Origin of the sequence: Pseudomonas sp. MPB26, from assembly GCF_046605355.1 — a bacterium.
GTDB classification, from domain to species: Bacteria; Pseudomonadota; Gammaproteobacteria; order Pseudomonadales; family Pseudomonadaceae; genus Aquipseudomonas; species Aquipseudomonas cedrina.
Genome location: NZ_CP176793.1, coordinates 3,243,149 through 3,354,249, shown reverse-complemented (window position 1 = coordinate 3,354,249; position 111,101 = coordinate 3,243,149). Strand labels below are relative to the sequence as shown.

General features: G+C 60.3%; 115 protein-coding genes and 1 tRNA gene (2 of these 116 running past the window's edge). 55 read left to right on the top strand and 61 right to left on the bottom strand.

The genetic code is table 11. The features are described 5' to 3' along the window. The 3 genes in view from ACLH0H_RS15490 to ACLH0H_RS15480 are tightly spaced (at most 60 nt apart) and all read left to right on the top strand, a layout consistent with a single transcriptional unit that may run on beyond the window. Positions 1–189 carry the final stretch of a LysR family transcriptional regulator gene (locus ACLH0H_RS15490; protein WP_411378674.1) on the top strand. 666 nt of this gene lie to the left of the window's left edge, so only the last 189 of its 855 coding nucleotides appear in the window; the start codon falls outside the window, past its left edge; it ends in the stop codon at positions 187–189. A 60-nt stretch (positions 190–249) separates the two neighbouring features. Then, positions 250–750, top strand: a complete 501-nt coding sequence (locus ACLH0H_RS15485) for a GNAT family N-acetyltransferase (protein WP_411378673.1) — start codon at positions 250–252, stop codon at positions 748–750. A 58-nt stretch (positions 751–808) separates the two neighbouring features. Next, positions 809–1,063: a helix-turn-helix transcriptional regulator gene (locus tag ACLH0H_RS15480; protein ID WP_076949672.1), complete on the top strand. Its 255-nt coding sequence runs from the start codon at positions 809–811 to the stop codon at positions 1,061–1,063. A 57-nt stretch (positions 1,064–1,120) separates the two neighbouring features. Here ACLH0H_RS15480 and ACLH0H_RS15475 read toward each other — a convergent pair whose 3' ends face one another. Continuing rightward, complete coding sequence (locus ACLH0H_RS15475) at positions 1,121–1,603, bottom strand: GyrI-like domain-containing protein (RefSeq protein ID WP_411378672.1); 483 nt, start codon at positions 1,601–1,603, stop codon at positions 1,121–1,123. Positions 1,604–1,798: 195 nt separating this feature from the next. Here ACLH0H_RS15475 and alaC point away from each other — a divergent pair, with 195 nt between their 5' ends. Continuing rightward, complete coding sequence (alaC, locus tag ACLH0H_RS15470) at positions 1,799–3,010, top strand: alanine transaminase (protein WP_411378671.1); 1,212 nt, start codon at positions 1,799–1,801, stop codon at positions 3,008–3,010. Positions 3,011–3,162: 152 nt separating this feature from the next. Here alaC and ACLH0H_RS15465 read toward each other — a convergent pair whose 3' ends face one another. Together ACLH0H_RS15465 and ACLH0H_RS15460 are read right to left on the bottom strand one after the other, a co-directional pair. Continuing rightward, on the bottom strand, positions 3,163–4,515 hold the full coding sequence (locus ACLH0H_RS15465; RefSeq protein WP_076949675.1) for a GntP family permease: 1,353 nt from the start codon (positions 4,513–4,515) through the stop codon (positions 3,163–3,165). Between the two features lie 82 nt (positions 4,516–4,597). Continuing rightward, on the bottom strand, positions 4,598–5,131 hold the full coding sequence (locus ACLH0H_RS15460; RefSeq protein ID WP_411378670.1) for a gluconokinase: 534 nt from the start codon (positions 5,129–5,131) through the stop codon (positions 4,598–4,600). Positions 5,132–5,343: 212 nt separating this feature from the next. Here ACLH0H_RS15460 and ACLH0H_RS15455 point away from each other — a divergent pair, with 212 nt between their 5' ends. The 6 genes from ACLH0H_RS15455 (at position 5,344) to ACLH0H_RS15430 (ending at position 10,598) form a co-directional block, all read left to right on the top strand. Continuing rightward, positions 5,344–6,375, top strand: a complete 1,032-nt coding sequence (locus tag ACLH0H_RS15455; RefSeq protein ID WP_411382419.1) for a LacI family DNA-binding transcriptional regulator — start codon at positions 5,344–5,346, stop codon at positions 6,373–6,375. Positions 6,376–6,759: 384 nt separating this feature from the next. Further along, positions 6,760–6,990, top strand: a complete 231-nt coding sequence (locus ACLH0H_RS15450) for a DUF6124 family protein (protein ID WP_411378669.1) — start codon at positions 6,760–6,762, stop codon at positions 6,988–6,990. Positions 6,991–7,164: 174 nt separating this feature from the next. After that, a complete protein-coding gene (locus ACLH0H_RS15445; RefSeq protein WP_411378668.1) occupies positions 7,165–7,797 on the top strand; it encodes a glutathione S-transferase family protein in 633 nt (210 codons plus the stop codon). 185 nt (positions 7,798–7,982) lie between these two features. Continuing rightward, positions 7,983–9,398, top strand: a complete 1,416-nt coding sequence (locus ACLH0H_RS15440) for an MFS transporter (protein ID WP_411378667.1) — start codon at positions 7,983–7,985, stop codon at positions 9,396–9,398. A 142-nt stretch (positions 9,399–9,540) separates the two neighbouring features. Further along, positions 9,541–9,963 (top strand): hypothetical protein, encoded by a 423-nt coding sequence (locus ACLH0H_RS15435; protein WP_411378666.1) that lies wholly within the window; start codon positions 9,541–9,543, stop codon positions 9,961–9,963. A gap of 143 nt (positions 9,964–10,106) precedes the next feature. Beyond that, the gene (locus ACLH0H_RS15430) at positions 10,107–10,598 is read left to right on the top strand and encodes a hypothetical protein (protein ID WP_411378665.1); all 492 of its coding nucleotides are present in this window, start codon (positions 10,107–10,109) and stop codon (positions 10,596–10,598) included. A 211-nt stretch (positions 10,599–10,809) separates the two neighbouring features. On the opposite strand, the gene ACLH0H_RS15425 is transcribed toward ACLH0H_RS15430, so the two are convergent. Next, a complete protein-coding gene (locus ACLH0H_RS15425; RefSeq protein WP_411382492.1) occupies positions 10,810–11,031 on the bottom strand; it encodes a hypothetical protein in 222 nt (73 codons plus the stop codon). Here ACLH0H_RS15425 and ACLH0H_RS15420 point away from each other — a divergent pair. Continuing rightward, positions 11,030–11,443, top strand: coding sequence for a GNAT family N-acetyltransferase (locus tag ACLH0H_RS15420; RefSeq protein WP_411378664.1), 414 nt, complete (start codon positions 11,030–11,032; stop codon positions 11,441–11,443). The genes ACLH0H_RS15425 and ACLH0H_RS15420 overlap by 2 nt on opposite strands. 62 nt (positions 11,444–11,505) lie before the next feature. Here the strand turns inward: ACLH0H_RS15420 and def are convergent, their stop codons facing one another. From def to ACLH0H_RS15405, 3 genes are all read right to left on the bottom strand, one after another. Next, a complete protein-coding gene (gene def, locus ACLH0H_RS15415) occupies positions 11,506–12,045 on the bottom strand; it encodes a peptide deformylase (protein ID WP_411378663.1) in 540 nt (179 codons plus the stop codon). Then, entirely contained in the window at positions 12,042–12,998 is a 957-nt protein-coding gene (locus ACLH0H_RS15410; protein WP_411378662.1) for a YihY/virulence factor BrkB family protein, read from the bottom strand. The genes def and ACLH0H_RS15410 overlap by 4 nt, the downstream gene beginning before the upstream one ends. A 176-nt stretch (positions 12,999–13,174) precedes the next feature. Further along, entirely contained in the window at positions 13,175–13,360 is a 186-nt protein-coding gene (locus ACLH0H_RS15405) for a CsbD family protein (RefSeq protein ID WP_043051227.1), read from the bottom strand. 201 nt (positions 13,361–13,561) lie between these two features. Between ACLH0H_RS15405 and ACLH0H_RS15400 the strand changes: the two genes are divergently transcribed. Then, complete coding sequence (locus tag ACLH0H_RS15400; protein WP_411378661.1) at positions 13,562–13,939, top strand: hypothetical protein; 378 nt, start codon at positions 13,562–13,564, stop codon at positions 13,937–13,939. Positions 13,940–14,114: 175 nt separating this feature from the next. Here ACLH0H_RS15400 and fadD1 read toward each other — a convergent pair whose 3' ends face one another. Next, positions 14,115–15,806, bottom strand: coding sequence for a long-chain-fatty-acid--CoA ligase FadD1 (gene fadD1 / locus ACLH0H_RS15395; RefSeq protein WP_411378660.1), 1,692 nt, complete (start codon positions 15,804–15,806; stop codon positions 14,115–14,117). A gap of 338 nt (positions 15,807–16,144) precedes the next feature. Beyond that, complete coding sequence (fadD2, locus tag ACLH0H_RS15390) at positions 16,145–17,833, bottom strand: long-chain-fatty-acid--CoA ligase FadD2 (RefSeq protein WP_411378659.1); 1,689 nt, start codon at positions 17,831–17,833, stop codon at positions 16,145–16,147. A 221-nt stretch (positions 17,834–18,054) separates the two neighbouring features. On the opposite strand from fadD2, the gene ACLH0H_RS15385 reads away from it, so the two are divergent. Together ACLH0H_RS15385 and ACLH0H_RS15380 are read left to right on the top strand one after the other, a co-directional pair. Next, complete coding sequence (locus ACLH0H_RS15385) at positions 18,055–18,999, top strand: lysophospholipase (RefSeq protein ID WP_411378658.1); 945 nt, start codon at positions 18,055–18,057, stop codon at positions 18,997–18,999. A 56-nt stretch (positions 19,000–19,055) separates the two neighbouring features. Next, positions 19,056–19,526, top strand: a complete 471-nt coding sequence (locus ACLH0H_RS15380) for a MaoC family dehydratase (RefSeq protein ID WP_169376300.1) — start codon at positions 19,056–19,058, stop codon at positions 19,524–19,526. Positions 19,527–19,665: 139 nt separating this feature from the next. Here ACLH0H_RS15380 and ACLH0H_RS15375 read toward each other — a convergent pair whose 3' ends face one another. Further along, positions 19,666–20,133, bottom strand: a complete 468-nt coding sequence (locus tag ACLH0H_RS15375) for a ferritin-like domain-containing protein (protein WP_034139096.1) — start codon at positions 20,131–20,133, stop codon at positions 19,666–19,668. A 204-nt stretch (positions 20,134–20,337) separates the two neighbouring features. Between ACLH0H_RS15375 and ACLH0H_RS15370 the strand changes: the two genes are divergently transcribed. Together ACLH0H_RS15370 and ACLH0H_RS15365 are read left to right on the top strand one after the other, a co-directional pair. Then, positions 20,338–20,574 carry a DUF3820 family protein gene (locus ACLH0H_RS15370; RefSeq protein WP_017735664.1) on the top strand — a complete coding sequence of 79 codons (237 nt, stop codon included), beginning with the start codon at positions 20,338–20,340 and terminating at the stop codon, positions 20,572–20,574. An 11-nt stretch (positions 20,575–20,585) separates the two neighbouring features. Next, a complete protein-coding gene (locus ACLH0H_RS15365; RefSeq protein ID WP_411378657.1) occupies positions 20,586–21,761 on the top strand; it encodes an aminotransferase class V-fold PLP-dependent enzyme in 1,176 nt (391 codons plus the stop codon). A gap of 206 nt (positions 21,762–21,967) precedes the next feature. Here ACLH0H_RS15365 and ACLH0H_RS15360 read toward each other — a convergent pair whose 3' ends face one another. The 3 genes from ACLH0H_RS15360 to zwf are packed head-to-tail and all read right to left on the bottom strand — an operon-like array spanning position 21,968 to position 24,817. Continuing rightward, positions 21,968–22,633 carry a bifunctional 4-hydroxy-2-oxoglutarate aldolase/2-dehydro-3-deoxy-phosphogluconate aldolase gene (locus ACLH0H_RS15360; protein ID WP_065949399.1) on the bottom strand — a complete coding sequence of 222 codons (666 nt, stop codon included), beginning with the start codon at positions 22,631–22,633 and terminating at the stop codon, positions 21,968–21,970. A 17-nt stretch (positions 22,634–22,650) separates the two neighbouring features. Continuing rightward, positions 22,651–23,364, bottom strand: a complete 714-nt coding sequence (pgl, locus tag ACLH0H_RS15355) for a 6-phosphogluconolactonase (protein WP_411378656.1) — start codon at positions 23,362–23,364, stop codon at positions 22,651–22,653. Beyond that, positions 23,351–24,817 (bottom strand): glucose-6-phosphate dehydrogenase, encoded by a 1,467-nt coding sequence (gene zwf, locus ACLH0H_RS15350; RefSeq protein ID WP_411378655.1) that lies wholly within the window; start codon positions 24,815–24,817, stop codon positions 23,351–23,353. The genes pgl and zwf overlap by 14 nt, the downstream gene beginning before the upstream one ends. Before the next feature lie 219 nt (positions 24,818–25,036). Between zwf and ACLH0H_RS15345 the strand changes: the two genes are divergently transcribed. Then, positions 25,037–25,897 (top strand): MurR/RpiR family transcriptional regulator, encoded by an 861-nt coding sequence (locus ACLH0H_RS15345; protein ID WP_170039859.1) that lies wholly within the window; start codon positions 25,037–25,039, stop codon positions 25,895–25,897. A 181-nt stretch (positions 25,898–26,078) separates the two neighbouring features. On the opposite strand, the gene ACLH0H_RS15340 is transcribed toward ACLH0H_RS15345, so the two are convergent. The 10 genes from ACLH0H_RS15340 to ACLH0H_RS15295 all read right to left on the bottom strand — a co-directional run bounded on the left by ACLH0H_RS15340 (position 26,079) and on the right by ACLH0H_RS15295 (position 37,462). After that, positions 26,079–26,924, bottom strand: a complete 846-nt coding sequence (locus ACLH0H_RS15340; protein WP_411378654.1) for a D-hexose-6-phosphate mutarotase — start codon at positions 26,922–26,924, stop codon at positions 26,079–26,081. Positions 26,925–27,151: 227 nt separating this feature from the next. Continuing rightward, positions 27,152–28,498 (bottom strand): carbohydrate porin, encoded by a 1,347-nt coding sequence (locus ACLH0H_RS15335; protein ID WP_411378653.1) that lies wholly within the window; start codon positions 28,496–28,498, stop codon positions 27,152–27,154. A gap of 86 nt (positions 28,499–28,584) precedes the next feature. Continuing rightward, entirely contained in the window at positions 28,585–29,745 is a 1,161-nt protein-coding gene (locus ACLH0H_RS15330; RefSeq protein WP_411378652.1) for an ABC transporter ATP-binding protein, read from the bottom strand. A 2-nt stretch (positions 29,746–29,747) separates the two neighbouring features. Beyond that, positions 29,748–30,593: a carbohydrate ABC transporter permease gene (locus ACLH0H_RS15325; RefSeq protein ID WP_411378651.1), complete on the bottom strand. Its 846-nt coding sequence runs from the start codon at positions 30,591–30,593 to the stop codon at positions 29,748–29,750. Beyond that, positions 30,586–31,494 carry a carbohydrate ABC transporter permease gene (locus ACLH0H_RS15320; protein WP_076949697.1) on the bottom strand — a complete coding sequence of 303 codons (909 nt, stop codon included), beginning with the start codon at positions 31,492–31,494 and terminating at the stop codon, positions 30,586–30,588. The genes ACLH0H_RS15325 and ACLH0H_RS15320 overlap by 8 nt, the downstream gene beginning before the upstream one ends. A 157-nt stretch (positions 31,495–31,651) precedes the next feature. After that, positions 31,652–32,938, bottom strand: coding sequence for an ABC transporter substrate-binding protein (locus ACLH0H_RS15315; RefSeq protein WP_411378650.1), 1,287 nt, complete (start codon positions 32,936–32,938; stop codon positions 31,652–31,654). Positions 32,939–33,042: 104 nt separating this feature from the next. Beyond that, positions 33,043–34,302 carry an AGE family epimerase/isomerase gene (locus tag ACLH0H_RS15310; protein WP_411378649.1) on the bottom strand — a complete coding sequence of 420 codons (1,260 nt, stop codon included), beginning with the start codon at positions 34,300–34,302 and terminating at the stop codon, positions 33,043–33,045. A gap of 255 nt (positions 34,303–34,557) precedes the next feature. Further along, positions 34,558–35,403 (bottom strand): ATPase, encoded by an 846-nt coding sequence (locus ACLH0H_RS15305; RefSeq protein WP_411378648.1) that lies wholly within the window; start codon positions 35,401–35,403, stop codon positions 34,558–34,560. Positions 35,404–35,517: 114 nt separating this feature from the next. Next, positions 35,518–36,516 (bottom strand): NAD-dependent epimerase/dehydratase family protein, encoded by a 999-nt coding sequence (locus ACLH0H_RS15300; RefSeq protein ID WP_411378647.1) that lies wholly within the window; start codon positions 36,514–36,516, stop codon positions 35,518–35,520. A gap of 52 nt (positions 36,517–36,568) precedes the next feature. Beyond that, positions 36,569–37,462 (bottom strand): LysR family transcriptional regulator ArgP, encoded by an 894-nt coding sequence (locus tag ACLH0H_RS15295; protein WP_411378646.1) that lies wholly within the window; start codon positions 37,460–37,462, stop codon positions 36,569–36,571. Positions 37,463–37,553: 91 nt separating this feature from the next. Here ACLH0H_RS15295 and ACLH0H_RS15290 point away from each other — a divergent pair, with 91 nt between their 5' ends. The 6 genes from ACLH0H_RS15290 to ACLH0H_RS15265 all read left to right on the top strand — a co-directional run bounded on the left by ACLH0H_RS15290 (position 37,554) and on the right by ACLH0H_RS15265 (position 44,766). Then, positions 37,554–38,153, top strand: a complete 600-nt coding sequence (locus ACLH0H_RS15290) for a LysE/ArgO family amino acid transporter (RefSeq protein WP_307389777.1) — start codon at positions 37,554–37,556, stop codon at positions 38,151–38,153. A 178-nt stretch (positions 38,154–38,331) separates the two neighbouring features. Next, a complete protein-coding gene (locus tag ACLH0H_RS15285) occupies positions 38,332–38,928 on the top strand; it encodes a superoxide dismutase (protein ID WP_003212997.1) in 597 nt (198 codons plus the stop codon). A 147-nt stretch (positions 38,929–39,075) separates the two neighbouring features. After that, complete coding sequence (locus tag ACLH0H_RS15280; RefSeq protein ID WP_411378645.1) at positions 39,076–39,336, top strand: hypothetical protein; 261 nt, start codon at positions 39,076–39,078, stop codon at positions 39,334–39,336. A gap of 207 nt (positions 39,337–39,543) precedes the next feature. Further along, entirely contained in the window at positions 39,544–41,595 is a 2,052-nt protein-coding gene (locus ACLH0H_RS15275) for a putative bifunctional diguanylate cyclase/phosphodiesterase (protein ID WP_411378644.1), read from the top strand. Between the two features lie 127 nt (positions 41,596–41,722). Then, positions 41,723–43,066, top strand: a complete 1,344-nt coding sequence (locus tag ACLH0H_RS15270; protein ID WP_411378643.1) for an imelysin family protein — start codon at positions 41,723–41,725, stop codon at positions 43,064–43,066. A gap of 245 nt (positions 43,067–43,311) precedes the next feature. After that, the gene (locus ACLH0H_RS15265; protein WP_076949706.1) at positions 43,312–44,766 is read left to right on the top strand and encodes a TrkH family potassium uptake protein; all 1,455 of its coding nucleotides are present in this window, start codon (positions 43,312–43,314) and stop codon (positions 44,764–44,766) included. Here ACLH0H_RS15265 and ACLH0H_RS15260 read toward each other — a convergent pair. Continuing rightward, positions 44,723–45,781, bottom strand: a complete 1,059-nt coding sequence (locus ACLH0H_RS15260; RefSeq protein ID WP_411378642.1) for an AraC family transcriptional regulator — start codon at positions 45,779–45,781, stop codon at positions 44,723–44,725. The genes ACLH0H_RS15265 and ACLH0H_RS15260 overlap by 44 nt on opposite strands. A gap of 161 nt (positions 45,782–45,942) precedes the next feature. On the opposite strand from ACLH0H_RS15260, the gene ACLH0H_RS15255 reads away from it, so the two are divergent. The 3 genes from ACLH0H_RS15255 to ACLH0H_RS15245 all read left to right on the top strand — a co-directional run bounded on the left by ACLH0H_RS15255 (position 45,943) and on the right by ACLH0H_RS15245 (position 48,036). Beyond that, positions 45,943–46,254 (top strand): Mpo1-like protein, encoded by a 312-nt coding sequence (locus tag ACLH0H_RS15255; protein WP_411378641.1) that lies wholly within the window; start codon positions 45,943–45,945, stop codon positions 46,252–46,254. Between the two features lie 318 nt (positions 46,255–46,572). Next, a complete protein-coding gene (locus tag ACLH0H_RS15250; protein ID WP_411378640.1) occupies positions 46,573–46,743 on the top strand; it encodes a hypothetical protein in 171 nt (56 codons plus the stop codon). Positions 46,744–46,839: 96 nt separating this feature from the next. Further along, complete coding sequence (locus ACLH0H_RS15245) at positions 46,840–48,036, top strand: MFS transporter (RefSeq protein WP_411378639.1); 1,197 nt, start codon at positions 46,840–46,842, stop codon at positions 48,034–48,036. Here the strand turns inward: ACLH0H_RS15245 and arfB are convergent. The 3 genes from arfB to ACLH0H_RS15230 form a co-directional block, all read right to left on the bottom strand. Next, positions 48,033–48,446 carry an alternative ribosome rescue aminoacyl-tRNA hydrolase ArfB gene (gene arfB, locus ACLH0H_RS15240; RefSeq protein ID WP_016975416.1) on the bottom strand — a complete coding sequence of 138 codons (414 nt, stop codon included), beginning with the start codon at positions 48,444–48,446 and terminating at the stop codon, positions 48,033–48,035. The two genes, ACLH0H_RS15245 and arfB, sit on opposite strands and share 4 nt — an antisense overlap. A 12-nt stretch (positions 48,447–48,458) precedes the next feature. Next, on the bottom strand, positions 48,459–49,142 hold the full coding sequence (locus tag ACLH0H_RS15235) for a pentapeptide repeat-containing protein (RefSeq protein WP_186690654.1): 684 nt from the start codon (positions 49,140–49,142) through the stop codon (positions 48,459–48,461). A 98-nt stretch (positions 49,143–49,240) separates the two neighbouring features. Beyond that, entirely contained in the window at positions 49,241–50,662 is a 1,422-nt protein-coding gene (locus ACLH0H_RS15230; RefSeq protein WP_411378638.1) for an amino acid permease, read from the bottom strand. A 639-nt stretch (positions 50,663–51,301) separates the two neighbouring features. On the opposite strand from ACLH0H_RS15230, the gene ACLH0H_RS15225 reads away from it, so the two are divergent. Both ACLH0H_RS15225 and ACLH0H_RS15220 read left to right on the top strand, forming a co-directional pair. Beyond that, the gene (locus ACLH0H_RS15225; RefSeq protein WP_003175756.1) at positions 51,302–51,439 is read left to right on the top strand and encodes a hypothetical protein; all 138 of its coding nucleotides are present in this window, start codon (positions 51,302–51,304) and stop codon (positions 51,437–51,439) included. A 73-nt stretch (positions 51,440–51,512) separates the two neighbouring features. Then, entirely contained in the window at positions 51,513–52,472 is a 960-nt protein-coding gene (locus ACLH0H_RS15220; protein ID WP_411378637.1) for a leucyl aminopeptidase, read from the top strand. A gap of 121 nt (positions 52,473–52,593) precedes the next feature. On the opposite strand, the gene rluB is transcribed toward ACLH0H_RS15220, so the two are convergent. The 6 genes from rluB to ACLH0H_RS15190 all read right to left on the bottom strand — a co-directional run bounded on the left by rluB (position 52,594) and on the right by ACLH0H_RS15190 (position 57,522). Continuing rightward, positions 52,594–53,805: a 23S rRNA pseudouridine(2605) synthase RluB gene (gene rluB, locus ACLH0H_RS15215; protein WP_411378636.1), complete on the bottom strand. Its 1,212-nt coding sequence runs from the start codon at positions 53,803–53,805 to the stop codon at positions 52,594–52,596. A 144-nt stretch (positions 53,806–53,949) separates the two neighbouring features. Then, positions 53,950–54,141, bottom strand: a complete 192-nt coding sequence (locus ACLH0H_RS15210) for a DUF1289 domain-containing protein (protein ID WP_186690648.1) — start codon at positions 54,139–54,141, stop codon at positions 53,950–53,952. A gap of 131 nt (positions 54,142–54,272) precedes the next feature. Beyond that, positions 54,273–55,184: an SMC-Scp complex subunit ScpB gene (gene scpB / locus ACLH0H_RS15205; RefSeq protein WP_411378635.1), complete on the bottom strand. Its 912-nt coding sequence runs from the start codon at positions 55,182–55,184 to the stop codon at positions 54,273–54,275. Positions 55,185–55,196: 12 nt separating this feature from the next. Beyond that, complete coding sequence (locus tag ACLH0H_RS15200; RefSeq protein ID WP_178115112.1) at positions 55,197–55,895, bottom strand: segregation and condensation protein A; 699 nt, start codon at positions 55,893–55,895, stop codon at positions 55,197–55,199. Between the two features lie 120 nt (positions 55,896–56,015). Continuing rightward, positions 56,016–56,645: an L-threonylcarbamoyladenylate synthase gene (locus tag ACLH0H_RS15195; RefSeq protein ID WP_090220074.1), complete on the bottom strand. Its 630-nt coding sequence runs from the start codon at positions 56,643–56,645 to the stop codon at positions 56,016–56,018. 13 nt (positions 56,646–56,658) lie between these two features. Continuing rightward, the gene (locus tag ACLH0H_RS15190; protein WP_411378634.1) at positions 56,659–57,522 is read right to left on the bottom strand and encodes a PHP domain-containing protein; all 864 of its coding nucleotides are present in this window, start codon (positions 57,520–57,522) and stop codon (positions 56,659–56,661) included. Positions 57,523–57,609: 87 nt separating this feature from the next. Between ACLH0H_RS15190 and ACLH0H_RS15185 the strand changes: the two genes are divergently transcribed. The 7 genes from ACLH0H_RS15185 to ACLH0H_RS15155 all read left to right on the top strand — a co-directional run bounded on the left by ACLH0H_RS15185 (position 57,610) and on the right by ACLH0H_RS15155 (position 63,085). Next, complete coding sequence (locus ACLH0H_RS15185) at positions 57,610–58,206, top strand: septation protein A (protein WP_076949719.1); 597 nt, start codon at positions 57,610–57,612, stop codon at positions 58,204–58,206. Position 58,207: 1 nt separating this feature from the next. Next, positions 58,208–58,507, top strand: a complete 300-nt coding sequence (locus ACLH0H_RS15180; protein ID WP_186690642.1) for a YciI family protein — start codon at positions 58,208–58,210, stop codon at positions 58,505–58,507. Positions 58,508–58,613: 106 nt separating this feature from the next. Further along, positions 58,614–59,021, top strand: a complete 408-nt coding sequence (locus tag ACLH0H_RS15175; RefSeq protein ID WP_076949721.1) for a translation initiation factor 2 — start codon at positions 58,614–58,616, stop codon at positions 59,019–59,021. Between the two features lie 7 nt (positions 59,022–59,028). Next, a complete protein-coding gene (locus tag ACLH0H_RS15170) occupies positions 59,029–59,706 on the top strand; it encodes a response regulator transcription factor (RefSeq protein WP_411378633.1) in 678 nt (225 codons plus the stop codon). 112 nt (positions 59,707–59,818) lie between these two features. Continuing rightward, on the top strand, positions 59,819–60,283 hold the full coding sequence (locus ACLH0H_RS15165) for an LTXXQ domain protein (protein WP_076949723.1): 465 nt from the start codon (positions 59,819–59,821) through the stop codon (positions 60,281–60,283). Positions 60,284–60,351: 68 nt separating this feature from the next. Then, positions 60,352–61,695, top strand: coding sequence for a sensor histidine kinase (locus ACLH0H_RS15160; protein ID WP_411378632.1), 1,344 nt, complete (start codon positions 60,352–60,354; stop codon positions 61,693–61,695). Positions 61,696–61,735: 40 nt separating this feature from the next. Further along, positions 61,736–63,085, top strand: a complete 1,350-nt coding sequence (locus ACLH0H_RS15155) for a CoA transferase (RefSeq protein ID WP_411378631.1) — start codon at positions 61,736–61,738, stop codon at positions 63,083–63,085. A 226-nt stretch (positions 63,086–63,311) separates the two neighbouring features. Here the strand turns inward: ACLH0H_RS15155 and arcD (ACLH0H_RS15150) are convergent, their stop codons facing one another. Beyond that, positions 63,312–64,739, bottom strand: coding sequence for an arginine-ornithine antiporter (arcD, locus tag ACLH0H_RS15150; protein ID WP_411378630.1), 1,428 nt, complete (start codon positions 64,737–64,739; stop codon positions 63,312–63,314). A gap of 448 nt (positions 64,740–65,187) precedes the next feature. Between arcD (ACLH0H_RS15150) and arcD (ACLH0H_RS15145) the strand changes: the two genes are divergently transcribed. The 12 genes from arcD (ACLH0H_RS15145) (at position 65,188) to ACLH0H_RS15090 (ending at position 79,648) form a co-directional block, all read left to right on the top strand. Then, on the top strand, positions 65,188–66,615 hold the full coding sequence (arcD, locus tag ACLH0H_RS15145; RefSeq protein ID WP_411378629.1) for an arginine-ornithine antiporter: 1,428 nt from the start codon (positions 65,188–65,190) through the stop codon (positions 66,613–66,615). A gap of 20 nt (positions 66,616–66,635) precedes the next feature. Then, on the top strand, positions 66,636–67,892 hold the full coding sequence (arcA, locus tag ACLH0H_RS15140) for an arginine deiminase (protein ID WP_411378628.1): 1,257 nt from the start codon (positions 66,636–66,638) through the stop codon (positions 67,890–67,892). Positions 67,893–67,904: 12 nt separating this feature from the next. Then, positions 67,905–68,915 (top strand): ornithine carbamoyltransferase, encoded by a 1,011-nt coding sequence (locus tag ACLH0H_RS15135; RefSeq protein WP_411378627.1) that lies wholly within the window; start codon positions 67,905–67,907, stop codon positions 68,913–68,915. 186 nt (positions 68,916–69,101) lie between these two features. Continuing rightward, positions 69,102–70,031, top strand: a complete 930-nt coding sequence (arcC, locus tag ACLH0H_RS15130; RefSeq protein ID WP_411378626.1) for a carbamate kinase — start codon at positions 69,102–69,104, stop codon at positions 70,029–70,031. 17 nt (positions 70,032–70,048) lie between these two features. Further along, positions 70,049–70,411 (top strand): DUF5064 family protein, encoded by a 363-nt coding sequence (locus tag ACLH0H_RS15125; RefSeq protein WP_057723823.1) that lies wholly within the window; start codon positions 70,049–70,051, stop codon positions 70,409–70,411. Between the two features lie 199 nt (positions 70,412–70,610). Beyond that, a complete protein-coding gene (locus tag ACLH0H_RS15120; protein ID WP_411378625.1) occupies positions 70,611–72,119 on the top strand; it encodes a sigma-54-dependent transcriptional regulator in 1,509 nt (502 codons plus the stop codon). 407 nt (positions 72,120–72,526) lie between these two features. Beyond that, positions 72,527–72,910 (top strand): glycine cleavage system protein GcvH, encoded by a 384-nt coding sequence (gene gcvH, locus ACLH0H_RS15115; RefSeq protein ID WP_124371683.1) that lies wholly within the window; start codon positions 72,527–72,529, stop codon positions 72,908–72,910. 10 nt (positions 72,911–72,920) lie between these two features. Beyond that, positions 72,921–75,758 carry an aminomethyl-transferring glycine dehydrogenase gene (gcvP, locus tag ACLH0H_RS15110; RefSeq protein ID WP_411378624.1) on the top strand — a complete coding sequence of 946 codons (2,838 nt, stop codon included), beginning with the start codon at positions 72,921–72,923 and terminating at the stop codon, positions 75,756–75,758. Positions 75,759–75,919: 161 nt separating this feature from the next. Next, a complete protein-coding gene (locus ACLH0H_RS15105) occupies positions 75,920–77,296 on the top strand; it encodes an L-serine ammonia-lyase (RefSeq protein WP_411378623.1) in 1,377 nt (458 codons plus the stop codon). Positions 77,297–77,335: 39 nt separating this feature from the next. Next, complete coding sequence (gene gcvT / locus ACLH0H_RS15100) at positions 77,336–78,460, top strand: glycine cleavage system aminomethyltransferase GcvT (RefSeq protein ID WP_411378622.1); 1,125 nt, start codon at positions 77,336–77,338, stop codon at positions 78,458–78,460. Between the two features lie 393 nt (positions 78,461–78,853). Next, a complete protein-coding gene (locus tag ACLH0H_RS15095; protein WP_003365337.1) occupies positions 78,854–79,066 on the top strand; it encodes a cold-shock protein in 213 nt (70 codons plus the stop codon). Positions 79,067–79,159: 93 nt separating this feature from the next. Continuing rightward, on the top strand, positions 79,160–79,648 hold the full coding sequence (locus tag ACLH0H_RS15090) for an RDD family protein (protein ID WP_411378621.1): 489 nt from the start codon (positions 79,160–79,162) through the stop codon (positions 79,646–79,648). A gap of 136 nt (positions 79,649–79,784) precedes the next feature. Here ACLH0H_RS15090 and nadA read toward each other — a convergent pair whose 3' ends face one another. Beyond that, positions 79,785–80,843, bottom strand: coding sequence for a quinolinate synthase NadA (gene nadA / locus ACLH0H_RS15085; protein WP_076949738.1), 1,059 nt, complete (start codon positions 80,841–80,843; stop codon positions 79,785–79,787). Positions 80,844–81,150: 307 nt separating this feature from the next. Between nadA and ACLH0H_RS15080 the strand changes: the two genes are divergently transcribed. Together ACLH0H_RS15080 and ACLH0H_RS15075 are read left to right on the top strand one after the other, a co-directional pair. After that, positions 81,151–81,555, top strand: a complete 405-nt coding sequence (locus ACLH0H_RS15080) for an antitoxin Xre-like helix-turn-helix domain-containing protein (protein ID WP_411378620.1) — start codon at positions 81,151–81,153, stop codon at positions 81,553–81,555. Then, positions 81,549–82,241, top strand: a complete 693-nt coding sequence (locus ACLH0H_RS15075) for an RES family NAD+ phosphorylase (RefSeq protein ID WP_411378619.1) — start codon at positions 81,549–81,551, stop codon at positions 82,239–82,241. The genes ACLH0H_RS15080 and ACLH0H_RS15075 overlap by 7 nt, the downstream gene beginning before the upstream one ends. A gap of 119 nt (positions 82,242–82,360) precedes the next feature. On the opposite strand, the gene ACLH0H_RS15070 is transcribed toward ACLH0H_RS15075, so the two are convergent. From ACLH0H_RS15070 to ACLH0H_RS14985, 18 genes are all read right to left on the bottom strand, one after another. Beyond that, a tRNA-Lys gene (locus tag ACLH0H_RS15070) sits at positions 82,361–82,436 on the bottom strand. 63 nt (positions 82,437–82,499) lie between these two features. After that, positions 82,500–83,174 (bottom strand): 7-cyano-7-deazaguanine synthase QueC, encoded by a 675-nt coding sequence (gene queC / locus ACLH0H_RS15065; RefSeq protein ID WP_411382418.1) that lies wholly within the window; start codon positions 83,172–83,174, stop codon positions 82,500–82,502. 16 nt (positions 83,175–83,190) lie between these two features. Then, the gene (queE, locus tag ACLH0H_RS15060; RefSeq protein ID WP_065873595.1) at positions 83,191–83,838 is read right to left on the bottom strand and encodes a 7-carboxy-7-deazaguanine synthase QueE; all 648 of its coding nucleotides are present in this window, start codon (positions 83,836–83,838) and stop codon (positions 83,191–83,193) included. Positions 83,839–84,002: 164 nt separating this feature from the next. Continuing rightward, positions 84,003–84,836, bottom strand: coding sequence for a tol-pal system protein YbgF (gene ybgF, locus ACLH0H_RS15055; RefSeq protein ID WP_076949742.1), 834 nt, complete (start codon positions 84,834–84,836; stop codon positions 84,003–84,005). A gap of 6 nt (positions 84,837–84,842) precedes the next feature. Beyond that, positions 84,843–85,343 carry a peptidoglycan-associated lipoprotein Pal gene (gene pal, locus ACLH0H_RS15050; RefSeq protein ID WP_003209827.1) on the bottom strand — a complete coding sequence of 167 codons (501 nt, stop codon included), beginning with the start codon at positions 85,341–85,343 and terminating at the stop codon, positions 84,843–84,845. Between the two features lie 55 nt (positions 85,344–85,398). Next, positions 85,399–86,679 (bottom strand): Tol-Pal system beta propeller repeat protein TolB, encoded by a 1,281-nt coding sequence (gene tolB / locus ACLH0H_RS15045; RefSeq protein WP_178115237.1) that lies wholly within the window; start codon positions 86,677–86,679, stop codon positions 85,399–85,401. Positions 86,680–86,696: 17 nt separating this feature from the next. Continuing rightward, positions 86,697–87,770: a cell envelope integrity protein TolA gene (gene tolA / locus ACLH0H_RS15040; protein WP_169377929.1), complete on the bottom strand. Its 1,074-nt coding sequence runs from the start codon at positions 87,768–87,770 to the stop codon at positions 86,697–86,699. Beyond that, positions 87,770–88,222: a protein TolR gene (gene tolR / locus ACLH0H_RS15035; protein ID WP_411382417.1), complete on the bottom strand. Its 453-nt coding sequence runs from the start codon at positions 88,220–88,222 to the stop codon at positions 87,770–87,772. The genes tolA and tolR overlap by 1 nt, the downstream gene beginning before the upstream one ends. Positions 88,223–88,245: 23 nt before the next feature. After that, positions 88,246–88,941: a protein TolQ gene (gene tolQ, locus ACLH0H_RS15030; RefSeq protein WP_076949746.1), complete on the bottom strand. Its 696-nt coding sequence runs from the start codon at positions 88,939–88,941 to the stop codon at positions 88,246–88,248. Between the two features lies 1 nt (position 88,942). Then, complete coding sequence (gene ybgC, locus ACLH0H_RS15025; protein WP_025854760.1) at positions 88,943–89,398, bottom strand: tol-pal system-associated acyl-CoA thioesterase; 456 nt, start codon at positions 89,396–89,398, stop codon at positions 88,943–88,945. A gap of 139 nt (positions 89,399–89,537) precedes the next feature. Continuing rightward, positions 89,538–90,596, bottom strand: a complete 1,059-nt coding sequence (ruvB, locus tag ACLH0H_RS15020) for a Holliday junction branch migration DNA helicase RuvB (protein ID WP_015885611.1) — start codon at positions 90,594–90,596, stop codon at positions 89,538–89,540. Next, positions 90,597–91,208: a Holliday junction branch migration protein RuvA gene (ruvA, locus tag ACLH0H_RS15015; protein ID WP_003175802.1), complete on the bottom strand. Its 612-nt coding sequence runs from the start codon at positions 91,206–91,208 to the stop codon at positions 90,597–90,599. Between the two features lie 67 nt (positions 91,209–91,275). Beyond that, complete coding sequence (ruvC, locus tag ACLH0H_RS15010) at positions 91,276–91,800, bottom strand: crossover junction endodeoxyribonuclease RuvC (protein WP_076949748.1); 525 nt, start codon at positions 91,798–91,800, stop codon at positions 91,276–91,278. A 141-nt stretch (positions 91,801–91,941) separates the two neighbouring features. Beyond that, positions 91,942–92,688 (bottom strand): YebC/PmpR family DNA-binding transcriptional regulator, encoded by a 747-nt coding sequence (locus ACLH0H_RS15005; protein WP_169377931.1) that lies wholly within the window; start codon positions 92,686–92,688, stop codon positions 91,942–91,944. Between the two features lie 134 nt (positions 92,689–92,822). After that, a complete protein-coding gene (gene aspS / locus ACLH0H_RS15000; RefSeq protein WP_076949750.1) occupies positions 92,823–94,598 on the bottom strand; it encodes an aspartate--tRNA ligase in 1,776 nt (591 codons plus the stop codon). A gap of 108 nt (positions 94,599–94,706) precedes the next feature. Next, complete coding sequence (locus ACLH0H_RS14995) at positions 94,707–94,928, bottom strand: FmdB family zinc ribbon protein (RefSeq protein WP_016975453.1); 222 nt, start codon at positions 94,926–94,928, stop codon at positions 94,707–94,709. 165 nt (positions 94,929–95,093) lie between these two features. Continuing rightward, on the bottom strand, positions 95,094–95,438 hold the full coding sequence (locus tag ACLH0H_RS14990; protein WP_411378618.1) for a ribbon-helix-helix domain-containing protein: 345 nt from the start codon (positions 95,436–95,438) through the stop codon (positions 95,094–95,096). A 180-nt stretch (positions 95,439–95,618) separates the two neighbouring features. Beyond that, positions 95,619–96,092, bottom strand: a complete 474-nt coding sequence (locus ACLH0H_RS14985) for a Dps family protein (protein WP_411378617.1) — start codon at positions 96,090–96,092, stop codon at positions 95,619–95,621. 393 nt (positions 96,093–96,485) lie between these two features. On the opposite strand from ACLH0H_RS14985, the gene ACLH0H_RS14980 reads away from it, so the two are divergent. Continuing rightward, positions 96,486–97,088 (top strand): cold shock domain-containing protein membrane protein, encoded by a 603-nt coding sequence (locus ACLH0H_RS14980; protein WP_411378616.1) that lies wholly within the window; start codon positions 96,486–96,488, stop codon positions 97,086–97,088. 76 nt (positions 97,089–97,164) lie between these two features. On the opposite strand, the gene ACLH0H_RS14975 is transcribed toward ACLH0H_RS14980, so the two are convergent. The 3 genes from ACLH0H_RS14975 to ACLH0H_RS14965 form a co-directional block, all read right to left on the bottom strand. Then, positions 97,165–97,371 (bottom strand): SlyX family protein, encoded by a 207-nt coding sequence (locus tag ACLH0H_RS14975; RefSeq protein ID WP_076949754.1) that lies wholly within the window; start codon positions 97,369–97,371, stop codon positions 97,165–97,167. Between the two features lie 3 nt (positions 97,372–97,374). After that, on the bottom strand, positions 97,375–97,800 hold the full coding sequence (locus tag ACLH0H_RS14970) for an HIT domain-containing protein (protein ID WP_411378615.1): 426 nt from the start codon (positions 97,798–97,800) through the stop codon (positions 97,375–97,377). Positions 97,801–98,239: 439 nt separating this feature from the next. Next, positions 98,240–98,656 carry a hypothetical protein gene (locus tag ACLH0H_RS14965; protein WP_411378614.1) on the bottom strand — a complete coding sequence of 139 codons (417 nt, stop codon included), beginning with the start codon at positions 98,654–98,656 and terminating at the stop codon, positions 98,240–98,242. Positions 98,657–98,670: 14 nt separating this feature from the next. Here ACLH0H_RS14965 and ACLH0H_RS14960 point away from each other — a divergent pair, with 14 nt between their 5' ends. Then, on the top strand, positions 98,671–99,954 hold the full coding sequence (locus ACLH0H_RS14960; RefSeq protein WP_411378613.1) for an OprD family porin: 1,284 nt from the start codon (positions 98,671–98,673) through the stop codon (positions 99,952–99,954). A 140-nt stretch (positions 99,955–100,094) separates the two neighbouring features. Here the strand turns inward: ACLH0H_RS14960 and ACLH0H_RS14955 are convergent, their stop codons facing one another. Both ACLH0H_RS14955 and ACLH0H_RS14950 read right to left on the bottom strand, forming a co-directional pair. Then, positions 100,095–100,937, bottom strand: coding sequence for a mechanosensitive ion channel family protein (locus tag ACLH0H_RS14955; RefSeq protein ID WP_186690564.1), 843 nt, complete (start codon positions 100,935–100,937; stop codon positions 100,095–100,097). A 135-nt stretch (positions 100,938–101,072) separates the two neighbouring features. After that, positions 101,073–101,558: a YajQ family cyclic di-GMP-binding protein gene (locus ACLH0H_RS14950; RefSeq protein WP_076949757.1), complete on the bottom strand. Its 486-nt coding sequence runs from the start codon at positions 101,556–101,558 to the stop codon at positions 101,073–101,075. A gap of 123 nt (positions 101,559–101,681) precedes the next feature. Here ACLH0H_RS14950 and ACLH0H_RS14945 point away from each other — a divergent pair, with 123 nt between their 5' ends. Genes ACLH0H_RS14945 through ACLH0H_RS14935 form a run of 3 tightly spaced genes read left to right on the top strand, consistent with a single transcriptional unit; the run spans position 101,682 to position 105,262 of the window. Further along, positions 101,682–102,599 carry a putative 2-dehydropantoate 2-reductase gene (locus tag ACLH0H_RS14945; RefSeq protein ID WP_411378612.1) on the top strand — a complete coding sequence of 306 codons (918 nt, stop codon included), beginning with the start codon at positions 101,682–101,684 and terminating at the stop codon, positions 102,597–102,599. Between the two features lie 45 nt (positions 102,600–102,644). Further along, positions 102,645–104,681, top strand: a complete 2,037-nt coding sequence (locus ACLH0H_RS14940; protein WP_411378611.1) for an ATP-binding protein — start codon at positions 102,645–102,647, stop codon at positions 104,679–104,681. A gap of 2 nt (positions 104,682–104,683) precedes the next feature. Continuing rightward, positions 104,684–105,262, top strand: a complete 579-nt coding sequence (locus ACLH0H_RS14935; RefSeq protein WP_411378610.1) for a cob(I)yrinic acid a,c-diamide adenosyltransferase — start codon at positions 104,684–104,686, stop codon at positions 105,260–105,262. A 323-nt stretch (positions 105,263–105,585) separates the two neighbouring features. On the opposite strand, the gene ACLH0H_RS14930 is transcribed toward ACLH0H_RS14935, so the two are convergent. From ACLH0H_RS14930 to secA, 3 genes are all read right to left on the bottom strand, one after another. Then, positions 105,586–106,530 carry a Nudix family hydrolase gene (locus tag ACLH0H_RS14930; protein ID WP_411378609.1) on the bottom strand — a complete coding sequence of 315 codons (945 nt, stop codon included), beginning with the start codon at positions 106,528–106,530 and terminating at the stop codon, positions 105,586–105,588. Between the two features lie 20 nt (positions 106,531–106,550). Further along, positions 106,551–107,768, bottom strand: a complete 1,218-nt coding sequence (argJ, locus tag ACLH0H_RS14925; protein ID WP_307389632.1) for a bifunctional glutamate N-acetyltransferase/amino-acid acetyltransferase ArgJ — start codon at positions 107,766–107,768, stop codon at positions 106,551–106,553. Positions 107,769–107,890: 122 nt separating this feature from the next. Beyond that, the gene (gene secA, locus ACLH0H_RS14920) at positions 107,891–110,626 is read right to left on the bottom strand and encodes a preprotein translocase subunit SecA (RefSeq protein ID WP_411378608.1); all 2,736 of its coding nucleotides are present in this window, start codon (positions 110,624–110,626) and stop codon (positions 107,891–107,893) included. A 305-nt stretch (positions 110,627–110,931) separates the two neighbouring features. Between secA and ACLH0H_RS14915 the strand changes: the two genes are divergently transcribed. Further along, on the top strand, positions 110,932–111,101 hold the 5' portion of the coding sequence (locus ACLH0H_RS14915; protein WP_411378607.1) for a DUF721 domain-containing protein. It continues 286 nt past the right edge of the window; 170 of the gene's 456 nt are visible here — the first part of the coding sequence; its start codon is at positions 110,932–110,934; its stop codon lies beyond the right edge, outside the window.

Here is a 111,101-nt window from a genome sequence, read left to right as displayed (position 1 = left end):
GAGATGGCGCAATTGGGCTTCGGTTGGGCGCCGATCCCGCGCTGGCTGGTCGAACGGTTTGGCGGCGACCGCCTGGTGGAACTCAAGGCCCGCGGCTGGCCACGTGCGGTGGCGGTGGATGCGTTGTGGTCACGCCAGCATCCACCCGGGCCGGCGGGGAGTTGGTTGTTAAACGCGATGCTGGAGTGAGCGTCTTCGACAAACCCGTTAGAATCCAAGCCTCTTTGTAGGATTTCGGATACGCCCCCGATGGAAACCCGCCTCGTTCCTTATGAGACGCTGAGCCTCGTACAGAAACAGCAACTCGACACTCTGCAGGTACATCCCGAGCAATTGCCGTACTCCGGTGATATCTACTGCGCGCTGAACAGCCTGCTGGTCAATCCCAATCCCGCCGCTATCAAGGGTTTTGCCTTGCTCGCCGACGACCTGCCGGTGGCCTTCCTGCTGCTCAAACGCCCGCCATGCCTGCCCCATTGGGCGGACGAGCACAGCGCCACCTTGCACGCGTTGCAGGTGGATCGACATCAGCAAGGTCGCGGCTTTGGCAAGGCCTGCCTACAGGCGTTGCCCACGGCGGCATTGCAAGCGTGGCCGCAGATCAAGGCGCTGGAATTGTCGGTGGATGCGGACAATTTGGCGGCGATGGGCTTGTATCTGCGGGCTGGATGGGTGGATAGCGGCGAGGCTTACAGGGGACGGATTGGGTATGAGCGCAGGCTAAGGTGGACATTTACCAGTGAGGCTTGACGCCCACCCAATGTAACGTAAACATAACCTCTCAAAGACAATGTAATGGTTATGTGACATGGACGCTTCGCTCATCATGCTGAGACTCGCAAAGCAGATTCGGGGAAAGCGTCTCCGCCAAGGCTATAAACAATCAGATCTGGCCAAACTGGCGGGCGTTACGCGTCAGAAAATTATCGAGATTGAGCAAGGCAGTATGTCCGTTTCGATGGGCGCCTACGCTCGGGTAATGGCTGCTTTGAACTGTGAAATGGAACTGGTAGCAGCGCGCCTCCCCGTGCTTGAGGAACTCGAAGACATTTTCAAGGATTAAGCGCTGTTTGCGGAACCGGCGCGTCGCTTGGTGCTCGCCGGTTCCTGCAGCACTGAGTCAGCCCCTTTCGCCCACCGGCACCCAGATCTCCACCGTCCCCGTGCCCTTGCGCCCATCGAAATCCGCGCTGTAGCGCTCGAAATCCGCGCCCATCACCTTGTAGCCCGAATGCGGCAACCACTCGAACATGATGCGTTCGTATGTCTGCGCAAGTTGCTGCACCGGCCCGTAATGTGGGAACACGGCGTAGTTGAGCGGCGGAATTTCGATAGACTCGAAATTGCTTGGCACGTCGCCCCTGGTGGGTACTTCTACCCCGGCGATGTAGTCGAATTCGCCCTGCCTGGGGTTATGGCAAACGCCATACGTCACACCGCCAACGCGCTTCTTGATGTCCTTGATGCACGTGTCGAACAACTCCCACAGTTTAGGGATATCGCCCACGGTAGCCTTTGAATAACGCCCCTGTACGCCGGCGATCACCATGGCCTTGCCGGCTTCCATGCGTGGCTCCAGCGGTTGTTTTGTCTGCTGATCCATACGAACAGTCTCCTTCTTATGAGGGCACAAACCCGCATCGAGTATAGGGGCATATCCGCGCTGCACTCCATGCAGAAAATTTTCCTACGCATCTGGACAACTGGCCATCATCGACCGTATTGTCTGCCCCGCAGGCCACCGCAGTGGCCAACGTCGCTCGGACGGTTCCGGGCGCTTACGTACTTCGAGGCAACAATGGCCGAACAAGGTTCGCCGCGCCGCTTTGCGCGCATCGATCGACTCCCCCCTTACGTATTCAATATCACTGCCGAGCTGAAGATGGCTGCGCGTCGGCGCGGCGAAGACATCATCGACTTGAGCATGGGTAACCCCGACGGCGCCACGCCGCCGCATATTGTCGAAAAACTCGTGCAAGTCGCCCAGCGTGAGGACACCCACGGCTATTCCACCTCCAAAGGCATTCCGCGTTTGCGCCGGGCGATTTCGCGCTGGTACAAAGACCGCTACGAAGTGGAGATCGACCCGGAAACCGAGGCCATCGTGACCATCGGTTCCAAGGAAGGCCTGGCGCACTTGATGCTGGCCACCCTGGATCAGGGCGACACGGTGCTGGTGCCCAACCCGAGCTATCCGATTCATATCTACGGTGCAGTGATTGCCGGCGCCCAGGTGCGTTCGGTGCCGCTGGTGCCGGGTGTGGATTTCTTCGCTGAACTGGAACGCGCGATTCGCGGCTCGATCCCCAAGCCGAAGATGATGATCCTCGGTTTCCCGTCCAACCCCACTGCGCAGTGCGTGGAGCTGGATTTCTTCGAACGCGTGATCGCGCTGGCCAAGCAATACGATGTGCTGGTGATCCACGACCTGGCCTACGCCGACATCGTGTACGACGGCTGGAAAGCGCCATCCATCATGCAAGTGCCGGGCGCCAAGGACATCGCGGTGGAGTTTTTCACCCTGTCCAAGAGCTACAACATGGCCGGCTGGCGCATCGGCTTCATGGTGGGCAACCCGGAACTGGTCAACGCCCTGGCGCGGATCAAGAGTTACCACGACTACGGCACCTTCACCCCGTTGCAGGTGGCGGCGATTGCGGCGCTCGAAGGCGATCAGCAGTGTGTGAAAGACATCGCCGAGCAATACCGCCAGCGCCGCAATGTGCTGGTCAAGGGCCTGCATGAGCTGGGCTGGATGGTCGAAAATCCGAAGGCGTCGATGTACGTGTGGGCCAAGATCCCCGAGCAGTACGCCGCGATGGGCTCGCTGGAATTTGCCAAGAAGCTGCTGCTGGAAGCCAAGGTGTGCGTGTCGCCGGGGATCGGCTTTGGGGAGTATGGCGATGATCATGTACGCTTTGCGCTGATAGAGAACCAGGATCGGATTCGCCAGGCGGTGCGCGGGATTCGCGGGATGTTCAGGGTGGATGGGTTGGTCACCAAAGCCTGACCTGATCCACCTGCAGAAACCCAATCAATGTGGGAGCTGGCTTGCCTGCGATGCAGACACCTCGGTATGTCAATTAGACCGAGGTGATGCTATCGCAGGCAAGCCAGCTCCCACATTTTGATTGGGTTCCCAGATCGGGTTTGCGGTGTGGGTTAAACCACCAGCGACAACAGCATGATGAAGATCAACGCCACGATCGACAAAATCGTCTCCATCGCCGTCCACGTCTTGAAAGTCTCGGCTACGGTCATGTTGAAGTACTGCTTCACCAGCCAGAACCCTGCATCGTTGACGTGGGACAAAATCAACGAACCCGCCCCCGTCGCCAGCACCAGCAGTTCACGGTTGACCCCCGGAATCATCCCCACCACCGGCACCACAATGCCAGCGCCCGTAATGGTCGCCACGGTGGCTGAACCGGTGGCTACGCGAATCACCGCCGCCACCAGCCACGCCAGCAAAATCGGATTGATCTGCGCGTTCACCGCCATGTGGCCGATCACGTCGCCCACGCCGCTGGTCACCAGCATCTGCTTGAAACCGCCGCCGGCACCGATGATCAGGATGATCGCCGCGGTCGGCGCCAGGCTGGCGTCGAGCAGCTTGAGGATCTGTTTGGAGTGGATACCCTGGCGGTGGCCGAAGGTGTACAGCGACAGCAGCAAGGCCAGCAGCAAGGCGCTGATCGGGTGACCGATCATGTCCATCCAGTTGCGCACCACGTGGCCTTCGGCAAAGGCGATGTCGGCGAAGGTCTTGAGCAACATCAGGAACACCGGCAGCAGCACGGTGACCAGGGTGATGCCGAAGCTTGGCAGCGACTTGTTATCGGTCTCGCGGGCCAGTTGGTCGACCAGTTCCTGGGACGGGTTGCCCGGGATGTACTTGGCAATGAAGGTGCCGAAGATCGGACCGGCGATAATGGCGGTCGGCAGGGCGACGATCAGGCCGTACAGGATGGTCTTGCCGATGTCCGCGCCAAACACGCCGATGGCCAGCAGCGGGCCCGGGTGCGGTGGCACCAGGCCGTGCACCGCCGAGAGGCCGGCCAGCAACGGGATACCGATCTTGATCAGCGACACGCCGGTGCGGCGCGCGACGATGAATACCAGCGGGATCAGCAGCACAAAGCCGATTTCGAAGAACAGGGGGATACCCACCAGGAAGGCGGCGAACATCATCGCCCACTGGACTTTCTCCTTGCCGAAAGCGCGGATCAGCGTTTGCGCGATCTGATCGGCGCCGCCGGATTCGGCCATCATCTTGCCGAGCATGGTACCCAGCGCGAGGATGATGCCGACAAAGCCGAGCACCCCGCCGAAGCCGTCCTGGAACGCCTTGATGATTTTTTCCACGGGCATGCCCGAGGTCAGGCCGAGGAAGCCGGCCGCGATGATCAATGCAATAAACGGGTGCACCTTGAACTTGGTGATCAGAACGATCAGCCCAATGATAGTGACCACTGCATCGAGCAGTAGATAGGACTCGTGGGACATGCCAAACATGGGGGTCTCTCCTGTTTGTTGTTGTTATTAAAGCGGGTGTTGAATTTCCTGCCGGGGACAGCGCTATCTTTCCGGCAAAAAATTATCGGGTTGGTTCAAAACCGTGCTGCAGCCACCAGGCGTTGGTCTGCTCGGCCAGTTCCTCAACGCTGTCTTCGCTGGCGTTGAGCGCCAGGGTCAGCGGTTCGCCCTTGGGCGATTCCAGGGTGGCGAATTGGCTGTCGATCAGGCTGGCCGGCATGAAATGACCGGGGCGATGGGACACGCGGTCGGCGGCGACTTCACGGGTCAGCTCCAGGAAGACAAAGCCCAGGCCCGGTGCGGCTTCGCGCAGGTGGTCGCGGTATTTCTTTTTAAGGGATGAACAGGTCAGCACGGGGTGCTCGCCCGCCTTGAGCGAACGGCGCAGTTCATCGCAGAGGATGTCGAGCCAGCCCGCGCGGTCGTCGTCGTTGAGGGGGTGGCCGGCGCTCATCTTTTCAATGTTCGCGGCAGGGTGAAAGCTGTCGCCTTCGATGGCGGTGGCGCCGTTCAGACGGCACAGGGCCTTGCTGACGCTGGTTTTGCCACAGCCGGCAACACCCATGATGACCAGGGCAGTAACAGGTTGACTCATAAACACCTCAGGACGCAGATAGCGCTACCTTTGCACAGTGTAAGGCTAGTGCAAAAACAGGCTTTTCCCGCGCCGTCTTGTCTTTTTTTATGGAGTGACGCGTGCATCCGCTCCAATCATTTGAACGGGATCAGGCAACCCGACGTTCAAGCATTTGCAGCCGTTTGGAGACAGCGCTACCTTAGTGCCTCGATTTTTGTTTGGCAAGCCGCCTGATGACCTCCAAGAACGATAAAAATACTCGCACTACCGGTCGCCCCACCCTCAATGAAGTCGCACGCCTGGCCGGCGTCAGCCCCATCACCGCCTCCCGCGCCTTGCGCGGCATCAGCACCGTGGCCACCGAGCTTGTGGAAAAAGTGCAGCTCGCCGCCGCCGAACTCAACTACGTGGTCAACCCCGCCGCCCGCGCGCTGGCCTCCGCCCAGAGCCATTCGGTGGTGGTACTGGTGCCGTCGTTGTCCAACCTGCTGTTTATCGAAACCCTCGAAGCCATTCACCAAGTACTGCGGCCCAAGGGCTTTGAAGTGCTGATCGGCAACTTTCACTATTCGCGCGATGAAGAAGAGAACCTGCTGCGCAATTACATGGCCTACCAGCCACGCGGGTTGCTGCTGACCGGGTTTGATCGCACCGAAAGCGCCCGACGGATGGTCGAGGCGAGCAATGTGCCGTGCGTCTACATGATGGACCTGGACCCCAATGCCGGCGTGAACTGCGTGGGCTTTTCGCAGTTGGCGGCGGGTGAGACGGCGGCGGCGCATCTGTTGTCCCGTGGGCGCAGGCGCCTGGCGTATATCGGCGCACAACTGGACCAGCGCACCTTGTTGCGTGGGGAAGGTTTCCGCCGAGCATTGCAACAGGCGGGCATGTACGACCCGGCGCTGGAGTTGCTCACGCCGCGCCCGTCTTCCGTGGGCCTGGGGGGCGAATTGTTTCTGCAATTGCTGGCGGCGCATCCGGACGTGGATGCGATTTTCTTCGGCAACGATGACTTGGCCCAGGGCGCGTTGCTCGAAGCCCTGCGCCATGGCATCAAAGTGCCGGAGCGGGTGGCGGTGCTGGGCTTCAATGACTTGCCGGCGTCGTCGTTCATGGTGCCGCGCCTGAGCAGCATCAGCACGCCGCGCGAAGCGATTGGCCGGCGTGCGGCGGAGCATCTACTGACGATGATGGCGGGTAACAAGATCGCCAAGCCGGTGGTGGATATGGGGTTCGAGTTGCAGGTGCGGGAGAGCACCTGACCGTCAAGCGGAACACAATCGCAGGCAAGCCAGCTCCCACAGGTTTACCGTGCCAGCTCGACATGTAGGACGCGCTGTAGGACGCGGCTGACATTGCAGCAAGCGCCTTGCCCGGTTACCTACGCTTACGTCAGAATCCGCCGGCTTGTGCGCCTGGGGGTGGGTCTCTAAGGTTGGCCGGTCGCTGAATTTCTCGGTGATCGGGTTTAGTAGCCCGGCTTCCCACACAAGATGCATGAGCCTGTCGATGCTTGATGGTGGCTGTGCGCAGGGCGCCTTCGGGTGCGCCGGGTTTGTGTGGGATACCGGTCTACTAACCTGCGTACAGCTGCCACCCCTCGTTTAGTAGCGATGAGGTATCAGCCCAAATCAGGTACTTCAACAATGCAAAGCATCCCCACGCATACCCTCTTCACTGTCATCCCCGGCTCCTCTATCGAAACCCTGCTGATCAACAGCTACGAAACCGTCTGCTCCGTCAGTACCTTGTTGCTCGACCTGTCCGAAGACCTCACCGGACAACAACGCGATGTTGCCCTGGCTATTCATCAGCTAAGCGAGCTGAGTGTATTGCTGGTAGGCAAAGCGATGGACCAGCACACCCCACGTTGCTAAAGCCGAGCACGGTCAGTGTGGGAGCTGGCTTGCCTGCGATGGCAGTGGGACAGACAATGATGTGTTGCCTGATACACCGCTATCGCAGGCAAGCCAGCTCCCACATTCTACTCTGCTCGCTTAACCACCACGGTGCCTGCTAGATTGGCTGCTCTCAAATGCCAGGAAAGCACCATGGGACACTCACTGAAAATCTTGGGCCGCGCCTCTTCCATCAATGTGCGCAAAGTCCTCTGGACCTGCCAGGAACTGGGCATCGACTATGTGCGCGAAGACTGGGGCATCGGCTTCAAGCCCACCCAGTCGGCCGAATTCCTCGCGCTGAACCCCAATGCCCAGGTGCCGGTGCTGATCGACGACCACGGCGTGCTCTGGGAATCCAACACCATCTGCCGCTACCTCGTTGGCCTCTATCAACGCCACGACTTGCTGCCCGTCGAGCCGGCGCCACGCGCGCAGGTCGAGCAATGGATGGACTGGCAAGCCACCGAACTCAATCGCGCCTGGGGCGATGCCTTCCCGGCTCTGGTGCGCAACAACCCGGACGGCCTGGACGCAGCGCAAATAGCCGCTGCGGTGCAAGTCTGGAATGACAAAATGGGCATTTTGGAACAGCAGCTTGCACGCACAGGCGCCTATGTGGCCGGCGATGAATTCACCCTCGCCGACATCCTGGTCGGCCTCTCGGTGCACCGCTGGCAGGTGACCCCCATGCAGCGCCCGCCCTACCCGGCCGTTGCGGCGTATTACCAGCGCTTGAGCCAGCACAAAGGCTTCGAGGCCTTCGCGCTAGACGGGCATAACTGACAACAAGGGAAGGTTACGCGGTGGACCGGCAAATCACGCCATTAACCACTGCGCCATAAAACGTTGAAATAAAACGCCTTTGCGCAATAAATCGGTGAATAGGCAGCCAGACACACTCGATTTCACAAGCATCGATTTCCGTTAGCCCGCTAAGATTCCAGGCAACTGCCCCTGGAATCGCCCCTATGTCCACGATTACCCACGCTGCCACGGACGGGATCGACCCGATCCGTGCCGCCCATATCAGCGCACGCATCGACCGCCTGCCTGCCGTCGCCACCGTCTGGCGCTTGGTCGCATTGCTGTCGATCGGTGGTTTTTTCGAGCTGTATGACCTGTTTCAGACCGCCTACATCAGCCCCGGCCTGATCAGCGACGGCATCTTCCACACCGGCAGCCAAGGTGTGTTTGGCTTCTCCGACCAGGCCGCATTCGCCTCCGCGACGTTCCTGGGCCTGTTCCTCGGTGCCAGCCTGCTCAGCCCCATCGCCGACCGCTTCGGGCGCCGGGCGATATTCACCTTCGCGCTGGTCTGGTACACCGTCGCCACGGTGCTGATGGGTATCCAGACGTCCGCCCTGGGCATCATCTGCATGCGCTTTCTGGTGGGCATCGGGCTAGGCATCGAACTGGTCACCATCGACGCCTACCTCTCGGAACTGGTGCCCAAGCGCATGCGCAGTTCGGCGTTTGCCTTTGCGTTTTTTATCCAGTTCCTGTCGGTGCCGACGGTGGCGCTGATGTCGTGGTGGCTGGTGCCGCAGGCGCCGTTCGGGGTCTCCGGCTGGCGTTGGGTGGTGCTAAGCAGTGCGGTGTTTGCGCTGTTTATCTGGCAACTGCGCAAGCGCTTGCCGGAATCACCACGCTGGCTCGCGCAGAAGGGCCGCTTTGACGAGGCCGGCGCGATCATGGACAGCCTGGAGACGCGCTGCCTCAAGGACCACGGCAAGCCCCTGGATGAACCGGAACCCGAAGCCATCAGCGTGCAGGGCAGCGGCCGTTTCGCCGATATCTGGCAACCGCCCTACCGCCGCCGCGCGTTGATGCTGATCGTGTTCCATGTGTTCCAGGCCATCGGTTTCTTCGGCTTCGGCAACTGGCTGCCGGCTCTCCTGTCGGGCCAGGGGGTCAGCGTGACCCACAGCTTGCTCTACGCCTTCATCATCACCCTGGCCTACCCGCTGGGGCCGCTGCTGTTTGTGAAAATGGCCAATCGCTTTGAAAACAAATGGCAGATCGTCGGCTCGGCCTTGGGCGCGGTGATCTTCGGCAGCCTGTTCGCTCTTCAAACAACGGCGGTGGGCCTGGTGTTTTGCGGGGTGATGATCACCTTCTGCAACGCCTGGCTGAGTTTCAGTTATCACTCGCACCAAAGTGAACTGTTCCCCACCAATATCCGCGCGCGGGCGGTAGGCTTCTGCTATTCATTCAGCCGCTTGTCCACAGTGTTCAGCAGCCTGTTGATCGGTTTTATCCTCGAACACCTGGGCACGCCGGGCGTGTTGGCGTTCATTGCCAGCAGTATGTTGATCGTGATGATCACCATCAGCTGGTTCGGCCCGCGCACGCGCAACCTGGCGCTGGAAAATATCGCCCAATGATTACGTCATCAGTAATCTGACCGCCCGTCACTTCCCTGAAATTACTGTCATCTCTGACAGTAGACCTCGCCTCCTACCGACGTTGTACTGTTAACAGGCGAATCCATAGGGAAACGCCGTTATTGAACGCGAGGAGCATGACATGGCGCAGAACAATGATGAAAAGGCCTCGGAGGGCTGGTTTAAATCCACAGGCTTCGAGGGAGATGTAGATACCACGGCCGTTGTTTATCGCCAATCACCCACGGGCTCGAGAGGCATCACTATTTATGGAATACAGCCTACTGCGAATGGCAATTCAATAGGAGTTGAAATCAATTTTCCCAACGACGCGCCGCTGGGACCGATCCTCGTGCCACAACCCTTTCCCGGCGATGTAATCGTGGCCTATTTTCGTCAAGCAAGCAGTGGTCAGCGAACATCCTATCGCGCTAAAAATGGCGTACTGGAGTTACTCGCCTTTGATGCACAAAGGGGCTTCGTATCGGGTAAATTTAACGTATTGGCCGACGTTGATGGCACTGGGCGTTCGTTCGAGGGGTCATTTGATATCCATTCCGTATGAGCAGGGCACCGGCGGCAACAGTTGGCCTCACAGGACCACTGATTGCCGCTTTAATCTTGAAGCGTCCCGTAAACACAAGGGTTCGCCATCGGCACGCTATTTGCTCCACCTGTGGCACCGAACATTTCCCCAGGTGACCGATCATGCTGGTTAACAACAACACCCAAGCCATGTCGACCGTGCAACAGATCAAGCGGCCCGACATGGACCCCGCCAACGCCGCCGCCAGCGCGCTGTACAGCGGTGCGCTGCAAGCGGCCCAGCAAAGCACCATCGTGCCGGCTGCGCAGAAGGATCTGGACAAGGCCACCGACCGCATCGACGAAGCCTTCGCCAAGACTCGCGTGCAGTTGCAGTCGAGCACTGCGGATGTGCCGGCGACCAATGCCGCGTCTTCGGCGCGCACTGAGTTCACCGACTACATGAGCAAATCCCCGGGCGAACGCATTCGTGAGCAGTTGCTCAAGGAACAGGGGCTGACCGAGGCGGATGTGCAGAACATGTCCCAGGAAAAGCAGGACGCGATTTCCAAACAGGTGGCCGAGCGGTTGAAGCAGCAGCAAGAGCAGCAGGTCGCCGCGAAAACCGTAGACCCGCAGGCGCAGGCGGTGAAAGAAACCTTGGCCGCGATCTAAGGCTCAGCGCTGATCAAATGTCCAAACTTGGTTTTTGTGGGAGCTGGCTTGCCTGCGATGACATCACCTCGGTACAACCGAAATACCGAGGCGTCTGCATCGCAGGCAAGCCAGCTCCCACATTGACTGGGTTACCAGATTGGCTGCAACTGCGAGGCCACTGGTCCCGTCAGCATCGTTATAAAACGCTGAAGGGGAACGGACAGGGGACTCAATGCCCGAACAGGCCTGTCTCGGATTTCTTGGTTTTTTTGTCGGCGCGTTTTTCATCGGCGGTCTTTGCCGGTTTTTTCTTCGCGGCTTTCTTTGAATCCATACCTTTGGCCATGATGCGTACTCCACTAACGGGGATGAAGCACTGGGTATAACACCTATTGCCCGGCGCAAGGCGCTTATAATCTGCCTCCCTTGATAACGCCTGCCTGAACGCCATGCCTGAATTGAACCTCGAACCGCTCGCAGAGCCCCTGTGGCCGCTGCTGAACAAGTTTTACCGCAGCCACAATTCGTCGATGAAGGCGCTCAAGGGCGGGCGTTTGTGGGTGGCGCGGGCGGATGGGATTGTGGCGGGGTTGTGCCTGACGCCGGTGGTGGGTGGGCAGTGGTTAACCGGAGTGTTTGTTGACCCTGCCTTCCGCGGCCAGGGGTTGGCGTCGCGGTTGATTGGCGAGGCGGTGGCCGATGTTGACGGCACCGTTTGGCTGCTGTGCCACCCTGACCTGGAAGGGTTGTACCGGCGCATGGGGTTCTCCCAGGACACAGTGTTGCCGCAGGCCCTCGGCGAGCGGCTGGTGCGTTACAGGCGCAATAAGCCGATGATTGCGATGGGTTTGGCAGCCGGTTGAACACTGAACCTAATGTGGGAGCGGGCTTACTCCCACATGTTTGATCTCGGCATGACTCAAGGTTATTCGTCTGCTGCGGGATCCAGCTCCGGAAACATCACCTCGATAAACCCGAATTTGCTGAAATCGGTTATCCGCGACGGGTACAGCCGGCCGATCAAGTGATCGCACTCATGCTGCACCACCCGCGCATGGAAGCCGTCGGCGAAACGCACGATAGGTTCACCCTTCGGATCGAAGCCTTCATAACGGATCTGCTGGTAACGGTCCACGGCGCCACGCAGGCCGGGCACGGACAGGCAACCTTCGTAACCCTCTTCCAGCACCGGGCTCAGTGGCGTGATCAGCGGGTTGATCAGAATGGTCTGCGGCACCGGCGGCGCATCGGGGTAGCGTTCGCTGGCCTCGAAACCGAAGATCACCAATTGCAGGTCAACACCGATCTGCGGCGCGGCCAGGCCAACGCCGCCCACGTGCTCCATGGTCTGGAACATGTCATCGATCAATTGCCACAGCTCGGGGCTGTCGAACATTTCGGGCGGAACCGGTGGCGCGATACGCAGCAGGCGTTCATCGCCCATTTTCAGGATTTCACGAATCATCGGTCAGGCTCGGAGGGGTTGGTCTTCAGGGAATGGTCTCGGGCCAGGCCGGAGACATGCTGCTTTTCTATGGGTTCGGGGTCATCGATGTGCTTGTCACCTGCGTCTTTGCCTTCGGCCGACATATGTTCGATCACGGCATTCATTTCCGCGCCCAGCAACAGCACGGCGGCAGAAATATAGAAGTACAGGAGCAGCACAATGATTGCGCCGATACTGCCATACATGGCGTTGTAGTCGGCAAAGGTTTTGACGTAGTAGCCAAAACCCAGGGACGCGACGATCCAGACCACCACCGCCAGCACCGAGCCAGGGGTGATAAAGCGAAACTCCTGCTCGACGTCGGGCATTACGTAATACATGAGGGCCACCGCGAACATCAACAGGATGACGATCAACGGCCAGCGCACGATGGTCCACACGGTGACCATGAATTCCTGCATGCCGATCTGCGCGGCGATCCACTCCATCACCTGCGGGCCAAGCACCATCAGCGCAGCAGCGGCCAGCAACATACCGGCAATGCCGACGGTGTAGAAAATCGACAGCGGGAAACGCTTCCAGATCGGCCGACCTTCGACCACATCGTAAGCGGCATTCATCGCGCTCATCATCAGGCGCACACCGGCCGACGCCGTCCATAACGCAATTACGATACCCACCGACAGCAGCCCACCCTTGGACTGCTGCAACTGGTCAATCACCGGGTTGACCTGCTCCAGGGCCTGGGGCGGCAACACCAGTTCAGACTGCAGCCGCAACCACGAGAAGAAGTCCGGCAAATGCAGGAAACCGATCAGGGCAATCAGGAACAACAAAAAGGGAAACAGCGAGAACAGCATCTGGTAGGCCAGCGCCGAGGCATAGGTGGGCATTTCGTCATCGACGAATTCCTTGACGGTGCGCACCAGCACCTTGTGCAGCTTGAGACCAGCGAGTACGGGGAAAATCATAGCGTCTCCTTTCGCCGCAAAGGTTGAGTTGGGGCGACTCAGGGGCCGTTTTCTACATCAAAGTAGCCCATTTGGCGACTTTGAAACAATTGCGAAAGTTTAGTTGCACAAACGGATATAAAAACGGCCATCCGTGGATGGCCGTCGGGCTGCTGGGGTGAGCCAGCCGAAGCGCCTTATTCGGTCGCTTTCTTGACTGCATCCTTGGTCTTGCCAACGGCTTGCTGCGCTTCGCCTTTCTTTTCCTGGACCACGCCTTCAGCACGCAGTTTGTCGTTATCCGTGGCTTTGCCGACACCTTGCTTGACGTTACCGACGGCTTCGTTAGCCATGCCTTTTACCTTATCGGAAGTGCTGCCCATGGTATTACTCCTGATAACAATCAAATGGTTTTGGTCACTACGTAGCGGTTGACCTGAAGCGAAGCGCCAGAGTTTCAATTATTTTCAAGGCGCGCATTTCATCGTCAGTGGCAGTTTGGGCTTTATGTTTTGCGGCCAACCCACGAGAATGCCCGGCACATTCAGGCTATAACGCTGAATAACAGATCCCGTAGGAAGGTTATGAAACTCAATAAAGCACAGGCCATCGCCCGCAGAAACACCGAACTGGGCGGTGCCGTACTCGGCGTCAACAACTGCCACTTCACCGATCTGGACCCCAAACGCAACATCTGGTGGTTCGATCTGCCGCTGGGCCGTATCGCCGTGGGCCAGTTCGAATGGATCCATCTGTTGATGCACAACGCCGAGACCGACCAACTGCTGCACCTTAAGGTGCCGACGGCGTTCCTGCGTGAGAACCTCGAAGGGCTGGTGGTGCGCAATGCGGGCAAGCGCAAGCCCGAGATCACCTTGGAGCTGAGCGCGGACAAGGACTCGTTCCTCAAGGATGTGCGCCCGGCCGGGGCCGGCATCAGCTTCGCGCAGTTCTCCCAGTAACCACTCGGTGAAAATGTGGGAGCTGGCTTGCCTGCGATGGCAGTCTTCCAGTCAATATATCGAGTGACTGATACACCGCCATCGCAGGCAAGCCAGCTCCCACAGTGGATTGCATTTCAAACCAAGCGAGTTGGCAGGCATTAAAAAACCCCGCATTTGCGGGGTTTTTTATGGATCACTTTTTAAGACCAAGCTTCTTCAGCTCTTCATCGCGCAACTCACGCCGCAAGATCTTGCCCACGTTCGTGGTCGGCAATGCATCACGGAACTCCACCGCCTTGGGCACCTTGTAGGCCGTGACGTTGGCACGCATATGCTCCATCACCTGCTCCTTCGTGAGGGTAGCGCCCGGCTTGACCACGATGAACAACTTGATGTGTTCGCCGGACTTCTCATCCGGCACGCCGATGGCGGCGCACTGCAGCACGCCCGGCAGGCTTGCCAGCACGTCTTCCAGTTCGTTGGGGTAAACGTTGAAGCCCGAGACCAGGATCATGTCTTTCTTGCGGTCGACGATGCGCATGTAGCCATCGGGCTGGATGATCGCGATGTCGCCGGTCTTCAGCCAGCCTTCGCTGTCGAGCATCTCGTCGGTGGCGTCCTGGCGCTGCCAGTAGCCCTTCATCACCTGCGGGCCCTTCACGCACAGCTCGCCGGTTTCGCCCAGCGCGAGTTCGGTGCCGTCGTCGGCGATGACTTTGCACACGGTGGACGGTACCGGAATGCCGATGGTGCCGAGCTGGATGTGCTGGATCGGGTTCACTGTGGCTACCGGGCTGGTTTCGGTCATGCCGTAGCCTTCGCAGATACCGCAACCGGTCACGGCCTTCCAGCGCTCGGCCGCCGCCAGTTGCAGGGCCATGCCGCCCGACAGCGTGACTTTGAGCGCGGAGAAGTCCAGTTTGCGGAACGCCTCGTTATTGCACAACGCCACGAACAGGGTGTTCAAGCCGACAAAGCCGCTGAACTTCCACTTCGACAGTTCCTTGACCATCGCCGGCAAGTCGCGCGGGTTGCTGATCAGGATGTTGTGGTTGCCGATCAACATCATCGCCATACAGTGAAAGGTGAACGCATAGATGTGGTACAGCGGCAGCGGCGTGATGAGGATCTCGCACCCTTCATTGAGGTTAGAGCCCATCAGCGCCTTGCATTGCAGCATGTTGGCGACCAGGTTGCGGTGGGTGAGCATCGCGCCCTTGGCCACGCCGGTAGTGCCGCCGGTGTATTGCAACACCGCCACATCGCTGCTGGCCGGGCTGACCTCGTTGACCGCCTGGCCATGGCCCTTGGCAAGTACATCGTTGAACTTGATCGCCTTGGGCAAGTGGTACGCCGGGACCATTTTCTTCACGTACTTGATGACGCTGTTGATCAGCAGGCGCTTGAGCGGCGGCAACAGGTCGGCGACTTCGGTGACGATCACATGCTTGACGGCGGTCTTGGGCACGACCTTTTCCGCCAGGTGCGCCATGTTGGCCAGGCACACCAGGGCCTTGGCGCCGGAATCGTTGAACTGGTGTTCCATTTCCCGCGCGGTGTACAGCGGGTTGGTATTGACCACAATGAGGCCGGCACGGATGGCACCGAACACGGCGACCGGGTACTGCAGGACGTTGGGCAGTTGCACGGCGATGCGATCGCCGGGCTGCAGGTCGGTGTGCTGTTGCAGGTACGCGGCGAAGGCGCCGGACAATTCGTACAGCTCACCGTAGGTGAGCGTCTTGCCCAGGTTGCTGAAAGCCGGTTTGTTGGCGAAGCGCTGGCAGGATTGCTTCAATACCGCCTGAATATTCGGATACTCGTCTGGATTGATTTGTGCAGCAATCCCGGCGGGGTACTTATCCTTCCAAAAGTCTTCGTTCATGGAAAGCCCACTCCTCAGCGACGTCAGCGACGCGAATTCATCATCGCATTTGATGCGATTATTATTGGTGTATGTTTTTTTAGGTGAATCCGGCGCTTTCAAGCAGGCCGAGACGTCACAAAGCGCGCCGAGAGTAGCAGCTTTGCCAAGGGCCGCCTAGAGCCAAACGAGTGCCCTACAGTCATAAACACGACTGTCCTACAATATTTGGTCACGCTTTAAATCAAGGCGAAATACCCCAGGAAAACGCTCTGGAATAGGCCTTTCAGGGTGACATAGAAACAAATGTGGGAGCAGGCAAGCCGGCTCCCACATTCTGATTGCATTCCAATTCAGGGTCAGGCGATGTCGCGAAGCTCCCGCCGCAAGATTTTCCCCACCGGGGTCATCGGCAGCGAATCGCGCAGCACAATATGCTTGGGCACCTTATACCCGGTGAAGTTGGCTTTGCAGTACGCCTTCAACTCTTCCAGGCTGACGCCCTGCGCACGGGCCACCACAAAGAGCTTCACCGCCTCCCCCGTCCGTTCATCCGGCACGCCGATCACCGCGCAGTTGGCCACCGCCGGATGCGCCATCACCACGTCTTCGATTTCGTTGGGGTACACGTTGAAACCCGAGACGATGATCAGGTCTTTCTTGCGGTCGACAATGCGTATAAAGCCGTCCTCATCGATCACCGCGATGTCGCCGGTCTTCAGCCACCCTTCGGCATCCAGCGCCTCGGCGGTGGCGGCGGGCTGCTGCCAGTAGCCCTTCATCACCTGGGGGCCCTTGATGCACAATTCGCCGCGCTCGCCCAAGGGCAACTCGACGCCTTGATCGTCAATGACCTTCATCGCCGTGGCCGGTACCGGGATGCCCACGGTGCCCAGTCGGGATTTGTTGCCGTAAGGGTTGGTGCTGGCCACCGGCGAGGTTTCCGTCAGGCCATAACCTTCGCCAATCACGCAGCCGGTCATCTGCTGCCAGCGCTCGGCCGTGGCCTTGATCAGCGCGGTGCCGCCGGAGTTGGTGAGCTTGAGGTGGGAGAAATCCAAGGTCTTGAAGTCGGGGTGGTCCATCAGCGCCACAAACAGCGTGTTAAGCCCCAGCAGCCCGGTAAAGCGCCATTTTTTCAGTTCCTTGATGAACCCGCCGATGTCCCGCGGGTTGGTGATCAGCACGTTGTGGTTGCCGGAGACCATCATGCACATGCAATTGGCGGTGAACGCATAGATGTGGTACAGCGGCAGCGGCGCGATCATCACCTCCTGCCCTTCCTTGATCAGCGGGTGGCCGTCTTCGCCGGTCTGGGCCATGCACGCGCGCGCCTGCTGCATGTTCGCCACCAGGTTGCCGTGGGTGAGCATCGCGCCCTTGGCCAAACCGGTGGTGCCGCCGGTGTATTGCAGCACGGCAATGTCGTCGAGGCTCACCGGATGGCGGGTCACGCCGAGGCCCGCGCCCATGCGCAGCGCGCGCTTGAACGACACCGCGCGCGGCAGGCTGTAGGCCGGGACCATTTTCTTCACCTTGTCGACCAGGGTGTTGACCAGCCAGCCCTTGGCGGCGGGCATGAAGTCGCCCATTTTGGCTTCGATCAGGTAGTCGATCTCGGTGTCGGTGCAGACTTCCTGCACCCGCGAACCGAACAGGTTGAGGTAGACCAGCGCGCGCACGCCGGCATCCTTGAACTGATGACGCATCTCGCGCGGGGTGTAAAGCGGGTTGGTATTGACCACGATCAGCCCGGCGCGCAAGGCGCCGAACACGGCAATCGGGTAATGCAGGACGTTGGGCATCTGCACCGCGATGCGGTCGCCCGGCTTGAGGTCGGTGTGCTGCTGCAGGTACCCGGCGAACGCCGCGCTCTGGCGTTCAAGCTCGGCGTAGGTCAGGGTAATCCCCATGTTGCTGAATGCCGGACGGTCGGCAAAAGCCTTGCAGGAGCGCTCGAAGACTTCGATCACCGACTTGTAGGCCGCAAGGTCGATGTCATTGGGAACGCCCGCTGCGCGTTTGTCATTCCAGAAATCAGGTTGCATTATTCTTGTCCTCTTACCTGAGTGTGTCCGGCCGCTTTTGTGCTGCAACAAGAAGCGGAGCTTCGAGGACGTTAGCAGCTATGGCCAAACAGGCAAATACAGGAAATAGCGTCATTTGTTGTGTGAATCTCCCTACAAGGGCCTGCACTGATCAGGCGTTGATCGTGGAATGAGCGATACACTGCAACGACGCTGAGCAGATCTTGAGCAAAGGAGCCGCCATGAACCACAGTACTTTCTGGCTGACCGCGAATGACCGCAGCCGGCTGTACGTCAATCAGTGGATGCCGCAGGGTCCGGCCAAGGCGGTGGTGATGCTGTCCCATGGCATGGCCGAGCACGGCGGGCGCTATGCGCGCCTGGCCGCAGCCTTGTGCGCCGCCGGCTACGGCCTGTATGCGCTGGACCAGCGCGGCCATGGCCGCACCGCCGATGAAGGTACCCTGGGCCTGTACGCCGAGAAGGATGGCTGGAACAAAGTGGTGGGCGACCTGGCCAGCCTCAACCAGCATATCGGCCAGCAACAGCCGGGGCTGCCGATCTTCCTGCTGGGCCACAGCATGGGCAGCTACATCGCCCAGGCGTACCTGCTGCACCACAGCGCCAGCCTGAATGGAGCGATTCTCAGCGGTTCGAATTTCCAGCCGGTGGCGTTGTACCGCGCAGCGCAGGTGATTGCGCGGGCCGAACGGTTGCGTCAGGGGCTACGTGGGCGCAGCGCGCTGATCGAGTTCCTATCGTTTGGCTCCTTCAACAAGGCGTTCAAACCCAACCGCACCGCGTTTGACTGGCTCAGCCGCGACCCGGCTGAAGTCGACCGGTACATCAACGACCCGCTGTGCGGTTTTCGTTGCACCAACCAACTGTGGGTCGACCTGCTCGGCGGCTTGCAGCAAATCAGCAAAGCGTCCAATCTCGCGCAGATCGACCCGGGCCTGCCGATCCTGGTGATGGGCGGCGAATGTGATCCGGTGAGTGAGGGCAAGCGTCTCAACAGCCTGGCCCATGCGCTGCGTGAAGCTGGCTGCCGGCACCTGCAACTGACTGTCTACCCGCAGGCGCGCCATGAAGTGTTCAATGAAACCAACCGCGATCAAGTCACAGCGGACGTGCTGATGTGGCTCGACCAGGCGCTGACCCTGCGCAGGCCGGCCCATTGTGAATAACCTTCCTTTAAAATCAGCTATTTAAATTACCGATTAGCCACAGGATGCATTTTTAGATGACCCAGGTAACCAACACCCCGTACGAAGCCCTCGAAGTCGGCCAGACCGCCAGCTACAGCAAGACTGTCGAAGAGCGCGACATTCAGCTGTTCGCCGCAATGTCCGGCGACCACAACCCGGTGCACCTGGATGCCGAGTATGCCAAGGCGACCATGTTCAAGGAGCGTATCGCTCACGGTATGTTCAGCGGTGCGTTGATCAGCGCGGCGGTGGCGTGCGAGTTGCCTGGACCGGGCACGATCTATATTGGCCAGCAGATGAGTTTCCAGAAGCCGGTGAAGATCGGCGATACCTTGACCGTACGCCTGGAAATCCTCGAGAAGCTGCCCAAATTTCGCGTGCGCATTGCCACTCGCGTGTTCAACCAGCGTGATGAATTGGTGGTGGATGGCGAAGCGGAGATTCTTGCGCCGCGTAAGCAGCAGGTGGTGACGTTGACTCAATTGCCGCCGATCAGCATTGGCTGATCACATTTTCTAAATATATGCACAACCCAATGTGGGAGCGGGCTTGCTCGCGAAGGCAGTGTGTCAGTCAATAGAATGGGTGACTGACACTCCGTTTTCGCGAGCAAGCCCGCTCCCACATGGGCTTACTGCATTCAGCTTACGACTGAGCGCGAGCCTGGTTACGCAGGGCTTTCACTTGGTCGTGGTTGCGTTGCACGCCATGGTACTGACGCTCAACCAGGTCACGAATGCCCAGCAGGTTGTGCTTGTTGATCTTTTCGATCGCTTCACGATAAGCCTTCAGAGCGTGATCTTCACCGCGCTCGGCTTCGTTCAGCACCGCTTCTTCGTCTTTACCGGTGACCATCGACTTCACGTCGACCCAGCCACGGTGCAGGGCGCCGGCCATGCTGCCGGAATCTTCCGGATCGCCACCCAGTGCACGCACGGCGGTCTTCAGCTCGGCGGCAGCGGTAGCGCAATCGGCGGAACGCTTGGCGAACAGCGCCTTCAGTTCAGGGTGCTTGATGTCTTCAGCGCACTCTTTAAAACCCTTTTGACCATCGATACTGGTCTCGATCAGATCATTCAGTACAGAGATCGATTCTTTGTTGATGTCAGTCATTTTCAATTCCTTATGGGTTTTGAGGAAGGTTGCCTTAATGATTGCAGCGCTCGTGCCAGCTTTTCACAAACATAAATATCTTTAAATTTCAGGTAGTTACAAATAATTGAACCATCTGTATGTGCGTTATTTGCATGATCTGTCATTTGGCCTTCATGCAGAATGCCTGTATTTTCGAAGACTTTGCCTTCACTGCCCGACGCCATGAACCCCGAAAAACTCGAACTGCTGATCACCCGCCAAATGCCTTTCGGCAAATACAAGGGACGAATCATCGCCGACCTGCCCGGCCCCTACCTGAACTGGTTCGCCCGTGAAGGTTTCCCCCACGGTGAACTGGGCGGTCTGCTGGCCTTGATGCAGGAAATCGACAGCAATGGCCTGGCTGAATTGCTGGAACCGCTACGCGCCAAACACGGCAAACCCGCCCCGCGTCATTGAGAGCCCCCCCTATGCCAAGGAATGCAGATAACGAAGCCCATTGGCAGGCCATCGCCCAGCGCTATGACCTGGAACCCGGCCCGATCAACCTGGAAAACGGTTACTTCGGGCGCATGAGCCGTGCGGTACAGGCCCAGTACCTGGAGCATGTTGCCTTTATCAACCGCAGTAACGCCGTGCATGTGCGCCAGCGCTTTGAACAAGGTGAAAACGTAGAGATCCGGCGCCAACTCGCCGAGTTGATCGAGGTCGACCCGGCGTCGGTGGCCTTCACCCGCAACGCCACCGAAGCCCTGCAATCGCTGATTCGCAACTACAACCGCCTGCAACCGGGCGACCAGGTGCTGATCAGCGACCTGGAGTACGACACGGTCAAAGGGGCGATGCGTTGGCTGGCGGGCCATCGCGGCGTGGAGGTGATCGAACTGTCCCACGCGCACCCGGCCAGTTTCGACAGCCTGGTGCAGACCTATCGCAAAGCTTTCGCGCAATACCCGCGTTTAAAGCTGATGGCTCTCACCCACGTGACCCACCGCACAGGGCTGGTGATGCCCGTTGCGGCGATTGCCGAAGCCGCGCGCGAACATGGCATCGATGTGATCCTCGACGGCGCCCACGCGCTGGGCCAGATCGAGTTCAACCTGGCCGAGCTTGGCATTCAGTTCGCCGGCTTCAACCTGCATAAATGGATCGGCGCACCGCTGACCCTGGGCTTTGTGTACATCGCCCCGCAGCGCCTGGGCGATATCGACCCGGACATGGGCGAGTTCCACTACCCCGTCACCGATGTGCGTGCGCGCACCTCCTACAGCACGCCGAACTTCCCGGCGCTGATGACTTTGCCATGGGTGTTTGAGGAACATCGGGAACTGGGTGGCGCGGCGGCCAAGGGTGCGCGGGTCAATTATTTGCGCGACAGGTGGGTGAGCCAGGTGCGGGCGTTGCCGGGGATTGAGGTGCTGACGCCGGATGATCCAAGGCTCTATTGCGGGATTACGGCGTTCAAGTTCACAGGGCGCGATCAGCAGATGATGGTGGACCGGTTGTTAAATGAGCACGGCTTGTTTACCACGACCCGCACGGGGGCGGCATTTGGCACCTGCATCCGGGTGACACCGGGGTTGGTGACCTCGGTGGCGGACATTGATGTGCTGGTCAATGCGATTATCGGATTAAACACAGATTAAAAATGTGGGAGCGGGCTTGCTCGCGAAAGCGGTGTATCAGTAGATGTATTCGGTGACTGATACGGCGCATTCGCGAGCAAGCCCGCTCCCACATTTGAATTGTGTTGATCTCAAAGGTTTTCTGCGGGCAAAAAAAAAGCGGTACACCGACCAAGTGCACCGCAAAAATGCCGTTAAGCACAGCAACAACGATTCGGTAAATCAGATCAGTCCAGCAGTGCCAGCGCCTCGGCGGTGACTTCCTGGATACGCGCCCAGTCGCCGTTCCTGACCCACTCAGGGTCGAGCATCCAGCTACCGCCCACACACATCACGTTTTTCAATGCCATGTAGCTCTTGATATTAGCCGGGCCAACGCCGCCGGTCGGGCAGAATTTCACTTCGCCGAACGGGCCGCCCAAGGCTTTGATGGCTGCGACGCCGCCGCTGACTTCAGCCGGGAACAGCTTGAAGCGGCGATAGCCCAGGCCGTAGCCTTCCATGATGCCGGAGGCGTTGCTGATGCCCGGCAGCAGCGGAATCGGGCTGTGCACCGAGGCTTCCAGCAGGTCGCGGGTGATGCCAGGGGTGACGATGAACTGCGAGCCCGCGACTTCCGCCGCTTCGAGCATGTGACGGTCGAGCACGGTGCCGGCACCGGTGCACAACTCAGGACGCTGCTCGCGCAGCACCTGGATGGCCTTGAGGCCGAACTCGGAACGCAGGGTCACTTCCAATGCGGTCAAACCGCCGGCTGCCAGGGCGTCGGCGAGCGGCAGGATGTCCTGTTCGCGGGCGATGGTGATCACCGGCAGGATCCGCGCCTTGGCGCAGAGGCTGTCGATCAGGGCAACTTTATCCGCCATGGACACGGTCGGTTGAGGGCTTTTCATAGCGGCTGATCCTTGGCTCATGGGCACCAGTAAATCTCTAATGTAGGTTGCAGAAACGCGCGAATGGGCATGGCGGCGACATCGTCACTGGCCAGCGCGGCGTTCAAGGTGGTCAATTTCGAACTGCCGGAAATCGACAGGACGGTGTAGTTGGCCGTGGCCAGCAGGGCGCGACTCAGGGTCAGACGCTGGTGCGGCACGGTCGGCGCCAGCATCGGCCAGCAACGGCGGGTACCGTCGGCCTGCAAGGCTTCAGCCAGGTTCGGGCTGTCGGGAAACAGCGATGCGGTGTGGCCGTCATCGCCCATGCCCAGCACCAGCACATCAATGGCTGGCAGTTCGGCCAGCAGGCGATCGGCCTGCTCGGCAGCGTCTTCAAGGTTGGCCGCGGCGCTGTACAGGCTGAGGAACCTGGCCTTGGCCGCCGGACCTTGCAGCAAGTGTTGCTTCAACAGGCCGGCATTGCTGTCGGCGTGCTCCACCGGCACCCAGCGCTCATCGGCCAGGGTGATGGTGACCTTGGACCAGTCCAGCGCCTGCCTGGCCAAGTGCTGGAAAAACGCCACGGGGCTGCGGCCACCGGACACCACCAGGGTGGCCTCGCCACGGGCGCTGATGGCCCCGCGCAATTGCTCAGCCACATCATTGGCCAGGCCCTGCGCCAGCAACGCCGGCGTAGGGTACTCATGGGCCGTCACGCCCTGAGGCAGTTTCAATTCAGATATCGCCATACCACGACCTCCCATCCCGCGTGATCAGTGCAATCGAGCTCATCGGCCCCCAGGACCCGGCCGCATACGGCTTGGGCGCATCACCGGATTTTTTCCACCCGGCGATCAACTGGTCACACCACTTCCACGCGGCTTCGATTTCATCTTTACGGACAAACAGGTTCTGGTTGCCGTGCATCACTTCCAACAGCAAGCGCTCGTAGGCATCCGGGATGCGCGCACTGCGGTAGGTGTCGGAAAAATTCAGTTGCAGTGGCCCGCTGCGCAGTTGCATGCCCTTGTCCAGGCCTTGCTCCTTGGTCATTACGCGCAAGGAAATACCTTCGTCCGGCTGCAGGCGAATGATCAGTTTGTTGCTGATCTGCAGGCGCTGCTCGGGGGCGAAGATGTAGTGGGACGGTTCCTTGAAGTGGATGACGATCTGCGACAGCTTTTGCGGCATGCGCTTGCCGGTGCGCAGGTAGAACGGCACCCCGGCCCAACGCCAGTTGCGGATATCGGCACGCAGGGCGACGAAGGTTTCGGTGTCGCTCTGGGTATTGGAATTCTCTTCTTCCAGATAACCCGGCACCGGCTTGCCGGCGCTGTAGCCGGCGATGTACTGGCCGCGCACGACCTGGGTGGTCAGGCCATCCGGGCTGATCGGCGCCAGGGCCTTGAGCACCTTGACCTTCTCGTCGCGGATACTGTCGGCGGACAGGTCGGCCGGAGGGTCCATGGCGATCAGGCAAAGCAGTTGCAGCAGGTGATTCTGGATCATGTCCCGCAGCTGGCCGGCCTTGTCGAAGTAGCCCCAACGGCCTTCGATACCGACTTGCTCGGCCACGGTGATTTCCACGTGGGAGATGTAATTCTGGTTCCACTGGGTTTCGAACAGGCTGTTGGCGAACCGCAGTGCGATCAGGTTCTGCACCGTTTCCTTGCCCAGGTAATGGTCAATGCGGTAGGTGCGGTTCTCCGGGAAAAACTGCGCCACGGCATCGTTGACCTTGCGCGAGGATTCCAGGTCCGAGCCGATGGGTTTTTCCAGCACCACGCGGGTGTTTTCGGCCAGGCCGACCTTGGACAGGTTCTCGCAGATCGCGCCGTACACGGCAGCAGGCGTGGCGAAATAGGCGATCAGGCATTGCTCGGTGCCGGCGATTTCGGCCAGGGCCACGTAGTCGTCGGCCTTCATGAAATCGACGTGCACATAGGTCAGGCGCGCCAGGAACCGCTGGGCGATGGCTTCGTCCAGTTCCTTGCCCACGTAAGTGCGCAGGGCTTGCTCGATATGGGCCAGGTGCTGTTGCTCGGAACCGGCTTCACGGGCCAGGGCCAGGATGCGCGTATCGGCGTGCAGCAGCTCGGCGCCATCGAGCTGATAGAGGGCAGGAAATAACTTGCGCAGCGCCAGATCACCCAAGGCGCCAAACAGGGCAAAGGTGCAGGGTTCTACGGTTATCGAAGGCATGATGTTTGTTCTTTTATCAAGTTAAGCTACAAATACCTTTTTTCAAGGTATCACTCAAGGAAAAATGTAGTAATAACCACAACATTTTCCTGAAATACGCATTCCGAGTGGTGGTGTTCAGCTACCCTCAGTAGGATAGGCCACCGCAAAAGACCATTCATCGATTGGTTGCCACCTTTTATTTGCATCGTCGCCCGAAGGAAAGACTGAATGGACCGCGTGCGAAATCTTCTGGAACAGATCCGGAACCGCCTCGAAGAGCTGAACAAGGCCGAGAAAAAAGTCGCCGAGGTCATCCTGCTCAATCCGCAGCAGGCGACCCGCTTCTCCATTGCCGCCCTCGCCCAGGCCGCGTCGGTCAGTGAACCGACGGTCAACCGCTTCTGCCGTTCGTTCGGCGTCAGTGGTTACCCTGAACTTAAATTGCAGTTGGCGCAAAGCCTGGCCAGCGGTGCGGCGTATGTCAGCCGCGCGGTGGAGGCCGATGATAACCCCGAGGCCTACACTCAGAAGATCTTCGGCAGCGCCATCGCCTCTCTGGACAGCGCCTGCCAGGCGCTGGATCCCGCCCTGATCAGCAAGGCCGTGGATTTGTTGATCCAGGCGCGGCAGATCCACTTCTTCGGCCTGGGCGCTTCGGCGCCGGTGGCGATGGATGCGCTGCACAAGTTTTTCCGTTTCAACCTGGCGGTGACCGCGCATGCCGACGTGCTGATGCAGCGCATGATCGCGTCGGTGGCACATACGGGCGAGCTGTTCGTGATCATTTCCTACACCGGGCGTACCCGTGAGCTGGTGGAAGTGGCGCGTATCGCACGGGAAAACGGCGCGTCGGTACTGGGCGTGACCGCCGAGAATTCGCCGCTGGCCAAGGCCAGTACCGTGAGTCTGAATATTCCGCTGCCGGAAGACACCGACATCTACATGCCGATGACCTCGCGGATCATCCAGTTGACGGTGCTGGATGTGCTGGCGACCGGCATGACCTTGCGCCGCGGGGTGGATTTCCAGCCGCATTTGCGCAAGATCAAAGAGAGCTTGAATGACAGCCGGTATCCGGTGGGGGATGAGTTCAACTGAGGCTGAGATCGCCTTGTAGTGAGCGGGCTTGCCCCGCGCTGGGGGGCGAAGCCGCCCCAATGAGTCCGCCTCGCCGCATCAGTTAGAAAACAGTGGCAGGTTTTAGGGCCGCTTCGCAGCCCAGCGCGGGCGGTGCGACGATTCGACAAGCCCGCTCACTACAGGCAAAAGTGCCACACCGCTATGCTCCAGCCCGAGCCTGCAGACTCAAATGCGCCCTCTCCCCCGGCGCCAGGCTCGCCCCGGCCATCGCCGCCTCCACGCACACAAACCCCGACGCTTCGTTGAAGCTCACCCCCAACAACGGCCGGCTGCCGGGGTGCCACACCACCGTGTCGGCAGTCTCGCCCGTATCGATGCACAGTTCACGCTGCCAGGCATGGTCCTTGAGCTGCAATTCGCCGTCATGCTTGAACACCCGCTGGCAGCCGCCGTCCACGCGCAGTTCGCCTTCCTGCTGGCAAACCTGGCGGCTGAGCTGGTCGTAACCCTGCGCGCCGTCGAGCCCAGACAGCGCTACCTCATCAACGTGACCAATACGCCAATACGCGTGCAAAGCATGGCTCAACTGGCACGGCAACTCATCCTGATGCTCGGTGCTCAGGCGCAGTTCCAGGGTCTCGCCCAGGTGCGCATGCAGGTCTACCTGCCAGTCGCACAACTGCAACTGCCAGTGCAGGCGCACACCGTCGTCGTCAGTGCTGCTGTCCAGCAGCTTCCAATCGATCAGTCGTGCCCAGCCATGGGAAGGCCATGCATTTTCGCTCGGATGGCGGCCGTACCACGGCCAGCACACCGGCACGCCGCCACGGATGGCGCCGACTTGCGGCCATTTGGCCGCACACCACAGCCAGGGTTTCTGGCCACGGGGCTGGAAGTGCAACAGCTGTGCGCCCTGGCGACTGAACACCGCCTGGCACAACGGATGATCGATCACCAGCACGTCACGCAACTGAAAGCGCTCCCAGGCGAACACCGGCCGTTCGCGCAAGGATTTGAAAAAGCGTTGCAGCGGTTGCTCATGCATGTGCCACCGTCCTGAAAATCATGTCGCTCAAATGCGCCCCACTGTAGGAGCGAGCTTGCTCGCGAATAACGCCAAGACACCGCGTACTTCCTGGATTCACGCGTCATCGTTGACGATTTCGCGAGCAAGCTCGCTCCTACAGGGAGGTGCCCTCGACCCAAAAAAAAGCGGATAGCCATGGCTATCCGCAAAATGCGCACAGAGAGAAGGAGCTTATCGCAACAGCGTTAGAAGGTAGACTGGATTTTCAGGCCAGCCACCAGCGCGTTGTCGACTTTATCCACGCCGCCAGGTTGCACGACGTATTGCAGGTTGGGACGCACGGTCAGCCAGTTGGTGACGTGGAAGCCGTAGTTGATTTCGAAGTTGTACTCGGTTTCGCGGATCGGCGTGTACAGCGGATTGTCGTAGTCGCTGACACCGTTGGCGGCGTTGCGCAGTTCCGAGTCTTCCTTCACGTCCTTGTTGACGTGCAGGCGCGCGGCACCAATGCCGACGTCATCTTTTGGACGCGCATCGAATGGGCCTTTGTACACCAGCATGATCGATTGATAGTTGTCGACCAGGTTGGTTTCCTTGTCGTGGAACGTGGCGTTGGCAGCGATGTTCAGGCCACGCGTAGCGTCGCCGTTGTGCGTGGTGAGTTGCTGCTGCGCAACGAACCAGTAGCCTTTCTTGCTGCTGCGGGTGCGGTAAGCCGCGCCAGTGGTGGCCGCATCGTTGCCGTTGATGTCTTCACGGACATCGGAAGCATCGGCTGCGCTCTTGTAGTAACCCACGCGGTATTCGCCCGGCAGGTTATTCACCTTCGGCGACCAGACCAATTCCACCGGAATCACGGTGCCCTTGGTGCCACTGCCGCTGAGTTTGAAGCCGTTGCCGTGCTCCAACTGCGATGGGTTCTGGTTGTACGCACCGATTTGCGTATACAGCTCAGGCGTGATGTTGTACTTCACGCGGATGGCTGCTTGGCTGACCGGCCAGTTGTACCAGGTGTTCACGTAGTTACCGACCTGCGAGCCGCAGAACGACAGGTTCTGGAAGTCGCACGGGAAGGTGTTGAAGTCTTCGCCTTCACCGAAGTAACCGAGTTTCACATCCAGCTTGTTGTCGAACATCTGGTGCTGGATCCAGAACTGGGTCAGACGCACCATGTGGCCACGGCCGTAGACTTCCATGGACGAACTCAGCGTGCCGGCACGTGGGTCGCCAATGCGGTCGTTGGAGATGTTCTGGCCATTACGGTTGGTGAACTGGATCTTGGCCTGGGTGTTATCCCAGCCCCACAGTTTTTGCAGGTCAAGCGCAACGCCCAGACCGAACTGGTCGGCGTAGCGACCGGTCTTGTCGTTGTTGTAGCCACCGTGGGCGTTGTAGCCCATTTCCCCTACGTAATCGGCCTTGATATCGATACCTTGCTCGATCAGCTTGGTACGCTCACCCCCCCAATCGCCGGTCATCCATTTCGAATCAGCACTGAATGCATCGGCCGCCATCGCATTGGCGGACAGAACCAGGGCTGCTGCAGCTGACATTTGGCAGATCAGCCGAGTGTTGTTGTGTTGCTTTTTCATCCCTACATCCTCGTCTTTATTGTTATTAAACTGTTTTTATCTAACGCGGTTTACATTTTTTTATCTGAAACAACAACTTATCTGCTTCAGCGGCCTTTGAATTGGGCCACGTTATCGGCATGCCCCTGTGCGGGCAATGAGGAAGCAGTGCCCAGTCGCTCGCCTGTGTTGGCGTCGAACAGCAGTACCTTGGAAGGATCAAATTGCAACGTCAACGTCTCGCCCACTTGCGGCGCCACGTCGGGTGCCAGACGGCAGCAGACCTTGGTGTCATTGAGTTGCACGAACACCAGGGTGTCCGGGCCGGTCGGCTCGGTGACCTGGACTTCGGCGCGAATGGCCGAAGCGCTGTTGCCCTCGCCCGCCGCCAGCATGATTTGCTCCGGACGCAGGCCCAGGATCACGTCGCGGTCTTCAAGCCCAGCGTCGCTCACGTTCAGCACCAGCTCGCAACGGGCCTGGCCGCTGTCGAGCAGGGCCACCAGGCGGCCGTCCTTGCGTTGCAGGCGCAGGGGCACGAAGTTCATCGGCGGCGAGCCAATGAAGCTCGCCACGAACTGGTTGGCCGGGTTGTTGTAGATTTCTTTCGGCGTGCCGAACTGCTGGATGATGCCGTCCTTCATCACCGCGACTTTATCGCCCAGGGTCATCGCTTCGATCTGGTCGTGGGTCACGTAGACCGTGGTGGTCTTGAGACGCTGGTGCATCAGTTTCATTTCGGTGCGCATCTCGACGCGCAGCTTGGCGTCGAGGTTGGACAGCGGCTCGTCGAACAGGTAGATCTTGGGACGACGCGCCAGGGCACGGCCCATGGCGACACGCTGTTGCTGGCCGCCGGAGAGCTGGCCCGGCTTGCGGTTGAGCAGGTGCTCGATCTGCAGCAGCTTGGCGACGCGCGCCACTTCAGCGTCGATGTCGGCCTGGGGCATCTTGCGGATCTTGAGGCCGAACTCGATGTTCTCGCGCACGCTCATGGTCGGGTACAGCGCGTAGGACTGGAACACCATGGCGATGTCGCGATCCTTGGGGCTCATGCCGCTCACATCCTGGTCACCGATCATGATCGCGCCGCCGGTGATGGTCTCAAGGCCGGCGATGCAGTTCATCAACGTGGATTTGCCGCAACCCGAAGGGCCGACCAGGATCAGGAATTCGCCTTCCTTGATCGACAGTTCGATGTTCTTCAAGGTGTCGGGCAGGCCGGCGCCATAGGTCTTGTTTACATTGCGAAGTTCAAGCGTAGCCATGATTACCCCTTGACCGCGCCGGCCGTGAGGCCGCGCACGAAATACTTGCCTGCGATCACATAGACCAGCAGGGTCGGCAGCCCGGCGATCATCGCCGCCGCCATATCCACGTTATATTCCTTGGCCCCGGTGCTGGTGTTGACCAGGTTGTTCAGCGCCACCGTGATGGGCTGGGAGTCGCCACTGGAGAACACCACGCCGAACAGGAAGTCGTTCCAGATCTGAGTGAACTGCCAGATCAGGCAAACCATGATGATCGGCGTCGACATCGGCAGAATGATCTGACGGAAGATGGTGAAGAAACCGGCACCGTCAAGGCGGGCCGCCTTGATCAGCGCATCCGGAATGCTCACGTAGTAGTTACGGAAGAACAGCGTGGTGAACGCCAGGCCGTAGACAACATGGACAAAAACCAGACCAGTGGTGGTATTGGCCAGGCCCATCTTGCCCAGGGTGAACGACGCGGGCAGTAACACGGTCTGGAACGGCAGGAAGCAGCCGAACAACAACAAACCGAAGAATAGCTGCGAACCCCGGAAGCGCCAGAACGACAGCACATAGCCATTCAACGCACCGATGGCGGTGGAGATCAGTACAGCTGGAACGGTGATCTTGATCGAGTTCCAGAAGTAGCCATCCACGGTGCCCCAGGCCTTGACCCAGCCGATGCCGGTGACCACGCTCGGCCAGCTCAGCAGGTTGCCGGTACTGATGTCTTCCGGGGTCTTGAAGCTGGTGAGCAGCATCACCACCAGCGGCACCAGGTACAGCAGCACGGCGAAGATCAGCACCGCGTAGATCGCGATGCGACTGAAGCTGATGGCAGGTTTGGAGGCGAGACTAGTCATTACGTTTGGTCCTCAGCTCGGAGTAGAGGTAAGGCACGATGATCGCGAGGATCGCACCGAGCATCAGGATTGCACTGGCCGAGCCCATGCCCATCTGGCCACGGCTGAAGGTGAACGAGTACATGAACATGGCAGGCAGGTCGGACGAATAGCCCGGACCGCCGGCTGTCATCGCCGCCACCAGGTCGAAGCTCTTGATCGCAATGTGCGCCAGGATCATCACCGCACTGAAGAACACCGGACGCAGGCTTGGCAGCACCACGCTCCAATAGATGCGCGGCAGGCTCGCGCCGTCGATCTGCGCGGCGCGGATGATCGATTGGTCAACGCCACGCAAGCCGGCGAGGAACATTGCCATGATAAAGCCCGAGGCTTGCCATACGGCAGCAATCACCAGGCAGTAGACCACGCGGTCAGGGTCGATCAGCCAGTCGAGACGGAAGCCTTCCCAGCCCCAGTCACGCAAGAGTTTGTCCAGGCCCATGCCCGGGTTGAGCAACCATTTCCAGGCGGTACCGGTGACGATCATCGAGAGCGCCATCGGGTACAGGTAAATGGTGCGAATAAAGCCTTCACGACGGATTTTCTGGTCGAGGAAGATCGCCAGTGTCACGCCGATGACCAGGGTGATGCCGATAAACATCCCGCCGAAAACAGCCAGGTTCTTGCTCGCTACCCACCAGCGGTCGTTGTCGAACAACCGTGCGTATTGCGCAAGGCCTGCCCATTTGTAAGTGGGCAGGAACGTGGAGTTGGTGAACGACAGAACAAACGTCCACAGGATGTAGCCGTAGAAGCCCACCAACACGATGAACATGCTGGGCGCCAGCACCAGTTTGGGTAGCCAGCGCTGCAGTGCATCGAACGGCGAGGCTTTGCTGAACACAGCAACAGAACTCATGGGAAAATCCAGTACAGGGAAAAAGGACTAGCAGGTGAAACGACCACTGTAGGAGCGAGCTTGCTCGCGAAGGTCTTCAACGAAAACGCGGCATCAGGGATGAACCCGTTGACCTTGCGTTTTTCGCGAGCAAGCTCGCTCCTACAGACCGGCGGTGTTACTTGGCAGACTTGATCGCAGCGCCAAGCTTCTTGGCGGTGTCGGCCGGGTCGGCTTTCGGATCGTTGATGTAGTTGGTCACGACATCAAAGAATGCACCTTGCACCGCCAAGTTAGTGGCCATGTTGTGCGCCATGCTTGGCTGCAGGCCGCCGGTCTTGGCGTCTGCCAGGAAGTCCTTGGCGGCAGCCTGGGCGCAGGAGTCGAAGCCGAGCTTGTCCATTTCGTTGAGCATGTCGTTACGAACCGGGATCGAGCCTTTGTTGATGCTGAAGACTTTCTGGAAGTTTTCACCCAATACGACTTTGGCGATGTCCTGTTGACCGGCCTGAGTGCCCTTGTCCTTGACCTTGAACACCGCCAGGGAGTCGATGTTGTAGGTAAAGGCTTTCTCGGTGCCTGGGAAGGCTACGCACTCATAGTCCTTGCCCGCGACTTTCTTGGCGGCGGTCCATTCGGACTTGGCCCAGTCACCCATGATCTGCATGCCGGCCTTGCCATTGATGACTTTGCCGGCTTCCAGGTTCCAGTCCTGGCCTTTGCCGTCGACGTCCATGTAGGTCGCGACTTTTTTCAGTTCGGTCAGCGACTTGACCATTTCCGGGCCGGTCAGCGCAGCGTTATCCAGGTCGACCAGGGCTTTCTTGTAGCCATCGGCCCCCATCACCGACAGTACGACGGCTTCGAAGACGGTGCTGTCCTGCCAAGGCTGGCCACCGTGGGCCAGCGGAATAAAGCCTGCGGCCTTGAGCTTGTCGCCCGCTGCGTAGAATTCTTCGAGGGTGGTGGGGTTCTTGGTGATACCGGCTTTCTTGAAAACTTGCGGGTTGATCCACAGCCAGTTCACGCGGTGGATGTTGACCGGTACGGCGACGTAGTCACCTTCGTACTTCACGGTGTCGGAGACTTTCTTGTCGAGCAGGGAGTCCCATTTTTCGTCTTTGGCGACAGACTTCAGGGCATCAGTGTCGAGCAGGCCAGTGGACGCCCACTCCTGGATGTCGGGGCCTTTGATCTGGGCAACGCCGGGTGGGTTGCCGGCGACCGCGCGGCTTTTCAGCACGGTCATGGCGGTGGCACCACCGCCACCTGCGACGGCACCATCTTTCCAGGTGAAACCGTCTTTTTCGACTTGGGCCTTCAGGACATCTACAGCCGCTTTTTCGCCGCCCGAGGTCCACCAATGCACAACTTCAACCGTACCCTTGGAGTCGGCGGCAAATGCACTGAGAGGAAACAACGAGGCAACGGAAATAGCTACGGCGAGGCGATTAATCGCGTTCATCTGAATACCTTTTTTTGTTGTTATGCATGCAAGTCTTAGGCTTGCGCTGCACGGAGTTTAAACATGGTTTTTTTTGGCGCAGGTAACAAAGGGATGCTCAAATGTCACCAACTGGTGACATAGCAGCCCGCCCCGACTGCACTGGCCATGCTTGGCGCCAACGGCAGCGCAGGTAGTAATACCGCTTGCCAGGCATGGTACAGGTCGGGTTTGCCGCCCCAGATGTTGCTGCTGGGCCTGTTGTGCGGGCTGAGTTCGTGATGCCAACTGCCGTGGATCCGGTCGATGAAGTAGGTTTCGCAGAACTCCCAGAAACGCCGGTACCAGGTTTCGTAGTGCAACTCGCCCGTGCGCTTGAGCAAGGCCTGAGCCGCGGCGCTGGCTTCGGCATGGGTCCAATGCAGGCGTTCGCGCACCACTGGGCGGTGGTTCCAGTCCAGGGTGTAAACGATGCCGGGGGCACCGTCCACGGACCAGGCGTATTCGCAGGCGCTGGCGAACAGGCCTTTGGCATCGGTGACCAACCATGGCGGCGTGACCAGCCCGGCTTGCAGGCGTGCAGCTTCCAGATGCAGCACCAGCCGCGCCCATTCGAAACCGTGACCGGGTGTGATGCCGTAAGGGCGAAAGCCGTCGGCGGGGTTGTCTTCGTTGTAACCGGGCAAGGGTTTCCATTGCGCGTCGAAATGCTCGATCACCATGAACTGGTTGCCGGCGGCGTGGGTGTGGATGACCCGCTCGACAATACGCAGCGCGCGGTCTAGCCAGCGCGTGTCGCCGGTCACATCGGCCAGGGCGAGGAAGGCTTCGGTGGCGTGCATGTTGCTGTTGGCGCCGCGATAGGCTTCGACACCGCTCCAGTCCTGGGCGAACGACTCGAGCATCACGCCCTCTTCCTCGTTCCAGAAAAACTGGTCGATGATATGGATCGCGTCGTTCAGCAGGTTTTGCGCACCGGGCGCGCCGGCTACGACCGCCGAGCTGGCGGCCAGGGCGACAAAGGCGTGCAGGTAGGCAGCCTTGCCACGGTCGCCATCGATGGCCTGGGGCGCGGCGAACCAGCCACCGTGCTCATTGTCACGCAGCGGGCCACTGAGGGCGGCGACACCGTGCGCCACCAGGTCGGCATACCCCGGCAAGCCCAGGGCGTGGGCCATGGCGAAGCTGTGGGTCATGCGGGCGGTGTTCATGGTTTCGGCATGGGCGTCGGCCGGCAACTGGCCTTTTTCGTCCAGGTTGCCAAAGCCGTCAGGCAGTCGAGACGCCTTGGCAAAGGCCAGCAGGCGCTGACCTTCCGCGGCAAGCCAGGCGTGATGGGCAGGCGCGTTCAGCCAACTGCTGGCAGGCAGTGGTTGCATGGTCATGGGTAGCCCTTTTTGTTTTTTGTGGGATAACCGAAGTCTAAACAAGGGCGCGGTGAGGTCATGTAACGAAGGGGATGGGAAATGTCACCAAGCGGTGACAATCACTTTTGGGAGTGTTAACACGGTTCAACTCTTTGCCCCAATCAACTGTGGGAGCGGGCTTGCTCGCGAATACGGTGGTTCAGTTAACACATGTAGTGACTGACGCCCCGCATTCGCGAGCAAGCCCGCTCCCACATTTGGACCTCGTTTATATCATTGACCCGACGGTGCGGCAGCCGGAGGCGCATTGAGCCGCTGGTTCAGGTACTGCACCTGGCTCTGCAACGCGGTGATATTGCGTGTGGTCTGGATGCGGAACACGTCGAACTCCTTGTTGGTCGGCGCATCGCTGTTGGCCGGCTGGTTGTCCTGGGCGCTCTTGAGTACCACCAGCTCCTGCTCGATACGTGCAATGGCCGCGCTCGGGTTGCTCTGTTTCTTCAAGGCGGCCACGTCAGCGGAAAGCTCCCTGATTTCGGCGTCGCGCCTGCCCGCATCGCCTTGTGCCGCCTTGAGCGTCGCCACGGCGTCGGTCAGGGCCTGGACCTGGCCTTGCAGCTTGCTGTTGGCATTGGAGAGCTCGGTGGTACTGGCGGTCATCTGGGCCAGGCGCTTGTCCAGCTCGGTGGCTTGGCCGGCCACGCCGACCTGCTGCTTACCCTGTTCCAGCAACTGGCTTTCCAGTTGCTTGATCTGCTGCTTCAGCGCTTCGCTGCCGTTGTTGACGCTGGCCTCACTGGCCACCACCTTGCCGGAAATATCCTGCAGGCGCCCTGCCGCTTCTTCGCTGATGCGCGCAAAGCTTTCCTGGGTGGCGACCAGTTGCTGGCCCATCAGGGATATCTGCTGGAAGCTCCACCAGGCCAGGCCTGCGAAGGCGATCAGCAGTGCGCCGACCAAGGCCCACAGCGGCCCGGTGCTGGCACTCTTGACCTTGACCACCTTGGGCGCGCGCGAACGCACCGAGGTAGCCGGGCTCAGTTCGAAATCATCGTCATCCCCGACATCGGCCCGCAGGCTGGGCACGTTGTCGAAGTCGTCTTTAGCATCGTTGCGCATGAATCAACCCTGAATCGGTGAAATGGCGAGCGACCGGAGTATAAACCGCGTTCCCGGCGCACTGATCGACCCGGAACGCCGAAATCGGTTCCCGAAGTGTTGCCTGTTGTGTGCTTACTTGAACCCCGGATCCTGGGCCTTCCACCAAGCGCAGAACTCGTCGAGGGCGGTCCACAGGCTGACCTTGGGCTCGTAGTCCAGATAATGCCTGGCCCGGCTGATGTCGAGGGTGAAGTCTTTGTTCATCACTTGCGTGCCCTGGCGCGACAACGCCGGCTCCGGACGACCGGGCCACATCGCGCAAAAGGCTTCGTTGAGTGCCGCCACGCTGTAGGACAAGCCGTAGGACCGATAACGTCTCACCTGTGGCAGTTGCATTTGGCGCATCACGTAGTTCACCACATCCCACACGGGCACTGGCGCGCCGTTGCTGATGTTGTAGGCCTTGCCCAGTGCCGAACCGGTGGCGAGCAAGCTGCTCAGCAGCGCTTCGTTGAGGTTGTGCACACTGGTGAAATCCACCTTATTGAGGCCGTCGCCGACGATCGCAAGGCGGTTCTTGCGCTGCATGTTCAGCAAGCGCGGGAAAATGCTCATGTCGCCGGCGCCCGTAACGAAGCGAGGGCGCAGGGCCAGCACTTCGAGACCGAACTCCTGGGCACCGAACACTTTTTGCTCGGCCAGGTATTTGGTGGCGGCATAGGGGTGCTTGAAGCGCTTGGGCACTTGCTCTTCGGTCAGCCCCAGGTGGTCGCGGCCGTCGAAGTAGATTGAGGGCGAAGACAGGTGCACCAATCGGCCGACGCGCTGCTTGAGGCAGGCTTCGACGACATTTTCGGTGACCAGCACGTTGCCCTGGTGGAAGTCCTGATAGCGCCCCCACAGCCCGACGGCGCCGGCGCAATGCACCACGGCTTCGACGTCGCGGCACAGGTCGCGCACCAGGGCTGCGTCATTCAAGTCACCTTGGATAAACTCGGCACCGCGCCTGACCAAGTGCTCCACACCTTCGGCACGTCGCCCGTTGACCCGCACGTCCAGGCCCTGCTCCAGGGCGAAACGCGCGAAGCGCCCGCCAATGAAGCCGCTTGCGCCGGTGACCAGAATCTTCATGTATTACCCCGTGTCCTTTGTTTTTTCATCGCTGTTGCCTTGACGCGCGCCATCACTCCAACGGCACCAACCATTGGCCACATGCCTGGGCCAGATGGTCGGTCAACAGGCCCAGCAATTGCCCGCCACTGCGCCAATGATGCCAGTACAACGGCACATCGATGGGCTTATCTGGCAATAACTCGACCAATACGCCCTTTTCCAGCTGGCCGCGCACTTGCAATTCCGGCACCAGGCCCCAGCCCAGGCCCGCTTCCGTCAGGCGGATGAAGCCTTCGGACGAGGGGCATAAATGGTGCTCGAAACCGCCGTCCACGCCGAGGGATGCCAGGTAGCGGTGTTGCAGGAAATCATCCGGGCCGAAGACCAATGCCGGGGTGCGCGCCAGCTGGTCGGCGCGCACGCCCTGTGGAAAGTGGCGGGCGATAAACGCCGGGCTGGCCAACGCGCGATAGCGCATGGCGCCGAGTAACAGGCTACGCGCGCCGGCCACCGGGCGTTCGCTGGCACAGATACAGGCCGCCACCTCGCCGGCGCGCATGCGCTTGAGGCCCACGGTCTGGTCCTCCACCACCAGATCCAGCAGCAGATGCTGCTCGGCGCAAAAGTCGCTGACCGCCTCGGCCCACCAGGTGGCCAGGCTGTCGGCATTCAGCGCGATACGCAGGCGCTCGGGCATGCCCTCCTCATCCAGCGCCGGCACCTGGCTTTGCAGGTCGCGCTCCAGCAGGCGCACCTGCTGCACATGGTTGAGCAGGCGCCGGCCGATATCGGTCGGCGTCGGCGGCGTAGCCCGTACCAGCACTGGCTGGCCGATACGCGCCTCCAGCAACTTGATGCGCTGGGAAACCGCCGATTGCGAGAGTCCCAGCACCTGAGCGGCGCGTTCGAAACCTGCCTGTTCCACCACCGCCGCCAGGGCAGAAAGCAATTTATAGTCGAACATCAGTTTCTCTAATGGGCGATCAGCAATATTGGTTTTTCTTATACAGCCTCGACCCGGAGAATGACCAGCATCGTAGAGAGGATCTTCAATTATGTGGCAAAGCTATATGAACGGATTGCTGGTAGCCCTCGGCCTGATCATGGCCATCGGCACGCAAAACGCCTTTGTGCTGGCGCAGAGCCTGCGCCGTGAACATCACTTGCCCGTGGCGGCACTGTGCGTGATCTGCGATGCCTTGCTGGTGGCCGCCGGCGTGTTCGGGCTGGCCACGGTGCTGGCCCACAGCCCCATCCTGCTGGGGATAGCGCGTTGGGGTGGCGCTGCGTTTTTGTTGTGGTATGGCGTGTCGGCCTTGCGTCGAGCCTGTTCGAAACAAAGCCTGGGCCAGGGCGACAACGTTAAGATGCGGTCGCTGCGCGCCGTGCTGCTCAGCGCCTTGGCGGTCACCTTGCTCAACCCTCATGTGTATCTGGACACGGTGCTGCTGATCGGCTCGCTGGGCGCCCAGCAAACCGAACCCGGCGCCTATGTGGCCGGCGCCGCCAGCGCTTCGTTCCTGTGGTTCATGACCCTGGCACTGGGCGCGGCATGGCTGGCGCCGTGGCTGGCACGCCCGGCGACTTGGCGCCTGCTGGACCTGCTGGTGGCAGTGATGATGTTCAGCGTGGCCTACCAATTGATCAGCGCCTGAGGAATATTCCAAAACGCTCTGGAACCTCTATCCCACACAGTTGTTGCGTGGTTTTGCCGCACCCCCGGTGCTATGATCCGGACCCTGCGCCGCAAAGAGTACAAACTCCTCGGCGCTTGTTTGGCCGCCCGTGATCGGCCTTGCGCTCACCGCAACTGACCTGATTAGGAGAATCATCATGGCTTTCGAATTGCCGCCGCTGCCCTACGCACACGATGCCCTGCAGCCGCACATCTCCAAGGAAACCTTGGAATACCACCACGACAAGCACCACAACACCTATGTCGTGAACCTGAACAACCTGGTGCCTGGCACCGAGTTCGAAGGCAAGACCCTGGAAGAGATCGTCAAATCCTCTTCGGGCGGCATCTTCAACAACGCCGCTCAGGTCTGGAACCACACCTTCTACTGGAACTGCCTGGCGCCAAACGCCGGCGGCCAACCTACCGGCGCACTGGCCGAGGCCATCAACGCTGCGTTCGGTTCGTTCGACAAGTTCAAGGAAGAGTTCACCAAGACGTCCGTCGGCACCTTCGGTTCCGGCTGGGGCTGGCTGGTGAAAAAAGCTGACGGTTCCCTGGCCCTGGCCAGCACCATCGGCGCCGGCAACCCGCTGACCAGCGGCGACACCCCGTTGCTGACCTGCGACGTGTGGGAACATGCCTACTACATCGACTACCGCAACGTGCGTCCAAAGTATGTGGAAGCGTTCTGGAACCTGGTCAACTGGAAGTTCGTGGCAGAGCAGTTCGAAGGCAAGACCTTCACTGCGTAAGCACTGCTTGCAGTAAAAAAAACCCGGCGAATGCCGGGTTTTTTTTGGGCTCTGGATATGCCATCCGATGATCGGAACTGGATCAAGAAATGTCGCCACACAGTCAGCGTGAGGAATTCGCCTCACGTACCTGTCGGAGAAATTACAATGTCCATTGGCGCACTAGCTGCAATCCCTTTGGTGGGCGAACTGGCCAAAACCGCTCTTCCGGTGGTGGGCGAAGTGGCTAAGGCGGCCACCGAACTGTTCAAATTTGCGGGTAACGCAGTCGACTCGCTCGCCGCCACGCAACAAAGCGGCGCGAATCAGAACAAGATCGCCCAGGAAAATACCCACTGTCACCACAAGCCTGTGGATTTTTCCAGCGCTAACTCGGCAAGTAAAAACGTGAACATCAGCGTCTCGTGAAAACGACGGTGCCATGAGCGAACGAACCTCGTGCGCTCATGGCATTGTCTCAGGCAGGCGGACTCACCTGCGCCCTGCCCCCCCGCGTCCTCCCTCAAGTTATTCGTCAAACCCGTGGATGCCCCAATGTTCCTTTGACTGCCACCTTCAGATTGCCAATACTCATGGCATATTGAAGGCCACCCGCATGAGACAAGGAACGCCCCTTTGAAGCTGGAACTCAAACACAGCTTGTCGGTGAAGTTGCTACGGGTTGTGCTGCTTTCGGCATTGATCGTGGGCGTAGCGCTAAGCGTGGCGCAGATTGTTTACGATGCCTACAAGACGCGCCAGGCGGTGGCCGATGATGCCCAGCGCATCCTTGACATGTTTCGCGACCCTTCGACCCAGGCCGTCTACAGCCTGGACCGCGAGATGGGCATGCAAGTCATCGAAGGCCTGTTCCAGGATGAAGCCGTGCGCATGGCGTCCATCGGCCATCCCGCCGAAACCATGCTGGCCGAAAAGAGCCGCGCCTTGCAGCATGCTCCCAGCCGCTGGCTGACCGACCTGATTCTTGGCCGGGAACGCACCTTTGCTACCCCCCTGGTCGGCAAAGGCCCTTACAGCGAGTACTACGGCGACCTGAGCATCACCCTGGACACGGCCACCTATGGCCAGGGCTTTATCGTCAATTCGGTGATCATCTTTGTCTCCGGCGTGCTACGCGCCCTGACCCTGGGCCTGGTGCTCTACCTGGTCTATCACTGGCTGCTGACCAAGCCGCTGTCACGGATCATCGAGCACCTGACGTCGATCAACCCGGACCGGCCCAGCGAACACAAGATCCCGCAACTCAAGGGCCACGAACGCAACGAGTTGGGCCTGTGGATCAATACCGCCAACCAGTTGCTCGAATCCATCGAGCGTAATACCCACCTGCGCCACGAAGCCGAAAGCAGCCTGCTGCGCATGGCCCAGTACGATTTCCTCACCGGTCTGCCGAACCGTCAGAAACTGCAGGAACAACTGGATAAAATCCTCATCGACGCCGGCCGCCGGCAACGGCGTGTGGCGGTGTTGTGCGTGGGGTTGGATGACTTCAAGAGCGTCAACGAACAGTTCACCTACCAGGCGGGCGACAAACTGCTGCTGGCCCTGGCCGACCGCCTGCGTGCGCATAGCGGCCGCCTCGGTGCCCTGGCCCGATTGGGCGGCGACCAGTTCGCCCTGGTGCAGGCCGATATCGACCAGCCCTACGAAGCTGCCGAGCTGGCGCAAAGCATCCTCGACGACCTGGAAGCGGAGTTTGCCCTCGACCACGAAGGCATTCGCCTGCGCGCCACCATCGGTATCACCCTGTTCCCGGAAGACGGCGACAGCACTGAAAAGCTGCTGCAAAAAGCCGAACAGACCATGACCCTGGCCAAGACCCGTTCGCGCAACCGCTATCAGTTCTACATCGCCAGCGTCGACAGCGAAATGCGCCGCCGCCGCGAGCTGGAAAAAGACCTGCGCGAGGCGCTCGGCCGCGACCAGTTCCACTTGGTCTACCAACCGCAGATCAGCTACCGCGACCACCGCGTGGTCGGCGTAGAAGCGCTGATCCGCTGGCAGCACCCGGAGCACGGCCTGGTGCCGCCGGACCTGTTTATCCCGCTGGCCGAGCAGAACGGCACCATTATCCCCATTGGCGAATGGGTGCTCGACCAGGCCTGCCGCCAACTGCGTGAATGGCACGACCAGGGCTTTACCGAGCTGCGCATGGCGGTCAACCTGTCCACTGTGCAATTGCACCACACCGAGTTGCCACGGGTGGTCAATAACCTGATGCAGATCTACCGCCTGCCGCCGCGCAGCCTTGAACTGGAAGTCACCGAGACCGGCCTGATGGAAGACATCAGCACCGCCGCCCAGCACCTGCTGAGCCTGCGCCGCTCCGGGGCGCTGATTGCGATTGACGACTTCGGCACCGGCTATTCATCCCTCAGCTACCTGAAAAGCCTGCCCCTGGACAAGATCAAGATCGACAAGAGCTTCGTCCAGGACCTGCAAGATGATGACGACGATGCGACCATCGTGCGCGCGATCATTCAACTGGGCAAAAGCCTGGGCATGCAGGTGATCGCCGAAGGCGTGGAAACCGCAGAGCAGGAGGCGTACATCATCTCCGAGGGCTGTCATGAAGGTCAGGGTTACCACTACAGCAAACCCTTGCAGGCGCGGGAGTTGGCGGCTTTTTTGAAGCAGTCGGAGCGCAATAACGCTGCGATTCTGTGACACGGCAAAACGATACTGGATATTTCCCGCGTATAACCCTTTACACAAAATGCAAATCTTTCGCATTATGTCGCAGCTTTTTGCGCTCCCCGCGCGCCCCATCAACAACCGAAGCAGGATGTTCGCCATGATTCGTATGCCCCTGGCCACCGCCAGTCTGCTGGCCATTGCCATTTCTCTCGCCGGTTGCGGCGAAGGTAAAGACAAGGCCGCAGCGCCCCAGGCGCCGACCCCGGCTGCCAGCACTACCGCTCCAGCGGCTGCCGCCCCTGCCGGCCAGGTCGACGAAGCGGCCGCCAAGGCCGTGGTCGCGCATTACGCAGACATGGTGTTCGCGGTCTACAGCGACGCCGAGTCCACCGCGAAAACCCTGCAGACCGCCATCGACACCTTCCTCGCGAACCCGAACGACCAGACGCTCAAAGCCGCGCGTACCGCCTGGATCGCCGCCCGCGTCCCGTACCTGCAGAGTGAGGTGTTCCGCTTCGGCAACACCATCATCGACGACTGGGAAGGCCAGGTGAACGCCTGGCCGCTGGACGAAGGCCTGATCGACTACACCGACAAATCCTACGAGCACGCCCTGGGTAACCCAGGCGCCACTGCCAATATCATCGCCAATACCCAGATCCAGGTCGGCGAAGACAAGGTCGACGTGAAGGAAATCACCCCGGAAAAACTCGCCAGCCTCAATGAACTGGGCGGTTCCGAGGCGAACGTCGCCACCGGCTACCACGCCATCGAATTCCTGCTCTGGGGCCAGGACCTCAACGGTACCGGCCCGGGCGCCGGCAACCGCCCGGCGTCGGACTACCTGACCGGCGACGGCGCCACTGGCGGCCACAACGAACGCCGCCGCACCTACCTGCGCGCCGTGACCCAACTGCTGGTCAGTGACCTGGAAGAAATGGTCGGCAACTGGAAACCCAACGTCGAAGACAACTACCGCGCCACCCTGGAGGCAGAACCTGCCACCGACGGCCTGCGCAAAATGCTGTTCGGCATGGGCAGCCTGTCCTTGGGCGAACTGGCCGGTGAGCGCATGAAGGTTTCCCTGGAAGCCAATTCGCCGGAAGACGAGCAGGACTGCTTCAGTGACAACACCCATTATTCGCACTTCTACGACGCCAAGGGTATCCGCAACGTCTACCTGGGCGAGTACACCCGTGTCGACGGTACCAAAATGACCGGCGCCAGCCTGTCGTCCCTGGTGGTCAAGGCCGATCCGGCTGCCGATACCGCGTTGAAAGCGGACCTGGCGGCGACCGAAGCGAAGATCCAGGTCATGGTTGACCATGCCAGCAAGGGCGAGCACTACGACCAGTTGATCGCTGCCGGTAACGACGCCGGCAACCAGATCGTGCGTGACGCCATCGCTGCGCTAGTCAAGCAGACCGGCTCGATCGAAGCGGCCGCAGGCAAGCTGGGCATCAGCGACCTGAACCCGGACAGCGCTGATCACGAGTTCTGATCCGAGCGGTGTTGAACAAGGCGACCTGCGGGTCGCCTTTTTTTGCGCTCTGCCTGGCATCCCACAACCCCTGTGGGAGCGGGCTTGCTCGCGAATGCGGTGTATCAGTCAAAGATGTTCTACCTGAACCACCGCATTCGCGAGCAAGCCCGCTCCCACATTAGATTCGCGGCGTCTCCACCCCCGGTTTACAAGCCCTGAACCGCAGGTAGAATGGCGCCACCCCCAATACCCGAGCTCACTTCATGGCGTTGCCGACCCTACGCATCATCGGTTTCATCATCGGCATCTTCCTGATCACCCTCGCGATCGCCATGGTCGTGCCCATGGCGACCCTGGTGATCTTCGAACGCACCAGTGACCTGCCCTCTTTCCTCTGGGCCAGCATGATCACCTTTATTGCAGGCCTGGCCTTGGTGATCCCCGGTCGCCCCGAGCATGTGCACTTGCGCCCGCGGGACATGTACCTGCTGACGGTCACCAGCTGGGTGGTGGTGTGCATCTTTGCCGCGCTGCCGTTTCTGCTGACCCAGCACATCAGCTACACCGATTCGTTCTTCGAAAGCATGTCCGGCATCACCGCCACCGGCTCCACGGTGTTGAGCGGTCTGGATGCCATGTCACCCGGCATCCTGATGTGGCGCTCGCTGCTGCACTGGCTGGGTGGCATCGGCTTTATCGGCATGGCGGTGGCGATCCTGCCGCTGTTGCGCATCGGTGGCATGCGCCTGTTCCAGACCGAATCCTCGGACCGCTCGGAAAAGGTCATGCCCCGCTCGCACATGGTGGCGCGGCTGATTGTGGCGGCCTACGTGGGCATTACCATCCTCGGCAGCCTGGCGTTCTGGTGGGCCGGGATGGGCCTGTTCGATGCGATCAACCATGCGATGTCGGCCATTTCCACCGGTGGTTTCTCCACCTCCGATGAATCCCTGGCGCACTGGAAGCAGCCGGCGGTGCACTGGGTCGCGGTGGTGGTAATGATCCTCGGCAGCTTGCCGTTTACCCTGTACGTGGCAACGTTGCGCGGCAACCGCAAAGCGTTGATCAAGGACCAACAAGTGCAGGGCTTGCTCGGTTTGTTGCTGGTGACCTGGCTGGTACTCGGCACCTGGTACTGGTGGACCACCAACCTGCATTGGCTGGACGCCCTTCGGCATGTAGCCTTGAACGTTACCTCGGTGGTCACCACCACCGGCTTTGCTCTGGGGGACTACAGCCTGTGGGGCAACTTCTCACTGATGCTGTTCTTTTACCTAGGCTTTATTGGTGGCTGCTCGGGTTCCACGGCGGGCGGGATCAAGATCTTCCGCTTCCAGGTCGCCTACATCCTGCTCAAGGCCAACTTGAACCAGCTGATTCACCCACGCGCGGTGATCAAGCAAAAGTACAACGGCCACCGCCTCGATGAAGAGATCGTACGTTCCATCCTGACCTTTTCGTTTTTCTTCGCCATCACCATCTGCGCCATCGCCCTGGCCCTGTCGCTCCTCGGACTGGACTGGATGACGGCCTTGACCGGCGCCGCCAGTACCGTGTCCGGCGTGGGCCCGGGCCTGGGTGAAACCATTGGCCCGGCGGGTAACTTCGCCAGCCTGCCGGATGCGGCCAAGTGGATTCTGTCGCTGGGCATGCTGCTGGGCCGGTTGGAAATCATTACGGTCTTTGTGCTGTGCATTCCGGCGTTTTGGCGCCACTGAGCGCCGACACTTGCAGCAACCGCGCCCGGTACTCGCCGGGCGTGGTATCGAACCAGCGACGAAACGCGCGGAAGAAGTTGCTCGGGTCGGCAAACCCCAACAGGTAGGCAATTTCCAGCAGGGTCATGCTGGGCTGCGCCAGGTATTGCTCGGCCAGTTCGCGACGGGTGTCGTCGAGCAGGGCCTGGAAGCTGGTGCCTTCTTCCTGCAGACGCCGCTGCAGCGTGCGCTGGGACAGGTGTAACGAGCGGGCCACCACTTCACGCTTGGGCTCGCCCTGGGGCAACAGGCGGCACAGCACTTGTCGCGCCTTGTGGGTCACGCGGCTTTCCGAGAAACGAGCCAGGTATTCACCGGCAAACCGGTCATGCAGCAGCGCCATGGCTTCGTTCGCGGTGGGCAGCGGCGCGTCCATGTCGGCCCGTTCGAAAATCAGCGCATCATAGGGCCCGTTGAACTCCAGGGGTGCGTGGAAGGCTTGTTTGTAAGGCGACAGGTCCGTCGGCTGATCGCCTTGCAACACCACCTTGCGCGGCTGCAGCGTACGGCCGGTCAGCCAGCCGCAGAGCGCCAGGGCACAGGCCAGCGAGGCTTCGGCGCTTTGCCGTGTGGGCGGCAAGTGGTCGCCGTGTACCGTCAGGATCAACGCATAGCCTTCGGGGATCAGTCTGAAATTCAAGTCGGCACTTTCGGCAATAATGCGCTGGTAGCGCACCAGGCGCATGAAGCCCTCGGCGAGGGTATTGCTGGACATCAGTGCATAGCCGGCCACATGAAACGATGCCGGGCGCACCACTTTGCCCATGTTCAGGCCGATCGCCGGGTTACCCGAAAGCTCCACCGCCCGCTGCCACAGACGGGTCATGGCGTCTTGCGGGAACCGCGCGTCGGGATCGCTCAGGGCGGTGAAGTCCAGGCCGAGTTGCTTGAACAAGGCGCGGCAATCCAGGCCGTCCATTTCCAATGCCTTGACTATCCCCATCGCCCAGCTTGCAGACGTTGTTCGTTCACTCATGGCGTCTTCTTAAATAATGCAGGCTTAACGACAGCCAGGAGGCCAAGGATATTAAAGTGGCGCCTATTGTCACTGGCTGTTACCACTGATCACTCTAGACTCAAATAAGCTCCCCGCCGAATATCTATTCGTGCGGCATAACAATCAAAGGGCCGGCCACCGTGGAAAACGTCAAGCAATTCAATAGTTTTGCCGAATTTTACCCCCATTACCTGCACGAACACGGCAACAGCACCTGCCGGCGCCTGCACTTCATCGGCACCACCCTGGTGATAGGCATCCTGGCATATGCCATCGGCAGGGGTTCGCTGGGTTTACTGATTGCGGTGCCGATCGCCGGCTACAGCTTTGCCTGGATCGGCCACTTCTTCTTCGAAAAGAACCGCCCGGCGACGTTCAAGCACCCGTTCTACAGTTTGCTGGGGGATTTTGTGATGTACCGCGACATGATTCTGGGCAAGGTGCCGTTCTAGTCCTGGTCGATATAAAAGTCTATTTGTCATTTACAGTGCTGTATCCTGCCAAGGCTTTTTGAGAGCGCGCAATCACCTGCGATTGAAACAGACCTTGCGAGGAGCGACGACGATGCACGAGATACCTAATCTCCCCTTCCCAAGCCTGCACCCTACAGGGCAGCCAACACCGCAGCAGCAGGCCAGCGACACGCAGCCTGAGGCCAAAGAAGCAAAACCAGTCGACAGCGAAAGCCAGGACTGACGCCGTACCAGACCGTGTGGAAAGCGCAGCTTTGAGCGCTTTCCACACTGCCTGAACAATTCGAGATCCCTGCAATGACCGATACCCCAGATACCGCCGTACTCGACGCAGCCCTGCAGATGGTCGAGGTCTGGAACCGCCTCGGCGCGGACAAACAAGCCTTGTTGCTCAAGCGCTTCGGTACCCAGGAAAACGCCTTGGCCGCCCTGGTCACCACTCAATTGCTGGCTCCTGCCAAGTCCTGACAGCTGATGTTTTGCGTTTTACCCGCCCTGCTCGGGCTAAAGCAGCGGTATCATTAGCAGCCTATCTTTACCTGCTGCGACAGTGGACCTTTCCCCATGCCAGATACCCAGCGCCCCATGGCGGTCACGCTGCAAGTTGTTTCCATCGTGTTGTTCACCTTTATCGGCTACCTGAATATCGGCATCCCCCTCGCCGTATTGCCAGGCTATGTCCACAGTGAGCTGGGCTTCGGCGCGGTGATTGCCGGCTTGGTGATCAGCGTGCAATACCTGGCCACCCTGCTGAGCCGGCCCTATGCGGGCAAGCTTATCGATACCTTGGGCAGCAAGCGCGCGGTGCTGATTGGTTTGGCCGGCTGCGGCCTGAGTGGCGTATTCATGCTGCTCGCCGCCTGGTTTTCCAGCCTGCCGGCCTTGAGCCTCGGCAGCCTGCTGATCGGACGCCTGGTGCTGGGCAGCGCTGAAAGCCTGGTGGGCTCGGGCGCCATCGGCTGGGGCATCGGCCGGGTCGGTGCAGCCAATACCGCCAAGGTCATCTCCTGGAACGGCATCGCCAGCTACGGCGCCTTGGCGATCGGCGCGCCCCTGGGCGTGCTGATGGTGAGAAACTTCGGGCTGTGGAGCATGGGCGTCAGCATCATCCTGCTGGCAGTCCTCGGTCTGTGGCTGGCCTGGAACAAGGTCGCCGCGCCAATCGTGGCCGGCGTGCGCCTGCCATTCATGAATGTCCTCGGTCGAGTACTGCCCCATGGCTGCGCGCTGGCCTTGGGCTCCATCGGTTTTGGCACCATCGCCACGTTTATTACCCTGTATTACACCACTCAGCACTGGGATAACGCGGTGTGGGCGCTGAGCCTGTTCGGTGCCAGTTTTATCGGCGCGCGCCTGCTGTTCGGCAACCTGATCAACCGTATCGGCGGCTTTCGCGTGGCGATCGCCTGCCTGTCGGTGGAAATTCTCGGGCTGCTGCTGTTGTGGCTGGCGCCGGATGCCAACCTGGCGCTGGCGGGCGCAGCGTTGAGCGGGTTTGGCTTTTCCCTGGTATTTCCAGCGCTGGGGGTGGAAGCGGTCAACCTGGTGCCCGCCTCCAGCCGAGGCTCGGCGGTGGGGGCTTACTCGCTGTTTATCGACCTGTCGCTGGGCATCACCGGCCCGCTCGCCGGTGCCGTGGCGGCAGGCTTCGGTTTTGCCTCGATCTTCCTGTTCGCCGCCCTCGCCGCCTTGGGCGGTTTGCTGCTGAGCCTGTACCTGTATCGCCAGGCGCCCAAGGCCCGCGAAGCACGCGACGCCTAGAAGTCGACCTTGCCGCGCCCGGCCTTGATGCTGCCACGCTTGGTCTTGGATTCGAGGCGACGCTTTTTCGAGCCCAGGGTCGGCTTGGTCGGGCGGCGTTTCTTCTCCACCTTGGTGGCACTGAGGATCAATTCCACCAGGCGCTCCAGGGCATCGGCGCGGTTCTGTTCCTGCGTCCGGTACTGCTGGGCCTTGAGCACCAGCACGCCCTCGCTGGTAATGCGACTGTCGCGCAGCGCCAGCAACCGCTCCTTGTAGAATTCGGGCAGCGATGACGCCGGGATATCAAAACGCAGGTGCACGGCACTCGACACCTTGTTGACGTTCTGCCCACCGGCGCCTTGCGCGCGAATGGCGGTCAGCTCGATTTCAGCGTCGGGCAGGTGGACGTTGTTGGAAATCACCAGCATCAATCAAACATCCTAGGCAACGGACAAGCCCAACTCGGACAGCAACAACGACGCCTGGGCTTTGGAAATCACGGCGCCTTTGAACAGTTTGGCATCATTGAGGCGAAACCCGCTCAAATCCGCACCACGCAAGTCGGCACCCGCGAAATTGGCACCGTTGACACGCGCGTGGGCGAGGCTGCAGTCGATCAGTTCGGATTTGCGAAAGTCGGCATCCGATAGGTCGCTATCAGAGAAATCCAGATTATTCAGCACTGTGCGCGCAAATGACAGTCCAGACAAAAATGCGCTGTTAAGCCGCGTTTCGCTGAAGCTCAAGCCCAGGGATGCGCAGTGGGTGAAGTTGGCGCCAGTCAACTTGCAGTGTTCAAAGTTGGCCTGGGACAGCTTGCTGCGCTGCCAGCGGGTGTTGTTCAGGTCGCAACCGTGAAACTGCGCCTCCAGCAGATTAGCCGCTTCGAAAATGGCGAGGCTGGCACGGCAGCTTTTCCACTGAGTACCTTCCAGTCGAGAACCGAGGAAGGAGGTCTGGACGAGGATGCAGCGCTCGAACACCCAGTGATCCAGTGCCATGCGTGACAGATCGGCGCCACTCAAATCCACTCCGATCAGGCGCAAGGGGCCGCTGTGCCGGTCGATCAGGTCTTGCAGCTCATGGCGCTGTAACGCACCGCCGTCAATGTCGGTGTGTTGCATTGGAACCTCCGGCACGCTCGAAAACGAGGCGCGATTTTAACCTGCTTACGCCCACAAAAAACCCGGCAAGACGCCGGGTTTTCTGTATGGGAAAGGTCCTACTCCAAAACCGGACCTGTTGTACCCACAGCAGTCCGGGCCGCGCGCTTGTTCTTCAGCCAGTAACACACCGCCATAAACGCTATCCACACCGGAATCGCATACACCGACACCTGGATCCCCGGAATCATCAGCATGATCACCAGGATAAACACCACGAACGCCAGGCACACATAGTTACCGTACGGGTACCACAGCGCCTTGAACAACGGCACCTGGCCGGTGCGGTTCATGTGCTGGCGGAATTTGAAGTGGGAAAAGCTGATCATCGCCCAGTTGATCACCAGCGTGGCCACCACCAGGGACATCAGCAGTTCCAGCGCGTGCTGCGGGATCAGGTAGTTCATCAGCACGGCAACCAGGGTGACAGCCGCCGAGGCCAGGATGGCGCGCACCGGCACGCCGCGCTTGTCGATCTTGGCCAGGGCGTTGGGCGCGTCGCCCTGCTCGGCCATGCCCAGCAGCATGCGGCTGTTGCAGTAAGTCCCGCTGTTGTACACCGACAACGCTGCCGTCAGGACCACGAAGTTGAGGATATGCGCGGCGGCGTTGCTGCCCAGCATCGAGAACACCTGCACGAACGGACTGCCGCTGTAGGCATCGCCGGAGGCGTTGAGAGTGGCCAGCAAACTGTCCCAAGGCGTCAGCGACAGCAGCACCACCAAAGCGCCGATGTAGAAGATCAGGATGCGGTAGATCACTTGATTGATCGCTTTCGGGATCACGGTGCGCGGCTGATCCGCTTCAGCCGCGGTAAAGCCGAGCATTTCCAGGCCGCCGAAAGAGAACATGATGATCGCCATGGCCATCACCAATCCACCGACGCCGTGGGGGAAGAAGCCGCCATGCTCCCACAGGTTGGTCACCGAAGCCTGTGGCCCGCCGCTGCCGCTGACCAGCATGTAGCTGCCCAGGGCGATCATGCCGACAATCGCCACCACTTTGATGATGGCAAACCAGAACTCGGCTTCACCGAAGACTTTGACGTTGGCCAGGTTGATCAGGTTGATCAGCACGAAGAACGCCGCGGCCGAGACCCAGGTCGGAATCTCGGGCCACCAGTAATGCACATATTTGCCAACGGCCGTCAGCTCCGACATACCCACCAGGATGTACAGGATCCAGCAGTTCCAGCCGGATAGAAAGCCAGCGAAACCGCCCCAATATTTGTGGGCAAAATGGCTGAAGGAACCGGCGACCGGCTCTTCGACGATCATTTCGCCGAGCTGACGCATGATCATGAAGGCAATGAAGCCGCAAATGGCATAGCCCAGGATCATCGAGGGGCCAGCGGATTTAAGCACCCCGGCCGAACCGAGGAACAGGCCGGTGCCGATGGCGCCACCGAGGGCGATCAGCTGGATATGCCGGTTTTTCAGGCCGCGTTTCAGCTCGCCTGAAGAGGAAGGGGAAACACTCATGAAAAGGCTCTCACGCAAGGTTTGATGATGTTGAATGCAGGTTGCTGCCTTGAATTACCGACTCAAGCAGCGCCGCTCAAACCCCAGCGCGGGCACCAGGAGTACAGCGTCGTTTTAATGGTCATGCGTCACCTGTTTGTTTTTATCTGTGACGAAATCGAACCCGTCCGGCTCGTGGCCAGGCGGAGTGATCAGGGTAGGTAAACCCCGAGGTCTTGGCCCTCTGCGTGATTACGCAAGGCAGTCACAGTAAAACGCGGCGCATTGTACACCGCTCGGAAGGTTGTGGCCGAGCCCGCACGGCGTGCGCGACCATCTGTCAGCAAATCCTTACACCGCCGGATAAGCCCATGTTGTTGCCATTTACTCGTAAATCAATCGTTACATAGCGGAAAATTAACGTTACAGCTGTGATCTGGATAAAAATTGACGCTCGTCAATGACCCCAGCCATCGGCCGCATCAGCGCTCTGTTTTTGCTCAAGAAAAACTAAAACGTGAAAAACAGAACAAAAAATTCAAATGAAACCGTGTCAATAAAAATTTTGCATTTTGAAACACTCTCTCCTAGGTTCTTTCCACTTGCCTACGAAGCCCGCAGGCAAGCCGTTCTCAAACAACGTCCTCTAGGAGATACACCATGCAAGCACTGGAAAACGACCTGGAAACCGAACTGCAACTCGACGATTGGTTTGAAGCGCCGACCCATGAGGCCGCCGTTGAAATGATGCAAGCCGATGCCGTTGTGCCGTTCGGCACCGCGATGTGGCCATTCTAAAAACCGGCACGCATTCGGCAGGTGCTGTGCACGGCACCTGCCTCCTTACCCAAGGCACACAAGGAACTACGTCATGGACAAGGCCCGCGCCGTCGAACACTTTCTCTACTACCTTGCGCACCACCCGGCCCTCAATGGCTTCAGCCGCCCCACCGTGCTGCTGGGCCATACCGAGCGCTACGACGCTATCGCCCAGGCGATCACCCACAGCAGCGCCGCCCGTTTCAACTTCCAGGTGCAGCGCCTGGACCTTGCCGCCAGCGACACCCTGGCCGAGGCCATCGAAGCCTGCGACCTGTACCTGTTTCTCTACGACTCCTCGACCTTGCCCAACCCCCGCGCCGAAGGCCCGGACTTTATCCGTGCCCTGCAAGGCGTGATGGCCGAGCACTGGAAAAAATCCCTGCTGTTCAAGGATTACGGCGACTACTTCTACGACACCTTCAGTGTCGAGCCGCAGCGCATCGCAGACCTCAACGCCACGCTGATCCGGCGCATGTCCCAAGCCACGGTACTGAGCTTTACCGACAAGCACGGCTCACGCCTGGAAGCGCCGATGAGCAGCATCAAGAAGTGGACCAATATCAACGGCGTCGGCAACCATGACCTGGCGCCTGGCGAAATCGCGACCCACAGCGAAGCCATCAATGGCCAGGTGCGGTTTGTCGGCACCTTTTTGAGCACCATACCGTTCGCGCGCAAATACGGCGTGCTGCAATCACCGCTGGAGCTGTGGATCGAGAACTCCACCGTCTGCAGCGTGGCCAGCGATGTGCCGGGGCTGGCGGATGATTTCAACAAGTATTTAAATGCCAACCCGTCCAACCGGCGCGTGGAAGAGTTGGGGATCGGCACCAATGAAGGGGTGAAGGATTTGTATGCGCGCAATGCCGGGTTTGAAGAGCGCCATTGCGGGTTGCACCTGGGCTTGGGTGGTGGACAGAAAGGCAGTCATCATCTGGACCTGATCTTTGCCAGTGGGGTGTTGGCGCTGGACGATAAGCCGGTGTTTGATGGCACCTTTGCGTTTTGAAACGCTGATTCGAAATCAATGAAAATCCCCTGTGGGAGCCAGCTCCCACATTCTTGACCGTATTTCAGATCAAAAAAAACGCCAACCCTGAGGTTGGCGTTTTTGTGCAGTGCCTAAAACATCACTGCGGCTTCTTGCGACCAAAACCCGGACGCTGACCGGAACCGGCCGGCGCGCCACGGCGCTTGCCTGACGGCTCGTCGGCGACCAGTTTCGGGCCAGGGCGCTTGTTCGCCGCCGGCTTGGCTGGACGCTTGGTGCTGGCGCTGTCGGCGGGGCGGTCCGCTTCACCTCGGTTGCTGCGACCACCCGCCGGGGCTGGACGCGGCGCGCGTGGCGCACGCTCGCCTTCCTGACGCGATGGCGCGGTTGGGCGGCGCTCGCCTTCGATCTGCGGCTCACGGGAGATACGGCCGCCGGTCGCCGGTGCATTCAGCGCCGGGCGCAGGGTGCGGGCAACGCGCTCGGTACGCGGCACAGGGCGCGACGATTTACGCTGCATACGCTCAAGCTTGTCTTTGCTCTTGGCGTTCATCTGCGGCATCGCCACCGGGGCCAGGCCAACTTCGGCGCTGAGGATGTCGACTTCGTACTGGCTCATTTCGCGCCAGCGGCCCATCGGCAAATCGGAGTTCAGGAACACCGGACCGAAACGCACGCGCTTCAGGCGGCTGACCACCAGGCCCTGGGATTCCCACAGGCGACGCACTTCACGGTTGCGCCCTTCCATCACCACGCAGTGGTACCAGTGGTTGAACCCTTCGCCACCCGGAGCCTGCTTGATGTCGGTGAACTTGGCTGGGCCGTCTTCGAGGACAACGCCGGCTTTCAAGCGCTCGATCATCTCGTCATCGACTTCGCCACGCACACGCACGGCGTATTCGCGGTCCATCTCGTAGGACGGGTGCATCAGGCGGTTGGCCAGCTCACCGTCGGTGGTGAACATCAGCAAACCGGTGGTGTTAATGTCGAGACGACCGATGTTGATCCAGCGGCCTTCTTTGGGCTTGGGCATCTTGTCGAACACGGTTGGACGGCCTTCAGGGTCGTCACGGGTGCAGATCTCGCCATCGGGCTTGTTGTACATGATCACGCGGCGCACCGATTCGGCGGCCTCTTCACGCTTGATGACCTTGCCATCAATGGTGATTGCATCATGCAGGTCGACGCGCTGGCCGAGGGTGGCCTCGACGCCGTTGACCTTGATGCGCTTCTGGGTGATCCAGGCTTCGACGTCGCGGCGCGAGCCCACGCCGATACGCGCCAGCACCTTTTGCAGTTTTTCGCCTGCTGGGCCGATTTCCTGGCTGTCGTTCTGGTCTTTGTCGGTCATCTTAAGCACCTCCCGGTGGGTCGATTCAGGCGTGGCCTGAAGAGTGTTGAAAGCGGGGCTTTGGCCGAATAGGTCGGCAAAGGGTCGCGAATCATACGCGCATGGCGCGCGTTGCGCATCAGAGACTAGTCGATAACGCCCAAGTCATTTGCTTTTCCGCCGACCGGTGGCACCGAGGGCCAGCAAGCGCAGTTCGGCTTCGGCCAGGACAGTGCGCTTGTCGAGTTTGTCGAGTTTCTTCCAGGCACGGATCTCTCGCTTGCTGCGGCCACAGCCGACGCAGATGTCGTCGCTGAACTTGCAGATGCTGATGCAGGGGTCTTTGGTGGAGCTCATATATTTCTCCCTGACAGTGGAGATCAAAATGTGGGAGCGGGCTTGCTCGCGAAGGCGGTGTGTCAGCTTGCACATGCATCGCCTGACACACCGCCTTCGCGAGCAAGCCCGCTCCCACAAAGGGTCCAGCGTTAGTCTTGCTGCTGGCGTTCGTTTTCGATGGCTTCGGCCAGGGCGCGGGCTTCGTCTTCTTCGTCGCTCAGCGGTGGCTGTTTGAGGGCGGCGACGGCGGCCAGGAGTTTCTCGCGGGCATCGGCGACGCCCAGGATGTCTTCTTCGACTTCAGGCTCGGGCTCAACATCCACCTGGGTAGGCGGCTCAGTCGCACCATCACGCAGCAAATCATCGAAGTCAGTCTTGATGCCCTGCTCCATGTCGTCCAGTTCCAGCAACAGCGTATGGAAACTGGTCTCGTCCTTGGTCTCCTCCGGCTCGGCGCTGGCGTCGGCCAATTCCTGCAAGCCCGCCGGGACGGGCGCGTCGTCGAAATCCAGCACCGGCTCGGCTTCCATTTCGCGCAGTTCGGCCAGCGGCGGCAAGTCGTCGAGGTTTTTCAGGTTGAAGTGATCGAGAAACACCTTGGTGGTGGCAAACATTGCCGGTTTGCCGGGTACATCGCGGTAACCGACGATGCGGATCCACTCGCGCTCCAGCAAGGTCTTGACGATATGGCTGTTGACCGCCACGCCGCGCACGTCCTCGATCTCGCCCCGGGTAATCGGCTGGCGATAGGCGATGAGCGCCATAGTCTCCAGCATTGCTCGCGAATAACGCTGCGGGCGTTCTTCCCACAAGCGGCCGACCCACGGGGAAAACTTCTCACGAATTTGCAGACGATAACCTGACGCCACTTCGCGTAATTCAAAAGCGCGGCCGTCGCAGGACTTGCGCAGGATCTCCAGCGCCTTCTTGAATACCGGCGGCTCAGGGCGCTCGGCCTCTTCAAAGAGTTCGAACAGGCGCTCCAAAGATTGCGGTTTACCCGAGGCCAGGAGAAAAGCCTCCAGCAATGGGGCCAGTTCGCGGGGTTCAGTCAGATTCATCGATTCAGCTCGTTATTCGGCTCGCGCCCGCACGTGGATAGCCGCAAAGGGCTCATTCTGCACCAGCTCGACCAAGGACTCCTTCACCAACTCAAGGATCGCCATAAACGTAACCACCACCCCCAGGCGCCCTTCTTCGGCGGTAAACAGTTCGACAAACGGCACGAACCCACCGCCCTTGAGGCGCTCCAGTACGTCGCTCATGCGCTCGCGCGTGGACAGCGCCTCGCGACTGACCTGATGGTGTTCAAACATGTCACCACGGCGCAGCACCTCGGCCATGGACATCAGCAATTCTTCCAGGCTCACATCCGGCAGCAACTTGCGCGCGCGGGCTTCGGGCGCGTCGAGCTTGGGCACGACCACGTCACGGCCGACCCGGCTCAAGCCGTCGATGCCTTCGGCGGCGGCCTTGAAGCGTTCGTACTCTTGCAGACGGCGGATCAGCTCGGCACGCGGGTCGTCTTCTTCGGCCTCGACCGTTTCCGAGCGCGGCAACAGCATGCGCGACTTGATCTCGGCAAGCATGGCGGCCATCACCAGGTACTCGGCGGCCAGTTCCAGGCGCACCGACTGCATCAGCTCGACATAGCCCATGTACTGGCGGGTGATTTCCGCCACCGGGATATCGAGGATATTAATGTTCTGTTTGCGGATCAGGTACAGCAGCAAGTCCAACGGACCTTCGAAGGCTTCCAGAAAGACTTCCAACGCATCCGGCGGAATGTACAGGTCCAGGGGCATTTCCAGCAAGGCCTGGCCGTACACCATGGCAAACGGCAGCTCCTGCTGGGCGCCCGCCTGGCTGTCGACGGCCTCCACGACCGACATTCAGGCCTCGACCATGAACGGCGCCGGGTCACCGCAACCCACGCGGATCACTTCGGGTTCGCCGTCGGCCAGGTTGATCACGGTAGAGGCTTTGCCGCCGCCGAAGCCGCCGTCGATGATCAGGTCGACTTGCTTTTCCAGCAACTGGCGCATTTCGTACGGGTCTTCCAGCGGCTCGGTATCGCCCGGCATGATCAGCGACACGCTCATCAGCGGCTCACCCAACTCGGCGAGCAGCGCCAGGGCGATGGGATGCTCCGGCACCCGCAGGCCGATGGTGCGCTTCTTCGGGTGCAGCAGCAGGCGCGGCACTTCGCGGGTGGCGTTGAGAATGAAGGTGTAGGGCCCAGGCGTGTGGGCCTTGAGCAGGCGGAAGGTGCCGGTGTCGACCTTGGCGAACAGGCCCAACTGGGACAAGTCGCTGCAGATCAGCGCGAAGTTATGATTCTTGTCCAGCTCACGCAGGCGTCTGACCCGCTCCACGGCGCTTTTGTCGCCGATCTGGCAACCGATGGCGTAGGACGAATCCGTTGGATAGATCACCACGCCACCGGCGCGAATGATCTCGACGGCCTGCTTGATCAGGCGTGCCTGGGGGTTTTCCGGATGAATCTGGAAGAATTGACTCACGTGCTCTACCTGTTCAGACGGTGGCAATAATGGGGTCATGCTTGAATCGCCCCCACAACAGCGGCAAATCTTCCGGGACCTGGCGATACTCGCCGATCTCGGACCAGCCGCCTGGGCCATGAAAATCACTGCCGGCACTGACCAGCAGACCAAATTCGCGGGCAAGAATCGCCAGGCTGCCCACCTGATCGGCGGGTTGATGCCCGTTGACCACCTCAATCGCGTGGCCGCCCGCTCCAATATAGTCGCCGATCAGCTTGCGACGCTTGCTGCGGGTGAAATCGTAATGCCAGGGGTGTGCCAGGCTGACCCAGGCACCGGCGGCGCGCAGGGTTGCGACGGTGTCTTCCAGGGTCGGCCAGTGCTGCTTCACATCCCCCAACTTGCCCGCGCCCAGCCATTTGCGGAAGGCTTCGGCGCGGTCTTTGACAAAACCTTCACGCACCATCCAGTCGGCAAAGTGCGGCCGGGCCGGAGCATTGCCGCTGTCACCCAGTTCCTGCTGGATGGCGCGGGCGCCGTCGAGGGCGCCAGGCATGCCTTTAAGGCTGAGTTTGCGGCTTATTTCTTCGGACCGCAGCCAGCGGCCATCGTGCAATTGGGCAATGGCCTGCACCAGCGACGGGGCTGTCTGGTCGAAACCGTAGCCGAGCACATGAATGGTGGCGCCGCCCCAGGTGCAGGACAATTCCACGCCGTTGACCAGCTGCATGCCCAACGCCTGCGCGGCTTCGCGGGCCTCATCGAGGCCTTCGAGGGTGTCGTGGTCGGTCAACGCCAGGACTCGCACGCCTTTTTCAAACGCACGCGCAACCAGTACCGCGGGCGCCAGGGCGCCGTCGGAGGCCGTGCTGTGGCAGTGCAAATCAACATTCACGGAAGTGTGTAACCTCAAGTCAGCTGGCGCTTTCGCTACCAAGGATGTTTGTTATTATGCCGCCACATCCAGCTTCTGGCTCTTACTGTGAAACAATTCATCGACTTCATCCCGCTGTTGCTGTTTTTCATCGTTTACAAACTCGACCCCCGGGTCATCGACCTGGCCGGCCACGAGCTGACATTCGGGGGCATCTACAGCGCCACCGCCGTGCTTATCATCAGCTCCGTGGTGGTCTACGGCGCCATCTTCATCTCCCAGCGCAAGCTGGAAAAAAGCCAATGGCTGACGCTCATCGCGTGCCTGGTCTTCGGCAGCCTCACCCTGGCCTTCCACAGTGAAACCTTCCTTAAATGGAAAGCCCCGGTGGTGAACTGGCTGTTCGCCTTGGCCTTCATCGGCAGCCACTTCATCGGCGACCGCCTGCTGATCAAGCGGATCATGGGGCATGCGCTGACCCTGCCGGAGCCGGTCTGGGTGCGTTTGAACCTGGCCTGGATCGTGTTTTTCCTGTTCTGCGGTGCCGCGAACCTGTTCGTCGCGTTCACCTTCCAGGATTACTGGGTCGACTTCAAAGTCTTCGGCAGCCTGGGCATGACCGTGCTGTTCCTGGTTGCCCAGGGTATCTACCTGTCGCGCCACCTGCATGACACCGATCCCGCATCGCCTAAAACCGAGGACTGACATGCTCTACGCCATCATTGCCACCGACGTCGCCGACTCGCTGGAAAAACGCCTCTCCGTGCGCCCGGCTCATGTCGAGCGCCTCAAACAGCTGCAAGCCGAAGGCCGTATCGTGCTGGCCGGCCCGCATCCTGCGGTGGACAGCATCGACCCGGGCGATGCCGGTTTCACCGGTAGCCTGATCGTGGCCGAGTTCGCTTCCCTGGCCGATGCCCAGGCCTGGGCCAAGGCGGACCCCTATGTGGCGGCCGGGGTTTACGCTGACGTCGTGGTCAAGCCGTTCAAGCAAGTCCTGCCTTGACCCGGGCCGCGCCGAACCATTTCGGTTCGGCGCGCTCCTAATTGCTCATTATTCCCGGTAACCTGCCGACAACGTTCTGAATATTCGTGTGGAATCAGGAGTTCCGATGCGCTTACGTCAGTTGTGTCTGTTGGCAGTGGTAATGATCGGGGCTACGGCCCACGCTGAAGAAACCTCGAACACTGGCAGTTCCACGCCCCTGTCCTTGAGTGTCGGCGCCCAGATCACCGAATTGCAGCAACGTTTGAAAGAAAGCGAACGCCAGCGTGAAGCGTTGAGCCAACAACTGCAAAGTGCGGACGCTGCCCGCGAAAGCACCCAGTTGAGTCGCCTTCGCCAAGAGAACCAACGCCTGGCCCAGCAACTCAAAGAGACCCAGGGCGGCGCCCTGACCCGATGGCTGACCGAGCAACAACAATGGTTCGTCACCGGCGGGGCCGTGGCACTGATCGCCCTGCTGTGCGGGATCTTCGCCAGCGGTGGGCACCGTCGCCGTCGACAATGGCTAAATTGAGTGAGTCATGAGCGAGCTGTTACTGATAGATGATGACCAGGAGCTCTGCGAGCTGCTGACCAGTTGGTTGAGCCAGGAAGGCTTCCATGTACGTGCCTGCCATGACGGCTTGAGCGCTCGCAAAGCTTTGGCCGACAGCGCCCCGGCAGCGGTGGTGCTTGACGTGATGCTGCCCGACGGCAGCGGCCTTGAGCTGCTCAAGCAACTGCGCAGCGATCACCCGGAGTTGCCGGTGCTGATGCTTTCGGCACGCGGCGAACCGCTGGACCGTATCCTCGGCCTGGAACTGGGCGCCGACGATTACCTGGCCAAGCCCTGCGACCCACGCGAGCTCACCGCCCGCCTGCGCGCGGTGTTGCGCCGCAGCCACCCGGCGGCCGTGTCCAGCCAGCTCGAACTGGGTGACCTGTGCTTCAGCCCGGTGCGTGGCGTGGTCAGCATCGACGAACGGGAATTCGCCCTCACCGTCTCCGAAAGCCGTCTGCTCGAAGCTCTGCTTCGCCAGCCTGGCGAGCCGCTGGACAAACAGGAACTGGCGCAGATCGCCCTGGGCCGCAAGCTGACCCTCTATGATCGTAGCCTGGACATGCACGTCAGCAACCTGCGCAAAAAGATCGGCCCGCACCCGGACGGCCGGCCACGGATCGTGGCGTTGCGCAGCCGTGGTTACTACTACAGCCTTTGAAGCGCTGCCTTCCTCCCTTACCAAACCTTTACGCTCCCCTGACCGCCGCTGACCTTGATCTCCTTAATCTACTCACATCCGGACTCACCGGAATAGAGACAGGAGATTCACCATGCGCAAGACCCTTATCGCTTTGATGTTCGCCGCCGCCCTGCCCACCGTTGCCATGGCGGCAATGCCAGAAGGCCCAGGCCCGATGGGCGGCCCGGAAGGTCATATGATGGGTGGCCCGGGCCACGGCGCTGAACACGGTCCGCGTGGCAAAGGCGGTCCGTTCCGTGACCTGGACCTGACCCGCGAACAGCATCTGCAGATCGACCGCCTGATGCGCGAGCAGATGCAAGGGCGCAAAGAGCTGGTCAAGAAATACCTGGACAAACTGCCGGCCGCCGACCAGAAAGCCATGCAGGATGAAAGGGACGCCAGCCGCAAGAAAACCCAGGCCGACATTCGCGCCGTGCTCAAGCCTGATCAACAGAAGCAGTTCGACGAGATCGTCAAGAAGCAGGAACAACGCCGTGCCGAATGGAAGGAATTCCAGGCCTGGAAAGCGCAGCAGCCGCAAAAAGCGCAATAATGCCCTCGCGTTGACACTCCCAGCCCAGTGGCCCCCGCCGCTGGGCTTTTCCTGTTTGAGGGTTTCCTGTGCGTTCATTGTTCTGGCGTATCCTGGCCAGCTTCTGGCTGGCCATCGCCTTGGTTGCCGGGCTGTCGATCCTGCTTGGGCACATGCTCAATCAGGATGCCTGGATTCTCAGCCGCCACCCCGGCCTCAACAACCTGGCGCAAGAGTGGACCCAGCTCTACGAAGCCCAGGGTGAAGACGCCGCCCAGGAGTTGCTGCAACAGCGCAAGCGCCAATACCACATCGACGTGCAAGTGCTCAACGAAAGCGGCGATCCGGTGGTGCGCGGCACCTTCCCGCGCCGCGCCGCGGCCTTCGAAGCCAGACAGAACGACAGCAAGGACGGCCACTTGCCCTGGCGCCGCCTGACCGCCGAGTACACCAGCGAGAAAACCGGCGACACCTACCTGCTGATCTACCGCATCCCGCACCCCGAACTTGACGAATGGCACCGCAGCAGCCTGACTTGGCCGCTGAGCGCCTTGGCGATCGCGCTGGTGGTGCTGACCCTGTTCAGCCTGATCGTCACCTTGTCGATCACGCGTCCGTTGAGCCGCCTGCGTGGCGCCGTGCATGACCTCGGCCAGGCCACCTACCAGCAAAACAGCCTGGCGCGCCTGGCCAACCGCCGCGATGAATTCGGCGTGCTCGCCACCGACTTCAACCGCATGGGCGCACGCCTGCAAAGCCTGATCGCCAGCCAGCGCCAGTTGCTGCGCGATGTATCCCACGAGCTGCGCTCGCCCCTGGCGCGCCTGCGTATCGCCTTGGCCCTGGCCGAGCGCGCCAGCCCCGAAGAGCGGGACAAACTCTGGCCGCGCCTGACCCGCGAATGTGATCGCCTGGAGGCATTGATCAGCGAAATCCTGGTGCTGGCCCGCGTCGATGCCGACAACGCCAGCGCCGAAGAGATCGACCTCGCCCCCTTGCTCAAGACCTTGCAAAAGGACGCCCAGCTCGGCGCGCCGGACCAGGTGGTGCAATTGGCTATCGACCCTGGCCTGCACCTCAAGGGCTGGCCGACCATGATCGAGCGTGCGGTAGACAACTTGCTACGCAATGCCCAACGCTTCAACCCACAGGGCCAGGCGATTGAACTCAAGGCCCAGCGCCTGGGCGAGCGCATCCTGATCAGCGTGCGCGATCACGGCCCCGGCGTGGAAGCCGAGCACCTGGCCCAATTGGGCGAACCGTTCTACCGTGCCCCCGGCCAGACCGCACAAGGCCACGGCCTGGGCCTGGCGATTGCGCGCCGCGCCGCCGAGCGTCACGGCGGCAGCCTGATCCTGGCCAACCATGCCGAGGGCGGGTTTAGCGCCAGCCTCGACCTGCCATTGGAACCTGGGGTTGTCACACCGGCCTGATCATCTCTTATAGTGGCCGCTCTCTTACGGAGGGCCTTCGATGACCGACCTGCTGACTCCCATCCAAGCCGCACTGGATCTGCCGCAAACGCCGCTGACCTTCAACGAAGCCGGCGCCCTGCCCTCGGCATTCGCCGTCACCGACCTGGCCAGCGCCAGCATCGGTGCGGCCGGCCAGGCGGTGGCCGAGCTGATCCGGCAACAGACCGGGCGCCTGACCAGCGTCAGTGTGAACCGGCGTCTGGCGTCCTTCTGGTTCTCTTCCTCGATTCGCCCGGTGGGCTGGCACGTACCGCCCCTTTGGGACCCGGTGGCTGGCGACTACGCCAGCGCCGATGGCTGGATTCGTCTGCATACCAATGCGCCCCATCACCGTGCCGCCGCTGAACGGGTGTTGGGCAAGGCCGCCGACCGTGCCGCAATGGCAGCCAAGGTCGCCCCGTGGAAGACCGCTGAACTGGAGCAGGCGATTGTCGATGAGGGTGGTTGCGCCGCGCAGATGCGTTCATGGCAAGCCTGGCAAACTCATCCGCAAGGGTTGGCGGTGAACGCTGAAGCGCTGGTGCACCGTGAGACCTTTGCACCCACCGCTGACAAACCCTGGCTTGGTTCCGGCGCCCGGCCGCTGGCGGCCATCAAGGTGCTGGACCTGACCCGCGTGTTGGCCGGGCCCGTGGCCAGTCGCTTTCTCGCAGGCTTGGGCGCAGACGTGCTGCGCATCGACTCGCCCACCTGGAACGAACCGGGCGTGGTGCCGGAAATGACACTGGGCAAACGCTGCGCCCGCCTTGACCTGAAACGCCCCGAAGGACGGCAGGTTTTCGAAAGCCTGCTCAAGGACGCGGACATCCTGTTCCACGGCTACCGCGCCGATGCCCTTGAACACCTGGGCTATACCGCCGGCGAGCTGCATACGCTCGCCCTCGGCTTGATCGACGTGAGCCTCAACGCCTATGGATGGAGCGGCCCGTGGCGCAATCGCCGGGGTTTCGACAGCCTGGTGCAGATGAGCAGCGGGATCGCCGACGCGGGCAGGGCCTGGAAACAGGCCGATCAGCCGGTGCCGCTGCCGGTGCAGGCGCTGGATCACGCCACCGGGTATTTGATGGCGGCCAGTGCGATTCAGGCGTTGAGCGAACGGTTGAAATCCGGGCGCGGCGGTTCGGCGCGGTTGTCGCTGGCCCGTACGGCGAAGTTATTGGTGGATGCGGGGCGAGTACCGGAGCAGCCGGCGTTGCGGGCCGAAGAAGCGGGTGATCAAGGCCTGGTGGTGGAACAGACCGCCTGGGGCCAGGCGCATCGGCTGCTGGCGCCGCTGACTATCAGCGACACGCCGTTGCAATGGGATTTGCCGGCTGGGGAATTGGGTTCACACCGGCCACAGTGGTGACCACAGGTAATTACACATCTTTGTAGTGAGCGGGCTTGCCCCGCGCTGGGCGGCGAAGCGGCCCCAATAAAGGCATCGCCGAGCTTCAGGTAGAATCCGGTCGCCTGGTTTGGGGCGGCTTCGCCACCCAGCGCGGGACAAGCCCGCTCACTACGAGGATACTTTTCAGTCGTTGAGAGTTGTGTAGATACCTATGCTGTGATGACGCCAGTCACAGCCACCCCAATCAAAGCGACAACACCCCGCTATACAGCCCATAGGCCGCCAGCCCTGCGCCGGCGATCACGCAACTGAAAATGCCCTTTTCCATGTGGGTAAACAGGGGCTGACCCTGTTCACGCTTGGCGAGGGCAAACAGGATCACGCCTGGCGCATACAACAACGCCGACAGCAGCAAGTACTTCAAGCCCCCGGCGTAAAGCAGCCACACGGCGTAGCCGAGGGCAATGAGGCCCACCAGCAGGTCTTTCATGCGCTGGCCGTGAGCACTTTCGTAGGTTTCACCGCGCCCGCTCAACAACACGGCATACGCCGCCGACCACAGGTAGGGCACCAGGATCATCGAGGACGCCAGGTAGATCAGTGTGGTGTAGGTGCTGTGGGAAAACAGCGTGATCACCAGAAAGACCTGGATCATCACATTGGTCAGCCAGAGCGCGTTGACCGGCACCTGGTTGGCGTTCTCCTTTTTCAGGAATGCCGGCATGGTCTTGTCCTGGGCGGTGGCGTAGAGGATTTCCGCGCAGAGCAGCGCCCAGGACAGCAAGGCGCCAAGCAACGAGACCGCCAAGCCAATGCTGATTGCCATCGCCCCCCACGGCCCGACGATATGTTCCAGCACACCGGCCAGGGACGGGTTCTGCAATTGCGCAAGCTCCGGCTGGCTCATGATCCCCAGCGACAGCACATTCACCAGCACCAGCAGTGCCAGTACGCCGAGAAAGCCGATGACCGTAGCGCGGCCGACGTCCGAGCGTTTCTCGGCCCGCGCCGAGTAAACGCTGGCGCCCTCGATCCCGATAAACACAAACACCGTGACCAGCATCATGTTGCGCACCTGGTCCACCACGCTGCCGATCTGCGGGTTGCCCAGGCCCCAGATATCCCGGGTGAAAATATCCGCCTTGAACGCCACGGCCGCGATCGCGATAAACATCAGCAGCGGCACGATCTTGGCCACGGTGGTGACCTGGTTGATGAACGCCGCCTCCTTGATCCCGCGCAGTACCAGAAAATGCACAGCCCACAGCAACAACGACGCACAGCCGATGGCCACCGGTGTATTGCCCTGGCCGAACACCGGGAAAAAGTACCCGAGGGTGCTGAACAGCAACACGAAGTAACCGACGTTGCCCATCCACGCGCTGATCCAATAACCCCAGGCCGACGAGAACCCCATGTAGTCGCCGAAACCCGCCTTGGCGTAGGCGTATACCCCAGAATCCAGCTCGGGTTTGCGGTTGGCCAGGGTCTGGAACACGAACGCCAGAGTCAGCATGCCCACCGCAGTAATCGCCCAGCCGATCAATACCGCCCCCACCTCGGCGCGGGCGGCCATGTTTTGCGGCAAGGAAAAAATCCCGCCGCCAATCATCGACCCCACTACCAGGGCGATCAGGGCGCTGAGTCGAAGTTTTTGGGCCGGTTGGGACATGGACACTCCTGAAAATAATACCGTGAGCAAACATCCGCGCACTCACTTTAAATAACTGGATAAGTGTAACGTTTATTAGAGATGGCGATAAAAGAGACGGGCTCATAACCCAGTGACATGACCGTTATACAAGTTTAGGCCTATTTAGATTTTAAATACTGCAGGCGCCTTAAGGCTTTATGGTGTTTTGCCAAAAAACGGCTTTCAAAAAAGTTTGCGCATCTTGGGAAAGGGGCTAGCGTCAACGTCCACGGCACTGACTAAATGATTAATCAATAAGCGAAACGGCTCTGCAAAGCGCTTTTTCCGAGGATTCCATCGCCCGTAAGTTTCCACTCCAAGTCGTTAATTCACAATGGAATGTGCCAATGAAGTGATCTGAGTCAGCTGTTTGATTAGCGCACGGAATTATTCTGTGGTCTCTGTTCTCCTGCATTGGAGTTATGCGATGTCTGATTCTCCCGGAAAACTTCGATTAGGCGCACTGGTTGCACTTGTCGTGGGCTCGATGATTGGCGGCGGGATTTTCTCATTGCCGCAAAACATGGCCGCCAGCGCCGATGTCGGTGCGGTATTGATCGGCTGGGTAATTACCGCCATCGGCATGTTGACCCTCGCGTTTGTGTTCCAGACCCTCGCCAACCGCAAACCCGACCTCGACGGCGGCGTCTATGCCTACGCCAAGGCCGGCTTCGGCGATTACATGGGTTTTTCGTCCGCCTGGGGTTACTGGATCAGTGCCTGGCTGGGCAACGTCGGTTACTTCGTGTTGCTGTTCAGCACCCTCGGTTATTTCTTCCCGATCTTCGGCGAAGGCAATACGCCAGCGGCCGTGATCGGCGCATCGGTGCTGCTGTGGGCCGTGCATTTCCTGGTGCTGCGCGGCATCAAGGAAGCGGCGTTCATCAACCTGGTGACCACCGTCGCCAAGGTGGTGCCGCTGGTGCTGTTCGTGCTGATTGCCGTGTTCGCATTCAAGCTGGAGATCTTCACCGCTGATATCTGGGGCGTGAAAAACCCGGACCTGGGCAGCGTGATGAACCAGGTGCGCAACATGATGCTGGTCACCGTGTGGGTGTTCATCGGTATCGAAGGCGCGAGCATTTTCTCGTCCCGCGCGGAAAAACGTTCCGACGTCGGCAAGGCCACGGTGATCGGTTTTATCACGGTGCTGCTGTTCCTGATGCTGGTGAACGTGCTGTCCCTGGGGATCATGACCCAACCGGAATTGGCCAAGCTGCAGAACCCGTCGATGGCCGCCGTGCTGGAACACGTGGTGGGCCACTGGGGCGCGGTGCTGATCAGCGTCGGCTTGATCATCTCGCTGCTCGGCGCGTTGCTGTCGTGGGTGCTGCTGTGCGCGGAGATCATGTTCGCCGCCGCCAAGGACCACACCATGCCGGCATTCCTGCGCAAGGAAAACGCCAACCACGTGCCGGTCAACGCGCTGTGGCTGACCAACGCGATGGTGCAACTGTTTCTGGTGATCACGCTGTTTTCCGCCAGCACCTACCTGTCGCTGATCTACCTCGCCACCTCGATGATCCTGGTGCCTTACCTGTGGTCGGCGGCCTACGCCCTGCTGCTGGCGGTGCGTGGCGAAACCTACGAGGCCGCCCTGGCCGAGCGCAAGAAAGACCTGTTCATCGGCGCCGTCGCCCTGATCTACGCGATCTGGCTGCTCTACGCCGGCGGCACCAAATACCTGCTGCTCTCCGCCCTGCTCTACGCCCCCGGCGCGATCCTGTTCGCCAAGGCCAAGCGTGAACTGGGCAAACCCATCTTCACCAACGTCGAGAAGCTGATTTTCGCCGCAGTGGTCGTAGGCGCCCTGGTGGCGGCCTATGGGCTCTACGACGGCTTCCTGACTCTGTAATTCTGACTGGAGAATCTGTAATGACCACGGAAAAAGTGAAGTACGGCGTACATTCCGAAGCCGGCAAACTGCGCAAAGTCATGGTGTGCTCCCCAGGCTTGGCCCATCAGCGGTTGACGCCGAACAATTGCGACGAACTGCTGTTCGATGACGTGCTGTGGGTGGCCCAGGCCAAGCGCGACCATTTCGACTTTGTGACCAAGATGCGCGAGCGGGACATTGATGTGCTGGAAATGCACAACCTGCTGACCGATATCGTCGCCATCCCCGAAGCCCTGGACTGGATCCTGGCGCGCAAGATCACCGCCAATACGGTGGGCCTGGGCCTCGCCGATGAAGTCAGCTCGTGGCTGCGCAGCCTGGAGCCGCGCAAGATCACCGAATTCCTGATCGGCGGCGTGTCGGCCGATGACCTGCCGAGCAGCTTCGGTGGCCGCACCCTCGAAATGTTCCGCGAGTTTCTTGGCCATTCCAGCTTCATTCTGCCGCCGCTGCCCAACACCCAGTTCACCCGCGACACCACTTGCTGGATCTACGGCGGCGTGACGCTCAACCCGATGTACTGGCCGGCGCGCCGCCAGGAAACCCTGCTGGCCAGCGCCATCTATAAATTCCACCCCGAGTTCACCAACGCGGACTTCCAGATCTGGTACGGCGACCCCGACCAGGAACACGGCGCCGCCACGCTGGAAGGCGGTGACGTGATGCCAATCGGCAATGGCGTGGTGTTGATCGGCATGGGTGAACGCTCGTCCCATCAGGCCATTGGCCAACTGGCGCGCAACCTGTTCAAGAACAAAGCGGTGGAACGTGTGATCGTCGCCGGCCTGCCGAAATCCCGTGCGGCGATGCACCTGGACACCGTGTTCAGCTTTTGCGACCGCGACCTGGTCACGGTCTTCCCCGAAGTGGTCAACCAGATCGTGCCCTTCACCCTGCGCCCTGACGAGAGCAAGCCGCACGGTATCGATATCCAGCGCGAGACCACCAATTTCCTCGACACCGTCGCCGCCGCGCTCAACCTCAAGGCGCTACGTGTCGTCGAGACCGGCGGCAACAGTTTCGCCGCCGAGCGCGAACAGTGGGATGACGGCAACAACGTGGTGGCCGTAGAGCCCGGCGTGGTGATCGGTTACGACCGCAACACCTACACCAACACCTTGCTGCGCAAGGCCGGCGTGGAAGTCATCACCATCAGCGCCGGTGAACTCGGCCGCGGCCGTGGCGGTGGCCACTGCATGACCTGCCCGATCATCCGCGACCCTATCGACTATTAAGGAGATTCCCTCATGGCTTTCAATATGCGCAACCGCAGCCTGCTGTCGCTGATGCACCACACCACCCGCGAGCTGCACTACCTGTTGGACCTGTCCCGCGACCTCAAGCGCGCCAAGTACACCGGCACCGAGCGTCCGCATCTGCAGGGCAAGAACATCGCGCTGATCTTCGAAAAAACCTCGACCCGCACCCGTTGCGCGTTCGAAGTCGCCGCCCATGACCAGGGCGCGCACGTCACCTACATCGACCCGGTGTCGTCGCAGATCGGCCACAAGGAAAGCATGAAAGACACCGCTCGCGTACTCGGGCGCATGTTCGATGCCATCGAGTACCGTGGCTTCGAGCAGGAGATCGTCGAAGAGCTGGCCAAGTTCGCCGGTGTGCCAGTGTTCAATGGCCTGACCGCCGAGTTCCACCCGACGCAAATGATCGCCGACACCCTGACCATGCGCGAACACAGCGACAAGCCGCTGCATGACATCAGCTACGCCTACCTCGGTGACGCGCGCTACAACATGGGCAACTCGTTGCTGATGATCGGCGCCAAGCTCGGCATGGACGTACGCATCGGCGCGCCAAAAGCCCTGTGGCCCCACGAAGATTTCATCCAGCAATGCCAGGCCTTCGCCGAGGAGAGCGGCGCGCGCATCACCATCACCGAGGACCCGGCCGAGGCAGTCAAGGGTGTCGACTTCATCCACACCGATATCTGGGTGTCGATGGGCGAGCCGGTGGAAGCGTGGGACGAGCGCATCGAGCAACTGCTGCCGTACCAGGTCAACACCCAGATGATGAAAGCCTCGGGCAACCCACGGGTGAAGTTCATGCACTGCCTGCCGGCGTTCCATAACAGCGAAACCAAGGTGGGCAAGGACATCGCCGCGCGGTATCCGAACCTGGCCAATGGCGTGGAAGTGACCGAGGAGGTGTTCGAGTCGCCGGCCAACATCGCCTTCGAGCAGGCGGAAAACCGCATGCATACGATCAAGGCGATTCTGGTGTCGGCGTTGGCGGATATCTAAGCGACACCGCTCCCACTGTCGAAACACGGTCAACACTGTGGGAGCGGGCTTGCTCGCGAAAGCGGTGTGTCAGTCAACACAGGTATCAACTGATCCACCGCGTTCGCGAGCAAGTCGAAGCGTCGAACCGCCGCTCCCACATTGGGTCCGGTGTTCACAACGATAGATTTTGGAAGGACTGATTTTATGCGCATCGTCGTAGCCCTGGGCGGCAACGCCCTTCTGCGCCGTGGTGAACCCATGACGGCGGACAACCAACGAGCCAATATCCGCATCGCCACCGAACAGATCGCCAAGATACACGCCGGCAACGAGCTGGTGATCGCCCACGGCAACGGTCCGCAGGTCGGCCTGCTGTCGTTGCAGGCGGCGGCCTACACCAGTATTTCGCCCTACCCGCTGGACGTGCTGGGCGCCGAGACCGAAGGCATGATCGGCTACATCATCGAACAGGAACTGGGCAACTTGCTGGACTTCGAGGTGCCCTTCGCCACCTTGCTGACCCAGGTCGAAGTGGACGCCAACGACCCGGCGTTCCAGAACCCGACCAAACCTATCGGCCCGGTGTATGCCAAGGCCGAAGCCGAAAAACTCGCCGCCGAAAAGGGCTGGGCCATCGCGCCGGACGGCGACAAATACCGCCGCGTGGTCGCCAGCCCGCGCCCCAAGCGCATCTTTGAAATCCGCCCGATCCAATGGTTGCTGGGAAAAGGCAGCATCGTGATCTGCGCCGGCGGCGGCGGCATTCCAACGATGTACGGCGAAGACGGCAAGCTGCAGGGCATCGAAGCGGTGATCGACAAAGACCTGTGCTCGTCCTTGCTGGCCGCGCAGCTGGACGCCGATCTGCTGGTGATCGCCACTGACGTCAATGCCGCCTTCATCGACTACGGCAAGCCCACCCAGAAAGCCATCGGCCAGGCCCACCCTGACGAAATCGAAAAGCTCGGCTTTGCCGCCGGCTCCATGGGGCCCAAGGTGCAAGCGGCCTGCGAGTTCGCCCGCCAGACTGGCAAAACCGCCGTCATCGGTTCACTCTCGGACATCGAAGCCATCGTCCAGGGCAGCGCCGGCACCCGTATCAGCACGGCAAGACCTGGCATCACCTATCTGTAAGTAGAGGAGATACGCCTATGGCCACGTTTGAACCGGGGCACCTGCACGTCGAGCGTCACGCGCTCAACGAGCATGACTACAGCTACAACCTGCACATCGACTACGAAGTCAGCCAGGACCCCAAGGAAGGCAAGGGCATGCTGTTCAAACTGCACGGTTCGGTGCAGGGCAAGGACCTCAAGGAGGAGTTCTTCCTGCCCAAGGACCAGGCGTTCGACTTTGCACGGCATGCGATGAACATCGCGCAAAAATACGGCATGCCGAAAATGGCCGTGTTGAATGGCTCGATGCACAAGCAGTACGACTTGATGTTTGAGGATGTGCGGCATCAGTTGGATGTGAAATCAGGCGACCCGGTCAAGCCTGAGCACCTGCAATAACCCACCCGCACTGACACAACACAGTCAATGTGGGAGCGGCGGTTCGACGGTTCGACTTGCTCGCGAATGCGGTGGATCAGTTGGCACATGCTTGACTGATCTACCGCATTCGCGAGCAAGCCCGCTCCCACATTTTTGATCTCCATCACCTGTCAGGCATACTGGCCGTCTCTCGCTTCCCAGAATTGTCAGCAGCCCCATGCGTATCCACGTCAGCTTCATCGACCGCGTCGGCATCACCCAGGAAGTCCTGGCCTTGCTCGGTGGGCGCAATCTCAACCTGGATGCCGTGGAGATGGTGCCGCCCAACGTCTATATCGACGCCCCGACGTTGAGTGCCGAGGTGCTGGAAGAGCTGCGCGACGCGCTGTTCAGCGTGCACGGCGTACAGGCGGTGACCGTGGTCGACATCCTCCCCGGCCAGCGCCGCCACCTGCAACTCGACGCCCTGCTGGCCGCCATGACCGACCCGGTGCTGGCGCTGGACAGCGCGGGCACGATCCTGTTGGCCAACCCCGCATTGATCGCCCTTTATGGTCGCGAACCGGCCGGAGAGAGCATCAGCGCACTGTTCAACGACCCGGCACTGCTGGACACCTTGCTCGAACACGGCTTTCGCCTGCCGTTGCGTGAGATCAGCGTCAACGGCCAGACCTTGCTGCTGGACGCAACGCCCATCACCGACGCCGGCGCCCTGTTGACCCTTTACCAACCCAACCGCATCGGCGAGCAACTGTCGGCGCTGCACCACGACCATGCCGAAGGCTTTGATGCGCTGCTCGGCGAATCCCCGGCCATCCGCACGCTCAAGGCGCGCGCGCAGCGCGTGGCGGCGTTGGATGCGCCGCTGCTGATCCAGGGCGAGACCGGCACCGGCAAGGAGTTGGTGGCGCGTGCCTGCCATGCAATCAGCGCACGCCACAGCGCACCGTTCCTGGCCTTGAACTGCGCGGCGCTGCCGGAAAACCTCGCCGAGAGCGAGTTGTTCGGTTATGCGCCGGGCGCCTTTACCGGTGCGCAACGCGGGGGCAAGCCGGGGCTGATGGAACTCGCCAACCAGGGCACGGTGTTTCTCGATGAGATCGGTGAGATGTCGCCGTACCTGCAGGCCAAGTTGCTGCGTTTTCTCAATGACGGCAGCTTCCGTCGGGTCGGCGGCGACCGTGAAGTGAAGGTCAATGTGCGCATCCTCAGCGCCACGCACCGCGACCTGGAAAAAATGGTCAGCGAGGGCTCCTTTCGCGAAGACCTGTTCTACCGCCTCAACGTGCTCAACGTCGAAGTGCCGCCGCTGCGCGAACGCGGCCAGGACATCCTGCTGCTGGCGCGCTATTTCATGCAGCAGGCCTGCGCGCAGATCCAGCGGCCCGTCTGCCGCCTGGCGCCCGGCACGTACCCGGCGCTGCTGGGCAACCGTTGGCCGGGCAACGTACGCCAACTGCAAAACGTGATTTTTCGCGCCGCCGCCATCTGTGAAAGCAGCCTGGTGGACATCGGTGACCTGGACATCGCCGGCACGTCGGTGGCGCGCCAGGGCGACGGCGATGTCGACAGCCTGGAACAGGCCATGGAAGATTTCGAACGCAGCCTGCTGGAAAAACTCTACGCCAGTTATCCCTCGACCCGCCAACTGGCGAGCCGGTTGCAGACTTCGCACACCGCCATCGCCCATCGCCTGCGCAAATACGGCATCCCCAACAAGCCCTGAATCCACAGAGAACAAACTGTGGGAGCGGGCTTGCTCGCGAAAGCGGTGTGTCAGCCACCCGACGTATAACTGACACTCCGCCTTCGCGAGCAAGCCCGCTCCTACATTTGGACCGCATTTCATAACGGATTTGGTCTGGGAACGACATCCAGTGTACTGAAAGCGCTACAGCGTAACGATATCGCTACAGACTTACTTTTGCCGCGCCATGCAAGGCTTTGATCCGCATAGGCTTTTTTTAGCGCGCCCAGTTGTAGCGAAATCGCTACAGCCAAACTCAACAAGTTTATGCCGTATTTTCATAACCTATTGTTTTACAACAATTTAATAACGTTGGCCGCGATATTGCTATGCAACTCCCCATTCCAATCCCGTCTACCAGATCATTCTGGCCCTGAGGAGTTTGCATGAGCGAGTTGCGTTTCACTGAAGATCACGAATGGCTGCGTGCCGAAGCGGACGGCAGCGTCACCGTGGGTATCACCGCGTTTGCGCAGAATGCGCTGGGTGATGTGGTGTTCGTGCAACTGCCGGAGCTGCAGGCCTACGCCAAGGGCGCTGAAGCGTCCACCGTGGAATCGGTCAAGGCCGCCAGCGGCGTGTACATGCCTCTGGACGGTGAAGTGCTCGAAGTGAACGACAAGCTCGATGGCAGCCCGGAACTGGTCAACGAAGACCCGATGGGCGAAGGTTGGTTCTTCCGCTTTAAACCGGCCGATGCCGCAGCGGTCGCTAAACTGTTGGATCAGGACGCGTACGACCGCCTGATCAAAGCCAACGCCGAAGCCTGAGGAGCGCGCCATGACGATCAATTTGAGCACTGCCAACGAGTTCATCGCCCGCCACATCGGCCCGCGCCAGGAAGATGAGCAGCACATGCTGGCCAGCCTGGGTTTTGACTCCCTCGAAGCCCTGAGCGCCAGTGTGATCCCGGAAAGCATCAAGGGTACCAGCGTGCTCGGCCTGGAAGACGGCCTGAGCGAAGCCGAGGCCCTGGCCAAGATCAAGGCCATCGCCGCCAGGAACCAACTGTTCAAGACTTACATCGGCCAGGGCTACTACAACTGCCATACGCCGTCGCCGATCCTGCGCAACCTGTTGGAAAACCCCGCCTGGTACACCGCCTACACCCCGTACCAGCCAGAAATTTCCCAGGGCCGCCTGGAAGCGCTGCTGAATTTCCAGACCCTGATCAGCGACCTCACCGGCTTGCCGATCGCCAACGCCTCCTTGCTCGACGAAGCCACCGCCGCCGCCGAAGCCATGACCTTCTGCAAGCGCCTGAGCAAGAACAAGGGCAGCAATGCCTTCTTCGCTTCGATCCACAGCCACCCGCAAACCCTCGACGTACTGCGTACCCGTGCCGAGCCCCTGGGTATCGAGGTGGTCGTGGGCGATGAGCGCGAACTGACCGACGCCAGCCCGTTCTTCGGCGCCCTGCTGCAATACCCGGCCAGCAACGGTGACGTGTTTGACTACCGTGAACTGACCGAGCGTTTCCACGCAGCCAACGCGCTGGTCGCTGTCGCCGCTGACCTGCTCGCCCTGACCTTGCTGACCCCGCCAGGCGAGTTCGGCGCCGACGTGGCCATCGGCAGCGCGCAACGCTTCGGCGTGCCGCTGGGCTTTGGTGGCCCGCACGCGGCGTACTTCTCTACCAAGGATGCGTTCAAGCGCGACATGCCGGGCCGCCTGGTCGGTGTGTCCGTGGACCGTTTCGGCAAGCCGGCCCTGCGCCTGGCCATGCAGACCCGCGAGCAACATATCCGCCGCGAGAAAGCCACCAGCAACATCTGCACCGCGCAGGTGCTGCTGGCCAACATCGCCAGCATGTACGCCGTGTACCATGGCCCCAAAGGCCTGACCCAGATCGCTCAACGCGTGCACCAGTTGACCGCGGTCCTGGCCAAGGGCCTGGTTGCCCTGGGCATGAAGGTCGAGCAACACCATTTCTTCGACACCCTGACCCTCAATACCGGCGCCAGCACCACCAGCCTGCATGACAAGGCCCGCGCCCAGCGCATCAACCTGCGAGTGGTGGACGCCGAGCGCGTTGGCCTGTCAGTCGACGAAACCACCTCCCAGGCCGATATCGAAGCCTTGTGGGCGATCTTCGCCGACGGCAAGCCCCTGCCCGCCTTCGCCGCCACCGAAAGCACCCTGCCGGCCGCACTGCTGCGCCAGTCGCCGATCCTCAGCCACCCGGTGTTCAACCGTTATCACTCCGAAACCGAGCTGATGCGCTACCTGCGCAAGCTGGCCGACAAGGACTTGGCGCTGGACCGCACCATGATCCCGCTGGGGTCGTGCACCATGAAGCTCAACGCCGCCAGCGAAATGATCCCGGTGACCTGGGCCGAGTTCGGCGCCCTGCACCCGTTCGCCCCGACGGAGCAGAGCGCCGGCTACCTGGAGCTGACGTCCGACCTGGAAGCCATGCTCTGCGCAGCCACCGGTTACGACGCGATCTCCCTGCAGCCGAACGCCGGCTCCCAGGGCGAATACGCCGGCCTGTTGGCGATCCGTGCGTACCACCAGAGCCGTGGCGATGAGCGCCGCGACATCTGCCTGATCCCATCGTCGGCCCACGGCACCAACCCGGCCACCGCCAACATGGCGGGCATGCGTGTGGTCGTCACCGCCTGCGACGCCCGCGGCAACGTCGACATCGAAGACTTGCGCGCCAAGGCCGTCGAGCACCGCGATCACCTCGCCGCGCTGATGATCACCTACCCTTCCACCCACGGCGTGTTCGAAGAAGGCATCCGCGACATCTGCGCGATCATCCACGACAACGGCGGTCAGGTGTACATCGACGGCGCCAACATGAACGCCATGGTTGGCCTGTGCGCACCGGGCAAGTTCGGCGGCGACGTGTCCCACCTGAACCTGCACAAGACCTTCTGCATCCCTCACGGCGGTGGCGGCCCGGGCGTTGGCCCGATTGGCGTCAAGTCGCACCTCACGCCGTTCCTGCCGGGCCATGCGGCCATGGCGCGCAAGGAAGGCGCAGTGTGCGCGGCGCCGTTCGGCAGCGCGAGCATCCTGCCGATCACCTGGATGTACATCAGCATGATGGGCGGCGCGGGCCTCAAGCGCGCTTCGCAACTGGCGATCCTGAACGCCAACTACATCTCCCGTCGCCTCGAAGAGCACTACCCGGTGCTCTACACCGGCAGCAACGGCCTGGTGGCGCACGAATGCATCCTGGATCTGCGCCCGCTCAAAGACAGCAGCGGCATCAGCGTGGATGACGTGGCCAAGCGCCTGATCGACTTTGGCTTCCATGCACCGACCATGTCGTTCCCGGTGGCCGGCACCTTGATGATCGAGCCGACCGAAAGCGAATCCAGGGAAGAACTGGACCGCTTCTGCGACGCCATGATCGCCATCCGCGAAGAGATCCGCGCGGTGGAGAACGGCACGCTGGACAAGGACGACAACCCGCTGAAAAACGCCCCGCACACCGCGGCGGAACTGGTGGGCGAATGGACGCACCCGTACAGCCGCGAACAGGCCGTGTACCCGGTGGCCTCGTTGATCGAAGGCAAGTACTGGCCGCCGGTGGGTCGGGTCGACAACGTGTTTGGTGATCGCAACCTGGTGTGTGCGTGCCCGTCGATCGAGAGTTACGCATAACCTGAGGATGAACTCGGTCAAAAATGTGGGAGCGGGCTTGCTCGCGAATGCGGTGTATCAGTTACAGACGCATCAACTGACACTCCGCTTTCGCGAGCAAGCCCGCTCCCACAATTGGACCGAGTACACCCGAAACATAATAAGAAACCGGAGAACAACTCATGTCGTTAAGCGTGTTCGACCTGTTCAAGATTGGCATCGGCCCCTCCAGTTCCCACACCGTCGGCCCGATGCGCGCGGCCGCTCGATTCGTCGAGGGCCTCAAGCGTGACAACCTGCTGAGCGCCACCACCAGCATCAAGGTAGAACTCTACGGTTCGCTCGGCGCCACCGGCAAAGGCCACGGCAGCGACAAAGCCGTGCTGCTGGGCCTGGAAGGCGAACACCCTGACACCGTCAATACCGAAACCGTGGCAACGCGCCTGGCGCAGATGCGCAAGGACGGCCGCCTGAACCTGCTCGGCGAACACAGCATTGCGTTCAACGAGAAAGAACACCTGGCGATGATTCGCAAACCCCTCGCCTATCACCCCAACGGCATGATCTTTCGTGCCTTCGACGCCGCCCACATCCAGATCCGCAGCCGTGAGTACTACTCGGTCGGCGGCGGGTTTGTGGTGGATGAAGACGCCGCCGGCGCCGACCGAATCGTCGAAGACGCCACGCCACTGACCTTCCCGTTCAAGCACGCCAAGGACTTGCTCGGCCATTGCACCACTTACGGGCTGTCCATCAGCCAAGTGATGCTGACCAATGAAAGCGCCTGGCGCCCGGAAGCGGAAACCCGTGCCGGGCTGCTGAAAATCTGGCAGGTGATGCAGGATTGTGTGGATGCCGGTTGCCGTAATGAAGGGATTTTGCCTGGCGGCCTGAAGGTCAAGCGGCGCGCGGCCGCCTTGCATCGCCAGCTGTGCAAACACCCGGAGTCGGCGCTGCGCGATCCGTTGTCGGTGCTCGACTGGGTCAACCTCTACGCCCTGGCGGTCAACGAAGAAAACGCCAACGGCGGGCGCGTGGTCACGGCGCCCACCAACGGCGCGGCCGGGATCATTCCCGCCGTCTTGCATTACTACATGCGCTTTATCCCCGGCGCGAACGAAGACGGCGTCGTGCGCTTTCTGCTCACCGCCGCCGCCATCGGCATTCTGTACAAGGAAAACGCGTCGATCTCCGGCGCCGAAGTCGGCTGCCAGGGCGAAGTCGGCGTGGCCTGCTCCATGGCCGCCGGTGCGCTGTGCGAAGTCTTGGGCGGTACGGTTTCCCAGGTGGAAAACGCCGCCGAGATCGGCATGGAGCACAACCTCGGCCTGACCTGCGACCCGATTGGCGGGCTGGTGCAGGTGCCTTGTATCGAGCGCAATGCCATGGGCTCGGTCAAGGCCATCAATGCGGTGCGCATGGCGTTGCGTGGCGATGGGCAGCACTTTGTGTCACTCGACAAGGTGATCCGCACCATGCGCCAGACCGGCGCTGACATGAAAAGCAAATACAAGGAAACCGCCCGTGGCGGTTTGGCGGTCAACATTATCGAGTGCTGAGGCCCAACGGCGCGCCAGCACGTTTTTCAGGAGCTGAATATGTCCACCGAAACCCTGTTGAAAACCCCATTGCACGCCCTGCACCTCGAGCTCGGCGCGCGCATGGTGCCCTTCGCCGGCTACGACATGCCGGTGCAATACCCGCTGGGCGTGATGAAAGAACACCAACACACCCGTGATCAGGCCGGGTTGTTCGACGTGTCCCACATGGGCCAGATCCGCCTCACCGGCGCCAATGCCGCCAAGGCCCTGGAAACCCTGGTGCCGGTCGACATCATCGACCTGCCGGTGGGCATGCAGCGCTATGCGATGTTCACCAATGACCAGGGCGGTATCCTCGACGACCTGATGGTGGCCAACCTGGGTAACGACGAACTGTTCCTGGTGGTCAACGCCGCCTGCAAGAACCAGGACCTGGCGCACCTGCGCCAGCATATCGGCGACCAGTGCGGCATCGAGCCGCTGTTCGAAGAGCGTGCACTGCTGGCCTTGCAAGGCCCGGCGGCGGTAAAGGTGCTGGCGCGCCTGGCCCCGGAAGTCACCAGGATGACGTTCATGCAGTTCACCACCCTGCGCCTGCTGGGCGTGGACTGCTACGTCAGCCGTTCCGGCTACACCGGTGAAGACGGTTTTGAAATTTCCGTGCCCGCCACCAACGCCGAAAGCCTGGCCCGCAGCTTGCTGGCCGAGACCGAAGTGCAGGCCATCGGCCTGGGTGCCCGCGACTCGTTGCGCCTGGAGGCCGGCCTGTGCCTGTACGGACATGACATGAACACCGACACCACGCCCATCGAAGCCAGCCTGTTGTGGGCGATCTCCAAGGCCCGCCGTGCCGACGGTGCGCGTGCCGGTGGCTTCCCCGGCGCCGACACAATCTTCAGCCAGCAGCAAACCGGCGTGAGCCGCAAACGCGTAGGCCTGTTGCCACAGGAACGCACTCCCGTGCGTGAGGGCGCGCAAATCGTCGACGCAGCGGGCACCGTGATCGGCAGCGTCTGCAGCGGTGGTTTCGGTCCGTCCCTGGGTGGACCGCTGGCCATGGGTTACCTCGACAGTGCATTTATCGCGCTGGACACTGAAGTTTCCGCGCTGGTGCGTGGGAAAAAGGTGCCGCTGCGTGTAAGTAAAATGCCATTTGTACCGCAACGTTACTACCGTGGCTGATTGACTGTTCCTATAAGTAACGCGGTTGCGTTGACGTGCACTAATCTGTAACGCAACCGCCATAAAACAGTGCACTAGCGATAGTCTTTATTTAAGAGTCCACCTATAACAAGTGATCGACTCTATCGAATAAGCCGACCCCGCTTTTATTCACCCAACTGCAATCTCCCCCAGCAAAACCGGCGCATTTACGGGGCTTGTTTTTTCTGCATTAGTTGGCGTAGAGTTTGCCCACTGTGTTTGCATGGGTCGCTTGGAACCTGGACCTGGGCAGTAGCTGAAGTAGTAGTGCTACAACCCGTTCGACGTCTCTTACTTTCCTGCAACCCAGCCCAGTACTCTTTCATGTGAAAGGGGCTGTCATTAATTTTTAGCGTCAAAGGAAAGAAGAAAATGGCTGAACGTCAGAGCGGTACCGTCAAGTGGTTTAACGACGAGAAAGGGTTTGGTTTTATCACGCCAGAAAGCGGACCGGATCTGTTCGTGCATTTCCGCGCTATCCAGGGCAACGGCTTCAAGAGCCTCAAAGAAGGCCAGAAAGTGACATTCGTTGCTGTGCAAGGCCAAAAAGGCATGCAGGCTGACGAAGTTCAAGCAGAAGGCTGATCCAACTGCGACAAAAAGCCCCTGATGGTGACATCAGGGGCTTTTTTATGTGCGATTGCTCGTAAAATGGCTTTTTTCACAAAAGAGCCCGCCATGTCCAAACCCCTGCTGAGCCCCCAGGGCGACTTCCCCGCCGTTGGCCTGGGCCGTCGCCTGGCAGCGATGTTCTATGACTTCCTGTTGTGCACCGCCCTGCTGATCGTCACCGCGTTCATTTACAAACTGGTCTGGATTGCGTTCGTGGGTGAAGCCAGGATGCGCACCCTCACCGAATCCGGTGCGCTGGACGGCGATCCGTTGCTGTCGACGATTCTGCTGTTTGTGCTGTTTGGTTTTTTCGCCAAGTTCTGGACCCATTCCGGGCAGACCCTGGGCATGCAGGTGTGGGGCGTGCGCGTACAGAACGCCGATGGCTCGCGGATCAGCCTGTGGCAGGCGCTGTTGCGCTTTGTGGTGTCGATTGCGTCGTGGTTGTGCGTGGGGCTGGGGTTTATCTGGTCGCTGTTTGATAAGCGCAAACGCAGTTGGCATGACATCTATTCGGATACGCAGCTGGTGCGGATTCCGAAGCGCAAGAAATAATCCCTGAATGGTGGAGATCCAAATGTGGGAGCGGGCTTGCTCGCGAAAGCGTTATATCAGTCAATGAACCTGTCGATTGACACTCCGCTTTCGCGAGCAAGCCCGCTCCCACATTTTGTACCGTGCCCAGTTGGAATCAGGCGTTGCCGGCGAGTTTGAGGCGCGCAGCCTGGGTGAAGTCGAGCATGCGCTTGAGCGGGCGCACCGCGTGGGGAATGACCGACGGCTCGACGAAAATCTCGTTGCTGCCTTCGCGCAGGCACTGCAGTGTGCGCTCCAGCGTATTCATCGCCATCCACGGGCAATGCGCGCAACTGCGGCACGCGGCGCCGTTGCCGGCGGTGGGTGCTTCGACAAAGACCTTGTCCGGGCACAACTGCTGCATCTTGTAAAAAATGCCGCGGTCGGTGGCGACGATGAAGGTCTTGTTCGGCAGACGCTGGGCGGCCGCAATCAGTTGGCTGGTCGACCCCACGGCGTCGGCCAGTTCGATCACCGCCGTCGGCGACTCCGGGTGTACCAGGATGGCTGCGTCCGGGTACAGCGCTTTCATGTCTTCGAGCTGCTTGGACTTGAACTCTTCGTGGACGATGCAGGCACCGTCCCACAGCAGCATGTCGGCTCCGGTCTGGCGCTGGATGTAAGTTCCCAGGTGCTTGTCCGGACCCCAGATGATCGTCTCGCCGTTGTCCATCAGGCTCTCGACGATTTCCAGGGCGCAGCTGGAGGTCACCACCCAGTCCGCCCGCGCCTTGACCGCAGCCGACGTGTTGGCATAGACCACCACGGTGCGCTCGGGATGCTGATCGCAGAACGCCGAGAACTCATCCACCGGGCAACCCAGGTCCAGGGAGCATGTGGCTTCAAGGGTGGGCATGAGGATGCGTTTGTCGGGCGTGAGAATCTTCGCGGTCTCGCCCATGAAACGCACCCCGGCGACCAGCACAGTCTTGGCCGGGTGGGCGGCGCCGAAGCGGGCCATTTCAAGGGAGTCGGAGACACAGCCGCCGGTCTCTTCGGCCAAGGCCTGAATCACCGGGTCACAGTAGAAGTGGGCAACCAGCACCGCGTCCTGGGCTTTGAGCTCGGCGGCGATGGCGGCGCGCAGGCTTGCCTCTTCGTCGGCGCTGAGGGCCTTGGGCTGCTTTGCGTCGAGGTGGGCTTGGACCAGAAGGCGTTCGGAAATTTGCGTCATGTTCGCAAGACCTGCAGGCGCAGTAAGCGCGAAAGTCGAGTGTACCACCGGCTCTGGTGCCCTTCGGGCGCCGCCGGATGAAGTGGTTGTGTTCATCAAGCACGGGTTCAGGTGAAGCTGCGCAAGGCTACAGAATATCCAAGGGTTTCAAAAGCCTAATCTGACATTCGCGGGTGCGCCTGCTCCTTATAAAAGGCGGGGGTCGGCGCGCCCTCGGGAAAGAAACCAGCATCTGCTTCAATTTGCTCCACAGATGCTATTGTTCTATATTTGATTCCACAGACTCATACCCAGGAGGTAATAGACAATGGCAGCCGCTCCTCAAGCACAGGCCTTCACCAAAGATCAGTGCGTGACTGGTCTGCGTGCTGCTGTGGGCATCCTCGAAAAATGGCAGGCGTCGAGTGATCAGGCTTGCCGTGTCTTGCGCATTTCCCGCAGCACCTTCACCCGAGCCAAACAAGGTGATGCGGGTTGGTCCGTAAGCCTGGACTCGGATCAAATGCAACGCATCAGCTTCGTACTCAACATCCATGCGGCACTGCGTCTGGTTTTTGATAACCCCGAGAACGTCTACGGATTTGCGTCGATGGCGAACGACAACAGTTTCTTCAACGGCCGCACGCCGCTTGAAGTCATGGCGCAGGGGGACATGATTTCCCTGTATGAAACGTATCGCCGGATCGATGTCTTGCGTGGAGCGCAATGGTAATGCTGGCCCGCCTGGTTGATCTGCCGGGTGAGCAGGTACACGCCTATCGCTTGGTCAACTCCAAGTTTCCGCCAATCGCCTTGTTTGATGATGTCGCCGATGCGGACGAATTCGAAACCCTCTACCACATCCAGGCGCTGACCAACCCAAGGCTGAAAAACGAAGTGGGGCGCATCGAGCTGATACCCCGCAAGGACATTCCATTTGGTATTTCGGGCTGCTCTTATGCAACGGCGCCCTTCACCCACATTAACCCCGAAGGTTCACGCTTCAGTGATGGCAGCTTCGGCGTGTTGTACCTGGCTGCCACTATGGAGACCGCGCTCGCGGAGGTGCACCATCATCAAGAGAAGTACTGGTCTAACGTCCACGGACTCAATTATGAGCGCTTCGTTTTTCGAGGCCTGTCCTGCGCTTTTGCGCAACGCCTGATGAAAGACGTGACCTCGCTGCCGATGAGCGACCCTCTGTACGACCCTGACGATTACACTCACGCCCGTGCATTGGGCAGAGCAGTGAAGGAAGCCGGCTGCCCCGGCCTTCGCTACAACTCGGTGCGTTTGCCCGGCAATCATTGCTGGGCGCTGATGACCCCAAGACCGGTCTCTTCGATAATTCAGACGGCCCACTATGAAATGGTCTGGAATGGCCATCTGTCCAGCGTGAACACGATCAGCGAAGCCTGACATGCGGCAGTAGACGCGCCGCAGGGTTGTTGCGCATCGACGGTGCCAAATTCCAGGCAAAAAAAAACCCGGAAATCCTCACTTGCGTGGGCCTTCCGGATTTTCTAAACCGCCAAAAATGGTGGGTCGTGTGGGATTCGAACCTACGACCAATTGGTTAAAAGCCAACTGCTCTACCAACTGAGCTAACGACCCGCTGTGTGGTGGCGCGTATAATACTGATTTCTAAGGATTATTCAACACCTTATTTGAAATAAATCAGAAATAACGCGTTGGATCAGTGATTCCGGCCGCTTGGAAGCCTTCCGCACGCAGCCGGCAGCTGTCGCATTTCCCACAAGCACGGCCGTCATCGTCTGCCATGTAGCAGGAAACAGTCAGCGAGTAATCAACGCCAAGTCCTACGCCTGCCTTGACGATATCGGCTTTGCTCAGGTTTTGCAGCGGCGCCAGGATGCGGAAGCCTTGCCCCTCTACGCCGGCCTTTGTCGCGAGGTTGGCCATACGCTCGAACGACTCGACGAACTCCGGACGGCAGTCCGGGTAGCCGGAATAATCCACTGCGTTCACGCCGATAAAGATATCGCGAGCGTTGAGCACTTCCGCCCAACCCAGGGCCAGGGACAGGAATACGGTGTTACGTGCTGGCACGTAGGTCACCGGGATCCCTTCGCTGGGCGCCTGCGGCACGTCGATACTGCTGTCGGTCAGCGCGGATCCGCCGATACCGTTGAGGTTGAGGCCAATCACCTTGTGCTCGACCACACCCATGTCACGGGCGACACGGGCGGCGGCGTTCAACTCGGCACGATGCCGTTGGCCGTAGTCGAAACTCATGGTGTAGCAGCTGTAGCCTTCAGCCTGCGCCATAGCCACTACCGTTGCAGAGTCGAGGCCACCGGACAGCAGGATTACCGCACGTTTTTGGTCCATCGTGTGTTCAGTCATATCAGCGCCCTGGCTCGTCGTTCCAAAGGTATTTATGCAGCTGCAATTGCAGGCGCACCGGTAAATTGTCCGCCACCACCCAATCGGCGAGGTCGCGTGCGTTCAAGTCATGGTGGCTTGGCGAAAACAAGACTTCGCCTGCACGGCGGTCCAGGCCATATTGGATCAGCTTGGAATTTGCCCAGTCGTAGTCGTCACGGGAACAGATGACGAACTTGACCTGGTCATTGGCCGTCAGCAGGTCAATGTTCTCGTAGCGGTTGCGATGCGCTTCCTTGGAGCCTGGGGTCTTGAGGTCGACCACGCGGCTGACACGTGGGTCAACGGCAGAGATATCCAGGGCACCGCTGGTCTCCAGCGATACTTCGTAGCCGGCGTCGCACAACTGCTTGAGCAAAGGGATGGCATTGGGCTGGGCCAGCGGCTCACCGCCGGTGACGCAGACATAGCGCGGCTTGTAGCCGGCGACCTGCTCCAGGATGTCATCAAGGGTGCGCACAGTGCCGCCACTGAAGGCGTAGGCGCTGTCACAGTATTGGCAACGCAAGGGGCAACCGGTCAGGCGCACAAAAACGGTGGGCAGCCCAGCCGTCCGCGTTTCACCCTGCAACGAGTAAAAAACTTCGGTAATACGTAATGTGTCTTGCATAATCGCCACGGGCGTAACAGCTAAACAGGCTGTCCGCCTCCGTCAGGCACTTCAAGAGACCCCGCCAACGCGCAGGCCCCAAAAAGCGTGTTTCATAAAAGGGCGTGGATTCTAACGAAAAAACCCGCGACAGGCGCGGGTTTCTTCTAAACGGGTGGCATCGCTTACAAGCGCTGCAGGTCCCGCTGGGCCAATTGTGCAGCGGAAGTACCCGGATATTGGGCCACCACCTGCTGCAGAATGCCTTTGACCTTGTCGGTATGACCCAGGCGGCGCTCTACATCAGCGAGCTTGTACAGCGAATCCGGTACCTTGGCGTGCTTGGGGTACAGCTGGCTGACCTTGGCGAACGCCTGGCCCGCCCCCTGCAGGTCACCCTTTGCCAGGTTGACTTCGCCCAGCCAGTATTGGGCGTTGCCCGCGTACTGGCTGTTCGGGTACTTGCGCAGGAAAGCGGTAAAGGCCTGGCTGGCCTTATCGAAATCCTTGGCCTTGATCAGGTCGAAAGCTGCATCGTAATACAGCTTTTCCTTGGCCGGATCGCCCGGTTCACTGCTCGCCGCAGGGGCTTGGCTGGCAGCCGCGCCCGCTGCTGCACCGCCGGCAGCAGCGCTTGGCGCGCCACCGGCAGAAGAATTATCAGGAGTTGCGGCAGGTGTAACACCGGCTCCAATACGTCGATCAAGATCCTGGTATCGCTCCAGGCCTTCTTGCTTTAGCTGGTTCACTTGATTCTGCAGTACTTCAATTGCGCCCTGTTGCTGCGCCAATTGATCCTGCATGCGTTGCAGCTGGTTGAACAGTTCGCCCTGTGCCGAGGGAGCGGACGTAGCCGCTCCCCCCGCATAGGCGCCGTTCGTGCCATAACCTGCTGGCGGATAGCTGCTCCCGCTATTGTTATAGCCCGAGTTGCTATCCGTTACAGGAACCGCAGCCCACACCGCAAGCGGTGCGAGGCTGAGAGCCAATACAGTCAGAGCACGACGGCACGTTCGCATGACGAATTACTTACGCAGTTCGACGCGACGGTTTTGAGCCCAGGACTGCTCGTCGTGGCCAGTGGCAACTGGACGCTCTTTACCGTAGGAAACCAGTTCCAGTTGGCCTGGAGCAACACCTTGCAGTACCAGGTAGCGCTGAACGGCTTTCGCACGACGCTCGCCCAGTGCCATGTTGTACTCACGAGTACCACGTTCGTCGGTGTTACCTTCCAGAACAACGCGAGCGCCGTTAGCTTTCAGGTCTTTCGCGTGAACGTCCAGAGCGCGCATGGCTTCTGGTTTCAGGTCCGAACTGTCGTATTCGAAGTAGAAAGTGGTGATAGCGCGCAGAGCAGCTTCTTCGCTCAGGGAGCCGTCAACCGCACCAGTGTTAGCGCCGTAACCAGCGTTTGGATCAACAGCTGCGCCTTCACCGGCATTGTCGCCGCCTTTAGACGAGCAACCAACGGCTACGGACAGAGCCAGAGCCAGAGCAGCAAACTTACCAAACTTCAGCATTTCCATCGTGAAACTCCTAATGAACCCCAGTGTGTTAAGTACTTCTTTTTGTAGCGCCGCGTCAGTTCAGGTAAGGGGACCAGGATGGTTCTCTGACTTCGCCTTGTGCGGTAGGAAGTGGGAGCCTTACGCGTCCATTGATGGACACGAGCATCAAGACTCCCCGGCCCTGCTGGCGGGTGGCGTAGATTACCATGGTGCCGTTGGGCGCAACAGTAGCTGACTCATCAAGGTTGGTATCTGTAAGGATTTTTACGGTTCCGCGCTGCAAATCCTGGGCCGCAACCCGGAAATTAGTGAAACCATCCTGACGGTGAATCATCACCAACGTCTTTTCATCAGCCGAAAGCTTCGGGTTGGCGTTGTAGTTGCCAATAAACGTCACGCGTTCCGCACCACCACCGCCCACGTTCGCCTTGTAGACCTGTGGCTTGCCGCCACGGTCGGACGTGAAGTAGATGGTCGAACCGTCTTTACCCCAGAACGGCTCGGTATTGATGCCCGGGCCGCTGGTAACGCGGCTGATCTGGCGCGAAGCCATGTTCATCACGTAAATGTCCGGGTTGCCGTCCTTAGACAGCACGAACGCCAGGCGCGAACCATCCGGTGACCACGCAGGCGCGCCGTTGAGGCCTTCGAAGTTGGTGATCTGCTCACGACGGCCAGTATCAATGTGCTGGACGAAGATGCGCGGACGACGCTGCTCGAAAGACACGTAGGCGATACGCTTGCCGTCCGGCGCAAAGCGCGGCGACAGGATGGGCTCGCGCGATTGCAGCAAGGTCACCGCGCGCGCACCGTCGTAGTCCGAACGCTGCAGCGTGTAGCGAGTGTTGTCTACGGAGAAACGCTCAGCCGTCACGTACAGCAGACGCGTCGAGAAAGCACCCTTGATACCGGTGAGCTTTTCAAACGACTGGTCCGAGATGTAGTGAGCCATGTCCCGCAGTTGTTCGGCGGTGCCGGAGACACTGCCGGTCAGGACCTGCTGTTCGGTGGCCACGTTGAACAAGGTGTAGGTGATCTGCAGGCGACCGCCGGCCGGCGTGATGTTACCGACCATCAGGTACTGCGCGCCCACCGCTTTCCAGTCACGGAACACGACTTCGCTGGCCTGGTTGGGCTGGCTGATCATGTTGCCTTTTGGAATCGGTGCGTAGTAACCGGAGTTGCGCAGGTCGTCGCTGACGATCTGGGCCATGTCGTCCGGCAGCACGCTGCCGCCCTGCCAGCCGAACGGCACTACCGCGATCGGGGTGGCCCGATCGCTGCCGCTGGTGACCAGTATGTTCTTTTCATCGGCCGCCGCTATCCCTGCCATACAGCAAATAACGACAAGCATTCCTCGAAGAAGGTTTCTCACAAGGCTAGATCCTCAGGTGTGAATGTCATCTTGAATGAACGATAGGGAGCGAAGTCGCTTGGTTTCATTCCCTGCATCTCGGTCAACCGGCCAATGTTCTTGACCGCTGCAACCGCCGAACTGTCGAACGAACCGTCACCACTGGACTTGGCCACGCTGACCGAAGTCACCGTACCGTCCGGCAACATGCCGATCTGCAGCACTACTGTCATGCCTTTGCGTGCCGAAGGTGGACGTGTCCAACCTTCCGCTGCCCGCGCCCGAATCAGGTCGTCGAAACTGCCCGCGACTTCATCGCCCTGCTCGTCAGCCAAGGCTTGCTGACGCTGAGGCGTGTCGGAAAGCAAGTCTGCCAAGGCCTGGGCCTTCTTCTCTTCGGCGGATTTGCGCGCTGCTTCCTGGGCCTTTTTCTTGGAGGCGTCGGCGGCAGCTTTCTTCTTCGCGTCGTCGGCGATTTTCTTCTTCGCCTCGTCTGCTTCAGCTTTTTTCTTGGCGTCTTCGGCGGCTTTCTTCTTCGCGTCTTCGACTATTTTCTTCTTGGCGTCTTCAGCGGCCTTTTTCTTGGCCTCTTCTTCGGCAGCTTTCTTGGCTTCTTCTTCAGATTTCTTCTTGGCTATATCAGCCAATTGTTTCTCTTCGGCTTTTTTAGCTTCGGCAGCCTTCTCGGACTTCTTGGCTTCATCAGCCTTTTTCGCCTCGTCGGCCTTCTTCGCTTCGTCAGCCTTTTTCGATTCCTCGGCCTTTTGAGCCGCCTCTTCTTTCTTTTGTTCCGCAGCAGCCTTCACCGCTTCCTGCTCGACCTTCTTCTGTTCCATCTGTTCGACTTCAGTCTGGCGCGCAGCCGACTTCTGGGCCTCACCCGCAATCTTCTGATTGGTTTGGGTGGTGGCCTGACTTTTCGATTTCAGCTGATACAGGGTCGCCTGCACGATCGGCTTGGCTGGCGGCAGGTCCGGGGTCATGGCGAAGCTGACGAACAACATGCCAAACACCAGGACGTGCAGGGCAATTGCCCAGACGCTAGGCCAGAAGAAGCTTTCCGAGGCGGACGGCTCTCGCTGTTGCTGCATCAGGGCGCCTCGGTAATCAGGCCAACGTTACCCACGCCGGCCTTTTGCAGGCCGCCCATGGCGCCCATGACGGAACCGTAGTCGACCGACTTGTCACCGCGGATGAACACCTGGGTGTGCTTGCCGCCTTCGTTGCCGGAGCGGATGATCTTGGTCACGGCATCGGTCATCTGCGGCAAGGTCATGGCCTTGTCCTGCTGTTTCTGGGTATCGACTTCGCTGCCAAGGTTCCAGTAATAGGTCTTGTCAGCCTTGATCGAAATGGTCAGGACCTGGGTGTTGTTGTCCTGCGGCAAGGCTTCGCTGGAAACCTTGGGCAGATCAACTTTCACGCCCTGATTGAGCATCGGCGCGGTCACCATGAAGATGACAAGCAGTACCAGCATCACGTCGATGTAGGGCACTACGTTCATCTCGGCGACCGGCTTGCGCTTTTTGCGAGCTCGAGCGATTAAAGCCATTGGGAATTACCTGCTTATTCTTCGCTGGTGTGCACTTTACGGTGCAGGATCGCCTGGAATTCATCGGCGAAGGTGTAGTAACGGCTGATCAACGTTTCGCTGGTTGCGGCAAAACGGTTGTAGGCAATTACTGCGGGGATAGCGGCGAACAGGCCGATCGCGGTGGCGATCAGGGCTTCGGCAATACCCGGGGCCACGGTGGCCAGGGTGGCTTGCTGGGCCTGGGCCAGGCCACGGAAGGAGTTCATGATCCCCCACACGGTACCGAACAGGCCGATGTATGGGCTCACGGAACCGACGGTGGCGAGGAACGGCAGGCTCTGTTCAAGCTTCTCTTCTTCGCGGGAGATGGCGACGCGCATGGCACGGGCCACACCTTCCATCACCGCTTCCGGATCGACGCCTGGCTGCTGGCGCAGACGGGAGAACTCCTTGAAGCCGGCACGGAAGATCTGCTCGACGCCCGAATCCGGGTCGGGGTTGCTGCCGGCCTGACGATACAGCTTGGACAGGTCGATACCCGACCAGAAGCGCTCTTCAAAGCTCTCCAGGGCACGTCGACCGGCACGCAGCAGGTTGCTGCGCTGAAAAATCATGACCCAAGAGGTAACCGATGCGGCTACCAGGGTCAGCATCACCAGTTGAACCACGATACTGGCATTGCTGACCAGGCTCCACATGGAGGAATGGTCGACGACGGTAGGTTCCACGCTAAATCTCCTGCTTTGATTGTTTACCCGCGCCGCTTACGTCGGCAAAGGCCGCACGTAAAGCTTCGGGAATGGCCCGGGGTTTCAAGCTATTGGTGCGCACACAGGCCACCAGGAACTGCCCCTCGCAGAGCAGCGTTGCATCCGTTGCCCGCCTGACCTGCTGTTTGAAACGCAGGCTGACACGGTTCAATTCAATTACTTCAGCGCTTACCAACAGCTCGTCGTCCAGCCGCGCCGGCGCGTGATACCGCGCCTCGCTGGAGTGCACGACGAATAACAGGTCCTCCCCTGCCAGCTCGGATTGGGCAAAGCCCAGTTCCCGTAGCCGCTCGGTTCGAGCCCGCTCCATGAACTTGAGGTAATTGACGTAATACACGATGCCGCCGGCATCGGTGTCCTCGTAATAAACGCGACAGCGATGTGCGAACGACTGATCCCCGTTTTGCGCGCGCATACTCTAGTGCTTACTCCTCAGGTTGCCAATCCGGCTGGGCAACTGTTTTTTCATTGTCTGAAACAAATTCAGTGACTGAATGACGACACCTGGCACTAGGACAGCACAAACATCGAATAAATCGTCTTGCGTGAAGCTATTAATCGTCTACTGCATCGAGGAATTCGTCTACCACGGGCATCTCACCCAATCGTGACGGAATATTTAACCCGAAGTGCAGGTAGGCATGGCGCGTGACCACCCGGCCCCTGGGGGTGCGCATGATGTAGCCCTGCTGGATCAGGTACGGCTCCAGCACATCCTCGATGGTATGGCGCTCCTCGCTGATGGCTGCCGCCAAACTGTCGACGCCCACCGGGCCACCGTCGAACTTCTCGATCATGGTCAAAAGCAGGCGCCGATCCTGGTGATCGAAGCCATGCTCATCCACATCCAGCAGGTTCAGGGCCAGGTCGGCCACGGCCTTGGTGATATGCCCCTTGGCCCGCACTTCGGCAAAGTCGCGCACACGACGCAGCAGGCGGTTGGCAATCCGCGGCGTACCGCGGGCGCGACGGGCGATTTCAAACGCGCCTTCCGGGTCCAGGGGCAAGCCGAGAATGCCCGCCGAACGACTGACGATGGTCGCAAGGTCTGCCGTGCTATAGAACTCCAGACGTTGAACTATGCCGAAACGATCTCGCAGCGGGTTGGTCAACATGCCCGCGCGCGTCGTGGCGCCCACCAACGTGAACGGTGGCAGGTCGAGCTTGATCGAGCGGGCCGCCGGGCCTTCGCCGATCATGATGTCGAGCTGAAAGTCTTCCATCGCCGGGTACAACACTTCCTCGACGATCGGCGAGAGCCGGTGGATCTCGTCGATGAACAGCACGTCGTGGGGCTCGAGGTTGGTCAGCAACGCCGCCAAGTCGCCGGGGCGTTCCAGCACCGGGCCGGAGGTAGACTTGATCGACACGCCCATTTCCTGGGCAATGATGTTGGCCAGGGTGGTCTTGCCCAGGCCCGGCGGGCCGAAGATCAGCGTGTGGTCCAGGGACTCGCTGCGCCCGCGCGCGGCCTGGATGAACAACTCCATCTGCTCGCGCACGGTGGGCTGGCCGATGTAGTCGGCCAGGCTCAGGGGCCGGATGGCGCGGTCCTGGACTTCTTCACGGTCACGCGGGCCGGTGGCCGCGATCAGACGATCTGCTTCAATCACTTAAATCATTCCCTTCAGGGCGCGGCGGATCATGTCTTCACTGCTCAGGTTCTTGTCCTTGATGGCCGATACGGCCTTGCTGGCTTCCTGCGGCTTGTAGCCCAGGGAGATCAACGCACTGACCGCATCGCTCTCGGCGCTGGCGACCTGGCCCGCCGGCATATCCGGCTGGTTCGGCACCAGGGCAAACATGCTCGGCACCACTTCCCAGGCCTTGAAGCGGTCCTTGAGTTCCACCAGCAGGCGCTCGGCGGTCTTCTTGCCGACGCCCGGCACCTTGGTCAGCGCCGAGGTGTCCTGGGCCGACACGGCCCGCACCAGCTCATCCACTTCCAGGCTCGACATCAAGGCCAGGGCCAGTTTCGGCCCTACGCCATTGAGGCGGATCAGCTCGCGGAAGAAGTCGCGGTCGCGCTTGCCAATGAAGCCATAGAGTAGTTGCGCGTCTTCGCGCACCACCAGATGGGTGTGCAGTGTTATCGGCTCGCCGACCGACGGTAGGCGATACAAGGTGGTCATGGGCACTTCCAGCTCATACCCCAACCCATTTACATCCAGAATCAGGTGCGGCGGCTGTTTCTCAGCCAGGGTGCCGCGCAAGCGTCCAATCACGGTTCAGATCCTTAAAGCTTGGGGCCAGAACTGGGCCTGACCGGAAATAACGAGTGCGCTGATGCTATCAGAGACGCAGGCGCCCGCCACGACTGCGTGCCGTGCCGAGGCCGTGGGGCAGCAGGCTGGAACGGGTGTGCGCATGGCAAATGGCGATGGCCAGGGCGTCGGAGGCGTCGATCTGCGGTTTTGACGTGAGCTTGAGCATGTGCATGACCATCATCTGCACCTGCTCTTTATTCGCCGCACCCGTGCCGACCACCGCCTGCTTGACCTGGGTCGCGGTGTATTCGGCGATTTCCATGCCCTCCTCCGCGCCGGCGACAATGGCCGCGCCACGGGCCTGGCCAAGCTTCAAGGCCGAGTCGGCATTCTTGGCCATGAACACCTTTTCGATGCCCATGGTGATCGGCCCATAGGTCTGGATCACTTCACGCACGCCGCGATAGACGATCTGCAGGCGCTCGGCCAACTCGCCCGCACCGGTGCGTATGCAGCCCGAGGCGACGTAGATGCAGCCGCGCGGGGTCTGTTGCACCACGCCAAAACCGGTGATGCGCGAACCGGGGTCGATACCTAGGATTAAAGTCATAACGCCTGCAAGAAGGGTGGAGACACATAAAACCCTGTGGGAGCTGGCTTGCCTGCGATAGCGGTGTGTCAGTGAAAGAATCTATTTCTGATACACCGCTATCGCAGGCAAGCCAGCTCCCACATTGGATATCTATCGCGCTTAAGAGAGTTGTTCGGCTACGGATTCTGGAATATCGGCGTTTGAATACACGTTTTGCACATCATCCAGGTCTTCGAGCATATCCAGCAGCTTCAGCACTTTCTGCGCGCCATCCAGGTCGAGTTCGGCACTGGTGGTCGGCAGCATCACGATTTCCGCGTCGGTGCCCTTGAAACCCGCAGCCTCCAAAGCGTTACGCACGGCATAGAAGCTGGCGAACGAGGTAAATACATCGATGGAGCCGTCTTCGTTGGTCACCACGTCGTCGGCATCGGCCTCCATCGCCGCTTCCATCAGCGCGTCTTCATCGGTGCCCGGTGCGAAGGAGATCTGCCCCTTGCGTTCGAACAGGTAGGCCACCGAACCATCGGTGCCGAGGTTGCCGCCGCACTTGCTGAACGCATGCCGAACGGCCGCTGCGGTGCGGTTGCGGTTGTCGGTCATGCATTCGACCATCACCGCCACGCCGCCCGGGCCGTAGCCTTCGTAGGTCAGCTCGACCATGTCGTCGGTATCGGCGGCGCCGGCGCCACGGGCCACGGCACGGTCGATGATGTCGCGGCTCATGTTGGCGCCAAGCGCCTTGTCCAGCGCCAGGCGCAGACGCGGGTTGGAGCCTGGGTCACCACCGCCCTGGCGGGCTGCGACGGTCAGCTCGCGGATCCACTTGGTGAAGATCTTGCCTTTCTTGGCATCCTGACGCTCTTTGCGGTGCTTGATGTTCGCCCACTTGGAATGGCCAGCCATTACGCAACTCCGAATTCTGTAGAAACCGTATCAATCCCGCAGGGCAGGATTTCCCTCTTTTAAACGCAAAGGCGCATCCGAAGATGCGCCTTTTTGACTGCGTACAAACCTTATCGCGCTTTCACGCCGCAGCCTTACTCAGCCTTCGGCGTTTCGCGCAGGCGGATGTGCAGTTCGCGCAATGCCTTGGCATCCACCACACCTGGAGCCTGGGTCATCACGTCCGCAGCACTCTGGGTTTTCGGGAAGGCGATCACTTCGCGGATCGACTGGGCGCCGGTCATCAGCATCACCAGACGGTCCAGGCCGAACGCCAGGCCACCGTGGGGCGGCGCGCCGTATTTCAGGGCGTCGAGCAGGAAGCCGAATTTCTCTTCCTGTTCCGCTTCGTTGATACCCAACAGACGGAAGACCGCTTGCTGCATCTCTTTGCGGTGGATACGGATCGAACCGCCACCCAACTCAGTGCCGTTGAGCACCATGTCGTAGGCGCGTGACAGCGCGCCAGCCGGGTTGGCTTCAAGCTCGGCCGGCGAGCACTTCGGCGCGGTGAACGGGTGGTGCAAGGCGCTGAAGCTGCCGTCGTCGTTCTCTTCGAACATCGGGAAGTCGACGACCCACATCGGCGCCCACTCGCAGGTCAGCAGGTTCAGGTCGTGACCAAGCTTGATGCGCAGCGCGCCCAGGGCTTCGCTGACGATCTTGGCCTTGTCGGCGCCGAAGAACACGATATCGCCATCGACCGCACCGACGCGATCGAGGATCGTGTTCAGGTTGGCTTCGGGGATGTTTTTCACGATCGGCGACTGCAGGCCGTCAACGCCATTGGCGCGCTCGTTGACCTTGATGTACGCCAGACCCTTGGCACCGTAGATGCCGACGAACTTGGTGTAGTCGTCGATCTGCTTGCGCGGCATGCTCGCGCCGCCAGGCACGCGCAGGGCGGCGATGCGGCATTTCGGGTCGTTGGCCGGGCCACTGAACACCTTGAAGTCGACGTCCTTGAGCTGATCGGCCACGTCCACCAGTTCCAGCGGGTTACGCAGGTCCGGCTTGTCGGAACCGTAGCGGCGCATGGCTTCTTCGAAGGTCATGTGCGGGAAGTCGCCGAACTCCAGGTCCAGTACTTCCTTGAACAGGTTGCGGATCATTTTCTCGGTGAGGCCCATGATCTCTTTTTCATCGAGGAAGCTGGTCTCGATGTCGATCTGGGTGAATTCCGGCTGGCGGTCGGCGCGCAGGTCTTCGTCACGGAAGCATTTGGCGATCTGGTAGTAACGGTCGAAGCCGGCCACCATCAGCAGTTGCTTGAACAGCTGCGGCGATTGCGGCAGGGCGAAGAAACTGCCTGGGTGGGTACGGCTAGGCACCAGGTAGTCACGCGCGCCTTCGGGAGTGGCGCGGGTCAGGATCGGGGTTTCGACGTCAAGGAAGCCGTTCTCGTCGAGGAAGCGGCGGATGCTGGTGGTCATGCGCGAACGCAGGCGCAGCTTCTCAGCCATTTCCGGACGACGCAGGTCCAGGAAGCGATAGCGCAGGCGGGTTTCTTCGCCCACGTCGGAGTATTCGTTGAGCGGGAACGGCGGGGTTTCCGACTCGTTCAGAACTTCCAGCTCATAGCCCAGCACTTCGATGCCGCCGGATGCCATGTTCTTGTTCACGGCGCCGGCAGGACGCAGGCGTACCTTGCCGGTGATCTTCACCACGTATTCGCTGCGCACGCGGTCGGCGGCGGCGAAGCTTTCGGCGCGATCCGGGTCGAACACTACCTGGGCCAGACCATCACGATCACGGATATCGAGGAAGATCACCCCGCCGTGGTCGCGGCGACGGTGAACCCATCCGCAAAGGGTGATTTCCTGACCTTCCAGGGTCTCGTTCAGTTGGCCGCAATAGTGGCTGCGCATCATGGTCGTGGTTTCACTTCTCGTAATTCGAAATTCGGTGGCAGGCCTGCCGCGTCACCGTACATTAAAGCAGGGGACGGATAATGCAGGAGCCTGCGCGTAGAGTTCAACTCAGTCTGCTTTGTCGCCGCCCGCCAGGTTCTTCTTCGAGCCGGTCTTGAAGTCGGTCTCGTACCAGCCGCTGCCACTCAGGCGAAAGCCCGGCATGGACAGCATCTTCTTGAGCTGCGGTGCCTGGCAGGCTGGGCAATCGACCAGCGGCGCTGCGCTGATCTTCTGGATGGCTTCCAATTGATGACCACAGGAAGCGCATTGATAGTCGTACATGGGCATGGCGATGTCTCGGCGATCAGATCGTAACTGCGTGCGCCACGCCTGCCCCTGGTCCGCGGCATGCGTAGCAAAGCGCGGGATTATATCTGGTAAATCGAGGCAGTGCAGCCGGCTTTCTGCCCGGGGCCCACGCCAGCTGCGCGGGCCTCGGTATCCCACCATCGACTATCCCGGTGAACATGACGGTTCAAATCGCCCTTTCAAGACGTGAACCACACAGACCACCCTGACCAACCCACTGAAATTCTTCACACCGCCATAACGCAGGTGCACTTCCCGATCGACATAAGACAGCAACGCACTGACTGAACAGGCATTGATTTTGGCTATTTCCGTGAGGATATTCCAATAGATCTGTTCCAGGCGCAGGCAAGTGGAAAACCCGTTGAGCCTCACCGACCGTGACAATGGCTTGGCCAACCCCATGTCGAACCCTTTTGCAAAGGGGTCATCCTTTACTTTGTGAAAACCTCCGGTTTCCACCACTCCATTACCTACTCCGCGTGACATACACCTGACACTCCATTGCCAAACAGCCCCCCGTGGGTTGTCCCACCGGGCAATGGCCCTATGGAACAGCAGTGCGAGAGCGGCAGCCAGAAGACGAGGAGTTGAAAGGCGTAGGACAACGCCAGGAAATGTGCGGAAACAAGCGAGCGGCGCCAGGACGGCGCCACTCTTGGCCTGCGTTTATTGGTTTTCGAGCAGCGAACGCAGCATCCACGCGGTTTTCTCGTGGACCTGCATACGCTGGGTCAGCAGATCGGCCGTCGGCTCATCGCTGACCTTGTCGAGCAGCGGGAAGATGCCGCGTGCGGTGCGAGTGACCGCTTCCTGGCCTTCGACCAGTTGCTTGATCATGTCCTCAGCGCTCGGCACGCCTGCCTCTTCCTTGATCGAGGAAAGGCGAGCATAGATCGAATAGGCACCGGGCGCGGGGAAACCCAGGGCACGGATACGCTCGGCAATGGAGTCCACCGCCAGGGCCAGCTCGTTGTATTGCTCCTCGAACATCAGGTGCAGCGTACGGAACATGGGGCCCGTAACGTTCCAATGGAAGTTGTGGGTCTTCAGGTACAGTACGTAGGTATCGGAGAGCAGTCGCGAAAGCCCGTCGACGATGGATTTACGATCTTCTTCACTGATACCGATATCGATTGCCATGGTTATCCCCTTCAATTGACATGTATGCATTGATCAAGCGCAGGCCCACTCTAGCAAGAGTGCCGCCGATGCGCAGCCCGGCGCGGCAAATCGCCCCGGCGCGGCCGCTTCTGCCCAAGCGGGCAACAATCCAGCACACCGTTTGAAAAGCCCGCACCTGTCTAGGACAAGCGTTTTACGCAGAAATGCCCTGGCCCTTGCAACACCTGGAAATGCTTGATTTGAGTAGGCACAGCCTTTGCTGTTAAATAGGCGGCGTGTCGTCGCCGTTACTTTCCGTGGCAGCGGCATAGGCTGATACCCCGCGCACGTGCCCAACGCCTCCCATTGTTCAGAAGCGAACCGTGCCAGTCAGCTCTTCCTTGTGATCCATCTTAACGTGAGTTAATCAAAATGTTGAAAATCGTCCACCTGCTAACGGGCGTTGCAGCGTTGCTGCTGTCCTTTATACCGAGCCTGCAACAGGGAAGCCCTCCCTACCTGGAACAACACGACGCTCTGTACCTGGCCTTGTTCGGCCTTCTTAACCTGACGCTGGCACCGGTGATCCCTTACTGGAACAAAGGCACACGTCACCAACTGCAAAACCTGGTCAGCGCGCTGCTGGTGCTGACTGTTGTTGTTCAAACCCTCACCCTCCTGGCACCCATGCCTGAAGTCGGCGGCCACCCGGCCATCCTGCTCAGCCTGGTGATTGCTGTAATCGCCATCGTTCTACACCTGGCCATCAGCTTCTACCGTTCGTCACCTGCGACTTCGTCGCAAAGCTACGACATGACCAACCGGGATACCGGTACCGTCAAGTGGTTCAACACGTCCAAGGGCTTCGGCTTTATTTCCCGCGATTCGGGCGACGATATCTTCGTCCACTTCCGGGCCATCCGCGGCGAAGGCCATCGCGTCCTGGTGGAAGGCCAGCGCGTGGAGTTCTCCGTCATGAATCGCGACAAAGGCCTGCAAGCCGAAGACGTGATCGCTGCACTGCCGCGTCGCTGATACCCGCGCTCGCAGCCAAAAAAAACCGCGATCCAGCGTTGCTGGGTCGCGGTTTTTTATGCGCGGTTATAAACCGTCAATAGTGGGGCGGCGGTGCTTCTTCTTCAGCCGTTTCGAATTGACCGCCCATTTCTTCCTGGCGCTTGAGCAGCGCAGTCATCTGCAATTGCAGGCGCTCTACCGCACGCTGTTGAGTGACGAGGATGTCATTGAGGGTCTCGATAGTGTCGTCCTGGAAGGCCAGGCGGCTTTCCAGGTCGGTGACGCGGTCTTGCAGGTCCATGATTCAACCCTGGGTAAAAATGAAATCGGCAGGCAACAGTTCACGCAGACGGGCGCGAATAGCGGCCACTTGTTCATCCGTATAAGGCTGCGCCGGATGCTTGCCCCATACCGGCGCCGGCCAAGCGGCATCGTCGCGCTTGCGCACGATCACATGCACGTGCAACTGGCTGACCACATTGCCCAAGGCGCCAATGTTCATCTTGTCGGCGCACAGGCCTTCATTGAGCAACTGGGCCAAGGCAGTGGTTTCTTGCCACAAGCGCTGCTGGTCGCTGACATCCAGCTGAAACACTTCGCTGATACCGTTGATTCGCGGCACAAGGATGAACCACGGGTAATTCGAGTCGTTGGACAGCAGCAGACGGCAGAGGGGGAAGTCCCCAATCGCCAGCGTGTCTTGTTGAAGACGTTGATCTAAAGCGAACACCGCGGGCACTCCGTTCGGCAGGTCAGGTTCAAGCTGCAGCATACCTGCGATTGGCAGATGCTTCACGCAGGGCGACCGCTACCCAGGCAAGGCGCGGCGAAAAAAAACGCACCATTTCGAGACAACCGAATATTTTGGCTACGCTCAATCACCAGACTTGGGGCAGACAGCCGAAGGTTGTTCAAACCATCGCGACGAAACTCGCGACACAGAGGCCTCACGAAATGAGGCATTGGGCCATCAATGCGACTCTGGAGCGGCAAGGGCACTGCACCAAAATGACCCACATGTGCCTCTTGGAGATCCGTTACTACCCACTGGCCGGGGTGGACCGGTAACGTTTTGCCCGGCTCAAGGATTCGGGTACCACCAGACAGACGAGGAACGCGTGCATGGGACCCAAACCAATCGGCGTAAAAACCCCGTGCTTATGCGGTTTTCACGAATCCACGACGAATTTCACGAAAAAATGACATTCAGTTTGCGCTTTGGGCACGCTTGCTGCATTCATCTGTGCAGCGTCGGCAACGGCACCGGAAGGAAGCCGGTGTTTCGCGATGAAAAACAGCAGCGGTTCAATGCGCACCAAGGAAGATTTCAAACGTTGAAAGTAACGTTTTTTTGCGTTCTTTAACGTTTCAAAAACAGTATTGAAGTTGTCAGCCTCGGTACAGTGAGGCTGTGAATTTGCGACATGGATATAGCAATCTACGACAAGCTCGTAAAGAAGCTGAAAGGAAAGTTGAGCACGTATCGCCAATATTGTCAGCGTGATATAACTTTGCGCCGACACAATAAAGAAAGAGCCGCCCAGACAAAAATACAGGTGGGACGGCAGTACTCTTCCTAAAACCAAAGGAGCAAATCACGATGCGCGTGATGAAGTGGAGCATGATCGCCCTGGCTGTCTCGGCAGCAGGCACCTCGCAGTTCGCAATGGCGTCCGCCCAGGACGATTCCAAGGGCTTTGTTGAAGACAGCACGTTCAGCATCAATACTCGCGCTTTGTATTTCAGCCGCGATTTCCGTAACAACCCGTCGGGCCCTGGTTCCAAAAGCCGTGCAGAAGAGACCGGTCTTGGCTTCAACGCCCTGTACGAGTCCGGCTTTACCCAAGGCACCATTGGTGTCGGTGTTGACGTCATCGGCCTGATGGGCCTGAAACTCGACAGCGGCAAGGGTCGCGCCGGCACCGGCCTGTTCCCTACCGGTTCCGACGGTCGTTCGCAGGACGACTACTCCAAAGGCGGCGGCGCGGTTAAATTCCGTATCTCCAATACTGTCCTGAAAATCGGTGACCAGTACACCACCGCTCCTGTGTTCGCTTCCGACGACAGCCGTCTGCTGCCGGAACTGCCACAAGGTATCTCGATCACCAGCAGCGAGATCAAGGGCCTGAAACTGGAAGGCGGTCACTTCACTTCCAGCGTCGCGCAGAACCAGACGTTCCATGACAGCCTGGGCCTGACCAAGACCGACTTTGTCGGCGGTGTGTACTCCTTCACGCCAGAGTTCACCGGTAGCCTGTACTATGCGAAAACCGAAGACTACTTCCGCAAGTACTACAGCAACCTGAACTGGACCCACGCGCTGAGCGACGACCAGTCCTTTGCTCTGGACTTCAACATCTACGACACCAAGAGCGAAGGTGCCGGCCTGCAGCGTGCCGAGAAAGATGGCACTACCAAGCTCGACAACCGTGCGTTCAGCTTGCAGGGCGCTTACACCGTCGGCGCTCACACCTTCACCCTGGCAGCCCAGAAAGTCACCGGCGACGGCGACTACGGCTACGGCGTAGACGGCGGCGGCTCGGTGTTCCTGGCCAACTCCGTTGCCCGTTCCGACTTCAACGCCGAAGGCGAGAAGTCCTACCAGGCTCGCTACGACATCAACATGGCGACCTTCGGCGTTCCTGGCCTGAGCTTCATGACTCGTTACGTGACCGGTAGCGGCGCCGACACCGGCGCTACTAACAACGGTAAAGAGTGGGAACGCGATATCGAAGCCAAGTACGTGATCCAGAGCGGCCCAGCCAAAAACCTGAGCCTGCGCCTGCGTCAAGCGACTTATCGCTCCGGCGATGGCGTTTACTACGGTTCGCCTTCGATCGACGAACTGCGTCTGATCGCGAACTACCCGCTGAACATCTTGTAATTGACGGTTTGATTACAACGATGACTTAAGGCCTCCGCCTTAAACAAAAAGCCGCTCCTTTGTTTAACAAGGGAGCGGCTTTTTTTATAGCTGTATTGTTTCGGCTCAGATAACTAGCTAGCTAACTAACTAGATTTCGATTACTTGGCGACTGTTTCCTGCATAACTCGAATAACCCGCTGCGGAAATGGAATATCAATTCCCGCCGCTTTTAAACGATCGCGCGCCAGTTCATTGAACATGAACACCACATCCCAATAATCCGGAGTGTTGGTCCAGCAACGCAGGGAAACCGTGATAGAGCTATCGCCCAAGGTAGACACCACAGCCGCCGGCGCCGGATCGGCCAGCACGCGCGGATCTTTCGCCAGCTCCAGCAGCACCTCGCGCGCTTTCTGCAAATCAGCCTCGTAATCCACCCCTACATCAAACACCACCTTACGCGTCGGCTGGCGGTTGGTATTGGTGATGATGCCGTTGGACAGGATGCCGTTAGGCACGATCACGGTCTTGTTGTCGCCGGTACGCAGCACGGTATGGAAAATCTGGATGCTGTCGACGGTGCCCGAGGTGCCCTGGGCTTCGATCCAGTCACCAATGCGGAACGGGCGGAACAGCAGGATCAGCACGCCGCCGGCAAAGTTGGCCAGGCTGCCTTGCAAGGCCAGGCCGATGGCCAGGGTCGCGGCACCAATCGCGGCGACGAACGAGGTGGTCGCCACGCCGATCATCGAGGCCACACTGACGATCAGCATCACTTTGAGCGCGATGTTCGCCAGGCTGGTGATGAAATGCTGCAGCGCCAGGTCCGCGTTACGCAGGGACAGCAAGCGTCCCACGCGATGAGTGAACACGTTGATCAGCCACCAGCCAATGGCCAGGGTGACCACAGCGAGCAATACCCGGCTGCCGTATTCCATGATCATCGGGATCCACGACTGTGAGGTCTTGATCAAGTGATCCATTTCAGCGTTCAAATCCATGTAGCTTCTCCTGTGTAGCGGATGTACGGCTTATTGACTGCCTGAAAACGCAAATGAGCCCCGTAGGGCTCAAGTGCAGGCGCGGATCCTGGGGCGTCGGACGTCAAAAACGCCCTCAGGTTCCGCAACGTGCCATCAGTCGCGGAAGTTATTGAACTGCAGCGGCATGTCGAACGTCTTGGCGCGCAGGGCCGCGATGGCTTCTTGCAGGTCGTCACGCTTCTTGCCAGTGATACGCACCTGCTCGCCCTGGATGGCGGCCTGGACTTTGAGCTTGGCATCCTTGATGTGAGCGACGATTTTCTTCGCCAGCTCCTTGTCGATGCCTTCCTTGAGCACGGCTTCCTGCTTCATCAGCTTGCCGGAAGCGTAGGCGTCCTTGATTTCAAGGCACTGCGCGTCAATCTTGCGTTTGACCAGCGACAGCTTGAGGATCTCGATCATCGCTTCCAGCTGGAAATCGGCTTCAGCGGTCAGGTTGACGGTCAGTTCCTTTTCTTTGAATTCGAAGCTGCCCTTGCCTTTCAAGTCATAGCGGCGGTCCAGTTCCTTGACGGCGTTCTCGACGGCGTTGGTGACTTCGTGTTTGTCCAGTTCGGATACCACGTCGAACGAAGGCATGTCATTTCTCCAATATAAGGGGCGGGCTCAGTAGAGATGGAGCGCGCCCGAGCTAAAATGCCGGGGCATTATAGCGGTTCTTTCGCCCCGTTCACTGTGAGCGACCCTACGGAGCACAAACTGATGTCGACCACCTGGCATATTCTCGGCGCCGGCAGCCTGGGCACCCTCTGGGCCACTCGCCTGGCGCGCGCCGGCGTGCCCGTGCGGTTGATCCTGCGCGATAAAACACGCTTGGCCAGCTATCAGGCAGGCAACGGGCTGACGCTGGTGGAACAGGGCGTCGAGCACACCTACAAGGTATTCGCCGAAACGCCCGACAGCCCCGAGCCGATTCATCGCCTGCTGGTGGCGTGCAAAGCCTACGACGCCCAAGCCGCCGTCGCACAGCTGCAGCACCGGCTGGCAGCCAATGCCGAACTCATTTTGTTGCAAAACGGCCTCGGCAGCCAGCAGGCTGTCGCCGCGCAGTTACCCCAGGCTCGCTGCATCTTTGCCTCCAGTACCGAAGGCGCCTTTCGCGACGGGGACTGGCGCGTGGTATTCGCCGGTCACGGTTACACCTGGTTCGGAGATGCAAGCCACCCTACCCCGCCGCTTTGGCTGGATGACCTGCACGCCGCTGGCATCCCCCACGATTGGAGCACCGAGATCTTCACGCGGTTATGGCGCAAACTGGCGCTCAATTGCGCCATCAACCCGCTGACCGTGCTGTATCAGTGCCGCAATGGCGAACTGCAGACCCATCACTGCGAAGTCGCCACCCTCTGCGCTGAACTCGGTGAACTGCTGGAATGCTGCGGCCAGCCAGCGGCCGCGCTGGATCTGCAACACGAAGTGCAACGGGTGATCCAGGCCACGGCCGCCAATTACTCCTCCATGTACCAGGACGTGGCCGCCGGGCGCCGTACCGAAATCAGCTACCTGTTGGGCTATGCTTGCCAGGCGGCCGCCCGCCACCGATTGAACCTGCCGCACCTGCAACAACTGCAAGTGCGCCTGGTCGAACAGTTGCTTGTGCGCGGATTGCCCCGCGACTGAACCACGCGCTACCCTGCCCGCTGTCTATTACCTGGGAAAACCCTGATGCCGCTGCGCCAGCGTCTTGAAAACCTACCGGTCGGGCAAAAACTGCTGGCTGCCTTGCTGGTGCTGTTGACCACCGTGTTGCTGGTGGCCAACCTGACCTTTATCAGCGCCGCCTATTGGATCTCCCAGGAAAGCATGGCCCCTCAGGCCCTGCAGGCCATCGGTCGCCTGGTGTCCAACCCCGGCCTGGCCGCCGAGGCCCTCGAATCGCCCGACAAGGCCAACGCCCTGCTCAATGAGCTGACCAGTTATTCACCCCTGCGCGCCGCCGCCCTGTACGACGGCCAAGGCAACCGCCTGGCGCAGATGCAATCCGGCGACCGTCTGCACCTGCCGGACAACTATCGGCAGATCGAAGCCTGGCGCGTCACCGAGTTTCGCAACAACCAGATCATTACCCTGCCCCGCGCAAGCCAGCCGCCCGGGCATTTGCTGCTGGTGGCCAGCAGTGAATTGCCGATGGCGTTTTATACCGGCACGCTGACCGCCAGCCTGGGCATCCTGATTTTCAGCGTGTTGTTGTGGTTGGTCATTGCCCGCCAGATCAAACGCTTGATCACCCGACCGATCCACGAACTGGAAGAACTGTCGCGCCAGGTCACCCGCGAAGAGAACTATGCCCTGCGCGCCGGCCGTGGCAACCACGATGAAATCGGCAGCCTGGCCGAGGCCTTCAATACCATGCTGTCACGCATCGAAGCCCGCGAGCAGCAACTCAAGCGTGCGCGGGACGACTCCCAGGCCGCCTATGACCAGGCACAGGGTTTGGCTGAAGAGACGCGCCACACCAACCGCAAGCTGGAACTGGAAGTGCAGGTGCGCAGCAAGATCGAGAAAAAGCTCACCGGTTTCCAGAATTACCTGAACAGCATCATCGACTCAATGCCCTCGGCGCTCATCGCCCTGGACGAACAGCTTTACGTCACCCAGTGGAACCAGGAAGCCAGCGCCCTCTCCGGGACGCGCCTGGACGAAGCCTTGAACCAGCCGATCTATCTGGCATTCCAGCCGCTCAAACCGTACCTGCCGCAAATCCGGGCAGCGGTTGAGCAACACACCGTTGAGCGAATCGAGCGGGTCACCTGGTTCAAGGACGACGAACCCAAACATTACGCCCTGACGTTCTACCCACTGATGGGTGGCGCGGGGCGTGGTGTGGTGATCCGCATCGACGACATCACCCAGCGTTTGTCCCTGGAAGAAATGATGGTGCAGTCGGAGAAAATGCTCTCCGTGGGTGGCCTGGCCGCCGGCATGGCTCATGAGATTAACAACCCGTTGGGGGCGATCCTGCACAACGTGCAGAACATCCGCCGCCGCCTGTCGCCTGACTTGCCCAGGAACCTGGAGTACGCCGAACAGGCGGGCATCGAACTGGCCACGGTCAACCGCTACCTCGAAGGCCGGGAAGTCCCGCAACTGCTCGACGGCATCCAGCAGGCCGGGGCGCGGGCGGCGAAGATCGTCACCCATATGCTCAGCTTCAGTCGCCGCAGCAACCGGCAAATGGCGCCGTGTGATTTACCGGCACTGATCGACCAGGCGGTGGAGATCGCCGGTAACGACTTCGACCTGGCCATTGGCTTCGACTTCAAGGGCCAGGCGATCATCCGCCAGTTCGACCCACAACTGGGCCCGGTACCCGGCACCGCCAACGAGCTGGAACAGGTGCTGCTCAACCTGCTGAAAAACGCCGCCCAGGCCATTCACCTGCGTGAAGACGGCAGCGAGCCGGGGCGCATTATCCTGCGCACCCGCCTCAACCCGCCGTGGGCAGAGATTCAAGTGGAAGACAACGGCATCGGCATGAGCGAGAACGTGCGCAAGCGGACCTTCGAGCCGTTCTTCACCACCAAAGAAATCGGCCAGGGCACCGGGCTTGGGTTGTCGGTGTCGTATTTCATCATCACCAATAACCACAAGGGCCAGATGGAAGTGCACTCCACCCTCGGCCAGGGCACGTGCTTCACCCTGCGCCTGCCCTTGGCCGGCAGCCAACTGCCGCCTTACGAATCGAACCAACTGGAGCAATGACCATGGGCTTTCGCCTGTCGAAAATCTACACCCGCACCGGCGACACAGGCGAGACCGGCCTGGGCGACGGCCGCCGCGTGCCCAAGGACCATCCACGCGTGGAGGCGATTGGCGAAGTGGACACGCTGAACAGTCAGCTCGGATTGCTGCTGGCGTATCTCGAGGCACTGGGCGGACAGCATCCGGGGTTGCAGGATGTGATCGAGGTACTCACACCTTGCCAGCACCGTTTGTTTGACCTGGGCGGCGAGCTGGCGATGCCAGAGTACAAGGCGTTGAATGCGGCCGAAGTGGACCGGCTGGAAGCGGCGATCGACCGCTGGAACGAGGAGGTCGGGCCGCTGGAGAATTTCATCCTGCCGGGAGGTTCGGCGTTGATCGCCCAAGCCCATGTGTGTCGCAGCCTGGCGCGCAGTGCGGAGCGGCGCTGTCAGCACTTGAATGCGTTGGAACCGCTGGAAGGCGTAGGGTTGGCGTATATCAATCGGTTGTCGGATTTGCTGTTTGTGGCGGCCAGGGTGATTGCCAGGCGCCAAGGGGTTGCCGAGGTGTTGTGGCAGGCGGCGGCGAAGCCCCACTGATTAGGGTGGTGTTTGGTCTGACCCTATCGCAGCACAGGTATCTACACAATTTTCAGAGACTGACAAATCGCCCCTGTAGTGAGCGGGCTTGTCCCGCGCTGGGCTGCGAAGCAGCCCCAAACCAGACGATTTGGTTTCATCTGGAACACTGCGGTGTCCTTATTGGGGCGGCTTCGCCACCCAGCGCGGGACAAGCCCGCTCACTACAAAAATGTGTAGATATCTATGCCTATCGCAGGCAAGCCAGCTCCCACATTTTGAATGTGTTCACAGATCAAAATTGTGGGAGCTGGCTTGCCTGCGATGAGGCCCTCAGAACACCATCAAACCTGCGGCCAGAACGCCCGAATCCCCGCTACACCCTGAGCCCCGGCTTCCCAGGCCCTCTCCCGCTCAGCCGGCCCAACCCCGCCCAGCAGAAACACCGGCTTGCTGAACCCGCTGATCAACTGCGCCGCCTGCTCCCAGCCCAACGGCTGCGCGTCGGGGTGAGTCTGAGTCGGTTGCACCGGCGACAGCGTGACAAAATCCACATCCATCAACTCAGCCAGCGCCAACTCCTCAGCGTTGTGGCACGACGCGGCCAGCCAGCGCTCCTTCGGCAACGGTCGCCCCTGGCTCGCGTGTTTACGCAATTGCGCCGCGGTCATGTGCCAGCCGGCTGCGGGAAAATCGCCCAACCATTCGAACGGCCCCTTCAGCATCAATTGAGCCTTGCCTGCGCATAAGCCCACGGCATCCACCGCGAGGTCACGGTATTTGGGGTCATACCCATTAGGCGCGCGCAGTTGGACCAGCTTGATGCCGCCAGCAATGGCTTTCTGGATGCCGCGCAACAGTGCAGGGGTTTCCAGTTCGCCAGGGGTGATCAGGTAGTCGGCAGGCAAGCGCGCAGCGGTAACGATCGGCGCATTGGCCGCCGGAAACGCGTAGCTGAGCAGGTCCCGTGGGGCAACCCATGCCAGCGGTTGCCCTTCGACGCCCTGGGGCTCGCCGGTAAAGGCCGAGACCTCCCAGACATCCAGCAACACCTGCTTGTCGGGGTAGTCATGCTGCACCTTGATCAGCGGCCGCGCCGTGGTGACCTGGATACCCAATTCCTCCTGCAATTCGCGGGACAGCGCGCCGACGACCGACTCACCGGCCTCCACCTTGCCGCCGGGAAACTCCCAGAGGCCGCCCTGGTGCTGGGTATCGGCGCGGCGCGCCAACAGGATCCTGCCGTCGACACCGCGGATCACCGCTGCTGCTACATGCACTCGTTTCACCGCGTTTTTCCTCTTGGCTATCAGGTACGGTATTCCGCGTTAATCTTCACGTACTCGTGGGACAGGTCGGTGGTCCAGATGGTTTCGCTGCACTCGCCGCGACCCAGTTCGATGCGGATAGTGATTTCTTCCTGCTGCATCACCGCCGAGCCTTGGGCTTCGGTGTAGGACTCGGCACGGGCGCCACGGCTGGCGATGCACACGTCGCCAAGGAACACGTCGATCTTGCTCACGTCCAGGTCCGGCACGCCGGCACGGCCAACGGCGGCCAGGATACGACCCCAGTTCGGGTCGGAGGCGAACAGCGCGGTCTTGATCAGCGGCGAGTGGGCTACGGTGTAGCCGACATCCAAGCATTCCTGATGGTTCGCGCCGCCGTTGACTTCTACCGTGACAAACTTGGTCGCCCCTTCGCCGTCGCGCACGATGGCTTGGGCCACGTCCATGCACACTTCAAACACCGCCTGCTTCAGTGCAGCAAACAGCGGCCCGCTCGCTTCGGTAATTTCCGGCAGGTTGGCCTGGCCGGTGGCGATCAGCATGCAGCAGTCGTTGGTGGAGGTGTCACCATCAATGGTGATGCGGTTGAACGACTTGTTGGCACCGTCCAGGATCAGGCTGTGCAACACATCGCGGGAGACTTTGGCGTCGGTGGCGATGTAGCCGAGCATGGTCGCCATGTTCGGACGGATCATGCCCGCGCCCTTGCTGATGCCGGTCACGGTCACCGTCACACCGTCGTGCACGAACTGACGGCTCGCGCCTTTGGGCAGGGTGTCGGTGGTCATGATGCCGGTGGCGGCTGCCGCCCAGTTATCCACAGACAGGTCATCCAGCGCGGCTTGCAGCGCGCCTTCGATTTTTTCCACGGGCAGCGGTTCACCGATCACACCGGTGGAATACGGCAGCACTTGGCTGGCATCGACCCCGGTCAACTGGGCCAGCTTGGCGCAGGTGCGCGCGGCGGCCACCAGGCCTGGCTCGCCGGTGCCGGCGTTGGCATTGCCGGTGTTGGTCAGCAGGTAACGGATAGCGCCGGCCACGCGTTGCTTGGCCAGGATCACCGGCGCGGCGCAGAACGCATTGAGGGTGAACACGCCCGCGACAGTCGAGCCTTCGGCACAGCGCATTACCACTACGTCCTTGCGCCCCGGGCGCTTGATGCCGGCCGAGGCGATACCGAGTTCAAAACCGGCAACCGGGTGCAACGTGGGCAAAGGACCAAGACCAACAGCCATGAATGCGCTCCTTAAAAATGGGTGATGTCTGTGCCGTCGTGATCGACGGGAAATTAATGGCAAAACGCCGCGACGGCAGAGGCCGGTCGCGGCGCAGGGTGTTGCAGCGTCAGGTGCAGATCCTATTCGATCTGGCCGTGGCAGTGTTTGAACTTCTTGCCCGAACCGCACCAGCACAGCTCGTTGCGGCCCAGTTTCTGATCGTTGCGCACCGGGGTTTGAGCCAGGGCCACATCGACCTCTTCACCCAACACCTCAGGCGCATCCAGGCCCGGCGCTTCGTCATGCTGGAACTGCATGCGCGCAGCCAGTGCCTCGGCTTCCTGACGCAGGCGAGCTTCCTCCTCGATCGGGTCTTCGCGACGCACCTGAACGTGGGACAGCACGCGGATCGAATCGCGCTTGATCGAATCCAGCAACTCGGAGAACAGCGTGAACGACTCGCGCTTGTACTCCTGCTTCGGGTTCTTCTGGGCGTAGCCACGCAGGTGGATGCCGTGACGCAAGTGGTCCATGGTCGACAGGTGGTCTTTCCACAGGTCGTCCAGCACGCGCAGTACGATTTGCTTCTCGAAGGTGCGCAGGGCTTCGGCACTCGCCTGCTCTTCCTTCTCGTTGTACGCGGCCAGCAGCTCGGTCATCAGCTTCTCGCGCAGCGTTTCTTCGTACAGGTGATCGTCTTCGTCGAGCCACTGCTGAACCGGCAGGTCGACACCGAAATCGCTCTTCAACGCCGCTTCCAGACCGGCAACATCCCACTGTTCCGGCAAGGACTGTGGCGGGATATGCGCGCTGACGGTGGCGTTGAGTACGTCCTGGCGGAAGTCGGCAATGGTCTCGCCAATGTTGTCGGCGGCCAGCAACGTGTTACGCATGTGATAGATCACTTTACGCTGTTCGTTGTTGACGTCATCGAACTCGAGCAGTTGCTTGCGAATGTCGAAGTTGCGGCCTTCGACCTTGCGCTGTGCCTTCTCGATGGCGTTGGTCACCATGCGGTGCTCGATCGCTTCGCCGGACTGCATGCCCAGGGCCTTCATGAAGTTCTTCACGCGGTCCGAGGCGAAGATGCGCATCAGGCTGTCTTCCAGGGACAGGTAGAAACGGCTCGAACCGGCGTCACCCTGACGGCCGGCACGACCACGCAACTGGTTGTCGATACGGCGCGATTCGTGACGCTCGGAGGCGATCACCTGCAAACCGCCGGACTCCAGCACGGCCTGATGGCGCTTCTGCCAGTCGGCCTTGATCTGGGCGATCTGCTCGGGCGTCGGGTTGTCCAGCGAAGCCACTTCCACTTCCCAGTTGCCGCCCAACAGGATGTCGGTACCACGACCGGCCATGTTGGTGGCGATGGTCAGCGCGCCTGGGCGCCCGGCCTGGGCAATGATCTCGGCTTCTTTTTCGTGGAACTTGGCGTTGAGCACCTTGTGCTCGATGCCTTCCTTGTTGAGCAGGTTGGACACATGCTCGGACGTCTCGATGGTGGCGGTACCCACCAGGATCGGACGGCCCTTGGACATGCCGTCCTTGATGTCGTTGATGATCGCCGCATACTTCTCTTCGGCGGTCAGGAACACCAGGTCGTTGTAGTCTTTACGCGCCAGCGGTTTGTTCGGCGGGATGACCACCACCGACAGGCCGTAGATCTGGTGGAATTCGAACGCTTCGGTGTCGGCCGTACCGGTCATGCCGGACAGCTTGTTGTACAGACGGAAGTAGTTCTGGAAGGTGGTGGACGCCAACGTCTGGCTTTCGGCCTGGATGTTGAGCATCTCCTTGGCTTCGATGGCCTGGTGCAGGCCTTCGGACAAGCGACGCCCCGGCATGGTACGGCCGGTGTGTTCGTCAACCAGCACGACCTGGCCGTCCTGCACGATGTATTCGACGTTGCGGTGGAACAATTTGTGAGCGCGCAGGCCGGCATACACGTGGGTCAGCAGGCCCAGATTGTGCGCCGAGTACAGGCTTTCGCCCTCGGCCAACAGGCCGATCTGGGTCAGCATGTCTTCGACGAACTGGTGACCGGCTTCGTTGAGCTCGACCTGGCGAGTCTTCTCGTCGATGGTGAAGTGACCTTCTTTGGTCACCACGCCTTCCACTTCTTCGATGTGCTGCTCCAGACGCGGGATCAACTTGTTGATCTCGGTGTACAGGCGCGAACTGTCTTCGGCCTGGCCGGAAATGATCAGCGGGGTACGGGCTTCGTCGATGAGGATGGAGTCGACTTCGTCGATCACGGCAAAGTTGAGTTCGCGCTGGAATTTCTCTTCCATGCTGAACGCCATGTTGTCGCGCAGGTAGTCGAAACCGAATTCGTTGTTGGTGCCGTAGGTGATGTCGGCGGCGTAGGCGGCGCGTTTTTCCTCAGGCGGCTGGAACGGCGTGACCACACCCACGGTAAGGCCGAGGAATTCATACAACGGGCGCATCCAGTTGGCGTCCCGGCGAGCCAGGTAGTCGTTCACCGTCACAACGTGCACGCCCTTGCCGGACAGTGCGTTGAGGTAGACACCCAGGGTGGCCACCAGGGTCTTGCCTTCACCGGTGCGCATTTCGGCAATCATGCCTTCATGCAAGGTCATGCCGCCGATCAACTGGACGTCGAAGTGGCGCATGCCCATGACGCGCTTGCCGGCTTCACGGGCGACCGCGAAGGCTTCGGGAAGCAGCTTGTCGAGGGTTTCACCTTTGGCTATGCGGGCCTTGAACTCTTCGGTCTTGGCGCGCAATTGCTCGTCCGAAAGGGCAACCATCTGCTCTTCGAAGGCATTGACCAGCTGCACCGTCTTGAGCATGCGTTTGACTTCGCGCTCATTCTTGCTTCCAAAAAGTTTCTTTAACAAAGGCGCAAACATATCGGCAGGTTCTTCCACACATAGGGATGGAGGGCGCACCGTGAGTGGCCCGAGCAGCCCTCACGGCCGCATGCGAACGCGCATTCTACCCGGAATCGTGGGTGAGGAAAGTGGCGTTGTTCCCCGATGCTGGCATGGCGCTGTGAGAGGGCTTGTTTAAAATAAGGGCTTTTGCCGGAACTTCAACCCACGCAGGCGAGAAGTTAGCGATTGATTTCACGACGAAAACCCCACGAAAGTAGTGACCGGGGGCATCCAGGCGCTTTCTGCTAAGATGGCCGCTCTGTTACTGAAGGTGTCCAATCATGGCATTTCGCCCCCTGACAGCCCGCGCGCCCAGCGTGTTGCTTCGCGATGCCAAGCCGCTCAAAGCCATCTTTGGCCATGCGCAACGCTTGGGCCATCTGCAACGCCTGCTCGAAAGCCAACTGCAGCCTGCCGCGCGCGAACACTGCCGCGTGGCGTCCTGGCGTGA

Excerpts from the sequence above, each read along its gene's own strand:
- ACLH0H_RS15320 (WP_076949697.1), bottom strand. The coding sequence starts at position 31,494 with ATGAGTTCTGTTGCTGTGTTCAGCAAAGCCTCGCCGTTCGATGCACTG.
- ACLH0H_RS15165 (WP_076949723.1), top strand. The coding sequence starts at position 59,819 with ATGCGCAAGACCCTTATCGCTTTGATGTTCGCCGCCGCCCTGCCCACC.
- ybgF (WP_076949742.1), bottom strand. The coding sequence starts at position 84,836 with ATGCGAACGTGCCGTCGTGCTCTGACTGTATTGGCTCTCAGCCTCGCA.
- ACLH0H_RS15135 (WP_411378627.1), top strand. The coding sequence starts at position 67,905 with ATGGCTTTCAATATGCGCAACCGCAGCCTGCTGTCGCTGATGCACCAC.
- def (WP_411378663.1), bottom strand. The coding sequence starts at position 12,045 with ATGATTCGTGAAATCCTGAAAATGGGCGATGAACGCCTGCTGCGTATC.
- ACLH0H_RS15265 (WP_076949706.1), top strand. The coding sequence starts at position 43,312 with ATGGCGTTGCCGACCCTACGCATCATCGGTTTCATCATCGGCATCTTC.
- ACLH0H_RS15480 (WP_076949672.1), top strand. The coding sequence starts at position 809 with ATGGACGCTTCGCTCATCATGCTGAGACTCGCAAAGCAGATTCGGGGA.
- ACLH0H_RS14960 (WP_411378613.1), top strand. The coding sequence starts at position 98,671 with ATGCGCGTGATGAAGTGGAGCATGATCGCCCTGGCTGTCTCGGCAGCA.
- arcD (WP_411378629.1), top strand. The coding sequence starts at position 65,188 with ATGTCTGATTCTCCCGGAAAACTTCGATTAGGCGCACTGGTTGCACTT.
- ACLH0H_RS15080 (WP_411378620.1), top strand. The coding sequence starts at position 81,151 with ATGGCAGCCGCTCCTCAAGCACAGGCCTTCACCAAAGATCAGTGCGTG.
- ACLH0H_RS15290 (WP_307389777.1), top strand. The coding sequence starts at position 37,554 with ATGTGGCAAAGCTATATGAACGGATTGCTGGTAGCCCTCGGCCTGATC.
- ACLH0H_RS15175 (WP_076949721.1), top strand. The coding sequence starts at position 58,614 with ATGCGCTTACGTCAGTTGTGTCTGTTGGCAGTGGTAATGATCGGGGCT.
- ACLH0H_RS15220 (WP_411378637.1), top strand. The coding sequence starts at position 51,513 with ATGGACAAGGCCCGCGCCGTCGAACACTTTCTCTACTACCTTGCGCAC.
- ACLH0H_RS15225 (WP_003175756.1), top strand. The coding sequence starts at position 51,302 with ATGCAAGCACTGGAAAACGACCTGGAAACCGAACTGCAACTCGACGAT.
- ACLH0H_RS14985 (WP_411378617.1), bottom strand. The coding sequence starts at position 96,092 with ATGGCAATCGATATCGGTATCAGTGAAGAAGATCGTAAATCCATCGTC.
- ACLH0H_RS15155 (WP_411378631.1), top strand. The coding sequence starts at position 61,736 with ATGACCGACCTGCTGACTCCCATCCAAGCCGCACTGGATCTGCCGCAA.
- ACLH0H_RS15420 (WP_411378664.1), top strand. The coding sequence starts at position 11,030 with ATGCCTGAATTGAACCTCGAACCGCTCGCAGAGCCCCTGTGGCCGCTG.
- aspS (WP_076949750.1), bottom strand. The coding sequence starts at position 94,598 with ATGATGCGCAGCCACTATTGCGGCCAACTGAACGAGACCCTGGAAGGT.
- ACLH0H_RS15440 (WP_411378667.1), top strand. The coding sequence starts at position 7,983 with ATGTCCACGATTACCCACGCTGCCACGGACGGGATCGACCCGATCCGT.
- ACLH0H_RS15325 (WP_411378651.1), bottom strand. The coding sequence starts at position 30,593 with ATGACTAGTCTCGCCTCCAAACCTGCCATCAGCTTCAGTCGCATCGCG.
- rluB (WP_411378636.1), bottom strand. The coding sequence starts at position 53,805 with ATGACCGACAAAGACCAGAACGACAGCCAGGAAATCGGCCCAGCAGGC.
- tolB (WP_178115237.1), bottom strand. The coding sequence starts at position 86,679 with ATGCTTGTCGTTATTTGCTGTATGGCAGGGATAGCGGCGGCCGATGAA.
- ACLH0H_RS15005 (WP_169377931.1), bottom strand. The coding sequence starts at position 92,688 with ATGGCTGGCCATTCCAAGTGGGCGAACATCAAGCACCGCAAAGAGCGT.
- ACLH0H_RS15450 (WP_411378669.1), top strand. The coding sequence starts at position 6,760 with ATGCAAAGCATCCCCACGCATACCCTCTTCACTGTCATCCCCGGCTCC.
- zwf (WP_411378655.1), bottom strand. The coding sequence starts at position 24,817 with ATGCCTTCGATAACCGTAGAACCCTGCACCTTTGCCCTGTTTGGCGCC.
- ACLH0H_RS15465 (WP_076949675.1), bottom strand. The coding sequence starts at position 4,515 with ATGTTTGGCATGTCCCACGAGTCCTATCTACTGCTCGATGCAGTGGTC.
- ACLH0H_RS15300 (WP_411378647.1), bottom strand. The coding sequence starts at position 36,516 with ATGAAGATTCTGGTCACCGGCGCAAGCGGCTTCATTGGCGGGCGCTTC.
- ACLH0H_RS15365 (WP_411378657.1), top strand. The coding sequence starts at position 20,586 with ATGCCAAGGAATGCAGATAACGAAGCCCATTGGCAGGCCATCGCCCAG.
- ACLH0H_RS15370 (WP_017735664.1), top strand. The coding sequence starts at position 20,338 with ATGAACCCCGAAAAACTCGAACTGCTGATCACCCGCCAAATGCCTTTC.
- ACLH0H_RS15105 (WP_411378623.1), top strand. The coding sequence starts at position 75,920 with ATGTCGTTAAGCGTGTTCGACCTGTTCAAGATTGGCATCGGCCCCTCC.
- queE (WP_065873595.1), bottom strand. The coding sequence starts at position 83,838 with ATGCAAGACACATTACGTATTACCGAAGTTTTTTACTCGTTGCAGGGT.
- arcC (WP_411378626.1), top strand. The coding sequence starts at position 69,102 with ATGCGCATCGTCGTAGCCCTGGGCGGCAACGCCCTTCTGCGCCGTGGT.
- ACLH0H_RS15375 (WP_034139096.1), bottom strand. The coding sequence starts at position 20,133 with ATGACTGACATCAACAAAGAATCGATCTCTGTACTGAATGATCTGATC.
- ACLH0H_RS15410 (WP_411378662.1), bottom strand. The coding sequence starts at position 12,998 with ATGATTTTCCCCGTACTCGCTGGTCTCAAGCTGCACAAGGTGCTGGTG.
- argJ (WP_307389632.1), bottom strand. The coding sequence starts at position 107,768 with ATGGCTGTTGGTCTTGGTCCTTTGCCCACGTTGCACCCGGTTGCCGGT.
- alaC (WP_411378671.1), top strand. The coding sequence starts at position 1,799 with ATGGCCGAACAAGGTTCGCCGCGCCGCTTTGCGCGCATCGATCGACTC.
- ACLH0H_RS15335 (WP_411378653.1), bottom strand. The coding sequence starts at position 28,498 with ATGAAAAAGCAACACAACAACACTCGGCTGATCTGCCAAATGTCAGCT.
- ACLH0H_RS15250 (WP_411378640.1), top strand. The coding sequence starts at position 46,573 with ATGACCGATACCCCAGATACCGCCGTACTCGACGCAGCCCTGCAGATG.
- ACLH0H_RS15235 (WP_186690654.1), bottom strand. The coding sequence starts at position 49,142 with ATGCAACACACCGACATTGACGGCGGTGCGTTACAGCGCCATGAGCTG.
- ACLH0H_RS15295 (WP_411378646.1), bottom strand. The coding sequence starts at position 37,462 with ATGTTCGACTATAAATTGCTTTCTGCCCTGGCGGCGGTGGTGGAACAG.
- ACLH0H_RS15210 (WP_186690648.1), bottom strand. The coding sequence starts at position 54,141 with ATGAGCTCCACCAAAGACCCCTGCATCAGCATCTGCAAGTTCAGCGAC.
- ACLH0H_RS15280 (WP_411378645.1), top strand. The coding sequence starts at position 39,076 with ATGTCCATTGGCGCACTAGCTGCAATCCCTTTGGTGGGCGAACTGGCC.
- ACLH0H_RS15435 (WP_411378666.1), top strand. The coding sequence starts at position 9,541 with ATGGCGCAGAACAATGATGAAAAGGCCTCGGAGGGCTGGTTTAAATCC.
- arcD (WP_411378630.1), bottom strand. The coding sequence starts at position 64,739 with ATGTCCCAACCGGCCCAAAAACTTCGACTCAGCGCCCTGATCGCCCTG.
- ACLH0H_RS14995 (WP_016975453.1), bottom strand. The coding sequence starts at position 94,928 with ATGCCCATGTACGACTATCAATGCGCTTCCTGTGGTCATCAATTGGAA.
- ACLH0H_RS14935 (WP_411378610.1), top strand. The coding sequence starts at position 104,684 with ATGGGCTTTCGCCTGTCGAAAATCTACACCCGCACCGGCGACACAGGC.
- ACLH0H_RS15180 (WP_186690642.1), top strand. The coding sequence starts at position 58,208 with ATGCTCTACGCCATCATTGCCACCGACGTCGCCGACTCGCTGGAAAAA.
- ACLH0H_RS15305 (WP_411378648.1), bottom strand. The coding sequence starts at position 35,403 with ATGCGCAACGATGCTAAAGACGACTTCGACAACGTGCCCAGCCTGCGG.
- arfB (WP_016975416.1), bottom strand. The coding sequence starts at position 48,446 with ATGCTGGTGATTTCCAACAACGTCCACCTGCCCGACGCTGAAATCGAG.
- ACLH0H_RS15405 (WP_043051227.1), bottom strand. The coding sequence starts at position 13,360 with ATGGGCAGCACTTCCGATAAGGTAAAAGGCATGGCTAACGAAGCCGTC.
- ACLH0H_RS14980 (WP_411378616.1), top strand. The coding sequence starts at position 96,486 with ATGTTGAAAATCGTCCACCTGCTAACGGGCGTTGCAGCGTTGCTGCTG.
- ACLH0H_RS15340 (WP_411378654.1), bottom strand. The coding sequence starts at position 26,924 with ATGCATGAGCAACCGCTGCAACGCTTTTTCAAATCCTTGCGCGAACGG.
- ACLH0H_RS15315 (WP_411378650.1), bottom strand. The coding sequence starts at position 32,938 with ATGAACGCGATTAATCGCCTCGCCGTAGCTATTTCCGTTGCCTCGTTG.
- gcvH (WP_124371683.1), top strand. The coding sequence starts at position 72,527 with ATGAGCGAGTTGCGTTTCACTGAAGATCACGAATGGCTGCGTGCCGAA.
- arcA (WP_411378628.1), top strand. The coding sequence starts at position 66,636 with ATGACCACGGAAAAAGTGAAGTACGGCGTACATTCCGAAGCCGGCAAA.
- ruvC (WP_076949748.1), bottom strand. The coding sequence starts at position 91,800 with ATGACTTTAATCCTAGGTATCGACCCCGGTTCGCGCATCACCGGTTTT.
- ACLH0H_RS15075 (WP_411378619.1), top strand. The coding sequence starts at position 81,549 with ATGGTAATGCTGGCCCGCCTGGTTGATCTGCCGGGTGAGCAGGTACAC.
- ACLH0H_RS14950 (WP_076949757.1), bottom strand. The coding sequence starts at position 101,558 with ATGCCTTCGTTCGACGTGGTATCCGAACTGGACAAACACGAAGTCACC.
- ACLH0H_RS14975 (WP_076949754.1), bottom strand. The coding sequence starts at position 97,371 with ATGGACCTGCAAGACCGCGTCACCGACCTGGAAAGCCGCCTGGCCTTC.
- ACLH0H_RS15445 (WP_411378668.1), top strand. The coding sequence starts at position 7,165 with ATGGGACACTCACTGAAAATCTTGGGCCGCGCCTCTTCCATCAATGTG.
- tolA (WP_169377929.1), bottom strand. The coding sequence starts at position 87,770 with ATGCAGCAACAGCGAGAGCCGTCCGCCTCGGAAAGCTTCTTCTGGCCT.
- ACLH0H_RS15485 (WP_411378673.1), top strand. The coding sequence starts at position 250 with ATGGAAACCCGCCTCGTTCCTTATGAGACGCTGAGCCTCGTACAGAAA.
- ACLH0H_RS15425 (WP_411382492.1), bottom strand. The coding sequence starts at position 11,031 with ATGGCGTTCAGGCAGGCGTTATCAAGGGAGGCAGATTATAAGCGCCTT.
- ACLH0H_RS15270 (WP_411378643.1), top strand. The coding sequence starts at position 41,723 with ATGATTCGTATGCCCCTGGCCACCGCCAGTCTGCTGGCCATTGCCATT.
- scpB (WP_411378635.1), bottom strand. The coding sequence starts at position 55,184 with ATGAATCTGACTGAACCCCGCGAACTGGCCCCATTGCTGGAGGCTTTT.
- ybgC (WP_025854760.1), bottom strand. The coding sequence starts at position 89,398 with ATGCGCGCGCAAAACGGGGATCAGTCGTTCGCACATCGCTGTCGCGTT.
- ACLH0H_RS15120 (WP_411378625.1), top strand. The coding sequence starts at position 70,611 with ATGCGTATCCACGTCAGCTTCATCGACCGCGTCGGCATCACCCAGGAA.
- ACLH0H_RS15285 (WP_003212997.1), top strand. The coding sequence starts at position 38,332 with ATGGCTTTCGAATTGCCGCCGCTGCCCTACGCACACGATGCCCTGCAG.
- ACLH0H_RS15310 (WP_411378649.1), bottom strand. The coding sequence starts at position 34,302 with ATGACCATGCAACCACTGCCTGCCAGCAGTTGGCTGAACGCGCCTGCC.
- ACLH0H_RS15260 (WP_411378642.1), bottom strand. The coding sequence starts at position 45,781 with ATGAGTGAACGAACAACGTCTGCAAGCTGGGCGATGGGGATAGTCAAG.
- pgl (WP_411378656.1), bottom strand. The coding sequence starts at position 23,364 with ATGGCGATATCTGAATTGAAACTGCCTCAGGGCGTGACGGCCCATGAG.
- pal (WP_003209827.1), bottom strand. The coding sequence starts at position 85,343 with ATGGAAATGCTGAAGTTTGGTAAGTTTGCTGCTCTGGCTCTGGCTCTG.
- ACLH0H_RS15125 (WP_057723823.1), top strand. The coding sequence starts at position 70,049 with ATGGCCACGTTTGAACCGGGGCACCTGCACGTCGAGCGTCACGCGCTC.
- ACLH0H_RS15475 (WP_411378672.1), bottom strand. The coding sequence starts at position 1,603 with ATGGATCAGCAGACAAAACAACCGCTGGAGCCACGCATGGAAGCCGGC.
- ACLH0H_RS15245 (WP_411378639.1), top strand. The coding sequence starts at position 46,840 with ATGCCAGATACCCAGCGCCCCATGGCGGTCACGCTGCAAGTTGTTTCC.
- ACLH0H_RS15230 (WP_411378638.1), bottom strand. The coding sequence starts at position 50,662 with ATGAGTGTTTCCCCTTCCTCTTCAGGCGAGCTGAAACGCGGCCTGAAA.
- ACLH0H_RS15380 (WP_169376300.1), top strand. The coding sequence starts at position 19,056 with ATGACCCAGGTAACCAACACCCCGTACGAAGCCCTCGAAGTCGGCCAG.
- ACLH0H_RS14990 (WP_411378618.1), bottom strand. The coding sequence starts at position 95,438 with ATGTCACGCGGAGTAGGTAATGGAGTGGTGGAAACCGGAGGTTTTCAC.
- fadD2 (WP_411378659.1), bottom strand. The coding sequence starts at position 17,833 with ATGCAACCTGATTTCTGGAATGACAAACGCGCAGCGGGCGTTCCCAAT.
- ACLH0H_RS14955 (WP_186690564.1), bottom strand. The coding sequence starts at position 100,937 with ATGGATTTGAACGCTGAAATGGATCACTTGATCAAGACCTCACAGTCG.
- ACLH0H_RS15360 (WP_065949399.1), bottom strand. The coding sequence starts at position 22,633 with ATGAAAAGCCCTCAACCGACCGTGTCCATGGCGGATAAAGTTGCCCTG.
- ACLH0H_RS15095 (WP_003365337.1), top strand. The coding sequence starts at position 78,854 with ATGGCTGAACGTCAGAGCGGTACCGTCAAGTGGTTTAACGACGAGAAA.
- ACLH0H_RS15400 (WP_411378661.1), top strand. The coding sequence starts at position 13,562 with ATGAAACTCAATAAAGCACAGGCCATCGCCCGCAGAAACACCGAACTG.
- gcvP (WP_411378624.1), top strand. The coding sequence starts at position 72,921 with ATGACGATCAATTTGAGCACTGCCAACGAGTTCATCGCCCGCCACATC.
- ACLH0H_RS15090 (WP_411378621.1), top strand. The coding sequence starts at position 79,160 with ATGTCCAAACCCCTGCTGAGCCCCCAGGGCGACTTCCCCGCCGTTGGC.
- ACLH0H_RS15460 (WP_411378670.1), bottom strand. The coding sequence starts at position 5,131 with ATGAGTCAACCTGTTACTGCCCTGGTCATCATGGGTGTTGCCGGCTGT.
- ACLH0H_RS15170 (WP_411378633.1), top strand. The coding sequence starts at position 59,029 with ATGAGCGAGCTGTTACTGATAGATGATGACCAGGAGCTCTGCGAGCTG.
- ACLH0H_RS14940 (WP_411378611.1), top strand. The coding sequence starts at position 102,645 with ATGCCGCTGCGCCAGCGTCTTGAAAACCTACCGGTCGGGCAAAAACTG.
- secA (WP_411378608.1), bottom strand. The coding sequence starts at position 110,626 with ATGTTTGCGCCTTTGTTAAAGAAACTTTTTGGAAGCAAGAATGAGCGC.
- fadD1 (WP_411378660.1), bottom strand. The coding sequence starts at position 15,806 with ATGAACGAAGACTTTTGGAAGGATAAGTACCCCGCCGGGATTGCTGCA.
- gcvT (WP_411378622.1), top strand. The coding sequence starts at position 77,336 with ATGTCCACCGAAACCCTGTTGAAAACCCCATTGCACGCCCTGCACCTC.
- ACLH0H_RS15385 (WP_411378658.1), top strand. The coding sequence starts at position 18,055 with ATGAACCACAGTACTTTCTGGCTGACCGCGAATGACCGCAGCCGGCTG.
- queC (WP_411382418.1), bottom strand. The coding sequence starts at position 83,174 with ATGGACCAAAAACGTGCGGTAATCCTGCTGTCCGGTGGCCTCGACTCT.
- ACLH0H_RS15430 (WP_411378665.1), top strand. The coding sequence starts at position 10,107 with ATGCTGGTTAACAACAACACCCAAGCCATGTCGACCGTGCAACAGATC.
- nadA (WP_076949738.1), bottom strand. The coding sequence starts at position 80,843 with ATGACGCAAATTTCCGAACGCCTTCTGGTCCAAGCCCACCTCGACGCA.
- ACLH0H_RS14945 (WP_411378612.1), top strand. The coding sequence starts at position 101,682 with ATGTCGACCACCTGGCATATTCTCGGCGCCGGCAGCCTGGGCACCCTC.
- ACLH0H_RS15330 (WP_411378652.1), bottom strand. The coding sequence starts at position 29,745 with ATGGCTACGCTTGAACTTCGCAATGTAAACAAGACCTATGGCGCCGGC.